The organism is Pantoea sp. Cr_R13, assembly GCF_029222565.1.
Classification (GTDB): domain Bacteria; phylum Pseudomonadota; class Gammaproteobacteria; order Enterobacterales; family Enterobacteriaceae; genus Pantoea; species Pantoea eucalypti.
The window spans coordinates 976,853-1,084,325 of record NZ_JARHXL010000013.1 but is presented as its reverse complement, the minus strand read 5'-3'; the positions used below and the strand labels follow the sequence as shown (position 1 = coordinate 1,084,325).

Sequence of the window (107,473 nt, the reverse complement as noted above, 5' to 3'; positions counted from 1 at the left end):
CAGTGTAGCCGGCAGGTTTTCATCCAGTGTCTCACGCAGGCAGGCCAGTGCATCATCACGACTGCGTGCCTGGGCATCGACAAAGCCCCAGAAGGTGATAACCGGTTTACCATCAACCAGATAGACATACTGCTGGTCCGGGAATTGCAGGGTTTTGCTCAGCAGGGCACCAAACAGACGCATCGACGGATTCTCTGCCACGCGCGCGCGCGTACTGAGTGCCTGCATATCCTGCTGACAGGCGGTGAGCTGCTGCAGTGCAGCGCGACGTTCATGATCGCTGGCGCCCAGCCAGGATTTCACCCGGCCGTTAATAGGGGAATACCAGTCGAGGCGATCGCCCCGCTCATTAGCCTGAGGAATAGCCAGGCAATCTGCCAGTGCGCCCTGACGGCGCAGACGCAGGGTTTCACGAATTTGCAGTGCTGAGGCGTAGACCGGCTGGCCATTTTCACCTAACGCCAGAACTGCATCCAGATTACCGCTGCGCAGAATAGTTTTTGCCACCTGTTGGGCCCTTATCGGTCGTTGTCTGAGGCAGAAAATCGCGTGTTATCGACGATTAGGTTGATTTTACGCGGGGCAATGACAAATCAAACGGCAGAAAAGGAGGTAAATCCAGTGTTTTTTTCATCGGCGGGTGGAAAAATAACCGATATTTCAGCGGGTATCACGCCTCAGACGGTTCTGCGCACCAGCACCAGGTGAGCAATGATACCGCCTGCCAGTCCCCAAAATGCCGGACCAATACCCAGCAGCGAAACACCCGACGCAGTGATCAAAAAAGTCACTAACGCGCTGTCACGTTCGGCAGGCACATCGAGTGCGCGATGCAGGCTGCCGCCCAGCGTTGCCAGGAGTGCCAGACCCGCCAGCGCCTCGATCAGCACCGCAGGCAGCGCACTGAACAGCACGGCAATGAGCGCACCGGACACGCCCGCCAGCAAATAAAATATGCCGGCCAGCACCGCCGCCCGCCAGCGCTGCTGAGGATTTTCGTCGACCTCATCGCTCATGCAGATCGCCGCCGTAATCGCCGCCACGCAGATCGAAAAGCCTCCAAACGGCGACAGCAGCAGGGCAGTCAATCCGGTCCAGCTCATCAGTGACGAGACCAGCGGTCGGTAGCCGTGCGCCTGTAATGTGGCGATGCCGGGGGCATTCTGCGAGGCCATGGTCACCAGGAAGTAGGGCACGCCCATCCCCAGCAGCGTGGCCAGGGTAAAGTGCGGCATCACCGGCTCCGGCAGAGACAGCATAATCGACTGCTGCGGAAAGTGGATGGCGTGCTGCGCCAGTGCAATGACAACGCCCACCAGCAGCGTCACCAGAATGGCATAGCGGGTAAGCCAGCGACGCGCCAGCAGCCAGGCCAGGCACATGCTGCCGCACAGCACAAAATTGCTCTGTAAATCGGCAAAGGTCTGAAGTCCGAAGCGCAGCAGAATACCCGCCAGCATCGCCGCTGCCAGTGAAGCGGGAATGTGGTTCATCAGCCGGGCAAACAGACCCGTCACACCCGACACGACAATCAGCAGATTGGCGAAAACAAAGACGCCAAACGCCTCATTCAGCGAAATGCCGTTGAAACTGGTCGCCAGCAGCGCGGCGCCCGGCGTGGACCAGGCGGCCAGCACCGGCATGCGATAACGCAATGACAGCCCTATTGAGACGATTCCCTGCGCGAGGCCCAGCACTGACAGCCAGCCGCCAATCTGTGCGGGCGAGGCACCTGCCGCCTGAAACATCTGATAGATGATTGCGCCGGTGCTGCTGTAGCCCACCAGCACAGCAACAAAACCCGAGACAAGCATCGGCAGGGTAAAACGGGACGATTCCGCTCTCGTCATGGTCAGACTCTCAGTGAGTTTGTGCGTTATAGCGCACATCGTCGCATGATACGCTATAACGCACAAGTGTTACACTATTACCCTAGTGTCATAGACCCGTGACCGGAATTCAGGAGAGAAAATGGCGGATTTTCAGCAACACCTGAGCAGCGCGCTCAGACAGTTGCGCCAGGCCAATGGCTGGAGCCTGACACTCACGGCGGAGCGAACCGGCGTCAGTAAAGCGATGCTGGGGCAGATTGAGCGTGGTGAATCGAGTCCCACTGTGGCGACGCTATGGAAGATCGCCACCGGTTTTAACGTGCCTTTTTCCTTTTTTATCGACGGCAGCGCACTACCTCCCGGCACAGCAACAGGATTCAGTCAGCCTAATGCCGAAATGTCAGTGCGCTCGCTGCTGCCTTACGATCCACACCTCCGATTTGATCTGCTGGCAGTGGAGCTGGCAGCGGGCGCGCAGAGTCATTCTTCGCCCCATGAAGCAGGCTGCGTGGAGCAGGTAGTGGTGATTGAAGGTGAACTGCTGCTGGGTGTCGGGGATCTCTGGCGGCGTCTGCTTACCGGTGAAGCCTTTCAGTTCAGGGCCGACGTGCCGCACAGCTACCGGAACCCGCTCAGCACACCGCTGCGCTTCCACAGTCTGATTCACTATCTGCAACGCCCGGACGTTACAAATTGATACCGCAGCAAACTACACAGTTTACCTTCCTATCTTTATACTTTCGCTTATCGATGGAGACGAGTAATGAGCGATCTGACTGAATCTGCTGCCATGCTGCGGATGCTGGTGGGCAAACTGGGCCGCCGGTTACGCGAGTCGGCACCGCCTGGCGAACTCACCTGGTCGCAGGTGGCGGTGTTAGGCCATCTGGTGCGTGACGGGGCAATGACGGTAACGCAACTGGCGGCTGCCGAGGGCGTACGTACTCAGTCAATGGGCACAACTGTCGCTGGGCTGGTGGCGGCAGAACTGGTGACCGGCGAGCCGGATCCCCACGATGGTCGTAAAACCCGCTATCGGCCCACCGAATCAAGCCTCGCGGTGATTAGCTCAAGTCGCGCGATGCGCGATGACTGGCTGGTCCGGACGCTGGATGCGCGGCTTAGCCCGGCAGAACAGCAGCAGCTGACCGACATTCTCCCTCTATTGCAACGACTTACTGACGATTAACCCCGAGGATTCAACATGGCTGTCACCAAACTTGATGCAAAAACTGCGCTGATTGTTATCGACCTGCAACATGGCATTGTGGCGCTGCCGCTGGTTCACGAACCGCAGCCAGTGATCGAACGCTGTGCCGATCTGGCCGAAGCGTTTCGCGCACACGATCTGCCGGTCGTGCTGGTTAACGTGGCCGGTGGAGCACCGGGCCGCAACGAGCAGGCGCGTCACAGCGGCGAATTCCCTGCCGACTGGGCGACGCTGGTTCCGGCGATGACCCCGCAGCAGAATGATCTAACCGTCACCAAAAAAACCTGGGGCGCGTTTCATGCCACGTCACTCCACGATGAGCTGCAACAGCGCGGCATCACTCAGGTGGTAATTTGCGGTATTGCGACCAGCATCGGCGTGGAATCGACCGCGCGTCAGGCGTATGAGCTGGGTTACAACGTCACGTTAGCCACGGATGCGATGACCGATCTGAACATGGATACCCACAACAACAGCGTGAAATTGATCTTCCCGCGTCTGGGTGAAACTGGCAGCTGTGAGGATATTAAGGCGCAGTTGAAAACGCGCAGCTGATTAGCGAGTAGATCCGGGCCACCGCCAGGGGGGCCCGGATGCTTTTAGCGGAAGGCGTAACCCAGCGTTAAACCGACACTGTAGTTACGGCCAGGTGCTGACTCAAAGTAGCGACCATTACTCTCATTCACAATCACTGAACCCACATAGTGCCGGTCAAACAGGTTATCGACCCGACCAAACAGATCCAGCGTCCAGTTCTCAACCAGCCACTTATAGCCACTGTTTACAGCCGCCACAGTGTAGGACGGGGTATTCACGTTGTTCTGATCTTCAGCGGCGATCTGGCTCAGATAGCGAACCTCGCTGCCTGCGTAAAATCCCTGTTCCGGCAGATAGCCGAGTCCGGCATAGGCCATGTTGCGGGCGATGCCAGGGATGCGATTGCCGTCACAGCTGTCGCTGCCACAGGCGTTACTGCGGTAGCGTGCATCCAGCAGCGTATAGGCCATCTTCAGCCGCCAGTCCCAGGCGAACTGCTGATCCAGGCTTAACTCCAGACCGCGACGACGGGTCTGACCGGCATTTTTATAGGTCGTGCGACCGCCGCTGCTGGCATCCGCCACAATCTCATCACGGGTGTCGGTCTGGAACAGCGCCGCGCTGACCAGGCCATTGCCGATGCGTTTTTTGCTGCCGATCTCCAGCGTGTCGCTGGTGGCCGGTTTCAGGCCCAGATTCAGGCCCGTCGCGTCATCTGAACGGTAAGACAGCTCATTAATGGTCGGGGTTTCAAAGCCGCGACCGGCAGAAACATAGGCATTCCAGCCTGGGTCAAAGGCATATTTCAGCGCCGCAGCGGGCAGCCATTTGTGATAGCGCGCCTCACCGCTGTCGTCACCGTTACCAGGCCGGATATAAAAGTCATTGGAGTCAAAGTTGACTGTGCTGAAGCGCACGCCGGCATCCAGCGACAGCTTATCGGTCAGCTGCCAGGCGGTCTGCAGATAAGGATCAAGCGTCCACATCAGATTGCGTTCATTGCGGCGCAGATTGCCCTGTTCACCCAACTGCGTCATGCCGTTGCTGACCGTGAAATTCTCATAACCCTTGCGGCGCTCGGTCATGGTTTCGTAGTCGAGGCCACCGGTCACCGCCACCGGAATCGACAGCAGCGTGTCGCGATGGGTCCAGCGGGTGTCTACGCCCTGATAGTGGCGGGTCAGGGCGATGACGCCACCCGGATGAGACGGAGTGCGCTGAACAGCGGCAGGAATTGACTGGAACTGCGTGGTTTCGCGCATCCCGGCGTAAAGCATCAAGCTGAGGTCGTCGTTTTCACTCATCTGACGCTGATAACGCAGGCCACCCTGAGTCTGATCCACCGTTTTACGAGTGTTATAGAGCGAAACGTTACTCACCACCTGACGCGGATTGTCACGCCATTGCGCTTCGGTTAAACCGCCAGGATCCTGTGCATCAATGTGAACGCTGTTAAACATTAGCGTCAGGGTACTGACATCATCGATCCGCACGCCCAGTCGGGCATTGCCGAGGTTTTTTTGCGCAGCACTGTGATCGCGATAGCCGTGAGTGGTAAAGCGAGAGGCGGAGACCGTGTAGTTCATATCCCCGGCGTGGCTGCCGTCACCGGTCGCACCACTGGCTTTGACGCTGTTGCGCCAGCTGCCGTAACTGCCGTACCAGCTGCTGGCTTCAAGCGTGGTTGGCTGCTGACCCTGCTGAGTGGTCACGTTGATCACGCCGCCCGAGGCGTTGCCATACAGCGCAGAAAAGGGGCCGCGCAGCACTTCGACATGATCAATTGAGCCAATATCAATATTGGAGGTCTGCGCCTGCCCATCCGGCATGGTGGCCGGGATGCCATCCACGTAGATGCGTAGACCGCGTACGCCGTAGGTTGAACGGGAGCCGAAGCCACGCATCGACAGCTGCAGGTCCTGTGCGTAATTCTGACGTTTTCGAATCTATCGTTCACCTAAAAACAGCAGCGTCTAACACTTACCAGTTATGTTCATATGTATTTGATTTTTAATGCTATAATTACGCAGATAACTACACTAACCATCACTTCTGTACTCTTATGATCATCTGTGTACAATGCATTTTAAGTACAAGTTGAGTCACGAAATTTTATGGTGAGTACAGAATGGGTATAAGTGACACGAAGCTGCGTGGTTTGCATGGTAAACCATATATTGGACCACCTGAGATAACCGATGCTGATGGACTAGGTATAAGGATAACCCCTAAAGGGATTGTCAGCTTTCAATATCGGTACAGAATAAATGGTAACCAGCACAGGCTCGGGATAGGGCGTTACCCAGCAGTATCTCTTCGTGATGCACGCATTAAGGTTGGTGAGTATAAAGCGCTTATTGCTGAAGGCATCGATCCTAAGCATCAACTTGTTGTTAAAAAGAAGAAGCCAACCGTACATGAGTGCATCAAGTATTGGTATGACAACTATGTGCTCCAGTCACTGAGAAAAAGCACTGCTGAAGTGTACGAGCGCATAGTGCTTAATGAGATGGAAAAGTATTTTGCTGACATACCAATTGAGCACATACCTGTTAGTGCCTGGGTAGACTTTTTCACGGAGCAAGAACAGGCAAATCCATTAAAAGCTCGAAAGCTTTTGGTTCATTTGCGCGGGGCAATAGCGTGGTGCTCACGAAGACAATTTATTGAGGACGCATCGCTTCTGAGATTGAATCCCAAAGAATTTGGGCGGAACCCTAAAACCGGCGACACGGTTTTGACTTATCGGCAACTGGCAAAAATATGGATTGAGAACGAAAAGTCTACCGCTACGTTTTCGAGCAAAATGCTCATCAAGAGCCTCATTTTGTATGGCTCACGCAATAGCGAGTTGAGAGAGTCACGGAAGGATGAGTTTGATTTTGAGGAGGGTATTTGGACATTACCCTCAGACCGGAGCAAAACAGATAAAATCATCAGGAGACCGATCTTCAAACAAATCGAGCCTCTGCTCAGACAATCAATTGATAGCGGCAATGGTCTGCTGTTTCACGGTGCTTTCGAAAGGAACGTTCCGCTGAGCATCGGTTCCTCAACAAGGTATGTCAGACTCCTTCGCGATCAGCTTAACTTTGGTGATTTTACTGCTCATGACTTCCGCAGAACGCTGGCTACTCGCTTGGCAGAGGAAGGGATTGCGCCCCATGTCATTGAGAAAATGCTGGGGCATGATCTTGGAGGCGTGCTTGCAGTTTATAACAAGCACGATTGGTTAGCGGAACAGAAGGTTGCATATGAACTATACGCGGAAAAAATCTTTGAGCAGATCAAGCTGATCTCTGATTAACGCCGCCGTTTAAAATCCACTGCTCTACCTCAGCCAGTAAGTATTTTTTAGGGCGATTCCTTACTGGCTTGGGGAAGGAATGATTTAGCACATAAGTCCTCATTGTTGTTCTTGAGGTAACACCAATTTTTTGCATCGCTTCGCTTTCAAAGATCATTTCAATATTAGCCATTTTTTCTCCACACATTCCTGCTGCAACAGGTTAGTTAAGCCGCGACAGTTCACGGCGTATTGATATTCAGTTTCAGCTTAAGCAAGCCTCAGGTGGCTTGACTCTTATTTCGGCTCTGCTATTCTTCAGTTTCAAATTTACTGAACACTTTCCTGCAATCAACGCACTTCCAGTCACCGGTATGCTGCCCGATAACCCTGTCCTTGACTATCTTCGCTGAGCCGCATTCCGGGCACTTTTTTGGTTTGAAGTGGGCAGCCATCATTAGTCCTTTTACTGATAAACCCAGTCACTGCTTTGCGGAAGTCTCATCGGCTCTTCCAGATAAAAAATTAGCCGAGTTCCTCGCTAGGTCGGGGGTTATTCTTAAAGTAGATTCTCAGGTATGGGGGTAACCCCGCTTTCATCTATGAGCATCTTAATTTCGTGCTCGCTAATGTTTCTGGCAATTCCAATAGCATATATAGCCCCACCATGAGCTACACGATGCACTACGAAAGTGTGAACTGGATCACCCATATGACCCTCTCCAGCGCGACGCACCTGAACGCTATAAACTGACAAGCGATCTTTAGGGAAATCATCGCGCTTTATTTGGCCATCTCTGCCATGACCAACTAAAAGATATTCTATCTCCATTGCAAAACTCCTATAAAAAGAACGCTTGGTTTAGATCTTTTTGACTCTCGCCATTGTTGCCTGACAAGTGTTATGGTGTATTTGCCCAGAAACAGTAATCACTTCGTATTCGGCTTCTTCTCCTTCCTGAACCAAGGTCACAACCTGACCAGCTCTTGGTTGCGAGACGAAGTCATGGTCTTCAACGACTCCAGTGTCATTAAAAGTAACCTTAATATTCATTTTCCTTCCTCCTTAAAATAAATTGGGTCAGTGCCGCGCGGGAACTGAAGCGAAACGTTCCTGTAATGCTGTAATCTCTCCCTGAAATACTCCCTCATTGCTTCAGGCTGCTTTAACTCAACCTCCATGGCGATAACAGGCTGATTCATACGCTCTTTGTAGGCGACTCCTGACGCGGCTAAATCCACGTTAATACTGTCGCGCTCTTCACGGCTACGAACCGCTAGATTATGTGATGGCATCTTATTAACTCCGTGACATGTCACGACAGTTATAACATCAGCTTTACCTCATGCCATCCATTAGTTGTCCAGCATGCAGCCTCACCCTGGCAGGGGCAGGACTGCACTGGCAGTTGCTCCTTGCACTTTACGCATTGCTGCTCTGCCAGCACCTCCAGCTGCTGTGCCAGATCAGCGGAATCCTTTCGAATAAGCAGCGCTATATACTCGTTGATCTCATAAGGTTCACGACCGGGGCGGCGTGCGGCGCAGTTATGCGCCAGCATCTCCAGTTCCTGACTATCCAGCGCCAGCTCCAGCTTTTTACCACCGGCAGCGGCCTGTCTGGCACGCTGCGCAGCTTTGCGTTCGGCGGGGGATTTAGGCATTGAGGACCTCCTTAACCACCTCTTTCACAGGCAGGCCATCATAGATTTCTTTGAGGTGTCCGCGAATATCCATCCGGCGCAGGGCGCTAAACATCATGTCGCACTCTGCCTGCTTGTTACCCTGAAAGGGCTTGGATTCCGTGTTTACCCATGACCAGTTAGCAGGCCAGCCATATACCTTTTTAACGCGGCCTTTAACCACATGAAGTAGACCCCAGCCATCGGGTAAATCGCCAATCTCTACGATCCCCGGTTCGCTAATCATGAAGCGCCAATCACCCATGCCTTTCGATGGGTCGATACGGAAAGGCTTTTTACGGTCGGCCAGTAAGTCACTGCGTGAGCATTTTGCCTCCACAAGGCAGGATGCACCGTTTCGAAATCCGATGGCGTCAGGCTGCTCACCGTAAGCAGTCCAGGCGCGAAACTTATCGTGGAATGCCACCTTAAAACCGTTGTTCTGCAAAAATCGGCAGGCAATATCGCAGAGTTCATCGTGAGTCAGAGCCATCACTCCACCTCCACGCGCTTAAACTCAATGACCCACACCCACGGGTTAGCCTGCCAGCTGTCAGCGCCGTAAATAGATTTCCACAGTTTGCTGTAAGCGCTGATGGGGTAGCGCTCCCACTCATGCCACGGCCAGCCAAAGTCATCAGTGCCGGGGTAACCGTCACGATCGGGAATGCCGTACTTATAGGTCCTCCCGTCTTTGCTTATCTCAGCCAAACCTTCAGCGATAGCGTCATGCTCATTGATGCTGTTCAACCGCTCCACACGAACGCCGGTAATCTCCAGCGTTATGCGGGAAGCCCAGCGCGGCATGTGGATTGATGGGCGAGAGCGCCAGAAGTCTTCTCTCTTACGTTCAGCAGGGCGCTGAATCCCGTCCGCTGGGTACAGCACCTGCTTATCGCTGACGAAATATGAGTCCTCTGGGTCATAGCCGCCGCCCTGCCAATGTCCATGCTCGTAGAAGCTCTCACGCACCCACAGGCGATCACCATTCTCACCGAACGGGCAAGAGAACAGCGCGGAGCGACGAGGGTTAACGAACACGCCTGGCTCAGCCCAGCACCACTTACCAATTTCGCTGCGCTTGGTTGAGTCGATGATAAAGCGCGATTCAAATCCTGCTGAGTCCGGCTGAACACGCATAATGCGGCGCGTCTGCGTCTTTCTGCCGTCGAGAACTGCACGAACCATGTCGGCGTTAAAGATGATTGGGCGCTCTTTCATTTCGCCTCCTCAATGTTGCGCAGAATGGCGGTGCGAATGTGGTTGGCCCCAGCCATAAAGGCGGTGTGCAAATCGTCACCGCATGTATCCGCATTAAATAGCTGGCAGGCCTGAACCCAGCTCATCTCATCTGGCACCAGTTCACTCGGGCTGACGGCGGGTACGGGGCGGGTGGGCCAATCGTGATACCACATAAATGCACAGTAAGCGGCCACGTCGCGTGGGTCGCCTTTACTGATATGATGATGGAAATCGTCCAGACATTTCTCCTGCCAGTCGGCACTTTTCCAGGCGTCAGACCAGCCGTATTTCTGCTCTGAATTATGTAGTTTTTCAGCCAGCGCTTTAGCAAAAGTAATGACGAGTTCCGTTGTTGAAGGATGCAGACCGTAAGGAATGATGCGCTTCTGCTTTTCCAGCTCTGCCAGCTTCGCCTCTGCTGCTTCTGCGCGCTGCTTCCAGTTATCCTCACGATGGCGGCGAAGCTCCAGAAGCCAGACGAGCAGTTGCGGGCCGTCTTCGGTCATTTCAAGAAATTGGATGTGCTCATTCAGCTCTTCCATCACTCACCATCCTTAACACATGCATTCCAGATACAGCCCGCTGGCAATCAGACGGGCACGGCGTTTGGCTGCTTCACAGTTGCGTTTTTTTGCCTCTTCGGAGCAGTCATTCCTGTGGTTAATCACCATTGGCTTGCATGGTGGGGGAGCAACACGGCGCGGATTTCTGATTAGGGTGTAAGTGCGGTCAATAGAGCCGCCGCCGAGACAGATTTGATTTGAGGCTTCAACCTGCAGCGTTTCGCCACCTCTGCGCATTATGTGGAGAACCAAACGGTTGAACTCACTGAGGGTCATACCGAGACGTTCTGCCAGCTCACGGCCCGTTGCCGGGCCTTTTGATAACTGCCAGGCTAACTTTTCACTGAATCCTGTATTAGCGCCGGTGCTGCGCCGGAATTGGGCGACCTTTTTCATGACACCACCTTCAGCGTTACAGTGCGTGAGCGGAGCAAATCCATTTCCATCTGGGAAATGATGTTGATCGCATGTGAGATACCCGGCTGCTGGTGGTTACCCAGCGTTGTTACAGCCCGGCGTGCTTCCCCAAGTGCTTCACCGCGTAGGGTGCGAATCCATTGGTCACAAGCTGGTGTCGCAAGCGCCATGTTCAGGTCATCAATCAGGGTCATATCAGCGTCTGCTGCCTGTAGCGCTGAAATGGTGTCAGGCAGCACGCTGTTAATACGCAGTACCTCTGCAGCCATCAGGTTGGCGCGAACGGTGGCAACGTCGAGGCGTGATGACAGCTCAGCCACCATCTTTGCCATTTCAATCAGGGGCGTTTCCATACTGATGTTCTTAGCGAACTGGTGGCCGGCAGCGACGACTTCTTTATTCGACTTGAAATGATGCATGTCATCGCCCTCAGTGAATGGTGATGGTGCTGTTAAGGCGCTCAGCTTCGTTCTGCGCCTTAATCGGGTTAGTGATTACTGAGCCGTCAGGCATAACCCAGCCGTTGAGGATATGGCTGTAGGGCAGGGTGATAACGCCTACGGTGATATGGTCGTTTGGCTTTTCCATGAAATTCTCCACACACGATTTTTGGTTGCATGAATCCCTTGCCTGTGACGGCAATAAAAAACTTTTGGGATTCGTTTATGTTGGCTGGTGAGCTACTGCAATAACCCACAGCCCGATTACTCCACACATTTGAAAGGTTGTTGCGGTGCCGGGTGCCTCCCGGTGCTCTGGTCAGACTGACAAACCTCAGAGCGGAAACTCTTAGACTGTATGCAATCTTTGTCAGTCTTCCGCGTGCGCTAGCCGCATTCACCACAACGAAAAGGACACTTACTCCACGTCTCTAAAGCGTTCGAAAACACCCGCTTTGCAAATGCCCTTATCGTTGTGAAAAAGGGCGGTTAAACCAAAACACTTTGAGTAACCGCCAACACAGCAATTCCGTACTCTTAAAACGCCGGACCCTGAACTACGTCTTCAACATCACACTGCACACTCACCACACCTGCATCACCACAGCAGATCACATCAGCATCCGGGAAGAGACGCAGAAAGGTAATTAGGTCCCGAACCGTTGTATTCGACATGTTCTTAATCATTTTCACAGCACTGCCCCCACACCACTGAAACTTGTTTAGCGAATCATCCCGGCCTTCATATGCCCCGGGCGGCTACTTCGTGGGCGTCCTGTCTGTTCGCTGTTGATGAGTTAAATATACACATAATGTGATTTGATGGTCAATCACAAAACGTGTATATAAATTGAGGAACACATTATGTGCATGATTTTTCGTGTGATAAATTATATTTAGATGAAAATTTGAGCGGCTTGTGGTGCTCTTAAATGGCTGGTTATCGCCTTAATAGTGGGGGTGTTATGAGCAAAAAATCAGATGAGCTCTATTACGAGATGTGCAGGGTTGTCGGTGACTTGGTATTCACACTTCACGATTACGGGATTGAGTCGAAGCAGATAGTGATAGCGGATGCACTCAGAACGGCGCTGGCATCGAAGAACCCTGAGCGGTATGAGCTACTGATTCAAGCAATGGAAGCCGCGGCGAGGGTACTGGATCGTTAGGCATAAAAAACCCGGCACAATGCCGGGTAGCATAAAATATCTGGAACAGAAATCGATTAAAATGGAAAATCAATCTGCCTTTGAGGGTTTATTATCTTCTTAACATGAACGATTTCATAAGTAGTTTTTATTCCCTTCTCAGCTAGGTGTTGAGTTACTTTTAGGTCAACAAGTAAAAGATCGCCCTTAGCAAAGGCAACAGTCTGTTCGTCTATTGCCTCAATGAAATGTTGATCGCTAACTTCAGCTTCAAATAAAGACCCACCATCAGAAAATTGCCATCTTTTCCCTTCACGGAAAGAAATATCAATTGGTTGCAGCGCCTTTTCGGTTGTAGATTCGGAAATTATCGTTTCAATCATGCCGTCTACCTTGAAGTATTGAGCCTCGTCCTTACTGACTTCGACAAAAGTTTTACCGTTATCAACGGTAACAGCAAAGCTATCAATTCCTTCTTTTTCCAATGGTTTACTAATAACTTTTTCGAGAGAGCGCCTTAGTTTTTTATTTTTATACAATTCAACAACTTGGTGGTCGAACTCTTCTTCTTCATCATCAACCATGATCTTAGTGTTACCACCAAATATTGGTTCTATTCGTTTGATCTTTCGAGGGCCAAGCCACTTTATTAATTGAATAAGGCCTTTATAAGATTCTTTTGTTGCATAATAGCCAAATCCCACAAGACTTATAATGTTGCAGGCCGCAGATGCATTGTTTCCAGAGAAGGCACCTATTATTTGACTCGTTATGGATGATGATTGAGCAATGAGGTCGACCCCAAAGGAGCCTGCCTTGAAAGACGCATTTACCTTTACTGAAATGCGCTTTTCTTTTCCATAAATTGTTTTACCAGCTTCTTCTAACGCATCCGATAGTGACAATAATGCAGGCGCAAGGTCACGCACATCCATTTCATGCGTATCAAGTGCCGGGCCATCGTATACTATTCTAAACTTCATATCGTCACTATCCATCAATGCGTGTCCTGTGCATTAGTTTAGACCTGTTCGTTTATACAGTAAATCCGTAACTTTTTATCCAAACGTCTCTTCTGGCCACTGGGCCTTAACCACCTTGCCTATGATACGGCAGCTGTGATCACAATCCAGAATTCTGTATGCAGGATTTAGCGGAACCAAATAGCTCACTCCGGCATCCTTCTCATACTTTTTGAAAGTCACTTCAGAGTCAGCGTTAGCAGATGCCACGCAGAAGTCGCCAGTCTCAACCGGTTCTGCAGGGTCGATGAGGATCAGCATGCCTTCCGGGAAGCTTGGACGAACGCCCTGTGGCGCAGTCATTGAGTGGCCTTTGACTTCAAGCCAGAATGCTTTATCGCTGGCCTTCTTCGTAGTAGGGACCCATGCCTTAGCGTCTCTGGAAGTAAAGCTACCTACCTCAGAAAAATCACCAGCCTGGACATAAGTGAACAGAGGGTATTCATACTGCTTGAAAACTGCATCGGCATCCTCACCAAAAAGTATTTTGGCAGGAGATGTACCTAAAGCAGACCCTAATAGTATTGCATCGTCAGAACTGACCTTCCTCGTTCCAGATTCATAATTCCCCAAACGTGACGGAGCTGCCCAGCCACATAATCTGGCAAGCTGCGCCTGGCTCAATCCCTTGCTTTCTCTTAGGGCTTTAATCCTTTCCCCTATCAACTCATGCATTGTTTTCATCCCATCAAATTTAACACGCAGCGTGATTGCTGTATCTACACGTTTTGTCATTGACTCTTAATCACGAATTGTGTGTAATTGCTTTGTGATTAACTTTTGGAGAAGCCGATGAACACTATCGCTGAGCAAAGAAAGAAGCTCGGTATTTCCCAGTCTGTTTTGGCTGATGTTATTGGCTGGGGCCAATCGCGAGTAGCCAACTATGAGCTAAGTATCCGTAAGCCAGGCCTTGATGAGTGCCGAATGATTGTTTTAGGACTCAACAAGCTCGGAGCCAATTGCTCTCTGGATGATGTTTTTCCGCCCGGCAGAGTAAAGAAGTAACAGATTTTAAACGCTGCACTTTCACTTATTAACCACAGGCAAGAGGGCATGACCGTGGATCAAAAGCACTGGCAAGTAGAAAAGCAACCGGCATGGCTGGTGGCAGCAATCAAGAAGACGATTTCGAGTCTTCCGGGTGGTTATGCAGAAGCAGCTGAATGGTTGGGTGTTACTGAAGATGCACTGTTCAACCGTCTGCGTACCAATGGCGATCAGATTTTCCCAATGGGCTGGGCGATGGTTCTGCAGCAGGCAAGCGGCACCAAGCACATAGCTAACGCGGTCTCCCGTCAGTCAAACAGCGTCAACGTCCCGCTGGTGGACATTGAGGATGTGGATAACGCGGATATCAATCAGCGCCTGATGGAGTCTGTCGAGTGGATTGGTAAGCATTCGGCTTACATCCGCAAGGCAACCGCTGACGGCGTGATTGATGCAGCGGAACGTGAACAGATTGAAGAGAACAGCTATCAGGTAATGGCGAAGTGGCAGGAGCATCTCACGCTGCTGTATCGCGTTTTTTGCGCTCCAGAAAAGGTGAACGCCGCTGGATTGCAGTCCGCGGCGCTCGGTGCGACTAAATCAACGTGTGTGGAGAACTAATCGCGTGATCAATTTAACCAGAAAATCAGGATTACCGCAATTCCGTTGCCTTCCTTCAGCTGGTGGCCGCTTCAGCAGTGAGCCGCTGCGGTATGTGCTTAATGTACCAGGCGTCAGCGAAGAAGTTAACCACAGCTTTGTCGATTGGGCTGTGGGCGATGCTAACCAGCGAATGAAGGCGATCAAATGCGAGAGCTCGACCGAATCTTCCGAGACAAGCGCGGCATCCCTGTGCGGGTCATTCGCTGGGAGCCAGAGAACGACAGGGTTATCTATCTGCGTGACAATTATGAACATGGCGAGTGCTTCAGCTCTCTCGAACGGTTCAAGCAATATTTCAGAGAGTTTGGGGTAAATCATGAGCGTTAAATTATCAGCATTCGTCTGGGACGGCTGCGCATCATCCGGCATGAAGATCACTATGGTTGCCATCATGGCACGCCTGGCTGACTTCTCAAGCGATGAAGGTGTTTGCTGGCCGTCAATCGCTACCATTGCACGTCAGATTGGCGCGGGTCCGAGCACCGTTCGTACCTCGATCCGCAAGCTGGAAAGTGAAGGCTGGCTGACCAGTACGTCACGCCGCAAAGGTAATCGTAATAACTCCAACATGTATCAGCTCAACATCAAAAAGCTTCGCGAATCAGCCGCTGCTCACCTGTCAGAATCTGAGGCGTCAGAATCTGACACATCAAAATATGACGCATCAAAATCTGATGCACCGAATTTTGACGCATCAAATTTTCACCCGTCAGAATCCAGCAAAAATAACAGTTTTGACCCGCCAGAATCTGGCGACGATCCGTCAGTAAATTCAAAACATGATCCATCAGATAAAAAACCCTTTTGTCAGGTTGCGTCGCAACCAGACGATGAGTGGTCAATTATCAATCGCTCTCGTAAGGTTTTACGCCACCTGAACAAAATCACCGGCGCAAAGCACACCGAAGCGCAGTCGTCGATGGGTCACATTAAGTCCCGCCTGAAAGACTCGTTCACGGTGGAAGAGCTTTGTCTGGTGGTGGAATACAAACACGCGCACTGGGAAGGCACCGAGGAGTACCAATACATGCGCCCCAAAACGCTGTTCATCCCCGGCAACCTGCCTGGCTATCTCCAATCAGCGACCAAATGGGACAAGGCCGGACGCCCACCACGCTCTGAGTGGAATGCCCTGAAGCGCAACATGCAGCGGGATATCACTGTGATTCCGCAGCCTGACAGCTCAGTGCCTCACGGCTTTCGCGGTTAACGGGGGATAAATCATGATCAACCACGAATCAAAAATTCTTGAACTGATTACCCGTAACGGCCCGCTGAAGGTCCGCGAACTCTGCAAGCTAACCGGGCTGCATGAGACATCGGTGAAGCGCTTTATCAAACCGTTGTTCACCAAAGGACTGCTAAAGCGTGCCAGCGACTGGAGCTACTCTATCAACACCGCCCCGTTACCGGTTGAGAGCGATAAATTCAGTCACAAGGCTAAGCAGGCTACCGAACTGGAGGCTAAAGGGTTCCGGCTGCGTGCATCGAGAGTATGGCGTGAAGCAATGCTGGTTGCCAAGTTCGATGCATCACGCAACGAAGCCAAAGAGAACTGCGACCGCTGCGCCGCGAATGGTTCTCTGCACTGTGGCAGCTACGGCGGGCTTGATACAGGCCGTGTTGGTGAAAGCTTCCTCAGTGAGGTTCGCCAATGAAAGCGCACCTGAAGAGCCACTACGAGCGAAATGAGATTTTCTACCAGGCTTTCCGCACAGCAGTAGTGATGATTGCCGCACTGATTTTTGTCCTGACATGGGAGCTGACCATAGCATGAGTACTTTAGCGCGCGTTTACGACGATAAGAAAAACAGCGACACCGACATCACCACCCGCAAAACCTACCTGCTGGGCGTTGATGAGCTGTATGTCGAAACTAATTACAACATCCGTGATATCGATCAGACCCATGTCGAGGAATTCCGCGACGCCTTTATCGCTGGTGAGCATGTGCCTCCGCTGGCTGTTAAGGTCACGGAAAAGGGCATTAAGATCATCGACGGACATCACCGGTATTACGGTGCGAAGCTGGCACAGGAAGCAGGCTATACGCTGCGCCTTGAGTGTAAGGATTTCGTGGGTAGTGAAGCTGACAGCGTGGCGTTCATGGTCACCAGCAGTCAGGGCCGCGCCCTGTTGCCGCTGGAACGTGCAGCAGCCTATCAGCGCCTGGTTAATCAGGGCTTAGAGCCAGCGGAGATTGCCGCTAAGGTGAAGCGCTCGGTCACCGATGTTGAACAGCACCTTCAGCTGCTGACCGTTGGCGAACCGCTGATTGAGATGGTGAAGTCCGGCGAAGTGGCCGCGACAACCGCAGTAGCCCTGCAGCGTGAACATGGCGTTAAAGCCTCATCCGTTGCGCAGGAGCAGATGCAGAAGGCGAAAGCGGCAGGTAAGAAGAAGCTGACCAAGACCGATGCTATGCCGCAGTTCAGTGCTGCACAGGCTCGTAAGCTGGCTGAACTGATTGCTAAACATTGTCAGGCAGAGCTTGGCGAGGAGGGATCACGTATTACGCTGAAGTTTGAAACTGACCTGCAGGCGGCTGAGCTGATGGATGTTGTGCTGATCGCCAAAGAGCACTACGGCGTCACCCAGTCAGCAAGTGAAAAACAGGTACCGGTAAAGCCAGAGAACTGCGATGGTAACGACCTGCCATTGCTTAAGCATGAAATTCTTGAGCAGAGCGGCGTTGAAGTGTGGGCCTGCGTTATTGCCGCATTCAAAATGAAAGCTGAGTACACCTACAGCGAATCCAAGTGGGCGCATACATGGGCGGCAGATTCAGTCGAGAACCCTACATGTGTGACCGTCCCTGCAGAGACGATTGCCAGCGCAGTCCGCCTGATCAAACAGCATCAGGATGATCTTGAACTGAAGCTGTGGGTGTCAGAGCAGTACGACGATTCAGACGTTGCCACTGAGCAACTGATGCGCTTCTCATCGGTATTGTCAGAGATTCGCCTGGACAAGCCATGCACGGTTCAGGAGTTTATCGCGCTGCTGGAGCAGACCGACCGTGATTGCTGGTCAAACATCCGCATGCTGCGTCAGGCAGTTCGTGAAGTGGTTGGTCAGATGACCATTCCCGGAATCGGGGAGGATGCAGCATGAGTTACGGATATCAGCCGGTTAAACCTGTAGCACGATATCGGGTAGTGATGGATGGTAAAGGAAAGCTGATTGTGCAGGAGCGCCAACCTTTGTGGCGCAGGCTTTTTTGTGGACTGTACTGCCCCGTCAGTCAGCCACTTAAAGACCTTGTCACCTGTGATGAATTTGTTGCACGGAAAAAGCTTGAGGAAGCGGGTAAGACAAATGCCGGGTTAGTGGTTAAGGAGTATCGATGAAGTTAACGCTCCCATTCCCGCCAAGCGTTAACACGTACTGGCGTAACACCAGAAAGGGAGTATTGATCAGCGCCTCCGGGCGCTGTTTCCGCTCCAACGCATTTGCCGCCGTTCTTCAGCAGCTCAAACGCCGCCCGCAGCCGATTACAGTGAACGTGGAGGTAAGCGTGCTGCTGTTCCCGCCAGACAAGCGCCAGCGCGACCTTGATAACTACCTCAAAGCCCTCTTCGACAGCCTCACACATGCCGGTATATGGGGCGATGACAGGCAGATTAAGCGATTCACTGTAGAGTGGGGACCGGTAACCAAAGGCGGTAAATCTGAGGTGATAATCAGCGAGTTTCAGCCGGTGGCGGCATAGGTCCGCAACTGGTTACATGACCAGTAAAATTAGGTATAGTGAGTGCTGTACTGGTGATTGCAGTCGCCGTACCAAGGTTGGTCCCGCTCACTTGCAGGTGATGGGGCGGGGCCATTTAAAAATGTTGTTCCAGTGTGTGGAGAGGTCAAAATGCTGAATCAATCAGCGGGTGCTATTGCGCCTGTAGTCAATGCTATTCAATCCCCAGTCATGACCAGCCGTGAAATTGCTGATCTCACAGCTAAGCGTCATCCAGATGTTAAAAGAGACATTGAAGTCATGCTTCTTCAGCTTCAGGAAGATGCGCGCAAATTTGCTCACATCTATTTTGACAGCATGAATCGTCAGCAGACTGAGTATCACCTCGACCGTGAGCACACCGAATGCCTGATTACAGGTTACAGTGCCACTCTTCGCATGAAAGTGATCAAGCGACTGCATGAGTTAGAGGAAAGCCAGCCAGCTAAAATCCCGCAGACCTTTGCTGAGGCACTCCGCCTGGCCGCCGAAGCGGAAGAGGAGAAAGAGCGCCTGCAGCTGCAGCTTACTGAAGCTGCGCCAAAGGTTGCGTTCGTGGATCGGTACGTCACGGCCACCAGTTCAATGACATTCCGCCAGGTGGCAAAACTTCTTGAAGCCAAAGAGCCTGAATTACGCCTGTTCCTGATTGAAAGCCGGGTTATGTACCGCCTCAATGGCGTCCTGACACCTTACAGCCAGCACATCGAAGCCGGTCGGTTTGAGGTCAGAACCGGAACCACTAACGAATCAAATTACATGTTCAGTCAGTCCCGCTTCACCGCAAAGGGCGTTCAGTGGATTGGCGGGCTATGGACGGCGTATAAGGCTGCAGGCGGTGCTGAGTGAGGGCATTGCTTACACCTGAAATAGCGCCGCGCACAGGGATTGTGCTATTCAGGCCGGGACCGGAACTGATGAAGCTGTTTAAGACACGCGTTGTGATCAGTACTCCGACAATGGATATGGCAGACCTACCATCAGGGCGACTGAATGACGGTACACAACCGCTGCTTGATGAGCCCTCACTGATTCCCTTCTTCGGTCACGAACGTGTGATAGCGGCTGCTGGTGGTCCTAATGCGCTGGCATCCTTTGTTCAGTCATTTGGCTGTTGTCAGTGGGAGCAGCCCGAAACATGGCATCACCATGAATTCACAGTGTCAGAAATCGAAAACGGCCTGGTGTCTCTTTGCTACAGTCACGATAATGAGTTCAGGGAAAACGGCGTGCCCGGTAGCCTGGAGAATATCGCCAAAGGCAACACCGCACTCTGGATAATCAAAGCTGCATGCAGCCAGATGGCGCTAAGCGGCGATCACCTGATGACACTACCGGAATTATGCTGGTGGGCCTCACTGAATGACCTGATTGATTTGATCCCGGAGGCACCAGCGCGGCGCGTTCTGCGTATGCCAAAGGAAGCCATACATGCTGGCGAACTCAAAGAGTCGCGGATTGTTCCGATGCGTCCGGCACGTGAAGTTATTCAGGATGCTGCTCAGGTCGTCAAAAAGATAATCAGCTTACGTACTGACCCGGAATCACCAGAATCATTCATGAAACGCCCCAAGCGTAAGCGCTGGGAGAGTGAGAAGTACACACGGTGGGTTAAGTCACAGAGCTGCGCATGTTGCGGCAGGCAGGCTGATGACCCTCATCACATCATCGGACATGGGCAGGGAGGAATGGGAACAAAGGCCCATGATTTATTCGTGATACCGCTTTGCAGGGCGCATCACGATGAACTGCACCGGGATATGAAAGCGTTTGAAGCAAAATACGGCAGTCAGGTTGAACTGCTGTTCAGGTTCCTGGATTTCGCGATTGCAGTCGGCGTTATCGGGACAGACAAAAAATAAAGTGTGTGGAGAGGATTAAATATGCGTGACATGTCACAGGTATTAGAGCGCTGGGCTGGCTGGGCAAAATCGGACAGCAGCGGTGTGGATTACTCATCAATAGCGGCAGGCTTCAAAGGTCTGCTGTCACAGGATTCGAAATTAACGCTCACCTGCAGTGACAATGACGGATTAATCATTGAGGGCTGTCTGGCTCGACTCAAAGAAAAGCGCCCGGATGAGCATGCGATCATCGTGCTGCATTACTTTTTTAATATATCGAAGCGTTCCCTGGCAAAGCAGGCCAAGCGAGATGAAAAGTTGGTGAGAATTGAGATTCAGATGGCTGAGGGATTCATTGAGGGCTGTCTGGCGATGCTTGATGTTCGGCTGGATATGGATGCCGAACTGACGCCGAAAAAAATATTGAAAAAACCTCTCACGCGGTCCGCATTTTCCTTAGTAATCTGATAAGGTCGATTACCAAGCAGTGCAGCTTATCTGCTAAAAGTCAGTTCCAAATGTGGATTTCAAAGAGCCTCGCGAACTCACCAGTTAGCGGGGCTTTTTATTTGCTCAAAACCGCTATGGCGGATAATTAATATCCCTAAGCTATTGCAAGCATTCACCTCTTTGCACCTTTGCCTTACTCAGCAGAAATGATGTTTTAGGATATAACTGTAACGATTAACTGTTAGTGTCAGAGTGTTGCAGCTAATCCCCCTAAGCGGTGGGGTGCAAATGGTCGCATTAGCATAAGCTGTGTGTTGTCTTTCACGAGCCGGTTTGACCATTCAATGGCTTACCGGGAGGCACCTGGAGCTGCAGCTTTAATTCGATCACATCCGCTTGGCGCTCATATTTTAAGGGGTGCTTAAGGTGTGGTTGTCTTAATCTTTCACCCACAGAACAGATTTTAAAATTGGTCGCCATTAGAGCGGCCTTTTTTTCGTTTTTGCGCACACCAATCAGTCTCCACACACACTTTTGACACCGTGGTGTTGCGCATCTTTCTTATGACTACTGACAGCACCTGCCAATTAATGGAGGTGAGGATGAAACGCATGCCGGACAAAGACGTTGGGTTCTGGGCAAGCCTGATTGCCTGGCTTTACGCCCACAAAAACGAAACCGGCTATGCGGGGCTTGCCGGAGTCATGGCGATTCTTAGAGCCACTTACGTTGGCAAAGACGCATGGTCACGCCGCCTGCTTGATGCTGCGATGTGCAGCGTCTTCGCCTTCTTCCTGCAACCAAGCCTGCAGGTGATCGGTTCGGTGTTCAACTGGCATTTCAGTGAAGACATTACGCGGGTTGCTGCGGTCTTCCTTGGCTTCCTCGGTGTGGATTACGTATCAACGAGGATCCGCCGTCAGATAGATAAGCGATTGGGAGACAGTAATGCTGACAGCCAGTAGTTTTCAGCTCGCGACCGGCGTGAGTAATGCGCTGCGTGATGCATGGTTTCCTCATATAGCGGCAAGCCTCTCTGCGTTCCAGATAAGTACGCCATTGCGTCAGGCTCACTTTCTGGCGCAGACGGGGCATGAGTCAGCCGGGTTCCTGAAGGTGGAAGAGGGGCTGAACTACAGTGAGAACGCGCTTACGGCAATGTTTGGCAAGCGCATCACCGCTGAGCAGGCCCGAGCCTATGGTCGTAATGCGATGCATGTGGCTAACCAGAAGATGATCGCCAGCATCATTTACGCAAATCGTAACGGTAATGGTGATGTTGATTCCGGTGATGGTTACCGCTATCGCGGTCGCGGCCTGATTCAGATTACCGGCAAGGCCAACTATGCAGCACTGGTAAAACAGCTGGGCGCTGATGTAGTGGCAAACCCTGATTTATTGCTGGGCTATCGCTTTGCTGCGATGTCTGCTGCGGCATGGTGGAAGAATCACGGCTTAAACGAGCTGGCAGACTCTGATGATGTTCTCCGCATCACCAGAATCATTAACGGTGGCACCAATGGTCTGGACGACCGGAAATCCCGCTTATCAAAATCTAAGGGGATTCTATGTTCAACGTAATCGGCTTTATCCGAAACAATTCAGGCCTGGTCATCATCGGTCTTATCTGCGTGGCGCTGTGGGGGCTGAATGCCAGTAACTCACAGCTGAAAGCAACGAACGACAGACTTGAAAAGCTGGCAAACAGCAAAGACGATCAGATTAAGGACCTGCGTTCAAAGAACGATGACCTGGCATCCAGTGTCACTGAGCTGGTAACAGCCGTTAAGCAGCAAAACGAAGTGATGAGTCAGGTCACAGAGCAGCGTGCCGTAACAGCCCAGCAGAATCGGAAATTACAGAATGAAATTAAGCGTTACCTTGCGGCGGACAAGTGTGCTGTTGCTCCTGTTCCCCCTGATGCTGCTGACCGGTTGCGTAACGCAGCAAAAGCCGCTGGTGGAGTACCGGACAGTAAAGCAGCCACAGCTAAGCCTTCCGGCTGAACTGACCAGCCCAATTGATGTACCAGCGCCGTCACAGGATATGACGTTCGGTGACAGCGTAAGCCTCAACGCTGAGTTATATGGCGCTCTTGGGCAGTGCAATATTGATCGTGCTGCAGTCAGGAAGCTTGATATGCATCCTGTTTCTGTTGCCCATTAAATGTGATGATCTGATTTCACACATTTAATGGGCAAGGTACGGCTATGGCTTCGGAAAAAGCTCTGTTTCCTGACGAGTTCTCGTTCGAAAATATTACGTATATCGGGCAAGCGGACACCACAAACAACCAACTTCTGATACCGTTCAAAGATCGAACCTGCCCATTCGATATTGGTGAAAAAATTTTGTTGAGGCAGGGCGCTAAGATGTTGTGTTTTGACATACTGGATTATGAGATGCGGGATAGAGAGGTTGGTGGCAGTCTGCCTTACATGGCTATAATTCATGTAAATGATATTGATAGCTAATCCAAAGGTAGCCACCGAGAGTTTTGTCTGCTGATTAAATCGAAGCGCAAGCTAATCAATGGGGAGCCGGTCAATGGCCTTGCATGAGTAACTAATCTTTCCATGATATATCTTAAGATTAGTCGTAATGGTTGTGATTAAAAAACAACCAGCAGTGTTATGATTAGTCTCATTCATGAGAAAGGCCGAATACCATGTCCTACTTCAGTCAGGTAATGGACCGTGTCGCCAGAATCAACACTGACGCTAAGTGTCCAGTTTGCGGGAAAACGTCCAAGCAGTCCGTTACGAAGGTTTCAAAAGAGCAAGCTTTGTTATGCCCGCACTGCAAATCGCTCTTTGTAATCCATTAATAAATAAACACGAGCACTAAGCCGCCTCCGGGCGGTTTTTTTGTGCTGAAAACTGCATTCAATGAGTTCACTTTTCAGCATAAACACAATGGATAATCGGCTGGTGGCTTCACCATTGCTGAGGATTAAGCGCGTTTAACCAGTAAAAAATTCTTATGAAGGCTTCATGTTCACGCATGTGCAGCCAATCGAACCAGTTATGAAAGTCAAAGATTAAAAAAAGGCCCCGTGCAGGGCCATTCAAAGAGGAACACTATTTATTGTTGTGCCTTAAATATTAAAAGCATCCATTTTCATTGCAAGCGTAAGCGGTAACTTAATTGAGAGGAAAAGCATGAGCGAAGCAAAGCCGCAGGACTGTTGCACCATTAAGGGCGCCACCGTTAAGGACTATCGGACACTGTCTTATGGCGAAACTGGCAAGATGAATCAGTTTAAAGAGCTGAGCCGACAGTTCATTGCATTGCTCCAGCAGCATGGTATGGATATGAGCAACGACCCAAGCTTGCAGAACTCGCAAGAACGCTGGGATTCAAATGAATGGTTGCGTGAAGCACATAAGGATATGCAGCGTGCCTGTATGGCGGCGTGTCGTGCTGTAGCCCGTCCAGACTCAGACTGCTGAGTTCATCACAAGGCGCATTTGCGAGTGCGCCTGATGATGATACGTTGTATTCGTCAAACAGGAGGCTATATGTCAGACGAATCAATCAGTATCAGTACAGTTTATAAAATCGCAAAAGAGTACTTTCCAGAAGGCCATTTGAGAGTGGAGGTATGGGATGTTGGCTTACGCTTTGTTTGGAAAAAAGAAGATGATGAAGGGTCGGCTTTTCTGCAGCAGCCTCTAAGTCATATCTCTAATTCCGCTATTCGCGGTTTCTTGGATGCGGAAACCAGTATTCAGGATAAGTAAGGCAAAATCTCTCCGACAAGGGATAAGGGTTAGCCACGCTGTGAAGCGTTGCGACATCGGCATATACTGTTCACATTAGTGAAAAGGAGAGTGCCCTATGTCAGATGAGATAACTAGCAGAGTCGTTGAAAGTGTATCGGACTCCGTACGCACTGAGCCAATTCAAAATCACGTTATTGAAGGTTCGCTAAAAGTTAACGGTGTTCCATTTAGAGAGTTTGCCCGACGCTTAGAAAAACCTTCGGATATTCACGGTGAAAATCATGGAAGAAAATAAACGCTATATCGTTTTTGCTTACGATGATTATGAGCGCGGTGGCGGCTGCAATGATATTCACTGCGTGACAATCTCTTTTGAAGAAGCAGAAAAGGCAGCATGCAGTGACGAAGCGAGAAGCGACAACGACACTGTAGAGATTTACGACATACAGAAAAATGAAGTTGTTTGCTCATTTTACCGCACCGTCAAGGGTGAGTGGGTTAGGGAAAAATAAGCTTTCCTCGTTCCCAGCACTAACTAGCCGCCCACGGGCGGTTTTTTATTGTGTGCTAAAAAATGCATTCACTAATTTCACTTTTAGCATAAACACACTGAATCATCGGCTGGTGGTCTCACCATTGCCGAGGGTTAAACACATTAAGCCAGCAGGAAACGCTTTATGGCTAGCAATTCACCCTGGCATAACCTTTATAACACTAAGCGCTGGTATCGACTTCGCTATTACCAGCTCCAGAAGCAACCACTATGTGAGTTCCACCTCAGGCGAAATCAGGTTATCTCAGCATCCATAGTTGACCACATCATGCCACACAAGGGTGATGTTGCTTTGTTCCATGATCCCGACAACCTGCAGTCACTTTGCAAGCGCTGCCATGACTCCGTGAAGCAGCGTCTGGAGAATGGCGGAACAGTGACTGAGTTTGACGATGATGGCCGCGTTATCTGGTAACGGGAGAAATGAATGAAAGACCTAAAGATTGAATACAGAGACGGCAAGCTGATTGAGTTCAGTATCGACGGCGTTCTGTTCAATTCGGTTACAGCAATTGGGTTCAGTCATGAAGTGGGCGAAACCATGCCATCGGTCACCATGTCGATCCCGATTGGTACCGGCAAGAGCCTGTTGGCAGCCAGCCTGTCACGTGAAAACCTGCAAATCATCGAGAAATGAGAATCAATATCATTTGGTGCCTGTTGGTGCACCACTTTGGAGGCTCAAGCTGCAATTGAGAACGATTGTCATTTGAAGTGGTACAGGCTAGGGGGGGGGAGGGCAAAACTCTGGCAGCAAAATCTTAAAGACCGCGCCCTCAGTCTTTTTATTAAAAACGTCCAGAAAAAAAGGAAAAAGTAATGGCACAGCGAGGCAGAAAGTCTCTGGCTGCGACGTCTGCTGTCTCGCTGCCAGCTCTGGCTGAAAGCAGGCTGCAGCCGTCAATTCATCTCAGTGATCCCGAGATTAGCGTGTGGGTTCGGCTGGTGAATGACAATCCAGCAAATTCATTTACAGAAACTCACCGCGACATGATGGAGATGTATTGCCGTCATGTTGTTCAGTCGCGATTGCTGACGATGCAGATTGAAGAATTTGAGCTGAGCTGGCTGTCGCGCGAGGATGGGCTGAAGCGCTATGACAAACTGCTCACCATGCGTGAGCGGGAAGTCCGTTCTGCATCATCACTGGCAACCCGGCTCAGAATTACCCGGCAGGCAACCGCCGATCCGAAAACGGTGGGCCGCGCAAATAACAATCTTGCGCGTGATAAAAAGCCCTGGGAGATTGACTGAGGCTCTTAGCTGATGGTTAAAAAAACTCTGACAAGAGCTGAAAGAAATATTGCCTGGTGCGAAAAGCACATCCTGATCCCTGAAGGTAAGTTTGTTGGGCAGCCACTTAAGATGGCTCCTTTTATGAAGGATGACTTCAGAGCGATTTTCGACAACGTTCACGGAACCCGGCGCGGCATTATCACCAGGGGCCGTAAAAACGCCAAAACTGTTGAAACCGCTATGCTGATGCTCCTCTACCTGGTGGGACCGGAGGCGGCGCACAACTCACAGCTTTATTCTGCAGCCCGTTCCCGCGATCAGGCGGCAATCCTGTTCAATCTAGCATCCAAAATGTGCCGCATGAACCCCACGCTCATGCAGTACGTTGCCATAAAAGACTCAGCAAAAGAGATTCACTGCCCGGACCTGGGTTCTTACTACCGCGCCCTGAGCGCAGAGGCAACCACGGCTTATGGTTTCTCGCCGCGTTTCGTTGCTCACGATGAGCTGGGTCAGGTTCGTGGACCGCGTGACCCATTGTATGAAGCGCTGGAAACCGCGACAGCAGCACAGGAAAACCCTATCTCCATCATCATCAGTACGCAGGCACCTGACGCCAGTGATTTGCTCAGCCTGCTGATTGATGACGGACTTACCGGCGCTGATCCGCGAACGGTTGTCAGGATCGATACTGCGCCGGAAGATATTGACCCGTTCTCAGTTGAAGCAATCCGTTTAGCCAATCCTGCCTTTGATGTCTTCATGAATCAGCAGGAAGTGCTGGACATGGCCGCTAGTGCAAAACGACTGCCGTCGCGACAGGCTGAATTTGAAAACCTCGTACTCAACCGACGTGTCGAGGCTAAAAGCCCCTTTGTAAGCCAGACCGTCTGGCACATGAACAAAGAAGAGCCGGATGATCTTAACGGGGTCACCGTCTGGGGAGGTCTTGACCTGTCGAGCGTGTCTGACCTGACGGCGCTGGTACTGACCTCTGCAAAAGGTGATGTTCACAGTAAATTCTGGCTCCCAGCTGAAGGGCTGGCTGACAAGGCCCGTAATGACCGCGTGCCATACGATATATGGGCGAAACAGGGCTACCTGAACACGACACCGGGCAAGGCTATTGAGTATGCCTTTATCGCAAAAGAGCTAAGAAAGCTATTTGACAACTGCAACGTCAGGGCCATTGCTTTTGACCGCTACAACATGCGCTTCCTTCGCCCGCATCTGATTGATGCCGGTTTTACCGAATCTGAACTTGAGCGATTTGTGGAGTTTGGTCAGGGGTTTGTTTCTATGTCTCCCGCGCTGCGAGAACTGGAAACAAAGCTTCTTGGCGCTCAGTTGAAGCATGGTAACCACCCGATTCTGGAAATGTGCGCCAAAAACGCAACTGTCATCACCGATCCTGCAGGCAACCGCAAGTTTGTTAAGGGTAAATCCAGCGGAAGAATTGATGGCATGGTTGCACTGGCTATGTCGATTGGCGCGCAGAACAGCGATGAGGTGGAAGAGCAGGGCAACGTTGACGACTTCATCTATAACTTTTTGAGCGTTTAAAATGGCAGATACCGATTACAGCATTGACCTGCGAACGCGGTCGCCTTTCTGGGCGCGTATGGCCTCCATCCTCACCGGTGGTCGTCTGGTGACGCCGGATAGTGGTTCACAGATGGCAGGAACGTCCGCACACGGCGTGGTGGGAGATTCTGTTGTTACCGACGAACGCAATATGCAGATCAGCACCGTATGGGCGTGCATACGCTTAATCTCCACAGTGACAGCATCCCTTCCTCTGGACGTATTCGAAACGGTGAGCGACCAGCGAAAGAAGGTCGGAAATGATAATCCGCTGGCGCGTCTGCTGAGATTCAGGCCCAACAACTTCATGACTGCGCTTGAGTTTCGTGAGGCCATGACGATGCAGCTATGCGCATATGGAAATGCCTACGCACACGTTGAGCGAAACAGCGTGGGTGATGTGATCAGCATGGTTCCGCTGATGAGTGCCAATATGGATGTGCGCCTAAGCGATAACGGTAAAACTGTCATTTACCGCTACAAGCGTGACAGTGAATATGCCGATTTCAGGACTAAAGAAATCTTCCATCTGAAAGGTTTTGGCTTCAACGGTCTGGTTGGCCTGTCTCCTCTGGCTTTCAGTGCGAAATCAGCAGGCGTCGCAATAGCGATGGAAGATAATCAGCGTGAGTTCTTTGCCAATGGCGCCAAGTCCCCGCAGATACTGATGACTGACGGTAAGGTGCTGACCAAAGAGCAGCGAGGCCAGCTGGAGGAAAACTTCAAGGAGATCGCTGGTGGTCCGGTTAAAAAGCGCCTCTGGATTCTGGAAAGCGGATTTACCACGCAGTCAATTGGCGTTTCTCCTCAGGACTCAGAAATTCTTGCAGCGCGTAAGTTTCAGGTGGCTGAGCTGGCGCGCTTTTACGGCGTTCCCCCGCATCTGGTTGGCGATGTTGATAAATCCACCTCATGGGGCAGCGGGATTGAGCAGCAGAATCTGGGTTTTCTTCAGTACACGTTGAAACCTTATCTGGATCGCTGGGAATACAGCATCGAGCGATGGCTGGTGAAAGATTCTGAGCAGGGCAAGATTCATGCCGAGCACAACCTGGACGGTCTTCTGCGTGGTGATTCAGCCAGCCGCGCCACCTTTATGCAGATCATGGTCAATACCGGCATCCGCACAGTGAACGAAGTGCGAAGGCTGGATAACCTGCCGCCTCTCCCTGGAGGGGATGTGGCAACACGTCAGTCACAAAACATACCCATTACCGACCTCGGTACAAACAATAATCCCCGCACTGACGGGGCTTAATTTTTTTGGGGGCTTAAATGCCGGACATTCAGAAAACGCTGTCCTTTAATCAGGCAGAAATTAAGTTTGCAGGTGATGGCAGTCAGGGGATTTTTGAAGGTTACGCCTCTGTGTTTAACAACACAGATTCTGACGGCGACATTATTCTTCCTGGCGCGTTTAAAAATACTCTGGCCACGCAAAGCCGCAAGGTAGCGATGTTCTTTAACCATCGCACTTTTGAGGTGCCGGTAGGGAAATGGGAGACGCTGGAAGAGGATGAAAAAGGCCTTTTTGTCCGGGGTCAGTTAACACCAGGGCTGAGTGCTTCATCTGATCTTAAGGCCGCCATGCAACACGGCACCGTTGAGGGAATGTCAGTCGGATTTTCCGTATCAAAAGATGATTACAGCATCGGCACAACGGGAATGATTTTCAAAAACATTTCCTATCTGCGTGAGATCAGCGTCTGCACGTTCCCTGCTAACGAGCTTGCTGGCGTGTCTGCCATGAAGAGCATCGAAACAATCAAAACCATTCGAGACGCGGAAGCTTTCCTGAGGGATTCAGCAGGGCTTTCGCGTGCAGAAGCACAGGCATTTCTTGCCAGTGTTAAGTCCGCAGGTCGGAGCGAGTCCGATAGCGGCGACATTGACGCGCTTGCACAGCGCATAACTTCCTTTGCCGCTAACCTGCGGAACGCATAACGGAGCATTACATGTCTGAATTAGCCACCCTTGAAAAAGCGATTGAGAATTCACAGAAAGAAGTGAAACAGCTCATCGAAGAACAGCGTAAATCCATCAACGAAAACGGCCAGATTAACCAGCAGCTTCAGACTGACCTGGCAAAGGCACAGGACGAGCTGAAGGCCACTGGTACCCGCCTTTTTGATCTTGAGCAGAAGCTTGCAGGCAACTCACCCGATCAGACCGCTCAGAAGTCATTTGCCGAGCGTGTCTCTGAAGACCTTATCAAAGGCTGGGATGGCTCACGTACCAAAGCAAAAGTGACCAGCTTTGATAAGGCCATCGGTTCCGGCAGCACCTCTGCCGGTAGCCTCGTTCTGCCACAGCAGAATCCTGGCATTCTTATGCCTGGCCTGCGTCGCCTGACCGTTCGTGACCTGCTGTCACAGGGCCGCATCTCCAGCAATGCCCTTGAATATGTCCGTGAGAACGTATTCACCAATGCGGCTGCGCCGGTAGCTGAAGGTACGCTGAAGCCTGAGAGCAACATCACCTTCACTAAAGAAACCGCGAACGTGAAAACCATCGCGCACTGGATTCAGGCATCACGTCAGATTATGGATGACGCGCCAGCCCTGCAGTCCTACATCAACTCCCGCATGATGTACGGTCTGGCGCTGGTGGAAGAGAATCAGATGCTCAACGGTGACGGCACCGGTGACAATCTTCAGGGTCTGAACGTGGTCGCTAACGACTACGAAGCGGCACTCAATGCCACCGGTGACACCGGGGCTGACGTTCTGGCGCATGCTATCTATCAGGTGTCGCTGAGCGAGTTTGAAGCGGACGGTATTGTTCTTAACCCGGCTGACTGGCACCGCATCGCGCTGCTTAAGGATGCCAACGGCAACTACATTCTCGGCGGTCCGCAGGCTTTCGCTTCGAAAGTGCTGTGGGGTCTGCCGGTTGTTTCAACGACCGCTCAGGCAGCAGGTAAGTTCACGGTTGGTGCGTTTGGCCTGGCTTCTCAGGTGTGGGACCGCATGGACGCAACCGTTGAAATCAGCAATCAGGATCGCGATAACTTCGTGAAAAATATGCTGACCATCCTGTGTGAAGAACGTCTGGCGCTGGCTCACTACCGTCCTGCCGCCATTGTTACCGGCGATATCACCGTTGCCGCTGGCGGCGCATAACTGAAGGGCGCGGTCAGCAATGACCGCGTTTACAGACATGAAAATCAAAGCACTTCGCATGTTCTCTCATTTTCACCTTGGCACTGTCTCGCAGGGTGAAGTGAAGGTGGTTAAAAAAGAAATCGGTGAGGCTCTGGTCGGGCTGCACCTGGCTGAAGCTGTCGAAGATGAATCAAATGACGATTCGGCTTCGGTACCCGTAAAGAAAGGGGGCAAAAGTGGAAATAAGCCCGCAACAGGTGGCGCTGGTTAAGAAGCACCTGAGAGTTGATCACGATGATGAAGACGACCTGATTGCAGGCTATGCGCAGGCATCAGTGGACTTCATCGAACATTATTGTGACGGCATTCTGGTGGCGCAGCTAACAACCACCGCAGAAAACGAAGAACCTCCCCGTGAGGTTCTTTTTACTTCGGGCATATGGCAGGCGATGCTGCTGCTGATCGGTCACTACTATTCAAACCGTGAAGCAGGTGGGCAGAATCAGTCAGAAATTCCGTTTGGTGTGGAGGCGTTGTTATACCGACATCGCAGGTGGCACTGATGGCCTGTTCAGGATGCCAGAAGCGACGTGAATGGCTAAAAAAAATGGTGGCACTCGCTAATGAAAGAATTACAGGAAAGCCTGCTGGCGACCACGCTGGAGAAACTGGCAGAAAGTCTTCATCAGGTCGCACAGGGGATGAAGTCGCAGAGCGAAGCAATAAACCGCCTGGCTGAATCAAACGAGGCGCTTTCTGCCGTGGTTTATCAGTCAGTCATTGACGTCTCAGACAATGACATGCCAGCGCCGACATATCTTAGCGGGGCGGCTAAGGGATAATTATGCAGGCCGGAAAATTACGTCACCGCGTCTCGCTCCAGAAGTCCGTCAAAACCCAGAACCCTTTAACTGGAGCTGTTGTTAATTCCTGGCAGGAAACAGCAAAGCTGTGGGCGGAGGTTGCCCCGCTGTCTGCGCGGGAGTTTGTCGCGGCACAGGCCACACAGAGTGAAGTAACCACACGTATCACCATTCGCTTTCGCAGCGATGTGACCCCAAAACATCGTATCGTTTACGCCGGGAAAATCTTTAACATTGAAGGTGTTCTGGCTGACGATAAAAGCGGTCGTGATTACCTGACGCTTCCGTGTTCAGAGGGCGTCAATGATGGCTGATGGCGTTGATTTTAACCTGACGGGCATGGATTCACTGCTGGGCAAGTTGACTGAAATCAGCGATGACCTCAGGCGCAAGGGTGGCAGAGCCGCACTGCGTCGTGCCGGAAATGTCATTGCTGACAAAGCCAGAGCAAACGCCCGGCAGCTGGATGACATGTCAACGGGAAGGAGTATCGCGAATAACGTTGCGCTTCGCTGGAACGGACGGTTTTTCAGGCAAACGGGAAACCTCGGGTTCCGGATTGGCGTTGCGCATGGCGCGGTCCTGCAAAAACACCCCGATAAAAGCCTTAATGCACCTACGCCGCACTGGCGGCTTCTTGAGTTCGGCACGGAGAAAATGAAGGCGCAGCCATTCATGCGCCCGGCTGCCGAAAGCAGTATCGATCAGGTCATCAATACCTTTGGAACCGAGTACGAACTGGCAATTGACCGGGCAATTAAACGCGCCCGTAAGAAAGGGCAGTCACCGTGATAGCACCCATTTTTCCCGTATGCAGCGCCAGTCCTGAAGTTAATGCTCTGATTGGTGGCGAAAGCCTGCGCCTGTATCCCTTTGGTCAGCAGGATGACGATGTTAGTTATCCCTATGCTGTCTGGCAGAACATTACTGGTGAGCCGGAGAATTACCTGGCTCAGCGTCCTGATACGGATACGTTCACGCTCCAGGTTGATGTTTATGCTGACACACCTGAAGAAGCGATTGCTGTGGCCGCAGCGCTGCGTGATGCCATAGAACTCCACGCCTACATTACCCGATGGGGCGATCAAACCCGCGACAATGTAACCAGGCGATACCGGTACTCATTCGATGTTGACTGGATAGTGCCGCGCTAACTGAACTATTCACCCACCGGCCCTGTGCCGGTTTTTTTATAACCGGAGATAACAATGTCTGTACTGACGCAAGGTACACAGCTTTTTGTACTCGCAAAAGGCGCGGTGAGCGAGATTGAGTGCATTACTGCATTTTCACCCGGCAGCAACCCTGCCGACCAGATTGAAGATACCTGTCTTTCTGAGCGGCTCGATCGGACCTATAAGCGTGGTCTGCGCACGCCCGGTGCGGCCTCACTGACGCTTAATGCGGACCCGAAAAACACCAGTCACATCATGCTCTATAACCTGTCTATTTCTGATGCTGAAGATGATCAGGACCTGACCTTTGCTATCGGCTGGTCAGATGGAACTGCTTCGCCAGTAGCCGCTGCTGATGGCGCTGCAGGTGCAGTAGATGGCCTGACGCTCCCTGACAGCCGCACGTGGTTTGTGTTCAAGGGTTATGTCTCCGACTTCCCTTTTGATTTCGCTGCCAACACGGTCGTGTCTTCTTCTGCTTCCATTCAGCGTTCTGGCTCTGCTGTATGGGTGCCTAAAGCCACTCCCTCTGCCTGATTTCAGGGGCGATTCTGCCCCTGAGTTATTACCGGAATAAACGATGAAATTGACACTTGATACGCTTAAAACCGCTGGCGCGTTTACCGGGCGTCCGGTCGAAAAAGAAATCAGCTGGAAACAGGGCGAAAAAGACTTTACCGCGACCGTATATGTGCGCCCGATGGGCTATCACACCGCCACGTCTGATGTACTGGCAATGGGCGGCAAAGTGGATGGTGTGGCAGGCCGCATCGCAGCATCAATCTGTGATGAGTTCGGCAAGCCCGTTTTCACCCCGGCTGACATTACCGGCGAGGCTGACCCGGATCGCGGCTCTCTTGATGGTGCGCTCACCATTGCACTGCTGGTTGCCATTCAGGAAGTTAACGATCTGGGAAAGACTTCGAGCTCAGCGCCGAAGACGAATTCTGGTGCGAGCTCGTCCTCAACGGCATCGGTGGACGCACCATCGCAGAAGCGCGTGAGACGATCACCTTCAAAGAGTCGCAACTCTGGGCAAAATACCGGGAACGCTACGGAAGCCTGAACCCCATGATGCGCACCGAGTGGGGCGCAGGGGTGGTGGCAAGCATCATTGCTAACGTGAACCGTGATGCGAAAACGCCGCCGTTCAGCCCGACAGACTTCACGCTGCACTTCACTAAAGTCACTGCTGCTGATGAGCCGATTTCACTTAATGAAGCCATGACCAGCTGGGGATAACGGCCGCCAGACGGAGAGTTTATGGCTTCAAAATCACTTGGCACGCTGACGATTGACCTGATCGCAAAAGTGGGCGGCTTCGTTTCAGGCATGGACAAAGCCGAGCGTGCCTCTGAAAAGTGGGCTAAGCAGGTCCAGAAGGACGCCGCTGCCAGTTCAGCCGCACTGCTCTCAGTAGGCGGCGCGGTTCAGGCGGCAGCGCTCGCGGCAGGCACAGCCGGTTTCGCTTTACTTAAATCAACGTCCGAACAGGTTAATGCCACAGACCAGTGGGCGAAGTCGCTGAAGATGTCCACACAGGAGCTGCTTGCGTGGCAGTTCGCGGCAGAGAAAGCCGGTGTTGCTGGTGACAACATGGCCGACATCTTCAAAGACCTCAGCGATAAAATCGGTGATGCGGTCCTGAACAAGTCAGGCGAAGCAGTAGATGCACTGAACTCTCTTGGCCTGTCTGCCGATAAGCTGTCGAAGGTCTCACCGGACAAACAGCTGCTGGCGATTGGTGAGGCGCTGGGCAAAATCAGCACCAACGCAGGAAAGGTCACCATCCTTGAAAGCCTGGGTAATGACCTTTCAAAGCTTCTTCCGCTATTCGACAACAACAATGCAAAGCTGAATCAGTTCATTCAGCTGGCGAAAGATTATGGCGTAGCACCTGACCCGCAATCTATTGATGACCTGATTAAGGTCAACACCCTTTTTCAGGATATGGAAGCTCAGGTGAAGGGGCTGAAGATGGAGATCGCAGCCGGACTGGCGCACGTTGACCTGAGTCCGCTGAATAACTCCCTCTCAGAGATTCACGATGTATTGACTGATCCGAAAGTACTGCAGGGCATTGCCGACCTTGTCAGTCAGGTAGCGCAGCTTGCCGGATGGCTGATTAAAGCAGCAGCTGGTGCAGGAAAACTTGCCACATCATCATCCAACCGTATGGCGGCGCTGGGTAACCGGGTTGATATGAATAACCCGGACCAGATTAAGGCACGTATTGATTACCTAAACAGCAATGCAAAGGATCGCGGCAACGGAATGTATGACGGCAGTCAGACCTTCCTCGGCTGGATCATGGGTAAAGACGACAGCGTCAAGGCGGTATCAGACGAAATTGCCACGCTGACCGGACGCCTGTCAGTGCTTAATAAGCAGCCGAAAGATATCAGGATATCCCCCGATGTTACGCCATCCAGTGCTTCATCGCTGCTAGACTTCGGACTGGCACCGGGCCAGACGAACGGGAAGCCACCGAAGGATACAGCCGGTGCAAAACTGGAGTCAGCATTCAAAGCGGCAGAGCGCAGTTACATGCGCCAGATTGAGCTGATTGACACAACCGGTAAAAAGACTGCAGTGGTGACCGAGCAGCAGAAGCTTCAGTTCGACATCGCAGACGGCAAGCTGCAGGGGCTGAACGGCACGCAGCAGAAACGCCTGGAGTTGCTAGCGCAGGAAGTTGATCGGCTTAATGCAGTCAAAAAAGCTAATGAAGAGAATGCCAAGATAGCGGCTTTTGTTGCAAACCTGCAGGCGCAGAACGGCAATGCAAAATCATCGCTGAATATCGATGTTCAGGGGGCCGGGCAGGGCGACAAAGAGCGTCAGCGCATGAAGGAGCGCCTGAGCATCGAGCGCGAATTCCTCGATCAGCAGCGCGAGCTCCAGACACAGTATCAGTCTGGCGATATCACCAAATCGCTTTATGAGCGTGAAAACAGCGCTATCGGCAGCGCCATGAGCGACCGCCTGAAAATTCAGGAGGACTACTACAAAAGCATGGATGCCATGCAGTCCGACTGGATGGGTGGGGTGAGTGATGGTCTGGTGAACTGGCTGGACACTTCATCAAACTATTCAGCCTCAGCAGCAAGCATCGTCAGCAGCTCCATGGATAGCGCTCTGGATAATGTTTCATCCATGCTGATGGGTAACAAAGCCAGTTGGAAGGACTGGACTGCATCAGTGCTCAGCATGATCGCTAAGGTCGCTCTGCAGATGGCTGCGGTTAATCTGGTGAGTGGCATTGTCAGTTCTGTCGGTGGCGCTGCTGTTGGCGCGGCATCGGCTGGCGGAGGCACAGCGAATAACTCATTCAGCAGCGGCTCTTACAATAACCTGACGCTGAACGCTAAAGGGGGTGTGTATGAGTCCCATGACCTGAGCCAGTACAGCGGATCGGTCGTCAGCTCTCCGACGCTGTTTGCATTCGCTAAAGGTGCCGGTCTGATGGGAGAGGCGGGTCCTGAAGCGATTATGCCGCTGACGCGTGCAGCAGATGGCTCACTTGGTGTGCGTGCGATAGGCACTAGCGGTGGCAGTGGCGGTACATCTATTTCTGTCAGCGCGCCTGTCACGGTTGAGGGTGGCGGGGCCGGTGAAACAAGCAGCGCCAACACTGCCAATACTGCCCGACAATTGCAGAGCATGATCCAGACTGTACTTTCTGACCGCCTTAAGAAAGAGATACTTCCAGGCGGCATACTTTACCGGGGCGGGTAAAACTGATGGTGAGAAATGGCTATTGATACTTTTGGATGGTGCGTCAGAACGGGGGCGACGGAGGAGGTTAACGTTGCCACCCTTCAGGCCCAGTTCGGTGACGGCTACAAGCAGGTGGCCGGTGTCGGGATTAACGATCAGCGCGAGTCCTGGCCGGTAACCTGCAGCGGCAGCAAAGCTGAAATGGCGATCGTAAGGGCTTTTCTCAAAGCACACGTCACCACCTCCTGCTGGTGGATCAATCCGTGGGGAGAGAAAAAGCTCTACCGCGTAAAGTCTGATTCAATCCGGCCCGCCTTCATCAACGGAAATTTCGTGGAAATCAGTTTTACCTTCGAGCAGGCTTTCGCACCGTGACAGGTCACGATAACAACAGGGCGCTGATGCGCCCTTTTTTATTGGGTGAAAAATGAGTTTTAACCAGGACGTTCAGGCGCTGGAGCCGGGGAGTCTGGTCCAGCTGATTGAGATTGACGGCACGGCTTTTGGGCTTGATACCGTGCTGCGCTTTCATGCGTACAACCTTCCGACCGAAGGCTGGCAGTCATATGCAGCAGAAAACCTGCCGTCCATCATCTGGCAGGGCAATGAGTACGATCCGCACCCATATGAACTGACCGGTATGGAGATGAGCAGCACCGGCTCACAGCCGACGCCAAAGCTTTCTGTTGGCAACGTCGGCAACTATGTCACAGCACTGTGTCTGCAGTTTGACGACATGGTGAAGGCGAAGGTGCGCATCCACACCACCCTGGCAAAATATCTTGATGCGGCAAACTGGACCGCAGGCAATCCCAGCGCCAACCCGCAGGAAGAGCGAGTTCAGCTGTTTTACGTGAATGCGAAAACCTCCGAGACGCGTGCCCAGGTGGATTTTGAGCTTTGCTCTCCTTTCGACATTCAGAGCCTGCAGCTTCCATCGCGGCAGATTACGCCTGTCTGCACCTGGTGCATGCGTGGCTGGTACCGCACCGGTACAGGCTGCGATTACGCAGGCAACAGGTATTTCACCAAAGACGGCACGGCTACTAATGACCCGTCAAAAGATGTCTGCGGCGGACGCATGGCTGACTGCAAAGCACGCTTTGGTAACGATCAGCCGCTGCCGTTCGGCGGGTTCCCGGCTGCAAACCTTCAGGGTAAATAACGATGCGCAAAAAGATTCTTGAAGCGATACGCGAGCATGTGGCCGCTGAATACCCGAAAGAGGCATGCGGGCTGGTCATCCAGTCAGGCCGGACCCAGAATTACATCCCCTGCAGGAATATCGCTGACGCGCCGACAGAGCATTTCACGCTGTCGCCGGAGGATAAGCGGGCAGCTGAAGCGCAGGGCGAAATTCTGATGGTCATCCATTCACACCCGGACGCGCCGCAGCTCATCCCGTCAGAGCATGATCGGGTGCAGTGCGACTTCTCCGGCGTGGAGTGGGGCATTATGTCGTGGCCGGATGGCGACTTCTGCACCATCAGTCCACGAACTGACCGGGACTACACCGGTCGCCCCTGGCTGATTGGCGGTAATGACTGCTGGACACTCATAATGGACTGGTACCAGCGTGAGCACGGAATCACCCTGAAAAACTGGTCTGTTGATTATGAGTGGTGGGTGGACGGCAAAGAAAACCTCTATGACGATAACTGGCAGTCAGAGGGATTTGTGGAGATCGAGCCAGCGGAGATGCGAGAGGGCGACATGATCATGATGCGCATCAGTGCTCCGGTAACGAACCACGCCGCAATCTATCTCGGGAACAATATCATTCTTCATCATAACGCCGGGAGCCTTTCTACACGCGTTCCTTATGGCGAATACTGGCGTAACCGTACTGTGCGGATCGTGCGCAGAAAGGAGCTGATGGATGCTTAAAACCATGCGACTCAAAGGCCGGATGGCAAAAATGTTTGGTCCGGTTCACCAGTTTCACGTTGCGGATTTGCGGGAGTTGCTGCGTGCAATGTGCTCACAGTTGCCAGGCTTCAAAAAATTCGTATCAAACGCTCACCTCAACGGCATCCGGTTCGCCTTCTTTAGCGGCAAAGATAATATCGGCCTGCTGGAGTTCGACATGTCCTCATCTGCTACTGAGTTTCAGATGGAGCCGGTACTGGAAGGTTCAAAGCGTGGCGGCACACTGCAGATCATCATCGGTGCGGTCGCAATTGTTGCTGCGTTCTTCACAGCGGGCGCGTCACTGGCTGCATATGGCGCGGCTATTGGTACCACAACTGCAGTTGGACTGGCAGCAACGGCATTGACAAGCATAGGTATCAGTATGTTGCTTGGTGGGGTCGTGCAGATGCTGACTCCGCAGCCAAAGCTTAACGTGGGCGCATCATCCAGCACGGACAATAAGCCGAACTATGCGTTCGGTGCGCCGGTTAATACCGTTGCCATGGGCTATCCGGTGCCGGTGCTTTACGGTACCAGAGAAATCGGCGGCGCGGTCATCAGTGCCGGCAGCTTTACCAGCGATCAGCAGTAATCAGTGCGGGATTAATTATCAGGCCACCTTCGGGTGGCTTTTTTTATGGGTGAAATATGCGACTTCTCGAAGGTGCCGTGATTCAGGGCAGTAAAGGCGGTGGCGGCAGTGCCCATACGCCGGTAGAACAGCCAGATGACCTGCTGTCTATAGCCAAATTAAAAATGCTGCTGGCTATCTCTGAAGGTGAGATTCAGGGTGATTTAACCGCGCAGCAGATTTACCTGAACGATACTCAACTGGCGAACGAAGACGGCACCTATAACTTTACCGGTGTCGTATGGGACTGGCGCAGGGGAACACAGGACCAGACCTATATTCAGGGCATGCCTGAAGTTGATAATGAACTTTCAGTAGGCGTTGCAGTGACGCAGGCTGTCGCCTGGACGCGCCAGTTTTCAAATCTGACGCTCGATGCCGTTCGCATCAAGCTGAGCCTGCCGGTGCAGTATCAGTATAAAGACAATGGCGACATGGTAGGTACCGTGACGCAGTACGCTATTGACCTTTCAACAGACGGCAGTTCATGGGTCACCGTTGTTAATGGCAGTTTCAATGGTAAAACCACCTCTGAATATCAGCGCGATCACCGCATTGATTTACCTAAAGCAACATCCGGCTGGTCTATCCGGGTGCGCCGCATCACCGCAGACTCGACATCCTCAAAGCTGGTAAATGGCTTTAAGGTGTTTTCTTTTGCAGAGGTCATCGACAGCAAGCTTCGCTATCCCAACACCGCACTACTTTATATTGAGGTCGATGCGAGCCAGTTCAGCGGACAGGCTCCGAAGGTAACCTGCAAGCCAAAAGGGCGACTGGTTCGCGTTCCGACAACTTATGATCCGGTGACGCGCACCTATGCTGGAACATGGCAGGGTGATTTCAAATATGCCTATACCAATAACCCGGCATGGATTTTCTATGACCTGGTGCTGGATAAAATTTTTGGTATGGGGACGCGTGTCGATGCCACCATGATCGACAAGTGGGAGCTGTACAACATTTCTCAGTATTGCGATCAAATGGTGTCAGACGGCGCAGGCGGCACAGAACCGCGCTTTACCTGTAATGTTTTCATTCAGAGCCAGCAGGACGCTTACACAGTACTGAAGGACATTGCGGCTATATTCCGTGGCATAACTTTCTGGGGAAACAGCCAGATTTTCGTCAATGCAGACGTGCCGCAGGTTGATTCAGACGGCAACGTTGACGTTGATTTCGTTTACCACGCCGCTAACGTCATTGACGGCCTGTTCACTTATGCTGGTGGTAGTTACAAGAACCGCTATTCGTCCTGTCAGGTGAGCTGGTCCGATCCTATTAACCACTATTCCGATACTGTTGAGGGCGTCTACGACTCAGACCTCGTGCAGCGCTACGATGTGCGCGAGATGAGTCTCACCGCTATCGGCTGTACCTCTCAGAGCGAGGCACACCGACGCGGTCGCTGGGCCATTCTTTCTAACGCCAAAGACGGTACGGTTTCATTCGGCGTAGGTCTGGATGGTTACATCCCAATTCCGGCTGAGATTATCGGTGTAGCGGACCCGTTCCGTAGCGGTAAGCAGAACGGTGGCCGCATCAGTTCGGTTAACGGACTGCGCATCACGCTCGACCGTGCAGTTGATTACGCTGCAGGTGACAGATTGGTTGTGAACCTGCCGGACGGTACCGCGCAGACCCGGACAATTGGCAGCATCAGCGCTGATAAGAAAACGGTCAGTGTGAATACTGCTTTCCGCATTGCGCCGGTGGCTGGTGCGGTCTGGGCTATCGACAGTGACAAGCTAGCAATTCAGTATTTCCGCGTCACCTCGGTAGCCGGGAACGATGACGGCACGTTTACCATTACAGGTGTGCAGCACGATCCGAACAAGTACCGCTACATTGATGACGGCGTGCGCATTGAGCCAGCACCAATCACGGTCACGCCCATCAGCGTGCTTAAGGCACCGACCAACATCAAAATCAGCGAGGTCAGTTTCGTTGAGCAGGGGCTTTCAGTCTCATCAATGCAGGTAACGTGGGACCGCGTTGAGGGTGCAATCAGTTATTTGGCTCAGTGGCGCAAGGATAAAGGCGACTGGATCAACGTCGCAGTCACCAGCGCTCAGGGGTTCAGCATTCAGGGAATTTACACCGGCGTCTATGATGTCCGTGTGCGAGCTGTTAACGCGGCAGAGGTTTCCTCGCCGTGGGGCTACGCTGACTCTACATCACTCATTGGCAAAGCAGGCAAGCCAGGCACGCCGGTTAACCTCCGGGCCACTGACAATGTGGTCTGGGCAATCGATGTAACGTGGGCGTTTCCTGATGGTTCCGGTGATACCTCGTACACAGAGATTCAGGTGGCTACTACGGCAGACGGGCAGAACCCGCAGTTTATGGCTTATGTTCCTTACCCCGGAGTCAGCTATCAACACGGCCCTATGCCCGCTGGTGTTCGCCGCTGGTATCGCGCCCGGCTGGTGGATCGCATCGGTAACACTGGCGACTGGACGAAGTTTGTTGAGGGTGCCAGCAGTGTTGATGCAACTGCGTTACTGGGCGACATTACCGAGCAGGTCCTGAAAACGGATGCCGGTAAGCAGCTCATTGCCAAGGTCGATACCAACATTGATGCCATGCTGCAGAACGCGCTGAACCTCGATGCAACGGTTGATCACCAGATGGCAGAGGCTGGCAAAAACCGTGCTGACATCCTGACGGTGAAGCAGACCATCGCAACTAACGAACAGGCGTATGCGCAAAAGTTTGAGCAGGTGCAGGCTGCAGTGGGTGATAACGTGGCAGCCATTCAGCAGACTTCGACGGCGCTGGCTGACACCAACGGCAAGCTATCAGCACAGTACTCAGTAAAAGTTGCCGTAGACAGCAATGGTCGTCAGTACGCAGCTGGTATGGGTATTGGCGTCGAGAACAGTCCTTCAGGCATGCAGACACAGGTGCTGTTCCTGGCTGACCGTTTCGCTGTGATGTCGCAGGTTGGAGCAACTCCGAAAACCTTCTTTGCTATCCAGAACGGCCAGACCATTATCAATTCTGCCTTTATTGGTGATGCGACCATTACCAGCGCGATGATTGCTGCATATATCCAGTCAACAAACTATATTGCCGGGACTGCCGGCTGGAGGCTGGGTAAAGATGGGACATTTGAGAGAAATGCTGCAAATGGCTCAGGCAGGGTTGTGGACACTGGCACATTAAGACAGGTCTATGATTCAAATGGCACTTTACGCATCAGAGACGGGCTCTGGTAAGGAGAATAAATGCCTGGTGGCCTTCAGTGCTGGGATGCAAATGGAAAGCTGATAGTTGATATTGGAGATTACAATACTCGATATCTTGGCAGAACATCCGTAACCATGGCGGCTAATACCAATCAGGTGACTGGATCATTCGGGGGGCTTACATCATCAGGCTCATTTGTTGTAGTGGCTTCTGCTTCAAGCTCTTCCTATTACACACCTTCTAATTTTGCTGCTCGATCATATGATGGCGGATATCGCATATTTAAGCTTTCAGCATATACCGCTGCAGTTACCTTAACTTTGGACATGTACGCATTCATATGAGTGGATATCAGGTTTTTAACTCTGCTGGGGCGCTTGTAATTGATTCAGATTATAAAGGTACCTATTACCGTGATACGGTTAACTATACGAGCATAACGGATATAGGTTATTACAACATTACATGCCAACTTGGAAACTCCAACGATATGGGGCATGCGAACGCGAGTGTCCCAGTAGATGATAATCTACGGTGGTTCAAGCCAAACAATAATGCCAGGATGTTTTTTACCGGTCCCGACTGGGTGACTGCTAATGCTGGCTCAATGGCCCGTAGTCGAAGTGACATGCCTGTAGAAAGTGGTTATCGGGACATTTTTAACTCTGCAGGACAGTTAGTCTGGTCGGCTGTAATGGCTGCTAAAATACCTCGCATCCTTGGTTTTTTTGATGTTCCGGCAAACTTCGATTTGGATAACTCTGTTTATTCACAAGCGATTGGTAATGACTCATGGATTCTTGTAAGTTCTGTACCCGGTGGAAACATTTCTGATGATGGTTCCGGCACCGGTTTTTCGGGACCATTCTTTAGATTCCAGAATGGAACGTTGCAATGCCAGTGGGTAAACAAGCTCCAGCAGTCATGGGCTAGCACGCTGAGGCCTTATGGCATGCGTATTCCCTATGGAGTGTTTTCCAACCTCAGTTAGAATGAATTATAAGTAAAAGCATTTTTCTAATTCAATTTCTTCCAAATGGATGTGATATGCCTACATATGGAGTGACGTATGAAATATATTTTAACGGCGTTATTAATTGTTCTCTCAGTTGGCGTGCAGGCTCAGAACAAAATTACGTATCCTGATAGAGCGGAAAAGCTAAGATTTGGAGGCGAGGTGGAACTTCTTTATGATGTGACGCCAGAAGGATCCGTTTCTAACATCAGAATTTTGAAGGTTTATCCCAGTTACCTTTTTGATCGCGAAGTAAAACGGCAAATGTCTGACTGGACGTTCCCGGCAAAGAATCCAAGAAAAGACGTTCCGCTAAAAATCGTATTTAAGCCAAACTAATCAAATAAAATCCAAGAACCCGGCCACTGTGCCGGGTTTTTTATTGCCCGGAGAAAGCTATGCCAGCAGGCACTATTGCATTAACCAATAACTCAACAGCTGTGACAGGCTCGGGGACCAGCTTCACAACTGAGCTTAAAGCTAACGATTTTATCGTTGCAGTTGTTGGTGGTATCACTTATACGCTCGGCGTGCAGTCTGTAAACTCAGCAACCGGCGTTACGCTCATTACTGCGTACAATGGACCTAACGCATCTGGTGTTGCATGGACAGCAGTTCCAAATGCGGCGCTGGTTGGAATTACTGCACAGGTAGCAGCTGACGTTGCTAAGGCAATTCGGGGACTCAATCTAGACAAAGCGAACTGGCAGCAGATTTATAGTGCGAGTGGAAACATCACGGTCACACTTCCTGACGGCAGCCAGTACACCGGACCGGCGTGGAACAGCATTACCTCAACGATGCTGACGAAGGCAGACAACCTAAATAGCGTGTCTAACAAGACTACCGCTAGGGCAAATCTGTCTGCGACAACCTCTCGTAACCTGACTGAAGGTAGCGGCAACGACTGGTATGCGACGTTTAACTCTCCACTGGATATGGGCATGAAGCTTCATGCCGATACTCAAAATACAGTAAGCCCATGGGATGCACCTTCTCAGTATTCCCTTGTTAACTACTTTCCATCACCTAATGCTAACGTCGGCACCGCCATAGCCAGCACATGGGGCTCATCTGGTGATTACTGGCTCAACTCCAGAAACTCTGCCTATCCTGGCTATCAGGGCTGGAAGGGATGGTCAAAACTCTGGCATTCGCGTAACACCACTGTGGATAGTAACGGCTTTATCAAGCGAGCCTCACCGATTGTTAAGCTGTTTTCTGATGGAACCTGTGAAGTGAATGACCAGGCCAGCGGAGTGACTTCTGAGAGAGTAAGTGAGGGAGTTTATCGCATTTCTGGGACTCAGGGTTTCAATTCAGACGCAGCATGGGGCGGGCCTGACGGGGGAATCGGACTTCCAAAAGATCGCAATGACCTGTCGTTGCTTTGGGTGGATTATGAAGTAGGCATGACGGGTGACCTGCTTATTAAAACCTTCCATCGTGAACACGCATCAGCGCCAGTTTTTGCACGGAACGAAGTTGATGGTTATCAGGACGGCACGCCGATTGATATCCCGGCCGGCCGCTGGATTGATTTGCGCGTTCAGGTCTACTCAAAAGAAGAATTGCCACCCGTTGTGCCTGATTCTGAGTCGGTAGAAGGCGATTCTCAGGAATTATAAAAAAAGCCCGGCGACCGGGCAATGACTCACCGCTCCTGTCTGAGCAGGCTACGGGGTGGGTCATTTGAGATTAGTCACTCGCCTCCACTCCCGCTTGATTAAAACTCCTTTCCGCTCAAGCCCTTTACAAATCTGTGAACTGGTCCGCCTTGATCAACAACACGGATTGATATTACTGTTTATACATACAGTATTTATCAGGGGAGGATTAATTATGCCGAGAGACTACGAGATAAAAGACGCGTTTGTAAGTGCCATCAGGACCAAAGCGGGTGCAGGGCGCATTGTAACGACCGAGGAATTCGTCAAAGAACTGGAACGGCTTAACTGGCACTTCAGCCTGCGCGAGGCAAATCAGTGGATAAAAACAAATACAACCACGTTTCGTGACGTTTCCACGCAAGAGGGTGAAGCTAAGACCTACCAGCAGTTCAATCCAAACGGGGGTATCTGACATGGGATTTCCTTCACCGGCGGTTGACTACATCGAACCTAGACTAACCCTGAATAGCATGCTGATGCCTCACCCAGCCAATATGATGTTGTTAGAAACGCAGGAAGGGTTTGTGCTGGTAGACCGCACTTTAACGGCCAAAAATGGCGAAGCAGTCGCTTTTCAGCTCGGCGACTACCCGCAGGTAGGAAAATTGTTCAGCACAGGAATTATAACTTCTGACGGCGAGACGATCGACGGAGAGGGGATGGACGGGATTATCGTGCTGGGTAAAGTGACAGCCGAGATAAGGTCTGTTTATGAACCTTCCAGACCGACTCTCTGAAAAATGCCCGCACAATAGCGGGCACCTTCTTTATCGGTTAGAAATGTACAAAGTCACTTCCAGCCCTAAGCGCATATCAATAAATGCTGGTTTCTTCCACATAGCAATTCCCTCCTAAAATTAAAATACCACCCAATTATACTTCAAAAATCAAAGATAAATTGAGTACATAAATGAGTACATCATTTTTCATGACTCATTCTGCGATATCCTTATAAACATAAAGATAACATAGAATTACCCATGCCTCTCAACCATGAAATTCATAGCTCTGCCTCTTATGTTTATAGTTCTGACGGTTCTGTATCTGCAGACCCGGCACGCTGCTGAGGTTTTCCGACAGATTAACGCGCGCGGCTGCCTGACGCATATCGTCGCCGCTGACCACACTCAGGGCGGCGGGGGTATCCAGTTCGTTGAGACCCGTTTCCGGCGGCGCGGCCGTTACGACCAGAGTATTTTGATTATCTGCCGCCAGCAGCGGCAGCGGCAAAATGGCAGGCAACATCAGCAGCGTCGCCTGACGCAGAGAGATTATTTTCATTATCAGAGGCCTACAAAAGAAGCGTAAATGAATCAGGTGGAACAATCGCCGCGTATGGTAAGGGTTTGATGCGACGGGGTACACCGTTTCAGGCTGGATTTTTTTTTGGTTTACCGCCAGGCTGGGATCCAGCTTTTCCGTGATAATTCATCCGACAGGGTCGGATACAGACAGATAAACCAGGGGAGTCAACATGCAACAACCTGAAGTGGCGGTTCTGGGATTAGGCGCAATGGGGCACGCATTTGCCGCCAATCTGCTGAAAAAAGGCTTTCGCGTACACGGCTGGAACCGTACCCGCGCACGCGGTGAGGATCTGCTGGAGGCCGGTTTACAGCTGGCTGACTCGCCGGAAGAGGCGGTGCGTCAGGCGGATGTAGTTATTGCCATGCTCTCCGATGGCGACACCACCGAGCAGGTGCTGCATCAGGCGAAAGAGGCGTTTAAGCAGGGCGCGACGCTGTGCCAGATGGGTACCATTGGCATCGAGAAAACCGACGCGCTGATCGCCTTTTTCGCAGAAAAACGGCCCGATCTTTTACTGATCGACGCACCGGTCTCCGGCACCAAAGCGCCCGCAGAGAACGCACAGATTCTGGTGCTGGCCAGCGGCGATCAGAGCCGGGCGCAGGCGGCAGAAGCGGTGTTTGCCGCCATCAGTAAAGGGACAAAGTGGCTGGGTGAGGCGGGCAAGAGCAGCCGCATGAAACTGGTCATCAACAGCTGGCTGATCGGCATGATGCAGAGCCTGGCGGAGAGTACCCAACTGGCCGGGCAGTTCGGCTTTTCCACCGACGATCTCTGGCAGGTGCTGGAGGGCGGTCCACTGGCTGCGCCTTATGCGAAAATGAAGCTTGGGATGATCGCCAGCGACGACTATACACCGCAGATGCATCTGATCTGGGCGCTCAAAGATGCCCGCCTGGCGCTGGATGCGGCAGAGACGCCATTACCGGCGCTGGAGAACATCGCGCAGCTCTGGCAGCAGGCGGTTGACGCCGGACACGGCGAAGAGGATCTGGCGGTCATCTACCGCTACCTGAAGGTGCAATAAGTCAGCAGCATTTTGACTTCATTACGCGCCCGCTGGTGCCGCTGGCACACGACGATCTGCCCGCCAGTTGTCAGGTGGTGCAGATCTCGCCGCTGCAGGTCGCGTACAAAATCGAAATCCGTTTGCGACGCAGAGGGAAAGGCGACCTCAATTTCGCGAAACCCGCAGCCCAGCAGCAGATCCCAGAATGCCATCTTCCGCTCACGGTCCATCGGTTCTGCCAGCGCCTGATTGCCGTCACGCAAATCGGTGGAGAGCCAGCGCGGGGCGTGGGTGAGCTGGCGTGAAGGCCACTGGCGATCGGGCAGGGACACGACCGGAGAGGCACGATATTTATCAGCAGGTTGGGTCAGCATAGTATTCTCCTTGTGTTTTTTACCAGTCTGACGACAAGCTCTGCAAACCGCGCGCGCAACGCTGACAACCTGATATGCAAAAGTGACAACACCCTCCGTGCGCTCTGGTTTGATGAATCCGCCTGGTGGGGTTAGCATGGTCGCCTGTTTAACTGGGTGGACGCTTATGCTGATTTTTGACGGTCACAACGATCTGTTGCTTAACCTCTGGCTGCATCATCGTGATGCGCCCGCACAGGCGTTTTATCAGGGTATTGAGCGGGGGCATCTCGACTTTCCGCGCATTCAGCAGGGCGGAATGGGTGGCGGGTTGTTTGCGATCTTTGTGCCGCCGCAGGAATATATCGCCCGCACTGTTCCGGCTCGGGCAGATGAGCCGTATCGCCCGCTGGAGATCATGTGGCAACAGCTTGAGATCCTGCAGCAGCTGGCCGATGCGTCAGGCGGACGAGCGCGCCTCTGCCGCCGCGTTGATGAGATTGCTGCCTGCCGGGACGACGGTGTGCTGGCGATGGTGGCTCACATTGAAGGTGCTGATGCGCTGGACGAGGAGGGCGAACAGCTGCACGCCTTCTGGCAGGCGGGGGTGCGCAGCATCGGGCCATTCTGGAATCTGCGCAGTCGCTTTGGTGAAGGCGTCAGCGGCAGTTTTCCCGGCTCGCCCGACACCGGACCGGGCCTGACCGCTGCCGGCGAAAGGCTGATTCATCAGGCGGGTGAGCTGAAGATGATGATCGATGTGTCGCACATGAACATGAAGACGTTCCGGGAAACCGCCCGGCTTTACCGCGCGCCGCTGGTCGCCAGCCACTCCAACGCGCACGCCCTCTGTCCGCAACCGCGCAATCTGACCGATGACCAGCTGCTGGTGATCCGCGACAGCGGCGGTCTGGTCGGCATTAATTTCGGCAATGCGTTTCTGCGCGCCGACGGTAAACGCGACGCTGACACGCCATTAACAGAAATTGTTAAGCATTGTGATCACCTCCTGAAGATAATGGGCAGCGACCATGTGGCGTTTGGCTCCGATTTCGACGGAATTACCCCGCCAGCAGCGCTGGGCGATGTCAGCGGAATGCCGCGATTGCTCGCTGCTTTTCAGGAAGCAGGCTATGATCAGACACTGACTGAGAAACTGGCATGGGGAAACTGGCAGCGGGTTTTACAACTGACCGGGCTGTGATAACAATTTCCTTACGTTCCGGACTTGATCCCGACGCGCCATTGGCGCAACATCTGCCTGGAAATTGTGACGGCCGTCTCATTCATTGCCGGTCACGCTGATTTCAGACAGCTTATTTACTGTTAACCAAGAGGAAGTAACTCATGTGGAAAAAACCAACTTTCGTTGATATGCGTCTCGGTCTGGAAGTCACTCTGTACATCTCCAACCGTTAATCGTTCTGCCCGCCCTCTGAGCGGGCATTTTTTTTCAACTTCTGGTTTTCCTCTATGTTTATCAAAATCCTCGGTTCAGCCGCGGGTGGCGGATTTCCGCAGTGGAACTGTAACTGCGCCAACTGCCACGGCGTGCGTAATGGCACGATTCAGGCCCAGGCACGCACGCAATCGTCAATTATCCTCAGCGATAACGGCGAAGACTGGGTGCTATGTAACGCCTCACCCGATATCAGCCAGCAGATACTGAATACGCCAGAACTGACCCGCCAGGGCGTGCTGCGCGGCACGGCGATTGGGGGGATTATCCTCACCGACAGCCAGATCGATCATACCACCGGGCTACTGAGCCTGCGTGAAGGCTGCCCGCATCAGGTGTGGTGTACGCCGGAAGTGCATGCCGACCTCAGCACCGGCTTCCCGATCTTTCCGATGCTCACCCACTGGAATGGCGGCTTACAGCACCGGCCGATTGCGCCACTGACGCCGTTCAGCGTCGATGTCTGCACTGATCTGCAGTTCACGGCGATTCCCATTATCAGCAATGCACCGCCTTACTCGCCGTTCCGTGACAGGCCGCTTGCCGGCCACAACGTGGCGCTGTTTATTGAAAACCGGGCGAATGGCCAGACGCTGCTCTACGCACCAGGTCTGGGCGAGCCCGATGCGGTGATCCTGCCGTGGCTGCAAAAAGCGGATTGCCTGCTGATCGATGGCACCGTCTGGCAGGATGATGAGCTGCTGGCTACCGGCGTGGGTCACAATACCGGTAAGGCGATGGGCCATCTTGCCTTGGCAGAAGAGCAGGGACTGATGGCGTTGCTGGCGTCGCTGCCGGCCAGACGCAAAATTCTGATCCACATTAACAACACCAATCCGATCCTTAACGAGCAGTCACCGCAGCGTCAGTTTCTGACGGAGCAGGGAATAGAGGTGAGCTGGGACGGGATGGCGATCCACCTTCAGGGCTAAATCATGCAGATTACTGACACGCTGTCACCACAGGCTTTTGAACAGGCCCTGCGCGACAAAGGCGCTTACTACCATATCCATCACCCGTATCACATTGCGATGCATAACGGTCAGGCCACGCGCGAGCAGATTCAGGGCTGGGTGGCAAACCGCTTCTATTACCAGACCACCATTCCGCTGAAAGATGCGGCGATCATGGCCAACTGTCCCGATCCGGCGACCCGCCGCAAATGGGTTCAGCGCATCCTTGACCACGACGGCAGCAATGGCGAAGAGGGCGGCATCGAGGCCTGGCTGCGGCTGGGCGAGGCGGTCGGTCTGACGCGCGAAGAACTCTTGTCAGAGCAGCATGTGCTGCCGGGCGTGCGTTTTGCGGTGGATGCTTACATTAACTTCGCCCGCCGCGCCAACTGGCAGGAGGCGGCCTGCAGCTCGCTCACCGAACTGTTCGCTCCGCAGATTCACCAGTCACGGCTTGAGAGCTGGCCGCAGCACTATCCGTGGATCAAAGAAGAGGGCTATTTCTACTTCCGCAGCCGCCTGGGTCAGGCGAACCGCGATGTGGAGCATGGTCTGGCGCTGGCGCTGGAGTACTTCACCACCGCTGAAACGCAGAACCGGATGCTGGAAATTTTGCAGTTTAAGCTCGATATTTTATGGAGCATGCTGGACGCCATGACCATGGCTTACGAGCTGAAACGTCCGCCTTATCACACCGTCACAGACAAGGCGGCGTGGCACACCACCCGACTGGTATAACAGATGAATGAAAACTCGATTGCCGCGTTTCGTCGCGGCTACCGCATGCAGTGGGAAGCGGCTCAGGATACGCACGTGGTGCTTTATCCTGAAGGCATGGCAAAGCTGAACGAAACCGCCGCTGCCATTCTTGCGCTGGTGGATGGCAAACAGGATATCGCCGCGATTATCGCGACCCTGGATAGCCGTTTTCCGGAAGCGGGCGGCGTGGGTCCGGACGTTTTAGAATTCCTGCAGTCAGCCTATGAACAGAAGTGGATACAGTTCCGTGACCCCGCATAAACCTGGTGTGAATCCGCCGCTCTGGCTGCTGGCCGAGCTGACCTATCGCTGTCCGCTGCAGTGTCCCTACTGCTCTAACCCGCTGGATTTCGCCCAGCAGGAGAAGGAGCTGACGACTGAGCAGTGGATCGAAGTCTTTCGTCAGGCGCGCGCGATGGGCAGCGTTCAGCTCGGATTTTCCGGCGGCGAGCCGCTGGTGCGAAAAGATCTGCCTGAGCTGATCAAGGCGGCGCGCGACCTTGGCTTCTATACCAACCTGATCACCTCCGGCATTGGCCTGACGGAGAAAAAGCTGGATGCGTTCAGCGAAGCGGGGCTGGATCATATCCAGATCAGCTTCCAGGCGAGTGACGAAACCCTGAATGCGGCGCTGGCGGGATCAAAAAAAGCGTTTCAGCAGAAGCTGGAGATGGCGAAAGCGGTGAAAGCCCACGGCTATCCGATGGTGCTGAACTTCGTGCTGCATCGTCATAACATCGATCAGATCGATAAAATCATTGACCTCTGTATTGAGCTGGAGGCAGATGACGTTGAACTGGCGACCTGTCAGTTCTACGGCTGGGCGCAGCTTAACCGTGAAGGTCTGCTGCCGACACGTGAGCAGATCGTCCGTGCAGAAGCCGTGGTGAAAACCTACCGTGAGCGGATGAGCACCACCGGCAATCTGACCAACCTGCTGTTTGTGACGCCAGACTACTACGAAGAGCGACCCAAGCCCTGCATGGGTGGCTGGGGCGCTATCTTCCTCAGCGTGACGCCAGAGGGCACGGCGCTGCCGTGTCACAGTGCGCGCCAGCTGCCGGTGGAATTTCCCTCCGTACTGACGCAAAGTCTGGACGATATCTGGTATAACTCGTTTGGTTTTAACCGTTATCGCGGTTTCGACTGGATGCCGGAGCCGTGCCGCTCCTGTGATGAGAAAGAGAAAGATTTTGGCGGCTGTCGCTGTCAGGCTTTCATGCTGACCGGCAATGCCGACAACACCGATCCGGTCTGCAGCAAATCGCCGCATCACGGCAAAATCCTTGAAGCCCGGCGTGAGGCGGATTGCAGCGACATTAAAATTGGTCAGCTGCAGTTCCGCAACCGCAGCAACTCGCAACTGATCTACAAAACACGGAACCTCTGATGAAAACGCGCGGCCTGGTGATAAACGGTCTGATGATTGAACTGGTGCATCAGGCGGATGCCAGCCAGGCCGCTGCGCTGATGCAGATGGGTGCAGGGAGCCACGATGAGCCAGAACGCTGGCCCGGACTGGCGCATCTGCTGGAGCATCTGCTGTTCACCGGCAGCAGCGGCTGGCCTGATGAGGGCCGGCTGATGAGCTGGATTCAGACCCAGGGCGGGAAGGTCAACGCCACCACGCTGGCCCGGCGCAGCGCGTTTTTCTTTGAGGTGACGCCGTCGTTGCTGGCTGACGGGCTGGCCCGACTTCAGGATATGCTCGTCTCTCCGCTGCTGGATAATCAGGCCATCGCGCAGGAAGTGGCGGTGATTGACGCCGAGTATCAGCTGTTGCAGCGTCATGAGCCATCCCGCATCGAAGCGGCACTGCTGCATGCCGCGCAATCACCTGCGGAATTTCAGCGCTTCCATATCGGCAGCCGGGCGAGCTTTGGCGACGAGATGTCTGCGCTGCAACGGGCGCTGCGTCAGTTCCATCAGCGTTACTATTTCGCCAGTAATATGCGGCTCTGGCTACAGGGACCGCAGTCACTGGATGAACTGGAGCAGCTGGCACGTCAATTTGCCACCGCGCTGCCTGCTGGTCAGTGGCAACAGGATCTGCCACCGCCGCAGCTGAACAGCCAGACCTGCTGGCAACTGGCGGGTAGCGCATCGCCAGCAATCTGGCGCACCTGGCTGATTGAAAGCAGTGACAGTGTCACGTTATGGCGTGAATTTTTGCTCGATGAGGCACCCGGATCGCTGCTGGCAAAGTTGCGTGAGCAGGGGCTGGCGGAGACGCTGGAGCTGAAGTGGATCTATCAGGCAGGCGGTGCGCTCTGGCTGGCGCTGGGCGTCGAAACCGAGATGCCAGTAACCGTGAATGCGCTGATTGATAGCTACCAGCATGCACTGAGCCAGACCGGTGAGGCACAGCATCAGCACTATCATCAGCTTGCTCAGCAACGGTTTGTGACGTTGTCACCTATGGAGCAACTCCGTCAGCGCGCCGTCGGCTTTGCGCCTGATGAAACGCTGCCTGCACTGCTACTGTTGCTGGAGAGGCTTAACAGCGCGCCGGGCACGCTGCTCTGCTGTACGCCGCAACCGGCAGCAGAAAACCTCATCACGCAGGGTTACAGTCTGGCACTGACCCACTGGCAGCCAGCACCACCCGACGCGCTGCCTGCGGTGAATTTCACTTTCTATCCGCTTGATGCCGCCATTAGGCCTGATCCGCTGCCCGAAGAGTCGGTGGCGTTACCGCATTATCAGTCAGATAGCCCGAACCCCGTGCTGATTCTGCGACCCGAGTTTTACTCAACGTTTACCGCCGAGGTGGGCGAAGCGCTGGGGCGGCGGTTGCGTCCGCTGTTTGCTGCGCTGCGTCACCAGGGCGGTAACGGCTGCTGGCAGGAAGTAGAGGGCGTATGGCAGCTCACGCTTCAGCTGACGACAGATGAGGCGTTCACTGATCAGGCGCTGAGCCAGATTGTCAGTGCACTGTCACTGCCGGTTGAGGCAAACCTGCCGTCGCCTGTCGAAAGCATCGCAATCCGCGCACTGCAGCAGCAGCTGCCTTATCAGCTGGCAGCAACCTTTGCGCCGCATTGCTGGCGGGCAGCGCTGAAAGGCGGCAACGCGGCGCTGCATTCGCTGATTGCCCGGCGGCTGAGCGCGCTGTCGCTGCCGGTTAACCCTGACACGCCACCAAAACGCATGACCACGAAAACGGGCATGACGCGTCTGCTGCACGCCAGTACGGACAACGCGCTGTTGCTGTTTATTCCACTGCACCGTCCTGAACAGCTTGCTGCATTACGTGCGCTGGCGCTGATCTACGAGCCGCGTTTCTTCCAGCGCTATCGGGTTGAACAACCTATAGGTTATGTCGTTAACAGCCGCTATATGCGCTGTGCCGATGAAGACGGCGTAGTGTTTGCGCTGCAGTCGCCCGATTACAGCGCGCTGTCACTGCTGCGCTACTGCCGCAACTTCCTGCGTTCCCTGAATGAAACGCTGGCAGAGTGTGACCTGGTGGCACTGAAAGCGCGTCTGCTGAGCCGGGAAGTGGCGCAGCCACTGGCGCAGTTACGCCGTGAAAATGGTCTGGCAGAACCGGATGCGGCGCAGATAGAGGCGCTGACTCTTACCGATCTGCAACAGCTGCACCGCACACTGATTCAGGATCGCCGCCGCTGGCGCGTGCTGTTTACCGGGGGAGAAAATGTATAGCGCCCGATATAAAGTTGCTGAATTTATTTGAAAATTACGGACAAATCTCTTCACTGTCTATTCCGGGCTAACTGAACCACACTCAGTTCACTTTTGTCCGCATAAGGAATTGACTGTGAAGAACTTCAAACGTATCGCACTGCCCCTGTTAGCCGCTGCTACCCTTTACGCCCCGTTATCTCAGGCTGAGGCGATGCACTACCAGCTGAATCCTGAGCATACGTCTGTCATTGTTGCCTGGAACCATTTTGGCTTCTCAAATCCTACCGCGGATATTCCGGATGCAACCGGTACGATGGTGTTTGATAAAGATCATCCGGAAGCCTCACGCGTTGACGTGACCCTGCCAGTCAGCAAAATCGACAGCCATGTTGCCGCGCTGACCAAAGAGTTCAAAGGCGCTGAGTATTTCGACACGGCGAAATACCCGACGGCGACCTTCCACAGCACCAAAGTGGTTGCAAAGGGCGACAACAAATTTGACGTTGAAGGTAACCTGACCCTGAAAGGGATCACTAAGCCCGTTACGCTGCACGCCACGCTGAACAAGCAGGGCGAGCATCCAATGGTGAAGAAGCAGGCGATTGGTTTTGATGCCACCGGCACCATCAAGCGTTCTGACTTCAAGCTGGACAAATATGTCCCGGCGGTTAGCGATGACGTCACCCTGACGCTGTCTACCGAAGCTTACGCGAAATAAGCGTGTGGGGCGCAGCAGCTCGCTGCGCCCCTGATTCATTTTTCTTCCTTTCCTGCATCTCCTGAAATATTCCCCTTTTTACCTGCACTGAATAATCCAGCCCTCCCGATAAAAACTATTTTAATCGCCTGAACCGGGCCAGAACCGGGAAAAATGAGGTGAAAGTCACAAATTCGCAATGCCATTTTTATGCCCGATCATTCGTTATTCTGTCAGCCAAATCAAAATCCTGTTCGGCAACCTAAGCTGATGATTTGTATTGATTCGTCCGTGAAGTAATAAGTTGGAATAGAGTGACTCAGGTCACAAATAAAGGCCTTAAGCTACCGCTGTCAACACGCCTGCCCGAAAAATAACGCGCGTAACTGTGATCTCCTCTGCAAATAGCAACCCCGTGAACCGGAAGAATGGCCCTCAGCAGAGTAAGCCAGCGGGGTGAGGGAAATGCGCATTGGAATGGTGATCAGTGGCGGGGATGTCACCGGAATAAATAACTTTGTCTTCCAGATAGGGCGTCTCGCTCAGGCTGAGATGGTGATATTTGATGGCGGCATTCCCGGCCTTCTGGCAAATAACCATCGTGATATCAGCCAGCGCGATCTGCTCGATTTCGCCATCGCCCCGATTCCGGTGATGCAGTCCGGAAGGACGGAAAAGAAACTGGTGCGCAGCGAATATGATTTAATTGCGCGCCAGCTGAAAAGCGCACGTATTGACGTATTAATCATGGCAGGCGGTGACGGATCGCTGCAGTTTCTCCACATCCTGTCGGAGTCTGGCGTTAATTGTTTCGGCGTGGGTATGACCATCGATAATGATGTCTTCGGCAGTGATTACACGCTGGGATTTTCAACCGCCTGCGAGCAGGTATTAAAAGAGGTCGCAAAACTGCGTAATACCGGCCGCGCCTTACCAGGCCGGGTTTTTATGCTGGAGTTACTCGGCGGCTATTGCGGCGAATTAACGCTGCAATCGGCGATTAAATCCAATGCGGATATCGCCCTGATTCCGGAGTGCCAGATTCCGCTGCCACAACTGGCGCAGCGTATTACCGGACGGCTGGCCGAACAGAACAGCGTAGTCATCCTCTGTTCAGAAGGCTACACCCGTGAATATTCGCCCGGTTTTCAGGGAGCGATCGACACCTTAATCAAACAGCTTGAGCCGCTTATTGGCGTACGCATCCGTAAAACTATTCTCGGTTACGGACTGCGCAATGGTGATCCCACCTGCGAAGAAATTTATCAGGGCACCATTATGGCCAGTGAAGTGGTGCGTTGTATTCAGTCAGGCATGCGGAATAAAGCGGTCATTATTAATGGCAGCAATAAACCGATCCCGATTGATTTAATAAGCATGCAAAAACGCCTGGTCGATATTGACGGGCACCATTACAAACTCGCTAAACAACTCAATATAGTGTGAGGAAAAACCATGCTGAAAATATTATGTGTCTGTGGTTGTGGATTAGGCTCCAGTTTTGCGATTGAGATGAGCGCAAAAGCGGTATTAAAAAAGCTGGAAATTGAGGCCGATATCGATCACACCACCATTTCAGAAGCGAATGCGTTTAAGTCAGATATGATCCTGACGCAAAAAGCCTTTGCCGATGTATTAAATGCCGACGCCAGTCCGGAACAGATTAAACGGGTCATTATTCTTAACCGGCTCACCGATAAAGTGGAAATAGAGCAGAAGATCCTGGCCTTTTTAAAAGAACGTAACGAGAAGGTCGCTGCCCATGAATAGTGTGATCGACTTCCTGGTAAAAGATCTGCTGGGGCAGGCCTCAATTCTGATCGCGTTTATTGCGCTGATTGGTCTGCTGTTGCAGAAGAAATCAGCAGGCAAGGTGGTGGAAGGCACCTTTAAAACCCTGCTCGGCTTTTTAATTATGATGGCGGGTATCAATATTATTGTGGGGACGCTGACGTTCCTCAATACCATTTTTACCCACGGCTTCGGTATGCGCGGCTATATCACCGATGTTGCCGCTATCGCCGGCCTGGCTAACCGTGAGCTGGGATCTGAAGTGGCGCTGACGCTGCTGGTGATCTTTATCGTCAATATCATCATCGCGCGGCTGACACCGTTTAAGTACATCTTCCTGACGGGCCAGGCCCTGCTGTGGATGGCAACGATTGGCGCTGTCATCGGCTACAAAGCGGGGCTGACTGGCCTGCCGCTGATCCTGACCGGCGGCATCTTCGGCGGGATCATGGCGGTCGTGATGCCCGCGCTGGCACAGCCGGTGGTGCGGCGTATCACCGACTCCGACGATGTGGCGCTGGGTCACTTCTGCACCATTGGCTATCTGGTCACGGCGGCGGTCGCCAAAGTGGTGGGCAAAGGATCGCGCTCCACCGAAGACCTGAAGCTGCCCGATAACTTTAAATTTCTGCAGGATACCTATCTGTCGATGGCGCTGGTGATGGTGCCGATGTACCTGATCCCCGCCGTGGCGGCCGGTCCGGCATTCATTGCCCAGTACAGCAACGGCATTAACTACCTGATGTACGCCTTTATGCAGTCGATTCAGTTCGTAGCCGGGGTCTTTGTGCTTTACAGTGGTGTCCGCCTGCTGCTCAACGAGCTGGTGCCTGCCTTCCGGGGCATCGCCATGCGCGTGGTACCCGATGCCAAACCGGCGCTGGACTGCCCGGTGATGTTTCCTTACGCCCCGAACGCGGTGATCGTCGGCTTCCTCGCCACCACGCTCGGCTCCATCGTTGGCATGCTCGTCTTCCCGATGTTCGGTCTGGCGATGATCCTGCCGGGACTGCTGACCAACTTCTTTGCCGGGGGCACCGCCGGGGTCTTTGGTAATGCCATGGGCGGACGGCGCGGCGCGATGATCGGCGGATTCGTCCACGGACTCTTTATCACCATTCTGCCCGCCATCCTGGTGCCAATGCTGGAAAGCTATGGCTTCACCGGCGTGACCTTCAGTGACTCAGACGTCATCAGTACCGGCCTGGTGCTCGGCCACGCCTTCCAGAACAACTGGCTGTTTGTTGCCCTGTTTATTGCTTTTGTTACCGCGCTTGCCTGGTTTGTTAACGGCAAATCCACCAAACCTCAAGAGGAAAAAATCCATGAAACTTTATAATTTCGCCGACCTGTTAAAGCTGGCTAAACAGCGTGACTTTAAAGCGGTGGGTTCTTTTAATCTTCACTGTCTGGAAATGTTGCCCGCTTATTTTAAAGCGGCAGAGAAGACCAACAGTCCTTTAATGATTCAGATCTCCACCGGCACGGCGAAATATCTCGGTCACAAGCTGCTGGTCGATGCCATTAAATCGCTGTCGGAGAGTATGAATGTGCCGACCTGTTTGCATCTCGATCACTGTTCCGATTTAGCGGCGATTCAGACGGCGATAGATGCCGGATTCAGTTCCGTGATGTATGACGGGTCACATCTGCCGATTGAAGAGAATATTGCTAATACCCGCCGGGTGATTGATATGGCGCGTCCGCATAATGTTTCAGTCGAAGCGGAACTGGGTGCGATTGGCGGCTCTGAAGATGGTAAATGTGTGGAGATGGAGGCGATCGCGTTTACGCCGGTGGAAGATGCACGCCGTTTCGTTGAAGAGACCGGCGTCGATATGCTGGCGATCTCTATCGGCACCGTACATGGGCTTTACACCGGGAAGGCGCATATTCAGCATCAGCGCCTGGCCGATATTACGGCGGCAACCCATACGCCACTGGTGCTGCACGGCGGCACCGGCGTCAGCGATGAAGATATGCGACTGGCGGTGAGCAGCGGGATTGAGAAGGTCAATGTCGGCACCGAAATGAATGTGCAGTGGGTGGCGCAGTGCAAATCGACCTTTGAGAAAGGCAAGGTCAATGACAGCGTGCGTAATTTCCTGGTGCCCGCCAATGATGCAGTGACCAATGTGCTGGTAGAGAAGATGCAGTTATTCCGTTAATCACCCGCGTCGCCATCACTGGGTTATTGCGTTAAACGTTTTTATCATCACTATTAATCTGAGACACCCCGGCATATAGGGGGCAGGAGAGCCTATGTTTGGATTCTTAAAAAAGTCTCCGGCTGCGGAACAACCCAGCGAGCAGCAGCAGGATCATCTGGCGGAAGTCAGTCGCGAGAAAATAACCCAACTGGAGCAGCAGCTCGCAATTAATCCGCGTGATGGCGAAACGCAAAAACAATTAATGCTGGAATATAACCGGGCATTAAGTTTATTTGCGAAAAGCCGTCGCTATCGTAATGAAATTGATGCGCTGTTTGTCAAAATCGATGAATTACGCAATGTGGTTCGCCAGTCGATTTAAGGAGAGCTGATGACGATTAAGCAGTTATTGCAAGAGGCCAACGCCATTCAGATTGGCATCGACGCCACGGACTGGCGTCAGGTTATCGCGCTGGCCGCCGAACCGCTGGTTAGCGGCGGCTATCTCGACGCCACCTATCCGGATGCGGTGATCGCGAACACCCTGGCCCATGGGGCGTATTATGTGTTTGAGGAGGGAATTGCCATTCCTCACGCCCGGCCGGAAGCGGGAGTGATCCGCGACTGTTTCAGTATGATCCTGCTGAATGAACCGATCTCGTTTGAGGGCAGTGAAAAGGCGGACATTGTGATTATGTTTGGCGCGCGCGACAGCAACGCCCACATTGAAGAGGGGATCCGCGCGATTGTGTCGCTGCTGGAGGATGAGGAGACGCTGGTCCGGTTACGTCGGGCCAGCAGTGTCGCGGAGGTTATCGATATCCTATGACACAAAATATCCCCCCTAAACGCGTGGTGCTGGTTAACGGCATTCCGGCGTCGGGTAAGAGCACCCTGACGCTCGCGCTATCACAACACTTTGGCTGGCCGGTGCTGACGCTGGACAGCCTGAAAGAGCCTTTTATGCACGCTTTTGCGCCGGTCGATCGGCAGCGTAACCGGCAACTGGGCTGCGCGGCCTATCAGGCGATCTGGAACATCGTCGAACAGGCACCCGCCAGTCAGGTCTGGCTGATCGATGCCTGGTTTGGTTTTCAGCCGCGCACGCTGCTGGAGCAGGGACTGCAACAGGCGGGCGTAGAAGAGGTGCTTGAGCTGTGGCTGAAGATTGAACCGGAGGTGGCGGTGGCGCGCTATCAGGCGCGACTGACCCAGCGGCTGCCGGGGCATCCAGGCGCTGAGTACCTGCCTGAACTTCATCAGCTGGCACAACAGGCCAGGCCAATGGCGCTGGGGCCGTTGTTTGAGGTGGATGCCTGCGCCCAGGATCACGCTGCCGTTATCCACTGGCTGCAACAGCAACTGACCAGAACCCGCTACACTTCAGCTCATCATCAGAGGAGTGAGGAGTTGCAGGATGTCGTCGCCCCCGTATCTGCAAACCGGTGAAAGCGCCGTGCTTTATGACGGCGTGTGTAAGCTGTGTAACGGTTGGGTTCAGTTTCTGCTGCGTCACCATCTGGCGCGGCAGGTCCGTTTTGCCTCGGTGCAGAGCGAGCAGGGCAAAGCGCTGCTGCGCTGGGCCAGACTGCCGGAAGAGAATATCAGCACCCTTGTCTACATTGACGGTAATCAGCACTGGCTGCGGGCGCAGGCGGTTTTCCGTGTTATGCAGCACCTGCCAGCACCCTGGCGCGGGCTGGCAGTGCTGCGTCACTTTCCGGATGTGATCAGTAACGCGGCTTACGACCGCATCGCGTTAAACCGCTATAAGCTGTTTGGCCGCTATAGCGAGCAGCATGCTCTCACACCCGATTATCCCGACCGTTTTCTGCATCCGATGCCGTCCGAAGGTTAGTGGCGGGGTTGTCCGACAGGCAGACACGCGCTGTTGATGCTGCGGGAGACTACAGCGTAAACACTGTTCGACAGCGGCTGTCATCTTCATCCCATGCTGTATCCACCTCAGAAAGAGGCCGTGGTTTAAAAGGCACCGAAAAGGCGTGCTGCCCGGCAGCCTGTAGTAGTTCAGCCAGTGAGTCAATCAGGTCTGCGTTGGATACGCTGCCCAGACCACTCCCCATCAGTGTCAGCCCGGATGCACGCAGCAAATGACTGTGCAAAGGGATCTCCTGTGCGCTGAGTGAGCCAATCTGAACGAAGCGAACGATATGATCACCGCCTCGCACCGCCGCTTCCATGATCGCCAGCGCACTCTCACCCCAGAGATAATCCAGCACCACATCAATGCCGTCTGCCATCAGGGCAGGAAGTTCACCGGCCAGAGCATCCAGTGTCACGACGCTGTCTGCGCCCTCATTAAGCAGTTGCTGCAGTATCTCCGGGTTCCGGCCGGTCGCAATAATTTTGCCCGCGCCAAGACTGCGGGCGATGCGAATCGCCAGGCGGCCGGATGTGCCGGTTGCGCCGTTGATCAACACGGTTTCGCCTTTGCGCAGTTTAGCCCGGCGGGTGAGTGCGGCCCATGAAGACATGCCCGGATTGGCAAGCGCGGCGGCGACCACGGGGTCCAGCGCTGGAGGAAGTGGAATGACGCAGCGGGCATTGACCACCACACTTTCCGCCATGCTGCCCGACGCGGAACCAAAGGTCAGAAAGTAAACGGCATCGCCGTTTTCGAGGTAACCGGTGCCGTCAATGCCTGGCACCAGAGGATAGGGCGCAGTGGCGCTGTAATGCGTGCCTGCCGCCCGTGCTTTGACCAGCTGGCTCATGGCGGCGGCTTTCACGCGAACCAGCAGTTGGTTTTCAGCGGGCTGAGGAGTGGGGAAATCCCCATAGTGTGGTTTCTGACCGGCCTGACGAATGATGGCTGCTTTCATAGGTTGCTGTCCTTCTAATAATAAGCAATTAAGTGTAAAGTACACACATTATTCCTGCCTCTGGATGGCGTCAATGAAAAGCGTGCAAAATACACATAAATACGATGCGCTGCACAATTGTCTGCTGACGATTGCTGGCGCGCTTAACCGGCCCCAGCGCGATGTAGCGATGATTAAAGCGGCAGGTATCGACCTCGATCGGGCGCTGTTTCCGCTGCTGGTGCAGGTCAGCCGGTTCGGGCCGATCGGCGTGGGTGAACTGGCCGATCGTGTAGGGCGTGACTACAGCACGGTCAGTCGTCAGGTCGCGAAACTGGAAGAAACCGGACTGGTTAAGCGGCAGAAAAACCGGCAGGACAAAAGAATTAATGAGGCAGCAATCACCCCGGATGGCAGAGCGATGACGGATAAAATCGATGCGCAACGTGTGCAGGTTTATCAGCGCGTCTTCCGGCACTGGCCGGAAAGCGATCGTGAAACGCTGGAACAGCTGCTCAGCAGATTCGTGTCCGACTTTAGTCAAACGGAAGGCGATGAAAATGATGAACAAAAGTGTGATGCAGGTTAAGGGAAGAGAAAACCATGCCCGTTAATTTCGATCTCAACGATCTCTACGCCTTTCGCGCGCTGGTGGAGTTTGGCAATTTTCGCCTGGCGGCGGAATCGATCTGCCTTTCACAGTCCGCACTGAGCCGCCGCATCGATAAGCTGGAAACCACGCTGGGTATTAAGCTGTTTGAGCGGACCACACGCCGCGTCACGCTGACGCTGAAAGGGCATGCGTTTGCTCAGCGTTCGGAAAAGCTGCTGGCCGATTTTGAAGAGGTCATGGCCGATCTGAGTGAGGTGAGCTTAGCCCGCACAGGACTGATTACTGTGGCCTGCGTGCCGTCAGCGGCCTACTATTTCATGCCCAACATCATCCGGCTGTTTCAGGTGCGCTATCCCCGCGTACGCGTGAAACTGATCGACAGCAGTGCGGCTAACGTCTATGACGCGGTGATTGGCGGGCAGGCTGACTTCGGCATCAGTTTTTCCAGCCGCTCGCAGCCGGATGTGCATTTTCAGCCGCTGATGGATGACCCGTACGTGGCGGCCTGCAGGCGAGACCATCCGATAGCAGGCAAAAAGAGCCTGAGCTGGCAGGCGTTTTATCAGCATGAATGGATCGGGCTGGATAAAACGTCCGGCAACCGTAACCTGCTGGATCAGGCGTTACAGGCTGTTATGCCGGAGAAGCCCTGTGTCTGTGAAACCCGGCACGTGACGACTATGCTGGGGATGGTTGAGGCGGGGCTCGGCATTGCTGCCGTCCCCGCCATGTCGTTACCTGGCTACGAGCACGCGCTGCTGACGGCGGTGCCGTTAACCGACCCACCGGTGAAACGTACCGTGGGCCTGCTGCGCAAAAATGGCCGGATACTGTCACATATCGCCAGCGAACTGGAGAACCTGATCATTGAACAGTATCAGCGACTTTAACCGGTTTTGACGCTTTCACGGTGTGCAGGCCGCTGGCATGGACAGCCTGCTGAGCCTCGGGCGAGGCGAGCCAGTGCAGCAGCTTCGCTGCCTCATCTGGCTGTGCTGACCTGCGCACCACGGCACCGGCAAAACGGGTGGTGTATTGCAGCTTGTCCGGCAGTTCACCAATGAAGGTTACGCCTGAAACAGGCAACAGCTCACTGACCTGCTGAAACCCGATGGCGTATTTACCTTCAGCAACCTGGGAAGCGACCGGGATGCGTTCAACTTCTACCGCCTTGCCTTTAACCTGATCCTCAATGCCCAGCCGTTTGAACAGCTGGCTGCTCACATATTTGCCGCTGGCGCTGTCAGAATAGGCGATGGAAGGGGCATTCAGCAGGGCACTACGCAACTCACTTTCGCTGCCGATTTTAATGGGTGTGGCACCCTTTTTAATGACGGCGCCAATGCGGGAGTCCGCCAGTTCAACCCGTGAGCCCGGCAGCGTCGCGCCCTCTTTTTGCAGATTGCTTAGCGCATCGCCAACCATGATAACCACATCGGCCGCTTCACCGCGTGCCAGCCGGGCTGGAATGGCTTGCGGTGTTTTACCCATTGACGGACCAGCAACGGTGTTGATGGTGATCCCTTCCTGTTTTGCGAATTGTGGCGACAGCGTATCCCACGCCGCTTTAAACCCGCCGGAGATCATTACCGTCAGTTCTTTTGCCTGCGCCGTGGCGCTGCCAGCCACGCTAAACAGCAGGGCAGCATAAATCGACATCGTTTTCAGTTTCATCTTCCGTTCCTCAGCTAACAGTTTCATGGGCAGGCGTGACGGCACTGCGGGTACGACGATAGAGATAGAGTGTCGCGCCCAGGGCGCAAACTGCCGCAAAACTCATCCAGTAACCTGGCGAGGCTTTATCGCCAGTCATCTCAATCAGGCCGGTTGACATCACCGGGGTAAAACCACCGAACAACGCTGTTGCCAGGCTGTAGGCCAGTGAGAAGCCCGCCACACGGACTTCCGCTGGCATAATTTCGGTCAGCGCCGGGATCATCGCGCCGTTGTAAAGCCCGTAGATCATCGACAGCCACAGCAGTACACCCAGCATCATCGAAAAGCCTGGTGCCGCCGCCAGCATGCTCAGGGCCGGATAGGTGGTGACGATCGCCAGCAGTGTCATGCCGACCAGTACAGGCTTACGGCCAAAGCGGTCGGAGATCGCGCCGCCAATCGGCAGCCAGATAAAGTTCGACACCGCTACCAGCAAGGTCACCAGCAGGCTGTCAGAGGCGCTGAGCAGCAGCACTTTTTTGCCAAAGGTCGGCGCATAAACCGTAATCAGGTAAAACGCCGTGGTGGTCATCGCCACCATCAGCATCCCGGCAATCACCACCTGCCAGTTAGCCAGCAGGATGCGGAACACCTGCTTCACATCGGGATGGCTGCGACGGTTGTTGAACTCCTGTGTCTCTTCAAGTTTGCGACGCAATACGAAGATAAACGGTACAATCAGACAGCCAAACAGGAACGGAATACGCCAGCCCCATTCACGGATGGCGCTCTCTTCCAGCACGGCGTTGAGGATAAAGCCCATCGCCGCCGCCACCATAATGGCGACCTGCTGGCTACCCGACTGCCAGCTGGTGTAGAAGCCCTTGCGGCCCGGCGTGGCGATCTCCGCCAGATAGACCGACACGCCGCCCAGCTCCGCTCCGGCGGAGAAGCCCTGTAACAACCGACCGATCAGCACCAGCATCGGCGCCCACAGGCCAATGCTCTGGTAGGAGGGGATCAGCACGATCATAAAGGTGCCTGCCGCCATGATGGAGAGCGTGACAATCAGGCCCTTACGGCGACCGACCTTATCGATGTACGCCCCCAGCACCACTGCGCCAATCGGGCGCATCAGAAATCCTGCGCCGAACACGGCAAAGGTCATCATCAGTGAGGCGAACTCACTGCTGGCCGGGAAAAACGTATGGGCGATGTAAGTGGCATAGAAACCGAACAGGAAGAAATCGAACTGTTCGAGGAAATTGCCTGAGGTAACACGAAATATGGCGCCAATCCTGGCGCGATGAGTCATGGGTGAGGTCGTTTGCATCAGTAACTCCAGTAAGGTTTGACGCTTTTTGCCGCGCCTGTTACTGAAGAGTGGATCAGCGCCCGTCGCTAAATAAGTGCAAAAAGGGCATTGATTGATGTGCGGGGAACATGATTGCCAGCCGTTATCATTTAAACTTCATTCCAATCAGTCAGTTAAATCTGACTGACTTTATTATGTACGTGTTAATGTGCCTGAAGCGAGTTTGCGGAATTGTGACAGAATTCATAAGCGTGTTACGGGCCAGAACGGGGCCGGTGGCGTACCACAGGCCATCCATATCCGTAACTGCGTGAGCAAAAAGGGCCAGAATGGAGGTGGTGTCAATTCAATGCCTCAGGGAAAAGTGATGTCGAAAAGCCGGCGAAGATTTCGTCTGCCCGCCTCGGTAAACGCAACTTCACGATAACCGGGTTGCCGGGTGAGCCAGCGCTGCGCGTCAAAGGCCGTCAGCATTGCGGCGCCCGCGTAGCCGCCGGGATGGAGCCGGCGTTCACTCCAGTCAAGACAACCGCAGCACGGCTTGCGGCGTCTGCGTTGGGACAGGTCAATCTGCAATGCCGCAAACTGCTGCTGGCCGTAAAGGGTGACTGCGCTGCCCTCCGGCGTGATCCAGCCCTGTTGCGCCATAGCGCTGTAGATTTGCACGGCGACTTCACCCGCCAGATGGTCGTAACAGGTGCGGGCGATGCGAAGCGAGGCTGGCGTGCTGCTCTTCGGCGCGTCAATCCGTCGCCACGACACACCCATCATGTTTTCAATCAGCGCCGCGATGTCACTGCCGGTCAGCCGGTAATAGCGGTGACGACCCTGAGCCACACAGATGATCAGACCACTGTTAATCAACCGGTTCAGATGCGCGCTGGCGGTGGAGGGCGCCACATCTGTGACTGCACTCAGCTCCGTGGCGGTCCAGGCGCGCCCATCCATCAGGGCTGACAGCATCTTCACCCGTGAAGGATCGGCCATCGCGGCAGCCACGCCTGCAACCGCGTGCTCAAGCGCGTCGCTGTCATCAGGTGCATGTTGCGGTTGCGGTCTTGCCATCAGATTACGGTGCCCATTCTGTGGTCAGCGCGGCGGCTGATTCATTGTTATCGGTGATCAGGATCAGCTGGTTCGCGTGATCGCTGTATTGCACCAGGATGTTGATTCCGGCATCGGCAAGCTGTGCCGTAATCGCCCCCAGCTCGCCGGGACGCTGCTGCGGTAGTCTGCGAATCAGCGGGATGTTAACAGCCTCGACGGCGATCCCCTCCGCTTCCAGCACGGCCCGCGCCCGTTCGCCTTCCGCGACCAGAAAATGGGCGTGGCTCCGTTCACCAAAGGCGAACAGGCCGCCGCCTTCCAGTCCGATTCCATGCTGGCCCAGCAGTGTGGTCATGCGGGAAAGGGTACCTGGTCTATTTTGCAGGATCACATGAATATCGAACATGTTAATTTACTCCCTGAAGTGAGGCATATTCTCTGACCAGTGTGACGATGCGCAGACGATAACCGGCAAAGAGGGTCTCACGGCCTTCGCGCTGTGCGGCCTGGTGGCACAGGTTACGCTTCCAGGCCAGCACTGACTCCTCATCGCGCCACCAGGAGAGCGAGAGAATTTTTTTCTCATCGGTCAGGCTTTGAAAACGCTCAAGAGAGATAAATCCGCTGTTTTGCATCAGCAGCGGCTTCAGGTCAGCAGCCAGTTGCAGGTAGCGCATCTGATGTTCGGGACGGGCCTCTGCTTCAAACAGTACGGCAATCATCGCTATTTCCTTTGGGTAAGAGCAAAAGGGCTGTAGCGCAAAAATAGCGGGCGGGGCAAAGCCATGCTTCGGCCAGTGACGAAATATGACTGTACAGGTGATAACCAGCCCGAACAGTCTCATGATGGAGCAAAGCGTATGTTCAGCGGACTCAGTGCCTTTCCCCTTACTCCTTTTGCCGATGGCAAACCCGATGAAGCGGCCTTTCTTCGGATCCTGCGCAGGCTGACGGAGGCAAAAGTCGATTCTCTTGGCGTGCTGGGGTCCACCGGCAGCTACGCCTGGCTGACACGGGCACAGCGCAGGCGCATTGCAGGGCAGGCCGTTGAACATGCAGAGGCGATTCCAGTGATGATCTGCATTGGCGCGATAAATACTGATGAGGTGCTGGCGATGGCAGAGGATGCGCAGCAGGCGGGCGCAGCCGCTTTACTGCTGCCACCGCTGGGGTATCAGACGTTGAAAGAAGATGAGGTGTTTACGCTTTTTCAAACCGTGACGCGACACGCATCGGTGCCAGTCTGCATTTATGATAATCCGCGCACCACCCATTTTACGTTCTCCGATGCGTTACTGGGCCGGATTGCCTCACTTCCCGGTATCGGGTCGGTGAAAATTCCCGGTGTTCCGGATGTGCAATCGGCAGCAAATGATCGCCTGTCCCAACTGCGCGAGATACTGCCTGCTTCCGTGTCGGTTGGCATCAGCGGCGACGCGTCTGCTGCCAATGCGTTGATTGCAGGCTGTGATGGCTGGTATTCCGTGTGCGGCGGGCTGTTCCCACGTGTCGCGAAAGCAATGACCGACGCAGCAGCAGCAGGTGATCATGAGAGCGTCAGGGCGCAGTCGGAGCGCCTGCAGCCACTATGGTCGCTGTTCCGCCAGCACGGCGGCAGCTTCAGGGTGATGAATGCCGCAGCAGGGCTGCTGGGACTGACGGCACGCGACTGCCTGCCGCGTCCGCTGTTGCCACTCTCTGATGCGGATAACCAGCAGATTGCTGACGTGCTCGCGGCACTCGATCTTTCGTAAATTTGCAGAAGGTGTTAACCGTGCCGCACGAGGTTAAAGCCTTCCTCCTCCTGCGGCGGTTCAAAATAGCGGGTAATCAGCGTGAACTGCTCGTCCGTGGCGGCAAAGGCGTGTTCGCCGCTCTGATTACGGGCGTGCAGACGCGCTTTACACAGCGCGTCCGGCACATCCAGAAAATGCAGGCGATGGTCGGCAGAGGATGCTTCAATCACCGAGCGCATCCAGTCACGATTCCCTCGTGTGTTGGCCGGAAAATCGAGCACTACCGATACGCCTGCCTTAAGTAATGCGACCAGATGCGGCGTCATCGCCTTCCTGAGCTTTGCCGCAACACGCACGTAATCAGCCACCGATTGCATCTCATCCTTATAGAGTGCGGCCAGCCACTGATCCTCACTGATCACTACGCAACCGGGCGCAGCACCCAGCTGCGCTGCCAGCGTCGATTTCCCGGAAGCCATTTTTCCACACAGCAGATGCAGCGTGGCGGGGAAAGAGGTCATGGTCATATTACGCCTGCGGAACCTGATAATGAATCGGGGAGATTCAGGCTAACAAAAGAGTTGAAAGAGAAGCAATGAGAGTCGTCGAGTCGGTTTAACGAGGTCGTACACGTATATCAGCTATCAGCTATCAATATTCGCGTCGGTGTAAATTACGGTGCAAAAAAAACGGCGGTTTTTCAGCAGAGGTGACGCGCCTGAACGGGGAAATACGGTCAGGCGGGTTTTCGTGGTAATGCCCGGTGTTGAATCTGTGCTGAACAGCCAGCCACAGACTTCATTTTTGGGCCATCAGCAACGTCAGCAGTTCACGGCAACAGGCTTCTTCTTCAGCACTGTCCGCAGAGGCCAGATGACGCAGTAGCTCCATACAGCTTTTTTCCTTGCCCGCTTCCAGTAACTCTTCGATTAGAAAATTAAGTTTATCCTGCTCAGATGCAGCAAAGGATGAACGGAATTCACTTTTAACCGGCGCGTTGTGATTCAGCGGCAAGGTAAGGGTGTTTTGCATCGGCATATTATTATCCTTATTCGGGTTAAAAAACGAACGGGTATTGTCATTAAACTTATACAACGATCTACGTTTTGTACAGAAATGAGCCTGAATGATTTTTTACAGGAAGCTAAGCGCAGCGCGGCCTGAGGGGAAACTGTGGTGAATCATTCAGTTAGCTGTGAAAGGATTGGTGAAAAAGTTGTACGCGTTTTAAGTCAAATTATTCGTGCAGGAAAAAGGCAAAGTCATGCAGCACTTCATGAGGCGGCCCGGCGGGCCGCCTGCACTATTTCGTGGTCAGGAAATCTTCGCGCTGTGGCGTAAAGGTATCCAGCAGCACGCCAGCCTCAAGACAGACACAGCCATGAACCACATTGGGTGCTTTATAGAGTGTGTCCCCAGCGCCAACTTCCCGGGTTTCACCGTTGATGGTGAAGGCAAAGCGTCCGCTCAGCACATAGGTTAGCTGCTCATGGGGATGATGATGCAGCGGACCGATTGCGTCTTTTTCAAAACTCACTTCCACTGCCATCATTGTGCCGCCATGTGCCAGCACGCGGCGGGTCACGCCGTTACCCAGATCTTCCAGTGGTCGCTCTTTGTGGTAGATAAACATCATTGTCCTCACGCAGTCGTGGGCGCTGCAATGGCCGTTTTGTGATGGGTCTCACAGCACCAGGGTGAATTAATCCATGCACTTTAATGGTTTTTCTCTAAAATGAAACGGTGTTTCATTTATTTTATGAGGGTAGATCATGAAAATCGCGTTAATGATGGAAAACAGTCAGGCCGCTAAAAACGTTACCGTGCTGAAAGAACTGGAAGGCGTTGCGCAGCCGCTGGGCCATCAGGTCTTCAACGTCGGAATGAGCGATGAGCAGGATCACCATCTGACCTACATTCACCTCGGCATCCAGGCCAGCGTGCTGCTTAACAGCCAGGCGGTGGATTTTGTCGTCGCGGGCTGTGGCACCGGTCAGGGCGCGCTGATGTCGCTTAACATCCATCCGGGCGTGGTCTGTGGCTACTGTATCGATCCGGCGGATGCTTACCTGTTCGCACAAATCAACAACGGCAATGCCTTATCTCTGCCATTTGCTAAAGGTTTTGGCTGGGGCGCTGAGCTGAACCTGCGCTTTATCTTTGAAAAAGCGTTCACGGGCGAGAAGGGCAATGGCTATCCGCCAGAGCGTAAAGAGCCTCAGGTGCGAAACGCCGGTCTGCTGAATCAGGTCAAGGCGGCTGTTATCAAAGAGAACTACCTTGATACCCTGCGTGCCATCGATCCTGAACTGGTACGCACCGCCGTCAGCGGCCCGCGTTTCCAGCAGTGCCTGTTTGAGCATGGCAAAAACCAGGAGATCGTTGCTTTTGTGCGTCAGCTGACCCACTAACGCATTCGATATCACAAGGCCGGTCCAGCCGGCCTTTTTTGATTCTTTTCAGAGACCGGCTGATATTCAGCCCGGCTGCGCCAGCGCCGCATGATTGTGGCGACTCGCTTCCACCAGCATCCGCGTATAGGGCATTACAGCGCGATCGGCCACCAGCGTCGGCACATCCAGCGTCTCCAGCACTTTGCCCTGTTGCATGACGGCTACGCGATGGCAGAGATGCGCCACCACGCCAAGATCGTGCGTCACCATCAGATAAGTCAGGTTCTCCTGCTGCTGCAGATCGCTGAGTAGATTCAGGATCTCCGCCTGCACCGAAACATCCAGTGCGGAGGTCGGCTCATCCAGCAGCAGCACGCGTGGCTCCAGAATCAGCGCCCTTGCAATTGCCACGCGCTGACGCTGACCGCCGGATAGCTGATGGGGATAACGCGTCTGCCAGGCACGGTTCAGCCCGACCTTATCCAGCATCGCCACCACCCGCTGCTGACGCTGCCCGATACCCTGAATCTGCAATGGCTCTTCCAGAATGTCGCCCAGCGTGTGACGCGGATGCAGCGAACCGTAAGGGTCCTGAAACACCATTTGTATCTGCCGACAGCGCGCCCGTTCGATGCGATGCGCCAGTGGCTGACCATCAATCATCAGCTCTCCCTGCCAGTGAGTGAACAGACCCGCCAGACACTTCAGTACCGTGGTTTTTCCCGAGCCCGATTCACCGACCAGCCCGAAGATCTCACCCTGATTAACCTGCAGATTTACGTCGAACAGCACCTGATTCTGCGCGCACTCATCGCCAAAGCTGAGGTTGAGATTTTTCACATTAATCATCACCACTCCTTAGTCAGTTAACCAGCTTGCGTGACGTTGTAACACCGGCAGGCGTGTGCGGCGGTGATCAAGGTCGGGCAGCGCCGCCAGCAGTCCCTGTGTATAGGGATGCTGTGCGCGATCGAGGTCACAGGCGGCCAGTGACTCCACGACGCGCCCGGCATACATCACCAGCACCCGATCGCAAAAACTGCGCACCAGATTGATATCGTGACTGATAAAAATCAGCCCCAGTCCGCGCGCTTTCACCAGATCATCGAGCAGTGCCAGCACCTGCAGTCGTACTGAGACATCCAGCGCAGAGGTCGGCTCATCGGCAATCACCAGTTCCGGTTCGGTGATCAACATCATGGCAATCATCACGCGCTGACCCTGACCGCCGGAAATCTCATGAGGATAGAGCTGATAAACCCGTTCTGGATCGCGGATCTGCACCTCCTCCAGCATCGCCAGCGCCCGCTGACGTGCCGCCGATTTCTGATCGCGATGATGACTGCGCCAGGCTTCAGCAATTTGCTCGCCGACCCTGATCACCGGATTCAGCGAATATTTCGGATCCTGCATAATCATCGAGATGCGTTTACCGCGAATGGCACGCATCTGTGCCGGGCTGGCGTGCAGCAGGTCGATATCGCCAAACTGCATCCGACTCGCCTCAATGCGCGCCTTCGCCGGATGCAGCTGCAGCAGGGCGCGACCCACGGTCGATTTACCGGAGCCAGACTCGCCGACAATCGCCAGCTTCTCCTGACCGAGCTGAAAGGAGACGCCGCGCACCGCCGGGGTTGCCTGGCGTCCGTTAATAAAGTTCACGTGCAAATCGCGCACGTCGAGCAACGGCGAGGCGTTACTCACTGCGGGGATCAAGCAGGTCACGTAGGCCATCTCCTAAGAAGTTAAATGCCAGGCTGTTAATCAGGATCGCCAGACCGGGCACGGTGACCACCCACCAGCACTCCAGCATGTAGGTGCGGCCGCTGGCGATCATCGCGCCCCATTCCGGATCGGGCGGCTGTGCGCCCAGCCCGAGAAATCCCAGCCCGGCGGCGGTGAGGATAATGCCCGCCATGTTCATGGTGATGCGGATAATCACCGACGGCAGGCAGAGCGGAATAATGTGTTTCCACAGCACCCGCAGCGGAGATGCGCCCTGTAAACGGACCGCTGAGATAAAGTCCGCCTGACGCAGCGACAGCGTTTCGGCGCGCGCCAGACGGGCGATAGGCGGCCACGCGGTGAGCGTAATGGCAATCACCACATGCTCCAGACCCGGGCCGAGGGCGGCAACAAACGCCAGCGCCAGTACCAGGCTCGGGAAGGAGATAAAGATATCGGTGACGCGCATCAGCACGCCGTCGACTTTGCCGCCGAAGTAACCGGCGGTGACGCCCAGCAGCAGGCCCAGTGGCCCGACAGTGACCGACACCAGCAGTACGATGTAAAGCGTGATGCGCGCGCCCCAGACCAGACGGCTGAAAATATCGCGGCCAAACTCGTCGGTGCCAAACCAGTGGGCTGCACCGGGCGGTGTCAGGGCGTTGTTCAGATCCTGAATCAGCGGATGATATGGCGCGATCCAGGGCGCAAACAGTGCGACGATGCAGAGCAGCAGCACAATGCCGCCGCCAATGGCGGTCAGGGGATTACAGGCCATGCGCCAGAGAAAATAGCCGCAGCGGGCTGCAAACCGCTGGCAGCGTGCCAGACGCTCGCGGGAGTGACTTACAGAGGCAGTGTCAAAGGAGATCGTCATACTTTGGTCCTCGGATCAAACACCTGATAGAGCAGGTCGGAGATCAGGTTAAGCAGTACAAAAATCAGGCCTACCACCAGCACACAGCCCATCACCGCATTCATATCGCCCAGCATCAGGCTGCCGGTGAGGTAAGAACCAAAGCCGGGCCAGGAGAAGACCGTTTCGATCAGCACCGCGCCCTCCAGCAGCGAGCCATAGGCCAGCGCCACGACGGTCAGTAGCTGCACCAGGATATTGCGGAAGGCGTGCTGCCAGATCACCTGCCATTCGGTCAGGCCTTTGACCCGTGCGGTAAGGATGAACTCCTGCGAGAGCTGCGCCAGCATAAAGCTGCGCGTCATGCGGCTGATGTAGGCCATAGAGTGAAAACCGAGCAGCGAGGCGGGCAGTACCAGATGATTGAGTGCGTTCCAGAATACCTGGCTGTTGCCGGCCAGCAGGGCGTCGATCAGCATGAAGCCGGTGCGATGGGGCACAATGCCATCCAGGCTGAAATCCACCCGTCCTGCGCCACCGACCCAGCCGAGATGGGCATAGAACAGCAGCAGGCCCATCATGCCGACCCAGAAGATCGGCGTGGAGTAACCGGCCAGACTGAGCATCCGCACCACATAGTCGATGACGCTGTTACGGCGCGCCGCCGCCAGCACACCCAGCGGTACGCCGAGGCCCGTACCAATCACAATTGCCAGCGTGGCCAGCTCTACTGTGGCGGGAAAAACGCGCAGGATGTCGTATACCACCGGCTGACCGGTGAGCAGCGCATGGCCGAGATCGCCATGCAGCAGCGCGTTAAGGTAGATGCCAAACTGTACCCACAGCGGTTTATCAAAGCCGAGCTGGTGGTAGACCTGCTGGTAAGTGGCCTGATCGGCGTCGGGGCCGACAATCGCCAGCACCGGATCCAGCGGCATTACCCGGCCAATAAAAAAGGTCAGCAGCAGCAGGCCGAACAGGGTAATCAGCACCTGCACCGCGCGATGGCTGATGCGGCGGCACTGATGTCGGGTCAGTGTCAGAATCATGGGGTGCCTCCCGCCATGGCTTCAGGGGTTTTCCAGACGTCGCGCAGGAAGGTGGTCGCGGAGGGATGGGGCTGATACGCCTGCACCCTGTTACTGACCACTACGGAGTCGAGCATTTGTGAAATCGGCATCAGCGCAGGCACCAGCTGATCATAGCGTTGCTGGATGGCGAAATAGTCCTGCTGCTGACGGGATTTGTCGCGTTCAACCAATGCCTGATCGATCATGCGGTTAAGCTGCGCGTCGTAGAAACCGGTGCGCCAGCCCTGAAAGTTAGTCAGCCGGGCGCTGTCCGCATTGTTCGGGTTGTAGACCAGCGAACGCAGGCTGGAGTGGGGATGCGGCTCTACACCGCTGCCGCCGCGTCCGACCAGCAGATTAAACTGACGATCGCGCATCGCGCCATAAATCTGGTTGCCGGTGCCGGTAATGATTTTTGCGCGAATCCCGCCCTGCAGCAGCGTTGACTGCACCGCGATGGCGATATTCAGGAACGGCTGATCGGCCAGCACCCGCAGCGTGGTGTCGAAGCCGTCCGGATAACCCGCCTCAGCCAGTAAAGCCCTGGCACGCGGCACATCGAGCCGGTAACCAGGGTCGGGGAGCGTGGCGGGCATCCCGGCCTGAATCGGGCGCTGATGGAGTTCGCCGTAGCCGGTCATCAGGCTCTTATTGATGCCCTGATAATCGACCAGATAGCGGACCGCCTCACGCACTTTGATATTCCCGAAGTGCGGATCTTTCATGCTCATCGCCAGGTAATAGATCGTTCCTTTTCTGACTGCGTCGATGGTGAGGTCGGGATCGTGACGCAGGGCGCGCACGTCGGGGATCGCCATGTTACTGGCAATATCCAGGTCGCCTTTCTCCATCATCAGCCGCAGGGTCTGCGACTCCTGCAGGTGGCGGAACACTACCCGCGACATTTTTGCCTCTCCGCGCCAGTAGTCTGACGCGCGACTCATCCGCAGCACATCTTTTGCCTGCCACACATCCAGCCGGAACGGGCCGGAACCCGCTTCATGCGTGGTCAGCCAGCGGTTGCCCCAGTCGCCATCGACCTCATGCTGCTGCACCGTTTTGCGGTCCAGGACCACCATGCTGCCCAGCGCCGCCAGCGAATAAATCACCAGTTGCGGATCGTTTGGCTTAGGAAGTGTGATCACCAGCGTGTGGTCGTCGGGCGCGGTGATCATCTGGTCAACGTTGTCGCGGCTGAAACCGTACGATTTCCACACTGATGCCTGCGCCAGATTCAGATGCAGCACCCGCCGCATCGACCAGACCGCATCGGCGCTGGTGAGCGGATTACCGGAATGAAACCTGACGTTGTCACGCAGGTGAAAGGTCAGAGTGCGGTTATCGGGGCTCACTGACCAGCGTTCGGCCAGCGCCGGGCGCACCTCGGTGAGCTGCTGCGGATTCAGCTCAACCAGGCCGTCATAAAGATTCACCACTATGCCGACCACCTCGTTGCCGGTCATGGCGGCCGGATCCAGGGTGAGCAGGTTATTCATGTTCATGCCGACGATTAGCTGGTCATCCGGCGTTTTTGCCTGGATAGACGCGCTGCCCGTCAGCACCAGCAGCGTTATCAGCCACGCGCCACATCGTTGTGTCAGGGTCATAAGTGAAGTCCAGCAGGTCAGAGGTTTTTTCCCGTTTACCGCGTCGTCAGAGGAGCGCGGTAACGGGGTTCTTATTGTTTGCCGTACTTTCGGAAGGGCGATTTACCAGCGATTCAGCGTATGAGTTTCAATCCAGCTGAAATTAATATCTTCACCCAGTCCGTTTCCCATGGGTAGGGTGACAAAGCCCTGATCGTCCATCGGATCAATCAGGCTGTTGAGGTAGGCAGGCGGCGTCTCATAATCCAGGAAGGGATGCAGCAGGCCGCGCTCATACCAGCGGCAGTTACGAATCGCGCCGACCACCGCCAGGCTTGCTGCACCGTTGCCGTGGACTTCGCAATCCATACCAAAGGCTTCAGCCAGACTGGCCACTTTCAGCGTGGCAGAGATGCCGCCTACGCCATTGGCACCCGCACGCAGAATGTCGCACGCGCCGGCGCGAACCCAGTCGGCACGGCTGTGATGTTTGCCGCCCAGACTTTCCGGGCCGAGCACGTCAATAGAGAGGTTGTCCGCCAGCCAGGCGTAAGAGGCCATGCTCTCTTCTTCCATTGGCTCCTCAAACCAGGCGAAATTAAGTTTTTCCAGTGCCTTGCCGATGGTCAGTGCGTCACTTCGGCTATACCAGTGGTAGCCATCCAGCATCAGTGCGATATCAGGGCCGACCGCTTCGCGCACTGCCGCGCAGGCTTTGATATCCATCGCCGGGCTGGGCGCAAAGGAGACCGGCGGCATCCAGGTGTGCAGCTTAATCGCCTGATACCCGCGCGCCACCAGCTTTTCAGCAAACTGTGCATACTCATCGGGCGTCGATAAACCACCTTTCAGCTCATCGCCACACATGGTGCTGCCGTAAGCCGGGATCTTCTCGCGATAGCCGCCCAGCAGCTTGTGGACCGGCTGTTTCAGTTTGCGCCCAATCAGATCCCACAGTGCCTGCTCCACAGCGGAGAGCGCCCGTTCGGTGAGCTGGTGGGCACTGCCGCGCTGCCAGTGCACCAGGTCCTGCCACAGACGCTCGCGGTCAAAGGCGTTCTGACCGATCAGCACCTTGCGGAAGAAGGCATTAACCACGTGAGAACGCACCACTTCCGGCGGCGCAAAGGCGTAACCGCAGTCGCCATCCTCGCTGGTCAGGGTCAGTAACGCCATCTGGGCATCATTCTCCGGACCCGGATGAGAGTGTCCTGCGCTGTCGGCGCAACGCTGGGTGGGATAGGTAAAAAGGGTGACATCAATGGCGCTGATCTTCACGGTTAAGCTCCTGTGGCAGGCTGTCCTGATGAATTATTAAAACACTGTTTCATTTTAAATTTAGCGATCACAATTCATTAACGCATTAGCCAAAACGATACGATTGACGGCTAATATGTGTGCAACTGCCCAAGCCGTTGTGAGCATATTCACGAAAGATGCGCGTTTTGTGAGCCGCGACACGCTGCGCTTTTTTGTGCCCGGAGGGAGCATTGTTTACCGTCTTCTCAGCCTGTTAACGCCGCGCTGCAAAAACATTTATTTGGATGACTTCCCCTGACCCCGGTTTTAGGTAATAGTAACGCCGCTTTACATTAATAATTCTCATTATCATTTGTGCGGGTTTTTACAATGAAAAAATGGTTTTTAGCGCTGGGGCTGTTGACGTTAGCCGGGACGGCTTCGGCCAAAATGATTACCGATGTTGCAGGCCGTCAGGTCGAGGTGCCGCAGGAGGCAAAACGCATCATTCTGGGCGAAGGGCGTCAGATCTATCTGCTGGCGGCGTTTGATACGGGTGCGCCGTTTAAGCGGGTGATTGGCTGGCGTGATGACCTGCATAAAGCGGACTGGGACGGTTATCAGGCTTATGAAAAACGCTATCCGGAAATTAAAAAATTACCGACCTTTGGTGGCGCAAAAGATGGCACCTTCAACGTGGAACAGGCGTTAACCCTGAAGCCCGATCTGGTGCTGATGAATCTGGAGTCCAAAGCTGCCACCGATGAAGGCAAGCTGATTGAAAAACTGCAGGCGGTGGGTGTGCCTGTTGTGTTTATCGATTTCCGCGAAGCCCCGATGGTGAACGCGGAGAAAAGTATCCGCATCATGGGCGAACTGGTGAATAAACCAGAGCGGGCGCAGGAAATTATTACCTTCCGCCAGCAGCAGATTGACCTTGTCACCTCGCGTCTGAAAAACTTTACCGGCTACCGGCCTAAAGTGATGATTGACCGCGCAGGCGGCTACAGCGATGAGTGCTGCATGTCGTTTGGTAATGAGAACTTTGGTCAGATGGTAGAGATAGCAGGCGGTCGCAATATCGCTAAAGATCTGATTCCTGGTACCTTCGGCACCGTTAACCCGGAGCAGATCATCGCCAGCCAGCCGGATGCGGTGGTGGTGACCGGCGCGAACTGGAAGAACTACAATACCGTGGGCAAATGGGTCGGCGTGGGTCCGGGTGCCAACGTCACTGAAGCCACGGCGCGCCTTAAAGCGCTGATGATGCGCGATGCCTTCAAAACTCTGCCGGTGGCGCACAACGGCAACGTTCACGCCATCTGGCATCAGTTCTATGATAGCCCGTATCAGTTTGTGGCGATTCAGGCGCTGGCGAAATGGCTGCATCCCGATCTGTTTGCTGATTTGGATCCGGACGCCACGTTCCGCACCTTCCACGAGAAGTTTCTGCCGCTGCCTTACCAGCCAGGATACTGGGTCACGTTACCCGCTGATAAGTCCTGACAGACCGGCGATGACAGGGACGTCATCCGCCTGATTTGCAATTCCCTTCGAATAAACCCTCTGTTTCTCTTCAGATTTACTAATCTTTTACAGGCGCGGTGTCGGTTGCTCTGAGCAGCGCGACGTCTGACCCGATCCGCATTCACGTTAAAAATGGAGAGAAACATGCGCAATACCCTGGGAAGATCGGCGTTTGCCGTGACGCTTTACGCCTTGCTGGAGCCTGTGCCGCTGGGCTTTTTTGTCGCCGCCTGGCTGTTCGACATTCTCTACATGCAGACCTTTGTACAGTTCTGGACGGATGCCGCCAGCTGGCTGATTGCGCTGGGACTGATGCTGGCGATTGTGCCGCGACTCATCGCGCTGGTTTATCTGTTTCGTGGCAGTGACAGTGCCGAAAAGGGCCATTTCTGGCTCTGGCTGGTGGCGATTGCGATCGCTATCGTCAATGCGTTTATTCACAGCCGTGATGCCGCCGCTGTGATCCCGCTGGGTGTGACGCTTTCGACGCTGGTGGTAGCACTGCTGCTGCTGGCGAATGTGCAACTTGCGTTACGTCAGCGTAGCGCTTAAGGAGGAGCCACCATGAACATACCGCATAAAACGCTGCTCGCGCTGACCCTGACCGCCTTGCTGGCAGGCTGTGATGAGGGTGCGCTGGTCGATCCGCAAAAGCAGACGGGCCCGAACCCTGAACTGCCGCAGGCGAAGAATTTCTTTATGCCGCCGATGCAGGTGCCGGAAGGCACGCCCTGGAAAGCGGGCAAAATGCCAAAAGTGGCTGACGGGTTGAAGATTGAAAAAATCGCTGAGAATCTGCAGCATCCGCGTCAGGTCTATGTGCTGCCAAATAACGATGTGCTGGTGGCGGAATCGAACGGACCACCGAAGCCGACGACACGGCCTAAACAGCTGATCATGGGCATTGTGCAAAAAGCGTCAGGCAAAGGAGGAGAAGGCGGCAACCGCATTACGCTGTTGCGCAATGTTAACGGTAAATGGGAGCAGCATCGCTTTATTGAAAATCTGCATTCGCCGTTTGGTATGCAGCTGATTGGTAACACGCTCTATGTCGCGAACGCTGACAGCCTGGTGAAATTTCCCTATCAGGAAGGGGATACGGAGATTCGTACCGCACCGGAAGAGGTGACAGAACTGCCAGGCGGACCGATTAACCACCACTGGACCAAGGCGCTGTTAGCCAGCCCCGATGGCAGCAAGCTCTATGTCGGTGTCGGTTCCAACAGTAACGTCACCGAGAACGGCATTGGCGCCGAGTATCGTCGTGCGGCGGTGCTGGAGGTGGATGCAGCCAGTGGTGCCAGCCGTATTTTCGCCAGCGGACTGCGCAATCCAACCGGCTTACAGTGGGAGCCGCAGAGCGGCAAGCTGTGGGCTGTGGTCAATGAGCGTGATGAAATCGGCTCCGATCTGGTGCCTGACTACATGACCTCGGTGCAGGATAAAGGCTTTTACGGCTGGCCCTACAGCTACTATGGCCAGCATGTGGATACCCGTGCCGAACCGCAGCGCCCCGATCTGGTAGAGAAAGCGATTAAGCCCGATTATGCCCTGAGTTCACATGTCGCGCCGCTGGGTCTGCTGTTCTATGGCGCCGATAACATGCCGCAATACCGTGGCGGCGCGTTTATCAGTGAACATGGCAGCTGGAACCGGACACCGCTGAATGGTTATAAAGTGGTGTGGGTGAAATTCGAGAATGGCAAGCCAGTAGGGCAGCCGCAGACGGTGGTCTCGGGCTTCCTGACGGATGACGAAAAGCAGGTGCGCGGTTTGCCGGTGGGTCTGGCTAGCGACAAACAGGGCGGTGTCCTGATTGCTGACGATGCGGGTAATACCGTCTGGCGCATCAGCGCCGCGAAGTAAGTTCTGTGCTGCTTTTTTAAGCAGGAGGCAGGTATAAAAAAAGGATTTGGCATCTCGCCAAATCCTTTTTTTTTTGTTCACTACCCGGCTGGTAACCGCGCTGTGAACGAAGTGCTCAGCACTCTCCACAAACAAGATTGTAAAATGTGCGGCTAAGGATTTCAAGTTTCGCCAAAATGCTGTATGTTTATACAGGTGTTGAGTGTTGAGCATCGCCTCATTGTCGACTGGCCGCTCCCAGGGGCACGGTTTTAAAATCCCGGCAGGCATCAGGTGGTGCTGGCCTGTGGCTTTAACCATGAGTGCCGCTCAGCCCTCTCCACAAAGATGTGCTTAGGCACCCGGCGGGTAGAGTCAAAGCCCTGGTTTGCCGAACAGCGCGCTCCTGTAAAAGGAGAAGGAAAGTGATGGAACTGACTAAGCTGATTCTGGATCTTATCCGGGTCATCTTGCAGATCATCGTTGCCCTTATGCAACTGACCGGTCACGCAGGTTAACCGGAACTTGAAACAAGGCGGAGCTAACCACTCCGCCTTTTTTCTTTGTCAATTCTCTGTCATCAGGAGCGGATAAGGTGGTGCGGCGAAAGCAGGCCGCCGGGGCGCTGCTTATCCAGACCGGGAGTAATATGTCCATTGCCGCCGTTGTACCTGCCCGTTTAGCGCACACCTGGATTGATGACACTGTGAAGATGCGGGAAACCATCGTGGGTCAGCAGTGTGAGATCCTGGCGCACAGTTCACTGGAATATAGCGAACTGGGTGACTTCTCCTATGTCGGCGAGCACTGCTGCCTGGCCGACACCCAGGTAGGGCGATTCTGCGCCATTGCCAATCAGGTGCGTATCGGTGCGCCAAATCATCCTATGGACCGCGCCTCTCAGCATCGCTTTACCTACTGCCCGGAGTATTATCATCACGATGCCCGACGCGATCAGGGCTTCTTTGCCGCTCGTCGCGCCGACCGTGTGGTGATCGGAAATGATGTCTGGATCGGTCACGGTGTCATTGTGCTGCCTGGCGTTACGATTGGAGATGGTGCGGTGCTGGCTGCGGGCGCCGTCGTGACAAAAAACGTTGCGCCTTACAGCGTGGTGGGCGGTGTGCCGGCCCGGCCACTGCGGGTGCGGTTTACCCCAGCGATTGCTGCCCGCCTGCAGCGCATTGCCTGGTGGAACTGGCCGCTGGAGAAACTGCTGGCAAATTTATCTGACTTTCAGCACGGCGACATCGACGCGTTCTGCCAGCGGCACGATAGTTAATTTGCTCATTATCCCGCTGACTGAGGGCGCGTCTGCCTATTTAAAAAAGAGCCAGCCCGCCACGCTAAGCAGCCCCACAGTTAAAATGGCAAACACTTCCCCGCGAGCAAATGCATTCGCACGCTGCTGATCTTCGTTTCGAATGTCATGAAAACGCGCCAGCGCACGATTTTCATCAGGGGCGGTCACTTCTTCGAATTGTTTCTCGTAGCCGCGCTGAGACAGTTCAGCCGCGCCTGCGCTGTCGTTTCGCTCCAGCACGGTAATCTGGCGTCCCTTTTTAAAAAAACAATATTCCGGCATGTGCTCCTCCTGGAATAGGGTGGCTGTGAGAAATAACCTATATGAACCGGCAGGGCGTTGTATAGCGAAGTCTTGAGACTCTAAGAACTGGCGTCGCTTAACGTAAAGCATATCTGTCACGGATGATAACTTCCAGGCTGCTGAATGGTCTGCTGTGGCGGCCTGTCCCTCTGTCCCTCTGTCCCTCGCACCACGCCTGAGAGTCTCCCTGCGCCAACAGTAAAACGATGCTCTGCAAATCAGGGTAAATGTCATTAGTGACACGCACCGTACCAGCAGAGAAAGGCAGAGGCGCTGACAGTTGCCCCGCCAGAGCAGACAGCATGCCACCCCCGGTGAGCGGCAATCGCGCACCGGTGAACTCCCCAGCGTACCGGACCTGTCGATACCATCACATTTTCCAATGACAGGTTGCCTTGTAACTTTCAGATGTGCATGACATTCTCGCTAATTGTATAGACATGTAAGTTCAATCATAAATAGCGCAAATCACGCTTTCCGTTAACGCGTCTCTCACCGTTTCAGCGAGGAATCTATGTCGGTCAAATCATCCGTATCAGATTATTCAGGCGCAGAGAAACCGCGCCTGTCAGAAACCCGTTCCATTGATTACATCCCGTTGCGTGAACGTCATGGTCATTCTTTTAGTCAGTTCACGCTCTGGTTTGGTGGCAACCTGCAAATTACCGCGATTGTTACGGGTGCGCTGGCCGTGGTACTGGGCGGCGACGTCATATGGTCACTTATCGGCTTACTGGTAGGACAGATTCTGGGCGCAGCGATCATGTCGTTGCATGCGATCCAGGGTCCGCGTCTTGGGTTGCCGCAGATGATCACCAGCCGTATGCAGTTTGGCGTCTTTGGTGCCGTCATTCCGCTGGTGCTGGTCTGTATGATGTATGTGGGGTTTTCAGCCAGCGGGACGGTCCTGGCGGGGCAGGCGCTGGCTAAACTTGTCGGTGTCAGCAATGCAACCGGGATGATCCTGTTCAGCACCCTCATCGTGATCATTGCGGTGCTGGGCTATCGCGTGATTCATCAGCTGGGGAAGGTGGCGAGCGTCATTGGCGTTTTAGCCTTTGCTTATCTGTTTATCACGCTGTTCACTACGCATGACTTATCCGCCGTGTGGCAGAATCAGCACTTTACCCCGGCAAATTTTCTGCTGGCGGTCTCTCTTTCTTCCTCCTGGCAGATTGCCTTCTGTCCTTATGTCTCGGACTATTCGCGCTACCTGCCAGCAGAGGTCTCTGCGAAGAAACTCTTCAGCGCGGTATTTTTGGGCACCGTACTGGGCACCCAGGCGTCAATGACGCTGGGCGTGATCGTCGCGGCCATTGCCGGAAGTGCGTTTGCAGGCAATGAGGTCGGTTACATCGTGAGTATGGGCAGCACAACAACCATGGCTATGGTGATTTATTTCGCCATCTGCTTTGGGAAAATCACCTTTACCACGCTGAATGCGTACGGCAGTTTTATGTCACTGACCACTATTGTCTCTGGCTTCCGTCAGCAGCCCACACTGAGTCGCGGCGGGCGCATACTGTTTGTGGTGCTGATGGTGGCGCTGGCCTGCGTTATTGCTCTCCTCAGTGAACCTGCCTTCCTGAAATCCTTCACGCACTTCCTGCTCTTTTTGCTGGCTTTCTTTGTACCCTGGAGCGCGATCAGCCTGACCGATTTTTATCTGATCACCAAAGGCAGCGTTGATGTCCCGGCGCTGTCTCAGCCGGACGGACGCTATGGACGCTGGAACCTGGCCGGTATTACCGTCTATTTCCTGGGGGTGCTGGTGCAACTGCCGTTTATCGATAATCCGCTGCACCACGGATCGCTGACCTGGATTTTTGCCGGTAATGATGTCTCGTGGATCGTCGGCTGGTTTGCGACGGCACTTTTGTGGCTTGTCGCCAGCCGCTGGGATCGCCGTGGCACACCTGAACAGTCAGTTTATCCTGCGGGGTGACAGATTAAGCCGCCGGGCGGCTGGCATTCAGGGAGAGTCAGCGCGGGTGAGTGATCACCCGCGTGTCAGGGAATCTGCGCGTTTTAAATCAGGCCGCTGAAACATCCGCCGTGCCGGTCTGCGCCTCAGCCACCAGCGGCTTCTCAGGCTGTAGCAGCGTCATCGCCAACATGCTGCCGAAGGCGATGACTGCGGTGACGGTGAACATGGCGTTATAGCCGTAATATTCCGCCAGCCAGCCACAAAGCATCGGCGAGATAATCGCCGCCAGATTGGCTATCGCCAGCGTCATACCGCTGTAGGTACCCACCGACGCTTTCGGGGTGACATCAATCACCACCGACCAGTAGACATTATTCACCAGTGCATTCAGCGCATTGCCCAGGGTCATCAGTGCAATAATCCCGGCTGCCGACTGAACATAGGGAATGGCCATAAAGCAGCAGGCGGTGCCGCACAGCGTGACTGCGGCAAAGAGATTGCGCGCCAGACGCAAATTACGAAAGCGGGCCAGCAGGGCATCAGCAATGCGACCGCCCAGCAGCACTGTAATACAGGCACCGCTCCACGGAATCATCGCCACGTACCAGAGCGAGTGCAGGTCATAATGAAAATTATCCTGCAGATACTTCGGCATCCAGGTCACCAGGGTAAAGGTGATGTAAAGGAAGGAGAAGTAGCCGAGTGCGTTGCAGACCAGCGTGCGGCTGGTGAAGAAGCGCCACCAGGGCAGTGGAACGCCATCGCCGGCGCTGCGGCGCTGACCGCTCAGGATCAGCGTGCGTTCTGCTGCGCTGGTATGGGGACTTTTATCCGGGCTGTCGCTGAACGTGCGGGCAAACAGCAGCATTGCCAGCAGAGAGAACACCCCAAGCAGGATAAACATCATGCGCCAGTCATGGGTCAGAAGCAGCAGGCCTACCGCAATCGGCGCGGTCAGCAGTGCGCCAACCTGCGTCGAGAGCAGGCCGATGCCCAGCGCAAAGCCGCGCTCGTTATCGGGTGCCCAGTGGGCAATCGCCTTGTTCATCAGCGCATAGGCCGGGCCTTCGGAAAAACCAAACAGGATGCGCAGGGCAGCAAAGCCCATAATGGCTGAGCCGCCAAACAGCGCCATGCCCAACTCTCCAGCCCAGGCGGTCGCGATTTCCAGCAGCGACCAGAGCACACCTGCCAGCAGCCAGACCTTTTTCGTGCCGATACGATCGGCAAGGAAGCCGCCACATAGCGAACCAAACAGATACCCAAAGCCAAAATATCCCAGCACTGCGCCAAGCTGGACTTTGCTGAAGTGGTACTCGGTCGCAATGGCGTTGGCTGCAAATGACAGGGCGCCACGATCGATGTAATTGATCAGGGCGATCAGGAACAGCAGTGAAAATATGGTGTAACGGTAACGACGGGTATTCATCTTACTTCTCCTGATTAAGTATTTCAGGAGGACTCAAGCAAGATTGATGCCGGAAAGAAAATTTGCCTGCCAGACACTGGCAGGTAGCGTGCCCGGGCAGTTTACTCTGCCCGAAACGGTATTCGCTGATCTGGCTAATTATTTGCCTGCGCATCAATGCGGTGCAGTTGCTGCCTGACAATGGTGAGTCTTACGCGGCGTTATGATGGCTCGGGCTGACGTGGGGCAGTGGGATAACCACGGCTTCTGCTTCGGGTTCTGTGTCCGGCATTTTGTTCAGGGATTCGCCGACGTGTTGCAAAATCTGCCGCTGGTAAGTTGCATCGGCCACGGTAGTCTGTTCACTCAGCAGCACGCCCGCCTCATTGACGTTTTTGCCTTCTACTTTTATTTTTTTGGTGGCACTGGCCAGCATCCACTCATATTCAATGTCAACGTGACCGCTATCGATACAGCGGATACCGCGCTGACTTAAATCATACGCCAGTACCGTTGCCGTCGGCCCTAAAGAAATCAAGACCAGATCAAAGTTGACGGCATTCTCTAATACGGTATCAAAAAGACGGTCATAAACGGAAAAGGCATTACGGTTCAGCGTGGTAATACGTTTAACGTCGCTTGCGCCATCAAGTAAATCATTGCCTAAACCGAGACGTGTGCCACTGCCCTCAACAATTAATACCCGACGGCCCTGATAAAGCTGTTTGAATTTATCAAATATCGTCCGGGACAGTTGTTTAACTTTATAATCGTGATAAGGGCGGGTGACAGACGTATTTCCATACCGGACCTGTTGATTCAGCAGAGTCTCATAATGTTTAAAGTAAAATGATTTATGGAAGAACCAAAACAGGGCCGATCCATTTTTCATATTACGGGTAGTGCGAAAGGCATCCGGCAGACAAATCAGGCAGTTCGGATTAGCCGCAGCGTCCTGTTGCAGCAAGGCTTTGAGCCGCCCTGACAGTTTTGGATCAAAGGGCTGAAAACCGATATTTTTATACCAGGTCATTTCAAGTTCACCGTCGCCGTAACGGGCCAGAGATAATTGTGGATTACGTAATAACAGATCAATTGTTTCTTCTATCGACATTACGGAATAACGCTTTACTCGTGCCTGAGCAGCAGGGTAGCGAATAGCTGCATTTAAAAACTTAAACGGAAAACGAAACTTGCGATAAATAGCGTTGAGTGCGGACATAGTCAACCTGCCTGGGTTATTGCTGCCAGAGAAAATCCTGCCTGCTGGCTGGATAAAGAGAAGTGAGAAGAATGAAATATATCACAATTAGATTTCGCGTCATGCTACGGAATGTCTGAATTACTCTTCAGTCCCGGAACGACTTCTTTTATTAATCTATATATTTTTGAGGTTAAAGTGACAGAAATCATGACAGCGTAAAGTCAACTGCCAGATTTAATAATGTGAAAATCATTGACACCGCATGAGTGCTGATACTCTTTCTGTTTAAAAAAGGAACACAGTAACATTCCCGCTTTAAGCAATAAGAGTTATTGCAGGGCGGTGCAAACAAACCATTATGATTATTTGACGTTAAAAATTGTCCATCAATTACACTTAAGCCAGCTTTATAGAAGCGATGCTTGTCTGATATTTGTTCGCCTTTGAACAAAAGGTGCGATAGTTAGCGGCCTATGGTTAACATTTTGTGATGTATATCTCGTTATTCTCTCTTCAGAAAGTAAAAAAAGCGGTCTGAATACCTCTGAAGGTAACATTTACAATAAATATTGCTAATGATTTACGCCTGTACACGTTTTTACATATTTCACACGTAAGTTAAAATCTCGTTGAATTTATGTTTCCAGCTTAACTTACCTATCGTCGCTAATGACCCGAGGAAGGATCATGATCAATAAATTAACCAGTATAATCATGGTGATATTTGCTATCGCCCTGATTTACATGGGAGGACAACTCCTGCTGGCAGGAGGCAGCGCGTTTTATGCGCTGATGGGTGCAGGCGTTTTGCTCAGCGCTATTCTGCTATTAATGAACAAGCGCAGTGCGCTGACCCTCTATGCGCTGCTGATGTGGGTCACACTCATCTGGACTATCTGGGAAGTGGGCTTTGACAAATGGCAGTGGATCCCGCGCGGTGACCTCTTTGGTGTGCTGGGCGTCTGGCTGGCTCTGCCGTGGGTGGTTCGTCCGCTTTATCAGGGACAGCGTCGCTTCCATCCGTTCCTCGGCGGCTCAGTGGTGCTGATGGTACTGCTGGTGGCTGGCCTCTGCTTCTACGATCCGTTGCCGCAGCAGGGCACTATCAATACGCCGCGTAACGCCTCTGCGACCGGCGGTGCCGCTGACGAGTGGAGCGCCTATGGCGGAACCGCGGATGGCCAGCGCTTCTCGGCGCTGAAGCAGATCACCAAAGATAACGTCAACGATCTGGAAGTGGCCTGGACCTATCACACCGGCGATCTGCGTCAGGGTGATGATGCGACCGAATACACCTTTGAAGCGACGCCGCTGAAAGCCAACGGCATGCTTTACTTCTGTACGCCGCACAACGAAGTCCATGCGCTTGACCCGGAAACGGGTGCGGTGAAGTGGAAAACCGCGCCGGATAAAAACCGCTCTTATCTGCAGCAGCATCAGACCTGTCGCGGCGTGAGCTATTTCGATGCCGGTCAGCAGGTGCAACAGCAGACGGGCGCAGCTCCGGCCATCTGCCGCAAGCGTATCTTTAACGCGACCACCGATGCCCGCCTGCTGGCGCTGGATGCCGACACCGGCAAGCCGTGCGCTGACTTTGGTGACAACGGTGTGGTGAACCTGCGCGCCAACATGGGCGAGGTGCGTCCGCATGCGCTGATGCAGACCTCAGCACCGCTGGTGGCAGGCAATCTGGTGATTGTCGGCGGCTCAGTGATGGATAACGGCTTCAACAGCGGCAACCCATCGGGTGTGATCCGTGCCTATGACGCCGTCAGTGGTCGTCTGGTGTGGAACTTCGATCCGGCTAACCCGGATAACACCGCGCCCGTCGCTGCAGGAGCCACCTATCCGCAGGATACCCCGATCGCCTGGGCTACCCTTAGCGCGGACCTGAAAAACGGCCTGGTCTATGTGCCGTTTGGTAATGCCTCGCCGGATGAAGTAGGGATTGAACGCGATCCAGCCAGCAACACCGAGAAATTCCGTGATGCGCTGGTGGCGCTTGATCTGAAAACCGGTGCGTTCAAATGGCGCTATCAGAGTTCGAACCACGACCTGTGGGATCGTGATAACCCATCACAGCCCTCGCTGGTAGATATTAACTATCAGGGCAAGCCGCAGCCTGCGGTGATCCTGCCGACCAAAACCGGCAACCTGTTTGTGCTGAATCGCCTGACTGGCGAACCGGTTTACCCGGTAGAGCAGGTTAAGGTCTCTACCGATGGCATTAAGGGCGAGCAGTATGCGGCGACCCAGCCGGTCTCCAGCCTGAACTTCATCCCGCAACCACTGACTGAGAAGTCGATGTGGGGCATCACGCCGTTTGATCAGATGGCCTGCCGCACCACCTTCCGTGAGTTGCGCTATGACGGTAACCCGTGGACGCCGCCAACCGAGAAAGGCTCGCTGATCTTCCCGGGCAATATCGGGGTGTTTAACTGGGGTTCCGTGGCTGTTGACCCACAGCGTCAGATGCTGATTGCGGCACCGGTACGCCTGGCTTACAAATACAACCTGATTAAGCGCACGCCGGAAACCGAAACGCAGCGTACCTTCACCAAAGATGGCACGCCGTACTGGAATGAGAACTTCCACGGTGACTACGCGATTCACATCCAGCAGATGGCGTCGGGACTGGGTATTCCCTGCATCGCGCCACCGTGGGGACGGATGGTGGGTGTGGATCTGACCACCGGCAAAACCGAATGGCTGCGCCGCGTCGGCACCACCAAAAACCTCAAGACCAGCTTCCTGCCTGGCCGCTTCCCGATCGGTTTCCCGATGGGGATGGTGGCGCACGGCGGACCGCTGCTGACGGCGGGTGATCTGGTGTTCCACGGCGCAACGGCAGATAACTTCTTCCGTGCTTACGACAGCACCACTGGCGAACTGCTGTGGCAGACTGAACTCAGCGCCGGTGCGCAGGCCACGCCATCTACCTTTATGGGTAAAGATGGCAAGCAGTACGTAGTGATTGCTGCAGGCGGCCACGGTTCGCTCGGCACCACGCAGGGCGACAGTGTTGTCGCTTTCCGTCTGAAGTAAGTCATCTCGTCCCGCTGAGCGCCGCCTGGCGCTCAGCTTTTTTCATTTATTTCTCTGCCAGATTCCACGCCCGGCTTCTCACGACAACCCGTTGTCTTTCAATTAAATTCTCCCTCCACTGCCTGTTATTCTTCTGATAACACACCGAAACTATTTCGTGACAGTGCTCCCGGTTTAGAGATTTCCCCATCCTGACAGACTTGCGCATTAAGCCGCGAGGCGTAGATTAATATATAACTTCACAATTAATCGTGAATATGAAAAGTACTTCACAATACGCACTCTGAAGGATTGAGCCTCATGTCGGAACTGAAATTTGCTACCCGTCTCAACTCGTTCGCCTCGGGCGCACACCTCTACTGGCCTGACCTGCAGGGCAAGCCGTCGGTTCTCCAGATGGTTGCCCGTGCGGGAAAGGTAAATGGCTTAACACATCTCGATCTTAACTTTCCGCAGCATCTCACCACTGACATCGCCACTCTGCGCCAGGCGATTGATGATGCAGGTCTGGCGGTAAACGGCATGCAGATGCGCTGGGATGCACCTCAGTTCAAAATCGGTGCATTTACCCATCCGGATGCGAAAGTGCGTCGTGAAGCGATCGAGCTGACCAAGCGCGGTATCGATGCGGGGCGGGAATTTGGTTCCCGACTGATGACCCTGTGGATGGGGCAGGATGGATTTGATTACTGCTTCCAGGCCGACTACAAAAAGATCTGGGAGGATGCGGTCAGCGCTGTACGTGAAGTGGCAGAGTACGCGCCGGATGTCGACGTCAGCATCGAATATAAACCGAATGAGCCTCGCGCCTACAGCATCTTCCCCAACGCGACCACCTGTCTGCTGGCAGTGGAAGAGGCCGGCTGCGCCAATCTGGGTATCACGCTGGATTTCGCGCACGTCCTGTTTGCCAATGAGATCCCGGCTTACGCTGCTGCGATGGTGGCACGCCGCTCACGGCTGCTGGGACTGGACCTGAATGACGGCTGGGGCAAACGTGACGACGGACTAATGGTTGCCTCCGTGAATCCGCGCGCCACGCTGGAGTTTCTCTGGCAAATGCAGCGTGACGGCTACAGTGGCGCTTACTACTTCGATACTTTCCCGGATGCCAGCGGTCTGGACCCGATTCGTGAAGCAGAGAGCAACATCGCTACCGTTAAGCGCCTGCTCAGACTCTGTGACCAGCTGCACGGTAACGCGGCATTACTGGCGGCCATTGCGCGTCAGGATGCGGTGGCTTCCCAGCAGATAGTCAACGACATCATGCTGGCTCGCTGACAGTCAATTAATCCTAAGAACATCACACCTCTACCCACATGCTGAGACTATAAAAATGAAAAAACGCCTGCTTGCCTTTATCGCTTCTTCACTGCTCTGCAGCACAGTTTATGCGGCAGATCTGGCACCGCTGCAATCCGACACTGAACCGGATCGCACCGACTGGACCCAGCTTGATACTAAATATGGCGCGCTGCCGAAAGTCGACAAGTCGCTGAAAATTGGCGGGGTATCAAAAACCCTCACGAATGAGTACTGGCGCCTGCTCGGCCAGGGCTACCAGGACGCGGCGAAAAAGTATGGCATTACCGTCGAGTACCAGGCGGCAGCCAATGAGGACGATCAGCTTGGTCAGCTGTCGATTGCAGAGACCCTGATCTCCCAGGGCTTTAACGGCCTGCTGGTTTCGCCGCAGACCGACATCAACCTGCAGCCTGCGCTGGAGAGTGCGAACAGCAAGAATATCCCGGTGGTGAACGTCAACGATGCGGTGATGCCGAATGCGCGTTACTACGTCGGCAACGTGCAGAAAGATAACGGTGTGCGGGTCGCGAAGTGGTTTATTCAGCATCATCCGCAGGGCGGGAAAGTCGCGGTGATTGAAGGGCAGCCGGGCGTGTATGCCGCCGGACAGCGTACCCGTGGCTTCAAAGAGACACTGGACGCAAATGGCAAGTTCACCATTGTTGCCAGCGTGCCGGCGAACTGGAGTCGCGAGCAGGCCTTTAATGCGGCGTCAACCATCCTTCAGCAGCATCCTGACCTGATCGGCTTCTATGCGAACAACGACACCATGGCGCTGGGCGTGGTGGAAGCGGTGAGGGCGCAGAACAAAGCGTCACAGGTGGCGATTTTTGGCACTGACGGCATTTCGGATGCGTACGCCTCAATCAAGCGCGGCGAGCTGACCGGCACGGTGGACAGCTTCCCGGTGCTGACCGGTGAAGTGGCGATGGACGTCATGATCCGTCTGATCAATGGACAGAAACTGTCGCGCGTTATCTCCACGCCACAGGCGTTGATCACTAAAGAGAACGTCGACGCGTTCTCGACCAAAGACAACAACCGGTTGCGTGAGCTGCTGGCTCAGCAATAGTCGGCGGAGGCGGGTATGGAACAGTTTCGCTTAATGATGCGCGGCATCAACAAAAGTTACGGTAACGCCGCCGCACTGCTGGAGGTCGATTTTTCAGTGCGACCCGGCGAGGTGCATGCGCTGATTGGGGAAAACGGCGCGGGTAAATCGACACTGCTGAATATCCTCTCAGGCGTGCGCGGCGCTGACAGCGGAGAGATCAGCGTTAATGGCAACAGAGTGCAGATTCGCAGCCCGCTCAGTGCACGTCAGGCCGGTATCGCCATGATTCACCAGGAGTTGCAGCATGTTCCTGAGCTTTCCGTGGCGCAGAACATGTTCCTGGGTCGCCCGCTGACCCGTGCCGGTGGCTGGTGGGTGGATAAAAAAGCGCAGCTGGCGCGGGCGACGCTGATTCTGAAGACGCTGGATCCCACTATCGATCCCGATACGCCGATCAGAAATCTCAAGGTGTCGCAGCAGCAGATTGTTGAGATCGCCCGTGCGCTGCTGGATGACGCAAAAATCATCGCCATGGATGAGCCGACTTCCAGTCTGACGCCCCGCGAGTTCGACCGGCTGGCGGAGCTGATAGGCGATCTGAAGTCGACCGGCGTCTCGCTGATCTATGTGTCGCACAAGATGAATGAGATTTTCCGGGTCTGCGACCGCGCCACCATTATGCGTGACGGAAAGCAGGTGGGTGTGGTCAACATCAGTGATGAGGATGAAGAGAGCATTGTCGCCAAAATGGTCGGACGGAAGATCGACAAACTCGACCATCAGGCGTTTGTCAGCGAACGCGAGGTGCTGCGGATAGAGGATCTGACGCGGGGCAATGACGTGGTAGCCGCCAGTTTCAGCGTGCGAGCTGGTGAAGTGCTGGGCATTGCCGGGCTGGTGGGTGCGGGGCGGACCGAACTGCTCAAGCTGATTGCCGGCATCGACAGGCGTACCGGTGGCACGGTGAGCGTCAACGGCACCGCAGTGCAGAACCACAACGTGCGTGCGGCGATCAAAGCAGGTATTGGCCTGGTGCCGGAGGATCGCAAGAAAGAGGGCATCATTAAAGAGCGGGCGGTGAAGATGAACATGGCGCTGCCGTCGATGCACCGCTTCACGCTGGCGGGGCTGATGAACCATGCCCGGCTCGACCGTGAGGCGCTGAGGGTGATGGGCGACCTCAAACTGCGTCCGCTCGACATTGAGAAAACCATCGGCACGCTGAGCGGCGGCAATCAGCAAAAAGTGATCATCGGCCGCTGGGTGGCGGCCGATGCCAACGTGTTTCTGTTTGATGAGCCGACGCGTGGCATCGACATTGGCGCTAAGTCTGAGATCTATCACCTGATTGAAAAACTGGCGCAGGCGGGCAAAGCCATTGTCGTGGTGTCGTCAGAGATGACCGAGATTATGCGCATCTCTGACCGGGTGCTGGTGATGCGCGAGGGGCGTATCACCAAAGAGCTCACTGGCAGCGCGATCACCGAAGAGAACATTGCCCGCTATGCCATTAAAGATATCGACCAGACCGCCTGACCGCTTACCTGACACTATTTAAGGTTAATATTATGACGACTCAGACCTCCACCGCGCCAGGTACCCGACCCGCGCTGCGGCTTAAATTTAACGTGCGTGATGCCGGTACTTTAATTGGCCTGTTGATTATCGTGGTGACATTTTCGTTTCTGTCGCCGGTCTTTTTCACGCTGCCAAATCTGCTGAACATATTGCAGCAGTCTTCGATCAACGCCCTGATTGCACTGGGCATGACGCTGGTGATTATCTCCGGCGGGATTGACCTTTCGGTTGGCCCCACCGCGGCGCTCTCAGCGGTGCTGGGTGCTACGCTGATGACCCTGGGTGTGCCGGTGCCGCTGGCGATTCTCGCGACGCTGGGCGTCGGCGCGGTGTGTGGGCTGTTCAGCGGTTCGCTGATTGCCTATGCCGGGCTGCAGCCGTTTATCGTTACGCTGGGCGGCCTGTCGCTGTTCCGGGCTATCGCGCTGATTTATACCGGCGGCAATCCGGTCTTTGGCATTCCGCTGGCGTTTCGCAGCCTGATCAATAGCACGCTGCTGGGTATTCCGACGCCAATTGTGATTGTGGCGGTGATTGCGCTGCTGCTCTGGACGGTGATGAATAAGACTCCGCTGGGGGAATATATTCTGGCGATCGGCGGTAATGAAGAGGCGGCGCGGGTCGCTGGTGTGCCGGTGAAGCGCACCAAGGTGACGGTTTACATCTTCTCCGGTCTTCTGGCGTCACTCGCTTCGCTGATTCTGATTGGTCGTCTGGGCGCTGCCGAGCCGACTATCGGCAACCTGTGGGAGCTGGACGCTATCGCAGCGGCGGCCATTGGCGGTGCATCACTGATGGGCGGTAAGGGCAGTATTTTCGGCACGCTGATTGGCGTAGTGATCCTCGGGGTGTTACGTAATGGCCTGACCTTACTGAACATTCAGGCCTTTTACCAATTGCTCGCTACCGGCCTTATTATTATCATAGCGATGTTGATTGACCGGGCGACCCGAGGCAAGTAATGAAGCAAGATCCGCGAGCCATTGGCGCTCAGATTCGTATGCGTTTGCCCCAACTGACGCCGTTAGAACGCCGTGTGGCGGAGGCGATAATTGCCCGAACCGACATTACTGAGCAGTCGTCTTTAAAGGAGATTGCGCAGGAGAATAATGTCTCTGAAGCGATGATCGTTAAGATTACGAAAAAACTTAACTTCACCGGCTTCAGGCATTTCAGAAGTGGTCTGATCTATTACAACCAGTCTGAAGTGGCGGGACTGCATGCGGAAATTGAGCCGGATGATTCGTCGGAGCAGTTGCTGGCTAAAGTGTTCAGAACCTCTATCCAGGCCATCGAAGAAACATTATCGATTCTGGATGTCTCTGAATTCAATCGTGCGGCGGATATCATCTTTAAAGCGCGTCATATCGATCTCTATGCCGTCGGCGGCTCTGCCGCCGTGGCGCGGGACCTGTCGCACAAGATGCTGAAGATTGGCATCAAGTCGACCGCCTATGACGACGCCCACATCATGCTGATGTCAGCCGCCGTGTTATCTGATGACGATGTGGTTATCGCCATCAGCCATTCGGGTGCGACACGTGCAGTGAACGATCCGGTTAAACTGGCGGGAAAGAATGGCGCGAAAGTGATCGCCATTACTAACTACGCCGAATCCCCGATCGCGCAGAGTGCGCATGTGGTCCTCAATTCAACCTCTCAGGGATCGCATCTGTTGGGTGAAAACGCCGCGTCACGCATCGCCCAGCTCAATATTCTGGATGCGCTGTTTGTCGCTATCGCCAAGAAAGATCTAAAGCGGGCGGAGAAGAACCTGATGAAAACCCAGCATGCGGTTCAGGATCTGCGGGAATTCTAGCTATGAGCAAAATTGCAGTCACCGGCAGTCTTCATTACGACATTATGCTGGACGCACACCATCGCCCGGAGAAAGGCGAAACGGTGATGGGCAGCGCCTGTCACTATAAGTTCGGCGGCAAGGGCGGGAATCAGGCGGTCGCGGCGGCCCGTGCGGGTGCAGCAGTGCGTTTTGCCGGTTCGGTGGGGCGTGATCAGCAGGGGAAATTCCTGCTGGATCATCTGCAGCAGGCCGGTGTCGATTGCACGCAGGTGAGTGTGATCGATGCGCTTCCCTCCGGCATGAGCGTGGCGATTAACGATGCTGAAGGTGATTACGGCGCGGTAGTGGTTTCTAATGCCAATCAGCAGATCCCGCTGGCGACCTTTGCACAGTCGGGCTTCTGGCAGGATGTTTCGCTGCTGGTGCTGCAAAACGAAGTCCCGGAGGCGGTAAATCTCTGCGCGGCACAGGCGGCACGGCAGCGGGGGATTACGGTCTGTGTGAATGCAGCACCTGCCCGGACATTGTCGGCGGCGTTTGAGGGCTGTATCGATCTGCTGGTGGTGAACGCCATCGAAGCGCGCGATATGTGCGGGATTAACGTGCAGGATCTGACTTCAGCGCGTGCTGCGGCGGCATCGCTGGCGGGACGCTTTGCCCGCGTGGTGGTGACAGCAGGTGAACACGGAGTGGCTTACAGCGAGGCGGGAGAGACGCACACGCTGGCGGCGCAAAAGGTGACGCTGGTCAGTACACACGGTGCCGGGGATTGCTTTGTCGGGGTGTTGTGTCAGCGCCTGAGTCTTGGCGCAACGCTGGGAGAGGCGGTCAGTGACGCTAATCGTGCCGCTGCCGAACACGTTTCCCGGCTGCCGCATTGATTAATAGATAGCGTGCCACGTCAGTGACGTGGCACGCTAACGCGATTACTCGCTGACTTTCACTACGGTTTTACCGAAGTTTTTGCCATTCAGCATGTCGATAAACGCCTGTGGTGCATTCTCTAATCCCTCAATCATATGCTCGCGATAGTGGATTTTTTTGCTCTCCACCAGCGGGCTCATTGCTTTGAGGAACTCAGGATAACGGTCACCGTAATCCTGGAAGATGATAAAGCCCTGCATACGAATACGACGCTTAAGGATTCCAGCCATGATCAGCGAGGTTCTGTCCGGACCGTCCGGCAGCTCACGCTGGCTGTACGCGGAGACCAGACCACAGACCGGCACGCGTGCCGCGGTGTTCAGCAGCGGGAATACGGCATCAAACACTTTGCCACCGACGTTTTCGAAGTAAATATCGATGCCATCCGGGCAGGCGTTTTTCAGTTGCTCTTCAAAGTCTGCGCTGTGGTGATCGAGGCAGGCATCAAAACCCAGCGTATCGACCGCGTAACGGCATTTTTCTTCGCCACCCGCGACACCGACTACGCGGCACCCTTTCTGTTTGCCCAACTGACCGACCGTTGCGCCCACTGGACCGGTTGCGGCGGCAACCACCAGGGTTTCGCCCGCTTTCGGCTGACCGATATCCATCAGACCCATATAGGCGGTAAAGCCAGGCATACCGAGAATGCCCAGCGCCCATGAAGGATGTGGCATATCGTTGTCCAGCTTCGCAATCTCTTTGCCATCGGAAACGGCATATTCCTGCCAGCCGCTCTGCGCCAGCACCCAGTCACCGGTTTTAAAGTTGCTGTTTTTCGATTCTGCAACCTGACAGACGGTGCCGCCCACCATTGGCTCATCCAGCTCTGCGGGCGCAGCGTAGGATTTACCCTCATCCATCCGGCCACGCATGTAGGGGTCAAGCGAGAGGTAGATGGTTTTCAGCAGCACTTCACCCTCTTTGATTTCCGGAACGGGCTGAGCCACATGGCGGAAATTCTCTTTGGTCGGCTCACCGTGAGGGCGTGATGCCAGTAACCAGGCGTGGTTCTGGGTAGCGTGTTCAGTCATATTGTCTTCCTTTTATAGCCAGGCAATGCACAGGACATTGCCGTATGAATACCGGGAAAGTGTAGATGACCGCAGCGGGAATGCGTTTAGCGCTGTGAGCGGTAAGGTGATTTTCCGGATAACCGGAACAGGGTGCCGACCGCAGCGGCACGCCGACTGCAGAGCGATTTCAGGGTCAGGACTGCGCGGAAGGGTATTCACATCTTCTTGCAAAAAACGGTGGTTTGATGGAAGTGCCGGGGAAGTGGTTACGCATCCAGCGTCACGGGAAGCTCAGAGGATTGTGATAAATATCAGTGAACTCAACAAGGAGAGAAGCATGACTATCCCGCATCTGCGTATTGCCCGTCCAGTGACTGACCTGACGCAAAGCTGCCAAATCTATTGCCTTGGGCTGGGGTTGCAAAAAATCGGTGAGTTTACTGACCATCAGGGGTTCAGTGGTGTGATGCTGGGCGCTGACGGGCTGGCCTGGCATCTCGAATTCACGCTCTGTCACACGCATCCCGTCCGGCCATCGCCAACGGATGACGATCTGCTGGTGCTCTACATCCCACAACAGCCTGACTGGCTGGCTCGCTGTAACAGCATGGATGAGGCAGGATTTCAGCGGATGCCATCATTTAATCCCTACTGGGATCAACGGGGCGTGACATTTATGGATGGGGATGGTTATCGTGTCGTTATCCAGCAGGCCGCATGGTCGCCCGCACGCTAACTTTATGAAGAACCGGAGCTCACCCTGAACATTCTTTGCTTCCATACCGCCGCCAGTAATATCGCGATTTTTGATGATGCGGCCCGCGCACTGGCTCTCGACATTCCGTCCCTGAATCATCTGGTGATGCCTGCGCTGCTGACTGAGGCGGAGCGAAGCGGCGGGATGACAGTGGAATTACGCCGCCGTATTGCACAGCTGATTGAAACACTGCTGCCGCAGTTTGATGCCGTTCTGATCACCTGTTCGACGCTGGGGCCGGTTGCTGATGATTTCAGTACGCATGCTGGGGTAATGCGCACTGACCGGATGTTAGCGGAGACACTGCGGCGTCTTACGGGGCCGACGGTGGCGCTGTGTGCAGCAGAATCGACGCTGGCTGCGACACGGACACTCTTCTGTCATCCAGACAGTCAGATCGAGGTCATGCTGGTGGAAGATGCGTGGGCAGCGTTTAAAGCGGGAGATACAGCACGCTATTTTGCCCTGATTGCGGCAGCAGCAGAGCAGGCTTATCAGCAGGGCGCGGTTGCCGTTGCCCTGGCACAAAGTTCAATGACGCCCGTTGCACAGCAGTTTCCCCCTGCGCAGAGACCGCTGACCGGCCCGTATCTTGCGCTGCAGGCTTGCTGCGATCTCAGATGATCGTCACACCATGCTGGCTGAGCGCCTTTTTCAGCGCCTCGTCCGGCTCTGTTTCCACTACCAGCGTACTCGCCAGCGACAGATCGCCAATGGCAAATGCCGACGCTGAATTGAGCTTTTCGGCGGACGCCAGTACCATGGTCTCTGCTGCGCGTCCTGCCAGCGCCCGCTTCACCGTCGCTTCTTCAAAATTCCCGGTTGTCAGGCCCGCCGCCGGATGCACACCGGTAACACCCATAAAAAAGAGATCGGCGTTAATGCGGTTTATCGACTCCAGCATGGCTGCGCCTACCGCCACCACCGAATGCTTATAAAGTTGCCCGCCAATCAATATGATCTCCACGCGTGGGTGATCGGCTAACGCCAGCGCCACGCTGGGACTGTGTGTCACGGCGGTAAAGCTCAGCGTTGTCGGCAACTGTCGTACCAGTTCTGCGCTGGTGGTCCCGCCATCAATCAGCACAATCTGGCCTGGCTGGATCAATGAGGCCGCTTTTCTGGCGATAATCTGTTTAGACGCCGTCTGCACGCTTTTTCGTGTTTCAAAGGTGCCCAGTGCAGCGGATACCGGTAACGCACCGCCATGCACCCGTTGCAGTAATCCTTCCGCCGCCAGTTCACGCAGGTCACGCCGGATAGAGTCTTCGGAGAGACCAAATCGCTGGCTCAGGTCGCGCGACTGAACCTGTTTTTCCTGAGCAAGCAGGGCAAGAATTGTCTGTTTTCGTTGGCTGGATAGCATCATTCCACTCTGCATGTTTTTTCTTGAATTTGCACGATTGTGCATGATAGCGTGTGGGCTGTCCACTTATCCCGGAGAGTATCATGCAGCAGAATCATCCCCGCGTACGCATCATCAACGAGCAGTTGCTGTCAGATAACTGGTATACCCTGAAGAAGTACACCTTCTCGCTACTGCGCAGCGATGGACGCTGGCAGGAGCAGAGCCGTGAAGCCTACGATCGGGGAAACGGCGCGGTGATTCTGCTCTATAACCGTGATAAACGCACAGTCGTGTTGACCCGGCAGTTTCGCTTTCCCATTTTCCTGAACGGGCATGATGGCTTTCTGATTGAAGCGGCAGCTGGTCTGCTGGATAACGCCTCGCCTGAGACGCGTATTGTTGCCGAAGCGGAAGAGGAGACGGGCTTTCGCGTCAGTCGCCTAGAAAAGGTTTTTGAGGCTTTTATGAGCCCCGGTTCAGTGACGGAAAAACTCTACTTCTTTATTGCTGAGTATGACGATCAACAGCGCAGCGGTGAAGGCGGCGGAATAGTGGAAGAGGGCGAAGATATCGAGGTACTGGAGATCGGTTTCGACAAGGCCTTACAGGCGATTGATCAGGGTGAGATCGTGGATGCCAAGACCATTATGCTGCTCCAGCATCTGCGGCTGAAAGGCATTCTTTAAAATCGCGGGCAGACCACGGTAACGCGGCCTGCCCGTTAACGCTTACTGATCCTGCGTCAGGATGCCTTTGACATCGTGCGGTTCAGAACGCAGATACTGCGGCGGAACCTGCACTTTGCCATCCAGTGCGGCGGCGGCGTGCCACGGCCAGCGGGGATCATAGAGAATGCCGCGCGCCAGCGCCACCAGGTCAGCGTCGCCCTGTTGCAGAACACCTTCTGCCTGCTGAGGTTCAGTAATCAGGCCAACAGCAATCACCGGGATTGACACCTGCTCGCGAATATCGCGGGCGAAAGGCACCTGATAATTGGGTCCGACGCTGATTTCCTGTTTTTCCGACAAACCACCACTGGAAACATGAATATAGGCGCAGTTAAGCGCTTCCAGCTCACGTGAGAGGGCGATCGACTGCTTGATTTCCCAGCCGCCTTCTACCCAGTCCGTCGCGGAAATACGCACACCCACCGGAATGGCAGCGGGAACGGCTTCACGGACGGCTTTGAACACCTCAAGCGGGAAACGCAGTCGGTTTTCCAGCGAGCCGCCATATTCATCACTGCGCTGATTCGAGAGCGGTGACAGAAACTGATGCAGCAGATAGCCGTGCGCGGCATGCACTTCAATCAGTTGAATACCCAGGCGCACTGCACGGCGGGCACTCTCAACAAAAGCCTTTTTTACCCGCTGCAGATCGTCAATGCTCATGGCAACCGGTTTAACTTCATCCGCGCTGTAGCTCAGTGCCGACGGGGCTACGGTTTGCCAGCCGCCTGCATCGGGTGCAATCTGCTTACCGCCTTCCCAGGGAACCGCACACGACGCTTTACGTCCCGCATGGCCCAGCTGCATACCAATCGGGATAGAGGAGTAGCGGCGCACATCATCCAGAACTGTTTTTAGTGCGGCTTCATTATCATCATTCCACAAACCGAGATCGCCGGGAGAGATACGGCCAATGTCCTCAACGGCAGTGGCTTCAATAATCATCAGACCGGCGCCGGAAAAGGAGAGCTGGCCAAGATGGATCCGATGCCAGGCGGTCGCATTGCCTGCTTCAGCGGAGTACTGGCACATCGGGGCAATCACAATGCGGTTATCCAGCGTAAGTTCGCCGAGCGAGACAGTGGAAAAAAGTTGGCTCATGTTATCTCCATGGTGTTATGACGGACGTGACAGGCAATAACTATAGCGGGGGATTTACCGGACGGGATGACTGCAACGTGACATTTTATGACTGCGTGCCGGACGACGGAGAGATCGCAGCTTTTCCTTCGGGTTATGAAACAGGGAGTGACTGGCTAGCGATCAGCCAGCCAGCCAGGCTGTGCTGGTCTGGCTGAACCGGGATTTCGGGTTATCACTGTTGTGGCAGCGTTCAGGCTGGCTTAAACCTCAGACCTGTGCCATGCCGCCATCGACAAACAGCTCTGTCGCGTTAATAAAGCTGGCGGCATCAGACGCCAGAAACGCAACGGTACGGGCAACCTCCTGTGGTTCACCCAGACGGCCAAGCGGTATCTGTGCCGCCAGCGCATCAAACAGACCCTGACGCTGCTCTTCACTCACCAGATCACCTAACCCAGGCGTGCGAACCGGGCCAGGACTCACGACATTAACGCGGATGCCGCGATCTTTCAGATCCAGCGCCCACGAACGGGCAAAGTTGCGCACCGCGGCTTTACTGGCACTGTAAACGCTAAAAGCCTCTGTGCCTTGTACTCCGGCCGTTGAACCCGTTAGAATCACCGATGCGCCATCTACCAGCAGAGGCAGGGCTTTCTGTACGGTAAACAGCACACCACGCACGTTGGTGCCAAAAATCCGGTCAAAATGCTCTTCAGTAATGGCCCCCAGCGGCAGCATGTCGCCGCCACCGGCGTTGGCAAACAGAATATCCAGCCGTCCGGCCTGGGCGGCGATACGTGCGTAAACCTCGTCAAGATCGTGCAGTTGTGAGGCATCGGCACGGATCCCGCTGGTCGTTCCGCCAATTTCAGCAACTGCGGCATCCAGTTCCGCCTGGCGTCGGCCGGTGATAAAAACCTGCGCGCCCTGCGCCGCCAGTTCCCGTGCGGTGGCCAGGCCAATTCCGCTTGTTCCGCCTGTCACCAGGGCAACTTTTCCTGTGAGTGATGTATTCATTAGCGCTTCTCCGGTTAGTGTCATTGAGCGATTTTTTCCGGTCAGCGGTGCTGCCGGGCTGATTGCTACTGTAGGGGAGCTGGATTGACGGATAAATCCGCTAAAATGAAAATGACTGTCCATGTGAGTGGATAATAGGGGGATTGAATGGATCAGCTACTGGCGATAAAAGCTTTTTCCCGAGTAGTGGAAAGCGGCAGTTTTACCCGCGCGGCGGACTCGCTGAATATGCCAAAGGCGACGCTGAGCAAGCTGGTTCAGGAGCTGGAGGCACATCTCTCCGTCCGGCTACTGCAACGCACCACCCGGCGCGTGACCGTCACCGCAGAAGGGCAGGAATACTATGAGAAAGCACTGCGTATCCTGCACAATCTCGAGGATATTGATGCCTGTTTTAATGCGCGGCGCAGTAAACCGCGCGGGCAGTTACGCGTTGATATCGGCGGGTCTACCGCACGGGATATTCTTATTCCGCTGCTGCCCGATTTCTTTGCCCGCTATCCGGACATTACGCTGGATCTTGGCGTCTCGGACCGCCCGGCTAATCTGATTAGCGACAACATTGACTGTGTCATTCGTGGCGGTCCTTTGGCCGATTCCTCACTGGTGCCGCGTCTGATAGGGCACGCCACGCTGATCACCTGCGCGACACCCGCCTATCTCAAAGCATTTGGGATTCCTGCTTACCCTGATGAACTGCGCAACGGACACCGGCTGGTGAGTTATCTTTCGCCGCAAACCGGCAAACCGTTTCCGCTAAAGTTTGAACGTCAGGGTGAGAAAATAGAGATCACCAGCGCGCATCGCATTGGCGTTAATGAAAGTAATGCACACCTGGCGGCGGGTCTGGCCGGGCTGGGGATCATTCAGACGTTCAGTTATTCACTGTCGTCGATTCTGCGACAGGGCGATATGGTGGAGATACTGCGCGACTGGCGGCCTGCGGGTTATCCGTTTCATCTGGTTTATCCGCAAAACCGGCACGTAACGCAACGGCTGCGGGTGTTTATCGACTGGCTTGTGGCGTGTTTTCCGGCTCGCGTCGCGGGGGAATCCGGCACCTGAGTGCCGGATTAGCAGATTAGTTGCCGCGATAGGTTGAGTAACCAAACGGGCTCAGCAGTAACGGAATATGGTAGTGCTCGCCACTGGCTTCCATGTTGAATTCAACCGGAATCTCCGGGAAGAAGGTTTTCTGGTTGGTTTTTTTGTAGAAGTCACCGGTTTTAAACACCACACGGTAGCTGCCCGCACTGGCCATCTTGTCCTGCGGGAACAGGGCGCTGATACGACCGTTATTGTCGGTAACACCTGAGGCCAGTTTTACCCAGTTATCCAGCTGCTTTTGATCCAGCTCGACTTCGATGCCCGCTGTAGGCTGACCGGTTTGCAGATTAAGAACGTGTACGCTCAGCGGATTTTTAGCGGCAGCGGGCTGAGCTGCGATAGCGGACGCGCCAGAGGTCATCAGTAATGTTGCGATCAAAGCGTATGATGTTTTCATCAATGTTTCCTTTATTGATTGGTTGAAGTCGTGTAGCAGTGCAGAGAGAGTAAAGGGCCTGAGACCAAAGCGAAAATCAGCCGCGGTAAATGTGAAATTTCTGAGAGAATTAATCTATTTAGTTACATCATACAAACGTTGTTTTTTTAATTAATAGTCCGGCAGTTGTGCGATAAAAGTTGATCAGAGAAAAGTGCCGCCAGGTTGAATTCACCGGGATTGGCAGCCAAAGCAGGGCACCAGGAGTTCAGTGCTGAGCAGAGAGCTGGATCAATTCAAGATTTTCCGCTTCTGAAATGTCGCGCTCAATGACTGCAATTCGATACAGATAGCTGCAATTTGCCACGTTAACCCTGATGATTTCCAGGAAGACTGGTTCTGCCATTTAAATGGCGCGCTATTTAGTTGTTTACAATGAAGAGGTGCCGTGTAATTGTCCGGCTAACCAGATAGCACACTATTAAATAGCAAGTTAATCGGAGTCCTGTAATGAAAATGAAACTGATCGCCAGTGCATTACTGTTAAGCAGCCAGATAAGTAGCGCGTTTGCTGCGCCAACTGAAAACAGCCCGCAACCGACCGTAGGTGTTGCCGCCTTTCTGAAAGCGCTCAACAGCGGAACGGGTAAACCAATTGAGCAACTCTCTGTCAACGATGCCCGGGCAGTATTGACCGGAGCACAGAAGGGCGCAGAACTGCCGCCGGCACAGATTTCACAGAAGATCATTACTGTACTGGGCAAGCCTCTGACGCTGACCATCGTTAAACCTGAGCACGCCAGCAGCACATTGCCGGTGTTTATGTTCTTCCACGGCGGCGGATGGGTGCTGGGCGATTTTCCAACCCATGAACGTCTGGTTCGTGACATGGTGAATGCATCCGGTGCTGCAGCGGTATTCGTTAACTATCAACCTTCGCCAGAAGCCCATTTCCCGGTGGCAATTACTCAGGCCTATGAAGCCACTAAATGGGTCGCCGACCATGGTGCTGAAATTGGCGTTGACGGAAAACGTCTGGCGCTGGTTGGTAACAGCGTTGGCGGTAACATGGTGGCGGCAGTTGCGTTACAGGCGAAACAGTTTAAAACGCCAGCTATCCGTTATGATGTGATGCTATGGCCGGTTACCGATGCGCGTTTCGACACGCCGTCATATGAGCAGTTTGCTGACGGACATTTCCTGACGAAGAACATGATGAAGTGGTTCTGGGATAATTACACGACGTCGGAAAAAGATCGTAATAACATTCTGGCATCGCCGTTGCGCGCCAACACTGAACAGCTGAAGGGGTTACCGCCAACGCTGATTCAGACTGCAGAGCTGGATGTATTACGGGATGAAGGTGAAGCATTCGGTCGTAAGCTGGATGCAGCAGGCGTGCCGGTGACCGTTACACGGTACAATGGCATGATTCATGACTTCGGTTTGCTGAACGCCTTGAGCCAGGAACCGACAGTCAGAACAGCCATTGACCAGGCGGGTGAAGCACTGCGTTCGCATCTGAAATAATCTGATGACAAACCCCGGACTGCATCGTTGTTCGGGGTTTTCAGGCGATCTGTTTGAAGGCATCACTATGAAGGTGCAGGGCAGTGGCAGTAACGTAACAGCAGGTCGGAAGTACAGTAATGAATGACGCAGTATCACAGTGATAAGTGCACTGTTAATCTCTTATTTAACATAATATACATTATGCGCTCTTTGGTCAGGTGTCTGACTTATCCTGTTTTCCACCTTTCTCTGGGCATCCCTGCGGATGTCTGATGATTCTGTCTGACAATGAATCTTTCCGTCTTTTCATCATTCAGGCTGTAATCGATAAACATCTGCGTTGCCGTGTTGCGCCTCTCAGCCTGTTCTCTTCTGACACTGTGTTCAGCGGGAAATTTTAATCGGTGCTAATTTCCGGCCAGACGCCTGCATTGCTGCGTTATGCCATCAAACACGCGTTCTGCCAGTTCTGACGGGAACTGATCTGGCAGTTGCGCGCGAACACGCTCGATGACGTCCGGTGCGTCAGAAATTATTTCATCCATCATCATCTCAACCTGCTTTTTACTCAGGCCGGTCTGCTCACCGTGGTTAATCCAGTGCCGTCTTTGTATTCTGTAGAGTTTGTAATAGTTGTTGCTGCCGCGAGCGGCCATAGCCAGTTTGCATTTTTGCCAGGCTATCTGATTATTGCCATTTCCGATGACCGGCCATGCCGATAAAACATCATAAAGTGGCGTAAGGCAATAATGCCCCTGAGGCCCTATCGCGATACTGAAATTTTTAGCATGGCCATCTGTGGCCGCCAGTACCCAGAAAATTATCTGTGCTTTGAAGAAATGCAATCTGTCCTGCTCTGCGTGATCTGAATGACTCAGAATCTCCATAATTTCAGAGATACCTGGCCCGCCGTCGGCCTGGTATTTGCGTAATGGTGACATCCCCGCAGCCTGACACATATCTTCCTGAGGTAAACGAATGATCCACTGCCGGTCTCCTGACCATTTGCGGTCAAAACGGTCAACCACCAGGACTTTCTGATCTTCGAATTGAGCGATTTCTGTTCTTGCGACCGGGATGCCGAAATGTTCAAGTAGCAGCGAACAGAGCCATTCGTTTTCCACGGATGTACTCATATCAGCTTTCATATTGCCGACCAGGCCAAGCGGCAACTTGAAAATATGCGTCGTTGGCGTATTGCCTTCAGGCCTGCACCACCGATCGTCATGCCATAATAACGCTGTTTTTTCCTGCGCACCGGCAATGGATAGCCGTAAGTCGCCTGTATCACTCTGTCTGCCGGGTAATGATGTCGCCGTGGTATTTCGCAATGTCATTGCGATCTCTGATTCAGAGAGCGGCCGATATTTTACGCAATATAAATCCGTGGGTTCATCGCCCTCTTTCAGTAACTGTATCGCGCCTACGCAATCTTTTCCCAGCTCGGTCAACAGGTCAAAAGGGTCGAGACTTTCTGCCTGATACCGCATTGCCAGACGCCTGCGAATCCCTTCACTGTCCGGTAATAAATTATCAAAATAGTCACGTACCACATTTCCGCGCCAGATCTGATCGCCGGGAGTAAAAGGCAAAGAGAGCGATAACGGTCTTCCTTGCGCGTCGGCACTCCATTCAGGAAGATATTGCAGCGTATCTTCTCCTTTGCTTTTGTTCCAGAATCCAAC

General features: G+C 54.1%; 133 protein-coding genes and 3 pseudogenes (2 of these 136 cut by a window edge). 91 read left to right on the top strand and 45 right to left on the bottom strand.

The features are described from left to right. Together P2R09_RS12930 and P2R09_RS12925 are read right to left on the bottom strand one after the other, a co-directional pair. Nucleotides 1-507 carry the start of an SrfA family protein gene (locus P2R09_RS12930; protein WP_275770226.1) on the bottom strand. It extends 888 nt beyond the left edge of the window, so only the first 507 of its 1,395 coding nucleotides appear in the window; it begins with the start codon at nt 505-507; its stop codon lies off the left edge, out of view. Between the two features lie 170 nt (nt 508-677). Further along, nucleotides 678-1,850 (bottom strand): benzoate/H(+) symporter BenE family transporter, encoded by a 1,173-nt coding sequence (locus P2R09_RS12925; RefSeq protein ID WP_275770224.1) that lies wholly within the window; start codon nt 1,848-1,850, stop codon nt 678-680. Nucleotides 1,851-1,971: 121 nt separating this feature from the next. On the opposite strand from P2R09_RS12925, the gene P2R09_RS12920 reads away from it, so the two are divergent. The 3 genes from P2R09_RS12920 to P2R09_RS12910 all read left to right on the top strand — a co-directional run bounded on the left by P2R09_RS12920 (nt 1,972) and on the right by P2R09_RS12910 (nt 3,597). Further along, nucleotides 1,972-2,529, top strand: coding sequence for a helix-turn-helix domain-containing protein (locus tag P2R09_RS12920; RefSeq protein WP_275770222.1), 558 nt, complete (start codon nt 1,972-1,974; stop codon nt 2,527-2,529). Between the two features lie 66 nt (nt 2,530-2,595). Further along, entirely contained in the window at nt 2,596-3,021 is a 426-nt protein-coding gene (locus P2R09_RS12915) for a MarR family transcriptional regulator (protein ID WP_003853479.1), read from the top strand. Nucleotides 3,022-3,036: 15 nt separating this feature from the next. After that, nucleotides 3,037-3,597 carry an isochorismatase family protein gene (locus P2R09_RS12910; protein WP_275770218.1) on the top strand — a complete coding sequence of 187 codons (561 nt, stop codon included), beginning with the start codon at nt 3,037-3,039 and terminating at the stop codon, nt 3,595-3,597. 44 nt (nt 3,598-3,641) lie between these two features. On the opposite strand, the pseudogene pqqU reads toward P2R09_RS12910, so the two are convergent. Then, a pseudogene (pqqU, locus tag P2R09_RS12905) lies at nt 3,642-5,525 on the bottom strand (TonB-dependent receptor PqqU); the annotation flags it as partial. Nucleotides 5,526-5,707: 182 nt separating this feature from the next. Between pqqU and P2R09_RS12900 the strand changes: the two are divergent. Then, nucleotides 5,708-6,886 carry a site-specific integrase gene (locus tag P2R09_RS12900; RefSeq protein ID WP_275770216.1) on the top strand — a complete coding sequence of 393 codons (1,179 nt, stop codon included), beginning with the start codon at nt 5,708-5,710 and terminating at the stop codon, nt 6,884-6,886. Here the strand turns inward: P2R09_RS12900 and P2R09_RS12895 are convergent. From P2R09_RS12895 to P2R09_RS12840, 12 genes are all read right to left on the bottom strand, one after another. Continuing rightward, entirely contained in the window at nt 6,867-7,058 is a 192-nt protein-coding gene (locus P2R09_RS12895) for an AlpA family transcriptional regulator (RefSeq protein ID WP_008926250.1), read from the bottom strand. The two genes, P2R09_RS12900 and P2R09_RS12895, sit on opposite strands and share 20 nt — an antisense overlap. Before the next feature lie 366 nt (nt 7,059-7,424). Further along, nucleotides 7,425-7,697: a hypothetical protein gene (locus P2R09_RS12890; protein ID WP_275770212.1), complete on the bottom strand. Its 273-nt coding sequence runs from the start codon at nt 7,695-7,697 to the stop codon at nt 7,425-7,427. Nucleotides 7,698-7,727: 30 nt separating this feature from the next. Further along, nucleotides 7,728-7,919, bottom strand: a complete 192-nt coding sequence (locus tag P2R09_RS12885) for a hypothetical protein (RefSeq protein WP_275770210.1) — start codon at nt 7,917-7,919, stop codon at nt 7,728-7,730. After that, a complete protein-coding gene (locus tag P2R09_RS12880) occupies nt 7,916-8,161 on the bottom strand; it encodes a DNA polymerase III subunit theta (protein ID WP_275770209.1) in 246 nt (81 codons plus the stop codon). Before P2R09_RS12880 ends, P2R09_RS12885 begins: the two co-directional genes overlap by 4 nt. A 29-nt stretch (nt 8,162-8,190) precedes the next feature. Further along, nucleotides 8,191-8,529 carry a hypothetical protein gene (locus tag P2R09_RS12875; RefSeq protein WP_275770207.1) on the bottom strand — a complete coding sequence of 113 codons (339 nt, stop codon included), beginning with the start codon at nt 8,527-8,529 and terminating at the stop codon, nt 8,191-8,193. After that, nucleotides 8,522-9,040: a hypothetical protein gene (locus P2R09_RS12870; protein ID WP_275770205.1), complete on the bottom strand. Its 519-nt coding sequence runs from the start codon at nt 9,038-9,040 to the stop codon at nt 8,522-8,524. The genes P2R09_RS12875 and P2R09_RS12870 overlap by 8 nt, the downstream gene beginning before the upstream one ends. Beyond that, on the bottom strand, nt 9,040-9,768 hold the full coding sequence (locus tag P2R09_RS12865; protein ID WP_275770203.1) for a hypothetical protein: 729 nt from the start codon (nt 9,766-9,768) through the stop codon (nt 9,040-9,042). Before P2R09_RS12865 ends, P2R09_RS12870 begins: the two co-directional genes overlap by 1 nt. Further along, nucleotides 9,765-10,331, bottom strand: coding sequence for a hypothetical protein (locus P2R09_RS12860; protein WP_275770201.1), 567 nt, complete (start codon nt 10,329-10,331; stop codon nt 9,765-9,767). Before P2R09_RS12860 ends, P2R09_RS12865 begins: the two co-directional genes overlap by 4 nt. Before the next feature lie 12 nt (nt 10,332-10,343). Next, complete coding sequence (locus tag P2R09_RS12855) at nt 10,344-10,748, bottom strand: hypothetical protein (RefSeq protein WP_275770200.1); 405 nt, start codon at nt 10,746-10,748, stop codon at nt 10,344-10,346. Continuing rightward, entirely contained in the window at nt 10,745-11,188 is a 444-nt protein-coding gene (locus tag P2R09_RS12850) for a hypothetical protein (protein ID WP_275770198.1), read from the bottom strand. Before P2R09_RS12850 ends, P2R09_RS12855 begins: the two co-directional genes overlap by 4 nt. Before the next feature lie 10 nt (nt 11,189-11,198). After that, on the bottom strand, nt 11,199-11,357 hold the full coding sequence (locus P2R09_RS12845; RefSeq protein WP_275770196.1) for a DUF1317 family protein: 159 nt from the start codon (nt 11,355-11,357) through the stop codon (nt 11,199-11,201). Between the two features lie 389 nt (nt 11,358-11,746). Next, nucleotides 11,747-11,884: a hypothetical protein gene (locus P2R09_RS12840; RefSeq protein WP_275770194.1), complete on the bottom strand. Its 138-nt coding sequence runs from the start codon at nt 11,882-11,884 to the stop codon at nt 11,747-11,749. Between the two features lie 290 nt (nt 11,885-12,174). On the opposite strand from P2R09_RS12840, the gene P2R09_RS12835 reads away from it, so the two are divergent. Continuing rightward, nucleotides 12,175-12,378 (top strand): DUF2767 family protein, encoded by a 204-nt coding sequence (locus P2R09_RS12835; protein WP_275770192.1) that lies wholly within the window; start codon nt 12,175-12,177, stop codon nt 12,376-12,378. Nucleotides 12,379-12,434: 56 nt separating this feature from the next. Here the strand turns inward: P2R09_RS12835 and P2R09_RS12830 are convergent, their stop codons facing one another. Further along, nucleotides 12,435-13,355, bottom strand: a complete 921-nt coding sequence (locus P2R09_RS12830) for a hypothetical protein (RefSeq protein ID WP_275770190.1) — start codon at nt 13,353-13,355, stop codon at nt 12,435-12,437. A 60-nt stretch (nt 13,356-13,415) separates the two neighbouring features. Then, the gene (locus P2R09_RS12825; protein WP_275770702.1) at nt 13,416-14,063 is read right to left on the bottom strand and encodes a LexA family transcriptional regulator; all 648 of its coding nucleotides are present in this window, start codon (nt 14,061-14,063) and stop codon (nt 13,416-13,418) included. A gap of 108 nt (nt 14,064-14,171) precedes the next feature. Here P2R09_RS12825 and P2R09_RS12820 point away from each other — a divergent pair, with 108 nt between their 5' ends. From P2R09_RS12820 to P2R09_RS12585, 48 genes are all read left to right on the top strand, one after another. After that, entirely contained in the window at nt 14,172-14,387 is a 216-nt protein-coding gene (locus tag P2R09_RS12820) for a helix-turn-helix transcriptional regulator (protein WP_107319485.1), read from the top strand. A gap of 48 nt (nt 14,388-14,435) precedes the next feature. Further along, the gene (locus tag P2R09_RS12815; protein ID WP_275770186.1) at nt 14,436-14,990 is read left to right on the top strand and encodes a YmfL family putative regulatory protein; all 555 of its coding nucleotides are present in this window, start codon (nt 14,436-14,438) and stop codon (nt 14,988-14,990) included. 186 nt (nt 14,991-15,176) lie between these two features. Further along, nucleotides 15,177-15,359 carry a DUF4222 domain-containing protein gene (locus tag P2R09_RS12810; protein WP_275770184.1) on the top strand — a complete coding sequence of 61 codons (183 nt, stop codon included), beginning with the start codon at nt 15,177-15,179 and terminating at the stop codon, nt 15,357-15,359. Continuing rightward, nucleotides 15,349-16,242, top strand: coding sequence for a conserved phage C-terminal domain-containing protein (locus P2R09_RS12805; RefSeq protein WP_275770182.1), 894 nt, complete (start codon nt 15,349-15,351; stop codon nt 16,240-16,242). Before P2R09_RS12810 ends, P2R09_RS12805 begins: the two co-directional genes overlap by 11 nt. A gap of 13 nt (nt 16,243-16,255) precedes the next feature. Beyond that, a complete protein-coding gene (locus P2R09_RS12800) occupies nt 16,256-16,690 on the top strand; it encodes a winged helix-turn-helix transcriptional regulator (protein WP_275770180.1) in 435 nt (144 codons plus the stop codon). Next, on the top strand, nt 16,687-16,809 hold the full coding sequence (locus P2R09_RS12795) for a hypothetical protein (RefSeq protein ID WP_275770178.1): 123 nt from the start codon (nt 16,687-16,689) through the stop codon (nt 16,807-16,809). Before P2R09_RS12800 ends, P2R09_RS12795 begins: the two co-directional genes overlap by 4 nt. Beyond that, nucleotides 16,806-18,146 carry a ParB/RepB/Spo0J family partition protein gene (locus P2R09_RS12790; RefSeq protein WP_275770176.1) on the top strand — a complete coding sequence of 447 codons (1,341 nt, stop codon included), beginning with the start codon at nt 16,806-16,808 and terminating at the stop codon, nt 18,144-18,146. The genes P2R09_RS12795 and P2R09_RS12790 overlap by 4 nt, the downstream gene beginning before the upstream one ends. Next, nucleotides 18,143-18,382, top strand: a complete 240-nt coding sequence (locus tag P2R09_RS12785) for a hypothetical protein (RefSeq protein WP_275770174.1) — start codon at nt 18,143-18,145, stop codon at nt 18,380-18,382. Before P2R09_RS12790 ends, P2R09_RS12785 begins: the two co-directional genes overlap by 4 nt. Continuing rightward, nucleotides 18,379-18,744 carry a RusA family crossover junction endodeoxyribonuclease gene (locus tag P2R09_RS12780; protein WP_039659653.1) on the top strand — a complete coding sequence of 122 codons (366 nt, stop codon included), beginning with the start codon at nt 18,379-18,381 and terminating at the stop codon, nt 18,742-18,744. The genes P2R09_RS12785 and P2R09_RS12780 overlap by 4 nt, the downstream gene beginning before the upstream one ends. A 150-nt stretch (nt 18,745-18,894) precedes the next feature. Beyond that, the gene (locus P2R09_RS12775; protein WP_039659654.1) at nt 18,895-19,611 is read left to right on the top strand and encodes a phage antirepressor KilAC domain-containing protein; all 717 of its coding nucleotides are present in this window, start codon (nt 18,895-18,897) and stop codon (nt 19,609-19,611) included. Beyond that, nucleotides 19,608-20,624 carry a DUF968 domain-containing protein gene (locus P2R09_RS12770; protein ID WP_275770171.1) on the top strand — a complete coding sequence of 339 codons (1,017 nt, stop codon included), beginning with the start codon at nt 19,608-19,610 and terminating at the stop codon, nt 20,622-20,624. The genes P2R09_RS12775 and P2R09_RS12770 overlap by 4 nt, the downstream gene beginning before the upstream one ends. Nucleotides 20,625-20,645: 21 nt before the next feature. Continuing rightward, nucleotides 20,646-21,074 (top strand): antiterminator Q family protein, encoded by a 429-nt coding sequence (locus P2R09_RS12765; RefSeq protein WP_008925111.1) that lies wholly within the window; start codon nt 20,646-20,648, stop codon nt 21,072-21,074. A gap of 584 nt (nt 21,075-21,658) precedes the next feature. Then, on the top strand, nt 21,659-22,021 hold the full coding sequence (locus P2R09_RS12760) for a phage holin, lambda family (protein ID WP_275770168.1): 363 nt from the start codon (nt 21,659-21,661) through the stop codon (nt 22,019-22,021). Next, nucleotides 22,005-22,637, top strand: a complete 633-nt coding sequence (locus tag P2R09_RS12755) for a glycoside hydrolase family 19 protein (RefSeq protein ID WP_182629601.1) — start codon at nt 22,005-22,007, stop codon at nt 22,635-22,637. Before P2R09_RS12760 ends, P2R09_RS12755 begins: the two co-directional genes overlap by 17 nt. Next, on the top strand, nt 22,625-23,062 hold the full coding sequence (locus P2R09_RS12750; protein WP_039659660.1) for an Rz lytic protein: 438 nt from the start codon (nt 22,625-22,627) through the stop codon (nt 23,060-23,062). Before P2R09_RS12755 ends, P2R09_RS12750 begins: the two co-directional genes overlap by 13 nt. 204 nt (nt 23,063-23,266) lie before the next feature. After that, on the top strand, nt 23,267-23,530 hold the full coding sequence (locus P2R09_RS12745; RefSeq protein WP_039659662.1) for a hypothetical protein: 264 nt from the start codon (nt 23,267-23,269) through the stop codon (nt 23,528-23,530). 194 nt (nt 23,531-23,724) lie between these two features. Further along, nucleotides 23,725-23,883, top strand: a complete 159-nt coding sequence (locus tag P2R09_RS12740; RefSeq protein WP_225613745.1) for a YnfU family zinc-binding protein — start codon at nt 23,725-23,727, stop codon at nt 23,881-23,883. 334 nt (nt 23,884-24,217) lie between these two features. Further along, the gene (locus P2R09_RS12735) at nt 24,218-24,508 is read left to right on the top strand and encodes a hypothetical protein (protein WP_275770162.1); all 291 of its coding nucleotides are present in this window, start codon (nt 24,218-24,220) and stop codon (nt 24,506-24,508) included. Nucleotides 24,509-24,577: 69 nt separating this feature from the next. Beyond that, nucleotides 24,578-24,799 (top strand): hypothetical protein, encoded by a 222-nt coding sequence (locus tag P2R09_RS12730; RefSeq protein WP_275770160.1) that lies wholly within the window; start codon nt 24,578-24,580, stop codon nt 24,797-24,799. 97 nt (nt 24,800-24,896) lie between these two features. Further along, nucleotides 24,897-25,076: a hypothetical protein gene (locus P2R09_RS12725; RefSeq protein WP_275770158.1), complete on the top strand. Its 180-nt coding sequence runs from the start codon at nt 24,897-24,899 to the stop codon at nt 25,074-25,076. Next, nucleotides 25,063-25,293, top strand: a complete 231-nt coding sequence (locus P2R09_RS12720) for a hypothetical protein (RefSeq protein WP_154926669.1) — start codon at nt 25,063-25,065, stop codon at nt 25,291-25,293. The genes P2R09_RS12725 and P2R09_RS12720 overlap by 14 nt, the downstream gene beginning before the upstream one ends. Nucleotides 25,294-25,458: 165 nt before the next feature. Continuing rightward, the gene (locus P2R09_RS12715) at nt 25,459-25,749 is read left to right on the top strand and encodes an HNH endonuclease (protein WP_275770155.1); all 291 of its coding nucleotides are present in this window, start codon (nt 25,459-25,461) and stop codon (nt 25,747-25,749) included. 12 nt (nt 25,750-25,761) lie between these two features. Next, nucleotides 25,762-25,971, top strand: coding sequence for a serine acetyltransferase (locus P2R09_RS12710; protein WP_275770153.1), 210 nt, complete (start codon nt 25,762-25,764; stop codon nt 25,969-25,971). A gap of 182 nt (nt 25,972-26,153) precedes the next feature. Next, nucleotides 26,154-26,588 (top strand): hypothetical protein, encoded by a 435-nt coding sequence (locus P2R09_RS12705; protein ID WP_110411193.1) that lies wholly within the window; start codon nt 26,154-26,156, stop codon nt 26,586-26,588. Between the two features lie 12 nt (nt 26,589-26,600). Then, complete coding sequence (locus tag P2R09_RS12700) at nt 26,601-28,133, top strand: terminase TerL endonuclease subunit (protein ID WP_275770151.1); 1,533 nt, start codon at nt 26,601-26,603, stop codon at nt 28,131-28,133. 1 nt (nt 28,134) lies between these two features. Next, nucleotides 28,135-29,412, top strand: coding sequence for a phage portal protein (locus P2R09_RS12695; protein WP_110411195.1), 1,278 nt, complete (start codon nt 28,135-28,137; stop codon nt 29,410-29,412). 17 nt (nt 29,413-29,429) lie between these two features. Then, a complete protein-coding gene (locus tag P2R09_RS12690) occupies nt 29,430-30,098 on the top strand; it encodes an HK97 family phage prohead protease (RefSeq protein WP_110330224.1) in 669 nt (222 codons plus the stop codon). Nucleotides 30,099-30,109: 11 nt separating this feature from the next. After that, nucleotides 30,110-31,276 carry a phage major capsid protein gene (locus P2R09_RS12685; RefSeq protein ID WP_110411196.1) on the top strand — a complete coding sequence of 389 codons (1,167 nt, stop codon included), beginning with the start codon at nt 30,110-30,112 and terminating at the stop codon, nt 31,274-31,276. A 19-nt stretch (nt 31,277-31,295) separates the two neighbouring features. Next, nucleotides 31,296-31,529: a hypothetical protein gene (locus P2R09_RS12680; RefSeq protein ID WP_110411197.1), complete on the top strand. Its 234-nt coding sequence runs from the start codon at nt 31,296-31,298 to the stop codon at nt 31,527-31,529. Then, complete coding sequence (locus P2R09_RS12675; RefSeq protein ID WP_110411198.1) at nt 31,495-31,821, top strand: head-tail connector protein; 327 nt, start codon at nt 31,495-31,497, stop codon at nt 31,819-31,821. Before P2R09_RS12680 ends, P2R09_RS12675 begins: the two co-directional genes overlap by 35 nt. 60 nt (nt 31,822-31,881) lie before the next feature. Next, the gene (locus P2R09_RS12670) at nt 31,882-32,100 is read left to right on the top strand and encodes a hypothetical protein (RefSeq protein WP_275770143.1); all 219 of its coding nucleotides are present in this window, start codon (nt 31,882-31,884) and stop codon (nt 32,098-32,100) included. Nucleotides 32,101-32,102: 2 nt separating this feature from the next. Then, complete coding sequence (locus P2R09_RS12665; RefSeq protein ID WP_110411200.1) at nt 32,103-32,435, top strand: phage head closure protein; 333 nt, start codon at nt 32,103-32,105, stop codon at nt 32,433-32,435. Next, nucleotides 32,428-32,913, top strand: coding sequence for an HK97-gp10 family putative phage morphogenesis protein (locus P2R09_RS12660; RefSeq protein WP_154926735.1), 486 nt, complete (start codon nt 32,428-32,430; stop codon nt 32,911-32,913). The genes P2R09_RS12665 and P2R09_RS12660 overlap by 8 nt, the downstream gene beginning before the upstream one ends. Then, nucleotides 32,910-33,275 carry a DUF3168 domain-containing protein gene (locus P2R09_RS12655; protein WP_110411201.1) on the top strand — a complete coding sequence of 122 codons (366 nt, stop codon included), beginning with the start codon at nt 32,910-32,912 and terminating at the stop codon, nt 33,273-33,275. Before P2R09_RS12660 ends, P2R09_RS12655 begins: the two co-directional genes overlap by 4 nt. Nucleotides 33,276-33,329: 54 nt before the next feature. Further along, the gene (locus tag P2R09_RS12650) at nt 33,330-33,833 is read left to right on the top strand and encodes a phage tail tube protein (RefSeq protein ID WP_110411202.1); all 504 of its coding nucleotides are present in this window, start codon (nt 33,330-33,332) and stop codon (nt 33,831-33,833) included. A gap of 43 nt (nt 33,834-33,876) precedes the next feature. Further along, nucleotides 33,877-34,362 carry a phage tail assembly chaperone family protein, TAC gene (locus tag P2R09_RS12645; RefSeq protein ID WP_110411203.1) on the top strand — a complete coding sequence of 162 codons (486 nt, stop codon included), beginning with the start codon at nt 33,877-33,879 and terminating at the stop codon, nt 34,360-34,362. 5 nt (nt 34,363-34,367) lie between these two features. Further along, nucleotides 34,368-34,538, top strand: a complete 171-nt coding sequence (locus P2R09_RS12640; protein WP_164913083.1) for a hypothetical protein — start codon at nt 34,368-34,370, stop codon at nt 34,536-34,538. A 21-nt stretch (nt 34,539-34,559) separates the two neighbouring features. Continuing rightward, the gene (locus tag P2R09_RS12635) at nt 34,560-37,034 is read left to right on the top strand and encodes a phage tail tape measure protein (protein WP_110411204.1); all 2,475 of its coding nucleotides are present in this window, start codon (nt 34,560-34,562) and stop codon (nt 37,032-37,034) included. Between the two features lie 15 nt (nt 37,035-37,049). Beyond that, the gene (locus P2R09_RS12630; protein ID WP_110411205.1) at nt 37,050-37,391 is read left to right on the top strand and encodes a phage tail protein; all 342 of its coding nucleotides are present in this window, start codon (nt 37,050-37,052) and stop codon (nt 37,389-37,391) included. Between the two features lie 52 nt (nt 37,392-37,443). Next, the gene (locus P2R09_RS12625) at nt 37,444-38,181 is read left to right on the top strand and encodes a phage minor tail protein L (RefSeq protein ID WP_110411206.1); all 738 of its coding nucleotides are present in this window, start codon (nt 37,444-37,446) and stop codon (nt 38,179-38,181) included. A 2-nt stretch (nt 38,182-38,183) separates the two neighbouring features. Further along, nucleotides 38,184-38,903 (top strand): C40 family peptidase, encoded by a 720-nt coding sequence (locus tag P2R09_RS12620; RefSeq protein ID WP_110411207.1) that lies wholly within the window; start codon nt 38,184-38,186, stop codon nt 38,901-38,903. After that, complete coding sequence (locus P2R09_RS12615) at nt 38,896-39,519, top strand: tail assembly protein (RefSeq protein ID WP_008925138.1); 624 nt, start codon at nt 38,896-38,898, stop codon at nt 39,517-39,519. The genes P2R09_RS12620 and P2R09_RS12615 overlap by 8 nt, the downstream gene beginning before the upstream one ends. 56 nt (nt 39,520-39,575) lie before the next feature. Then, nucleotides 39,576-42,779, top strand: a complete 3,204-nt coding sequence (locus P2R09_RS12610; protein ID WP_275770142.1) for a host specificity protein J — start codon at nt 39,576-39,578, stop codon at nt 42,777-42,779. A 311-nt stretch (nt 42,780-43,090) separates the two neighbouring features. Beyond that, a complete protein-coding gene (locus P2R09_RS12605; protein ID WP_275770141.1) occupies nt 43,091-43,741 on the top strand; it encodes a hypothetical protein in 651 nt (216 codons plus the stop codon). A gap of 78 nt (nt 43,742-43,819) precedes the next feature. Then, a complete protein-coding gene (locus tag P2R09_RS12600) occupies nt 43,820-44,104 on the top strand; it encodes a TonB family protein (RefSeq protein WP_275770140.1) in 285 nt (94 codons plus the stop codon). Between the two features lie 59 nt (nt 44,105-44,163). Next, the gene (locus P2R09_RS12595) at nt 44,164-45,393 is read left to right on the top strand and encodes a phage tail protein (protein ID WP_275770139.1); all 1,230 of its coding nucleotides are present in this window, start codon (nt 44,164-44,166) and stop codon (nt 45,391-45,393) included. A gap of 214 nt (nt 45,394-45,607) precedes the next feature. Further along, nucleotides 45,608-45,847, top strand: coding sequence for a hypothetical protein (locus tag P2R09_RS12590; protein ID WP_008925144.1), 240 nt, complete (start codon nt 45,608-45,610; stop codon nt 45,845-45,847). Nucleotide 45,848: 1 nt separating this feature from the next. After that, nucleotides 45,849-46,172: a phage repressor protein gene (locus P2R09_RS12585; protein WP_275770138.1), complete on the top strand. Its 324-nt coding sequence runs from the start codon at nt 45,849-45,851 to the stop codon at nt 46,170-46,172. Nucleotides 46,173-46,202: 30 nt separating this feature from the next. Here P2R09_RS12585 and pqqA (P2R09_RS12580) read toward each other — a convergent pair whose 3' ends face one another. After that, the gene (gene pqqA / locus P2R09_RS12580; protein WP_010245103.1) at nt 46,203-46,274 is read right to left on the bottom strand and encodes a pyrroloquinoline quinone precursor peptide PqqA; all 72 of its coding nucleotides are present in this window, start codon (nt 46,272-46,274) and stop codon (nt 46,203-46,205) included. A 184-nt stretch (nt 46,275-46,458) separates the two neighbouring features. Beyond that, nucleotides 46,459-46,716 (bottom strand): annotated as a pseudogene (locus tag P2R09_RS12575) (TonB-dependent siderophore receptor); the annotation flags it as partial. Nucleotides 46,717-46,909: 193 nt separating this feature from the next. On the opposite strand from P2R09_RS12575, the gene P2R09_RS12570 reads away from it, so the two are divergent. Then, entirely contained in the window at nt 46,910-47,770 is an 861-nt protein-coding gene (locus P2R09_RS12570; RefSeq protein ID WP_275770137.1) for an NAD(P)-dependent oxidoreductase, read from the top strand. 101 nt (nt 47,771-47,871) lie between these two features. Here P2R09_RS12570 and P2R09_RS12565 read toward each other — a convergent pair. Further along, nucleotides 47,872-48,126: pseudogene (locus P2R09_RS12565) on the bottom strand (2-isopropylmalate synthase); the annotation flags it as partial. A 166-nt stretch (nt 48,127-48,292) separates the two neighbouring features. Between P2R09_RS12565 and P2R09_RS12560 the strand changes: the two are divergent. From P2R09_RS12560 to P2R09_RS12525, 8 genes are all read left to right on the top strand, one after another. Next, the gene (locus P2R09_RS12560) at nt 48,293-49,309 is read left to right on the top strand and encodes a dipeptidase (RefSeq protein WP_275770136.1); all 1,017 of its coding nucleotides are present in this window, start codon (nt 48,293-48,295) and stop codon (nt 49,307-49,309) included. 143 nt (nt 49,310-49,452) lie between these two features. Further along, complete coding sequence (gene pqqA, locus P2R09_RS12555; RefSeq protein ID WP_010245082.1) at nt 49,453-49,524, top strand: pyrroloquinoline quinone precursor peptide PqqA; 72 nt, start codon at nt 49,453-49,455, stop codon at nt 49,522-49,524. A gap of 54 nt (nt 49,525-49,578) precedes the next feature. After that, a complete protein-coding gene (pqqB, locus tag P2R09_RS12550) occupies nt 49,579-50,496 on the top strand; it encodes a pyrroloquinoline quinone biosynthesis protein PqqB (RefSeq protein ID WP_275770135.1) in 918 nt (305 codons plus the stop codon). 3 nt (nt 50,497-50,499) lie between these two features. Then, nucleotides 50,500-51,255 carry a pyrroloquinoline-quinone synthase PqqC gene (pqqC, locus tag P2R09_RS12545; protein WP_003853494.1) on the top strand — a complete coding sequence of 252 codons (756 nt, stop codon included), beginning with the start codon at nt 50,500-50,502 and terminating at the stop codon, nt 51,253-51,255. A gap of 3 nt (nt 51,256-51,258) precedes the next feature. Beyond that, the gene (gene pqqD / locus P2R09_RS12540; protein WP_275770134.1) at nt 51,259-51,537 is read left to right on the top strand and encodes a pyrroloquinoline quinone biosynthesis peptide chaperone PqqD; all 279 of its coding nucleotides are present in this window, start codon (nt 51,259-51,261) and stop codon (nt 51,535-51,537) included. Beyond that, nucleotides 51,524-52,666: a pyrroloquinoline quinone biosynthesis protein PqqE gene (gene pqqE / locus P2R09_RS12535; RefSeq protein WP_275770133.1), complete on the top strand. Its 1,143-nt coding sequence runs from the start codon at nt 51,524-51,526 to the stop codon at nt 52,664-52,666. The genes pqqD and pqqE overlap by 14 nt, the downstream gene beginning before the upstream one ends. Continuing rightward, complete coding sequence (pqqF, locus tag P2R09_RS12530; protein WP_275770132.1) at nt 52,666-54,942, top strand: pyrroloquinoline quinone biosynthesis protein PqqF; 2,277 nt, start codon at nt 52,666-52,668, stop codon at nt 54,940-54,942. Before pqqE ends, pqqF begins: the two co-directional genes overlap by 1 nt. A gap of 115 nt (nt 54,943-55,057) precedes the next feature. Next, entirely contained in the window at nt 55,058-55,642 is a 585-nt protein-coding gene (locus P2R09_RS12525; protein WP_275770131.1) for a YceI family protein, read from the top strand. A 35-nt stretch (nt 55,643-55,677) separates the two neighbouring features. Here the strand turns inward: P2R09_RS12525 and P2R09_RS12520 are convergent, their stop codons facing one another. Next, nucleotides 55,678-55,827 carry a hypothetical protein gene (locus tag P2R09_RS12520; protein WP_275770129.1) on the bottom strand — a complete coding sequence of 50 codons (150 nt, stop codon included), beginning with the start codon at nt 55,825-55,827 and terminating at the stop codon, nt 55,678-55,680. A 259-nt stretch (nt 55,828-56,086) separates the two neighbouring features. Between P2R09_RS12520 and P2R09_RS12515 the strand changes: the two genes are divergently transcribed. The 8 genes from P2R09_RS12515 to P2R09_RS12480 all read left to right on the top strand — a co-directional run bounded on the left by P2R09_RS12515 (nt 56,087) and on the right by P2R09_RS12480 (nt 61,420). Beyond that, nucleotides 56,087-57,067 carry a 6-phosphofructokinase gene (locus P2R09_RS12515; RefSeq protein WP_008925154.1) on the top strand — a complete coding sequence of 327 codons (981 nt, stop codon included), beginning with the start codon at nt 56,087-56,089 and terminating at the stop codon, nt 57,065-57,067. Nucleotides 57,068-57,076: 9 nt separating this feature from the next. Next, complete coding sequence (locus P2R09_RS12510) at nt 57,077-57,391, top strand: PTS sugar transporter subunit IIB (RefSeq protein WP_003853506.1); 315 nt, start codon at nt 57,077-57,079, stop codon at nt 57,389-57,391. Further along, nucleotides 57,384-58,751 (top strand): PTS sugar transporter subunit IIC, encoded by a 1,368-nt coding sequence (locus P2R09_RS12505; RefSeq protein WP_275770126.1) that lies wholly within the window; start codon nt 57,384-57,386, stop codon nt 58,749-58,751. Before P2R09_RS12510 ends, P2R09_RS12505 begins: the two co-directional genes overlap by 8 nt. After that, entirely contained in the window at nt 58,738-59,580 is an 843-nt protein-coding gene (locus P2R09_RS12500) for a class II fructose-bisphosphate aldolase (protein WP_003853511.1), read from the top strand. Before P2R09_RS12505 ends, P2R09_RS12500 begins: the two co-directional genes overlap by 14 nt. A 94-nt stretch (nt 59,581-59,674) precedes the next feature. Continuing rightward, nucleotides 59,675-59,944: a hypothetical protein gene (locus P2R09_RS12495; RefSeq protein WP_003853512.1), complete on the top strand. Its 270-nt coding sequence runs from the start codon at nt 59,675-59,677 to the stop codon at nt 59,942-59,944. Between the two features lie 9 nt (nt 59,945-59,953). Beyond that, a complete protein-coding gene (locus P2R09_RS12490; protein ID WP_078804386.1) occupies nt 59,954-60,391 on the top strand; it encodes a PTS sugar transporter subunit IIA in 438 nt (145 codons plus the stop codon). Further along, nucleotides 60,388-61,011 (top strand): glucokinase, encoded by a 624-nt coding sequence (locus P2R09_RS12485; RefSeq protein ID WP_275770123.1) that lies wholly within the window; start codon nt 60,388-60,390, stop codon nt 61,009-61,011. Before P2R09_RS12490 ends, P2R09_RS12485 begins: the two co-directional genes overlap by 4 nt. Then, a complete protein-coding gene (locus tag P2R09_RS12480) occupies nt 60,980-61,420 on the top strand; it encodes a thiol-disulfide oxidoreductase DCC family protein (RefSeq protein ID WP_275770121.1) in 441 nt (146 codons plus the stop codon). Before P2R09_RS12485 ends, P2R09_RS12480 begins: the two co-directional genes overlap by 32 nt. Nucleotides 61,421-61,469: 49 nt before the next feature. Here P2R09_RS12480 and P2R09_RS12475 read toward each other — a convergent pair whose 3' ends face one another. After that, entirely contained in the window at nt 61,470-62,405 is a 936-nt protein-coding gene (locus P2R09_RS12475) for a zinc-binding alcohol dehydrogenase family protein (protein ID WP_275770119.1), read from the bottom strand. 73 nt (nt 62,406-62,478) lie between these two features. On the opposite strand from P2R09_RS12475, the gene P2R09_RS12470 reads away from it, so the two are divergent. Further along, the gene (locus P2R09_RS12470; protein ID WP_275770117.1) at nt 62,479-62,973 is read left to right on the top strand and encodes a MarR family winged helix-turn-helix transcriptional regulator; all 495 of its coding nucleotides are present in this window, start codon (nt 62,479-62,481) and stop codon (nt 62,971-62,973) included. A gap of 14 nt (nt 62,974-62,987) precedes the next feature. Continuing rightward, nucleotides 62,988-63,887: a LysR family transcriptional regulator gene (locus tag P2R09_RS12465; RefSeq protein WP_003853527.1), complete on the top strand. Its 900-nt coding sequence runs from the start codon at nt 62,988-62,990 to the stop codon at nt 63,885-63,887. On the opposite strand, the gene P2R09_RS12460 is transcribed toward P2R09_RS12465, so the two are convergent. The 5 genes from P2R09_RS12460 to P2R09_RS12440 all read right to left on the bottom strand — a co-directional run bounded on the left by P2R09_RS12460 (nt 63,862) and on the right by P2R09_RS12440 (nt 67,737). Then, a complete protein-coding gene (locus P2R09_RS12460; RefSeq protein ID WP_275770115.1) occupies nt 63,862-64,671 on the bottom strand; it encodes a substrate-binding domain-containing protein in 810 nt (269 codons plus the stop codon). The two genes, P2R09_RS12465 and P2R09_RS12460, sit on opposite strands and share 26 nt — an antisense overlap. A 10-nt stretch (nt 64,672-64,681) precedes the next feature. Then, the gene (locus tag P2R09_RS12455; RefSeq protein ID WP_275770698.1) at nt 64,682-65,989 is read right to left on the bottom strand and encodes an MFS transporter; all 1,308 of its coding nucleotides are present in this window, start codon (nt 65,987-65,989) and stop codon (nt 64,682-64,684) included. A 333-nt stretch (nt 65,990-66,322) separates the two neighbouring features. After that, nucleotides 66,323-67,033, bottom strand: coding sequence for a winged helix-turn-helix domain-containing protein (locus P2R09_RS12450; RefSeq protein WP_275770113.1), 711 nt, complete (start codon nt 67,031-67,033; stop codon nt 66,323-66,325). Between the two features lie 4 nt (nt 67,034-67,037). After that, complete coding sequence (locus P2R09_RS12445; protein WP_275770111.1) at nt 67,038-67,421, bottom strand: amino acid-binding protein; 384 nt, start codon at nt 67,419-67,421, stop codon at nt 67,038-67,040. 1 nt (nt 67,422) lies between these two features. Then, nucleotides 67,423-67,737 (bottom strand): antibiotic biosynthesis monooxygenase, encoded by a 315-nt coding sequence (locus P2R09_RS12440; protein WP_275770109.1) that lies wholly within the window; start codon nt 67,735-67,737, stop codon nt 67,423-67,425. A gap of 138 nt (nt 67,738-67,875) precedes the next feature. Between P2R09_RS12440 and P2R09_RS12435 the strand changes: the two genes are divergently transcribed. After that, nucleotides 67,876-68,769 (top strand): dihydrodipicolinate synthase family protein, encoded by an 894-nt coding sequence (locus P2R09_RS12435; protein WP_275770107.1) that lies wholly within the window; start codon nt 67,876-67,878, stop codon nt 68,767-68,769. A gap of 14 nt (nt 68,770-68,783) precedes the next feature. Here P2R09_RS12435 and P2R09_RS12430 read toward each other — a convergent pair whose 3' ends face one another. The 3 genes from P2R09_RS12430 to P2R09_RS12420 all read right to left on the bottom strand — a co-directional run bounded on the left by P2R09_RS12430 (nt 68,784) and on the right by P2R09_RS12420 (nt 70,384). Then, a complete protein-coding gene (locus P2R09_RS12430; protein WP_275770105.1) occupies nt 68,784-69,278 on the bottom strand; it encodes an ATP-binding protein in 495 nt (164 codons plus the stop codon). 271 nt (nt 69,279-69,549) lie between these two features. Then, complete coding sequence (locus P2R09_RS12425) at nt 69,550-69,789, bottom strand: hypothetical protein (RefSeq protein WP_275770103.1); 240 nt, start codon at nt 69,787-69,789, stop codon at nt 69,550-69,552. 265 nt (nt 69,790-70,054) lie between these two features. Beyond that, on the bottom strand, nt 70,055-70,384 hold the full coding sequence (locus P2R09_RS12420) for a cupin domain-containing protein (RefSeq protein ID WP_275770696.1): 330 nt from the start codon (nt 70,382-70,384) through the stop codon (nt 70,055-70,057). 139 nt (nt 70,385-70,523) lie between these two features. Between P2R09_RS12420 and P2R09_RS12415 the strand changes: the two genes are divergently transcribed. Next, nucleotides 70,524-71,162 (top strand): RpiB/LacA/LacB family sugar-phosphate isomerase, encoded by a 639-nt coding sequence (locus P2R09_RS12415; RefSeq protein ID WP_003853539.1) that lies wholly within the window; start codon nt 70,524-70,526, stop codon nt 71,160-71,162. Between the two features lie 66 nt (nt 71,163-71,228). On the opposite strand, the gene P2R09_RS12410 is transcribed toward P2R09_RS12415, so the two are convergent. From P2R09_RS12410 to P2R09_RS12385, 6 genes are all read right to left on the bottom strand, one after another. Beyond that, a complete protein-coding gene (locus P2R09_RS12410; protein ID WP_275770090.1) occupies nt 71,229-71,993 on the bottom strand; it encodes an ABC transporter ATP-binding protein in 765 nt (254 codons plus the stop codon). A 9-nt stretch (nt 71,994-72,002) separates the two neighbouring features. Then, nucleotides 72,003-72,869: an ABC transporter ATP-binding protein gene (locus tag P2R09_RS12405; protein ID WP_275770088.1), complete on the bottom strand. Its 867-nt coding sequence runs from the start codon at nt 72,867-72,869 to the stop codon at nt 72,003-72,005. Continuing rightward, complete coding sequence (locus tag P2R09_RS12400) at nt 72,841-73,746, bottom strand: ABC transporter permease (RefSeq protein ID WP_275770086.1); 906 nt, start codon at nt 73,744-73,746, stop codon at nt 72,841-72,843. The genes P2R09_RS12405 and P2R09_RS12400 overlap by 29 nt, the downstream gene beginning before the upstream one ends. Further along, nucleotides 73,743-74,774 carry an ABC transporter permease gene (locus tag P2R09_RS12395; RefSeq protein ID WP_275770084.1) on the bottom strand — a complete coding sequence of 344 codons (1,032 nt, stop codon included), beginning with the start codon at nt 74,772-74,774 and terminating at the stop codon, nt 73,743-73,745. The genes P2R09_RS12400 and P2R09_RS12395 overlap by 4 nt, the downstream gene beginning before the upstream one ends. After that, a complete protein-coding gene (locus P2R09_RS12390) occupies nt 74,771-76,402 on the bottom strand; it encodes an ABC transporter substrate-binding protein (protein ID WP_275770082.1) in 1,632 nt (543 codons plus the stop codon). The genes P2R09_RS12395 and P2R09_RS12390 overlap by 4 nt, the downstream gene beginning before the upstream one ends. 102 nt (nt 76,403-76,504) lie before the next feature. Next, entirely contained in the window at nt 76,505-77,659 is a 1,155-nt protein-coding gene (locus P2R09_RS12385) for a mandelate racemase family protein (protein ID WP_275770080.1), read from the bottom strand. A gap of 351 nt (nt 77,660-78,010) precedes the next feature. On the opposite strand from P2R09_RS12385, the gene P2R09_RS12380 reads away from it, so the two are divergent. The 4 genes from P2R09_RS12380 to P2R09_RS12365 all read left to right on the top strand — a co-directional run bounded on the left by P2R09_RS12380 (nt 78,011) and on the right by P2R09_RS12365 (nt 82,274). Next, nucleotides 78,011-79,126: an ABC transporter substrate-binding protein gene (locus P2R09_RS12380; RefSeq protein ID WP_008925171.1), complete on the top strand. Its 1,116-nt coding sequence runs from the start codon at nt 78,011-78,013 to the stop codon at nt 79,124-79,126. Nucleotides 79,127-79,291: 165 nt separating this feature from the next. Then, entirely contained in the window at nt 79,292-79,699 is a 408-nt protein-coding gene (locus tag P2R09_RS12375) for a DUF2231 domain-containing protein (protein WP_275770078.1), read from the top strand. A gap of 12 nt (nt 79,700-79,711) precedes the next feature. After that, entirely contained in the window at nt 79,712-81,013 is a 1,302-nt protein-coding gene (locus P2R09_RS12370) for a sorbosone dehydrogenase family protein (RefSeq protein ID WP_275770076.1), read from the top strand. Between the two features lie 628 nt (nt 81,014-81,641). After that, nucleotides 81,642-82,274, top strand: coding sequence for a DapH/DapD/GlmU-related protein (locus P2R09_RS12365; RefSeq protein ID WP_275770074.1), 633 nt, complete (start codon nt 81,642-81,644; stop codon nt 82,272-82,274). Nucleotides 82,275-82,310: 36 nt separating this feature from the next. Here P2R09_RS12365 and P2R09_RS12360 read toward each other — a convergent pair whose 3' ends face one another. Further along, entirely contained in the window at nt 82,311-82,697 is a 387-nt protein-coding gene (locus P2R09_RS12360) for a hypothetical protein (RefSeq protein ID WP_275770073.1), read from the bottom strand. 415 nt (nt 82,698-83,112) lie between these two features. Between P2R09_RS12360 and P2R09_RS12355 the strand changes: the two genes are divergently transcribed. Continuing rightward, nucleotides 83,113-84,543, top strand: coding sequence for a cytosine permease (locus P2R09_RS12355; RefSeq protein ID WP_275770071.1), 1,431 nt, complete (start codon nt 83,113-83,115; stop codon nt 84,541-84,543). Nucleotides 84,544-84,631: 88 nt separating this feature from the next. Here P2R09_RS12355 and P2R09_RS12350 read toward each other — a convergent pair whose 3' ends face one another. Continuing rightward, nucleotides 84,632-85,954: an MFS transporter gene (locus tag P2R09_RS12350; RefSeq protein ID WP_003853566.1), complete on the bottom strand. Its 1,323-nt coding sequence runs from the start codon at nt 85,952-85,954 to the stop codon at nt 84,632-84,634. A 190-nt stretch (nt 85,955-86,144) separates the two neighbouring features. Beyond that, nucleotides 86,145-87,155: a GT-D fold domain-containing glycosyltransferase gene (locus P2R09_RS12345; protein ID WP_275770068.1), complete on the bottom strand. Its 1,011-nt coding sequence runs from the start codon at nt 87,153-87,155 to the stop codon at nt 86,145-86,147. A 669-nt stretch (nt 87,156-87,824) separates the two neighbouring features. Between P2R09_RS12345 and P2R09_RS12340 the strand changes: the two genes are divergently transcribed. From P2R09_RS12340 to P2R09_RS12310, 7 genes are all read left to right on the top strand, one after another. Continuing rightward, complete coding sequence (locus tag P2R09_RS12340) at nt 87,825-90,182, top strand: membrane-bound PQQ-dependent dehydrogenase, glucose/quinate/shikimate family (protein WP_275770066.1); 2,358 nt, start codon at nt 87,825-87,827, stop codon at nt 90,180-90,182. A gap of 300 nt (nt 90,183-90,482) precedes the next feature. Continuing rightward, nucleotides 90,483-91,463 (top strand): TIM barrel protein, encoded by a 981-nt coding sequence (locus P2R09_RS12335; protein WP_275770064.1) that lies wholly within the window; start codon nt 90,483-90,485, stop codon nt 91,461-91,463. Between the two features lie 55 nt (nt 91,464-91,518). Next, a complete protein-coding gene (locus P2R09_RS12330) occupies nt 91,519-92,559 on the top strand; it encodes a substrate-binding domain-containing protein (protein WP_003853575.1) in 1,041 nt (346 codons plus the stop codon). A gap of 15 nt (nt 92,560-92,574) precedes the next feature. Then, entirely contained in the window at nt 92,575-94,077 is a 1,503-nt protein-coding gene (locus P2R09_RS12325) for a sugar ABC transporter ATP-binding protein (protein WP_275770062.1), read from the top strand. Nucleotides 94,078-94,109: 32 nt separating this feature from the next. Then, nucleotides 94,110-95,081, top strand: a complete 972-nt coding sequence (locus P2R09_RS12320) for an ABC transporter permease (protein ID WP_275770060.1) — start codon at nt 94,110-94,112, stop codon at nt 95,079-95,081. Beyond that, nucleotides 95,081-95,938 carry a MurR/RpiR family transcriptional regulator gene (locus P2R09_RS12315; protein WP_090961029.1) on the top strand — a complete coding sequence of 286 codons (858 nt, stop codon included), beginning with the start codon at nt 95,081-95,083 and terminating at the stop codon, nt 95,936-95,938. Before P2R09_RS12320 ends, P2R09_RS12315 begins: the two co-directional genes overlap by 1 nt. 2 nt (nt 95,939-95,940) lie before the next feature. Continuing rightward, on the top strand, nt 95,941-96,801 hold the full coding sequence (locus tag P2R09_RS12310; RefSeq protein WP_275770056.1) for a PfkB family carbohydrate kinase: 861 nt from the start codon (nt 95,941-95,943) through the stop codon (nt 96,799-96,801). 45 nt (nt 96,802-96,846) lie between these two features. On the opposite strand, the gene P2R09_RS12305 is transcribed toward P2R09_RS12310, so the two are convergent. Continuing rightward, nucleotides 96,847-97,878: an NADP-dependent oxidoreductase gene (locus P2R09_RS12305; RefSeq protein WP_003853584.1), complete on the bottom strand. Its 1,032-nt coding sequence runs from the start codon at nt 97,876-97,878 to the stop codon at nt 96,847-96,849. A 319-nt stretch (nt 97,879-98,197) separates the two neighbouring features. Between P2R09_RS12305 and P2R09_RS12300 the strand changes: the two genes are divergently transcribed. Then, nucleotides 98,198-98,596: a VOC family protein gene (locus tag P2R09_RS12300; RefSeq protein ID WP_105099185.1), complete on the top strand. Its 399-nt coding sequence runs from the start codon at nt 98,198-98,200 to the stop codon at nt 98,594-98,596. Nucleotides 98,597-98,761: 165 nt separating this feature from the next. After that, complete coding sequence (locus tag P2R09_RS12295) at nt 98,762-99,241, top strand: glutamate racemase (RefSeq protein WP_275770052.1); 480 nt, start codon at nt 98,762-98,764, stop codon at nt 99,239-99,241. Here the strand turns inward: P2R09_RS12295 and P2R09_RS12290 are convergent. Then, a complete protein-coding gene (locus tag P2R09_RS12290) occupies nt 99,234-99,983 on the bottom strand; it encodes a DeoR/GlpR family DNA-binding transcription regulator (protein WP_275770694.1) in 750 nt (249 codons plus the stop codon). The genes P2R09_RS12295 and P2R09_RS12290 overlap by 8 nt on opposite strands. Before the next feature lie 83 nt (nt 99,984-100,066). Between P2R09_RS12290 and P2R09_RS12285 the strand changes: the two genes are divergently transcribed. After that, on the top strand, nt 100,067-100,651 hold the full coding sequence (locus P2R09_RS12285) for an NUDIX domain-containing protein (protein ID WP_275770050.1): 585 nt from the start codon (nt 100,067-100,069) through the stop codon (nt 100,649-100,651). 42 nt (nt 100,652-100,693) lie between these two features. Here P2R09_RS12285 and P2R09_RS12280 read toward each other — a convergent pair whose 3' ends face one another. Next, nucleotides 100,694-101,794, bottom strand: coding sequence for an NADH:flavin oxidoreductase/NADH oxidase (locus P2R09_RS12280; protein ID WP_003853594.1), 1,101 nt, complete (start codon nt 101,792-101,794; stop codon nt 100,694-100,696). A 249-nt stretch (nt 101,795-102,043) separates the two neighbouring features. Continuing rightward, nucleotides 102,044-102,793, bottom strand: coding sequence for a glucose 1-dehydrogenase (locus tag P2R09_RS12275; RefSeq protein ID WP_275770047.1), 750 nt, complete (start codon nt 102,791-102,793; stop codon nt 102,044-102,046). A gap of 147 nt (nt 102,794-102,940) precedes the next feature. On the opposite strand from P2R09_RS12275, the gene P2R09_RS12270 reads away from it, so the two are divergent. Then, complete coding sequence (locus tag P2R09_RS12270) at nt 102,941-103,858, top strand: LysR family transcriptional regulator (RefSeq protein WP_275770045.1); 918 nt, start codon at nt 102,941-102,943, stop codon at nt 103,856-103,858. A gap of 16 nt (nt 103,859-103,874) precedes the next feature. On the opposite strand, the gene uraH is transcribed toward P2R09_RS12270, so the two are convergent. Next, the gene (gene uraH, locus P2R09_RS12265; protein WP_275770043.1) at nt 103,875-104,297 is read right to left on the bottom strand and encodes a hydroxyisourate hydrolase; all 423 of its coding nucleotides are present in this window, start codon (nt 104,295-104,297) and stop codon (nt 103,875-103,877) included. A gap of 489 nt (nt 104,298-104,786) precedes the next feature. Here uraH and P2R09_RS12260 point away from each other — a divergent pair, with 489 nt between their 5' ends. Next, on the top strand, nt 104,787-105,806 hold the full coding sequence (locus tag P2R09_RS12260; protein ID WP_003853602.1) for an alpha/beta hydrolase: 1,020 nt from the start codon (nt 104,787-104,789) through the stop codon (nt 105,804-105,806). A gap of 389 nt (nt 105,807-106,195) precedes the next feature. On the opposite strand, the gene P2R09_RS12255 is transcribed toward P2R09_RS12260, so the two are convergent. Continuing rightward, a protein-coding gene (locus tag P2R09_RS12255; protein WP_275770041.1) for a type II toxin-antitoxin system HipA family toxin crosses the window boundary here: on the bottom strand, nt 106,196-107,473 show its 3' portion. It continues 48 nt past the right edge of the window; the window shows 1,278 of its 1,326 coding nt (coding positions 49-1,326); the start codon falls outside the window, past its right edge; it ends in the stop codon at nt 106,196-106,198.

What these genes read in the sequence shown, in the direction of transcription:
- P2R09_RS12370 (WP_275770076.1), top strand. Translation starts at nt 79,712, where the DNA reads ATGAACATACCGCATAAAACGCTGCTCGCGCTGACCCTGACCGCCTTG.
- P2R09_RS12825 (WP_275770702.1), bottom strand. Translation starts at nt 14,063, where the DNA reads ATGAAAACAATGCATGAGTTGATAGGGGAAAGGATTAAAGCCCTAAGA.
- P2R09_RS12850 (WP_275770198.1), bottom strand. Translation starts at nt 11,188, where the DNA reads ATGCATCATTTCAAGTCGAATAAAGAAGTCGTCGCTGCCGGCCACCAG.
- P2R09_RS12740 (WP_225613745.1), top strand. Translation starts at nt 23,725, where the DNA reads ATGTCCTACTTCAGTCAGGTAATGGACCGTGTCGCCAGAATCAACACT.
- P2R09_RS12340 (WP_275770066.1), top strand. Translation starts at nt 87,825, where the DNA reads ATGATCAATAAATTAACCAGTATAATCATGGTGATATTTGCTATCGCC.
- P2R09_RS12730 (WP_275770160.1), top strand. Translation starts at nt 24,578, where the DNA reads ATGTCAGACGAATCAATCAGTATCAGTACAGTTTATAAAATCGCAAAA.
- P2R09_RS12750 (WP_039659660.1), top strand. Translation starts at nt 22,625, where the DNA reads ATGTTCAACGTAATCGGCTTTATCCGAAACAATTCAGGCCTGGTCATC.
- P2R09_RS12645 (WP_110411203.1), top strand. Translation starts at nt 33,877, where the DNA reads ATGAAATTGACACTTGATACGCTTAAAACCGCTGGCGCGTTTACCGGG.
- P2R09_RS12845 (WP_275770196.1), bottom strand. Translation starts at nt 11,357, where the DNA reads ATGGAAAAGCCAAACGACCATATCACCGTAGGCGTTATCACCCTGCCC.
- P2R09_RS12745 (WP_039659662.1), top strand. Translation starts at nt 23,267, where the DNA reads ATGGCTTCGGAAAAAGCTCTGTTTCCTGACGAGTTCTCGTTCGAAAAT.
- P2R09_RS12430 (WP_275770105.1), bottom strand. Translation starts at nt 69,278, where the DNA reads ATGACCATGACCTCTTTCCCCGCCACGCTGCATCTGCTGTGTGGAAAA.
- P2R09_RS12680 (WP_110411197.1), top strand. Translation starts at nt 31,296, where the DNA reads ATGACCGCGTTTACAGACATGAAAATCAAAGCACTTCGCATGTTCTCT.
- P2R09_RS12400 (WP_275770086.1), bottom strand. Translation starts at nt 73,746, where the DNA reads ATGACGATCTCCTTTGACACTGCCTCTGTAAGTCACTCCCGCGAGCGT.
- P2R09_RS12490 (WP_078804386.1), top strand. Translation starts at nt 59,954, where the DNA reads ATGACGATTAAGCAGTTATTGCAAGAGGCCAACGCCATTCAGATTGGC.
- P2R09_RS12510 (WP_003853506.1), top strand. Translation starts at nt 57,077, where the DNA reads ATGCTGAAAATATTATGTGTCTGTGGTTGTGGATTAGGCTCCAGTTTT.
- P2R09_RS12835 (WP_275770192.1), top strand. Translation starts at nt 12,175, where the DNA reads ATGAGCAAAAAATCAGATGAGCTCTATTACGAGATGTGCAGGGTTGTC.
- P2R09_RS12805 (WP_275770182.1), top strand. Translation starts at nt 15,349, where the DNA reads ATGAGCGTTAAATTATCAGCATTCGTCTGGGACGGCTGCGCATCATCC.
- P2R09_RS12775 (WP_039659654.1), top strand. Translation starts at nt 18,895, where the DNA reads ATGCTGAATCAATCAGCGGGTGCTATTGCGCCTGTAGTCAATGCTATT.
- P2R09_RS12755 (WP_182629601.1), top strand. Translation starts at nt 22,005, where the DNA reads ATGCTGACAGCCAGTAGTTTTCAGCTCGCGACCGGCGTGAGTAATGCG.
- P2R09_RS12830 (WP_275770190.1), bottom strand. Translation starts at nt 13,355, where the DNA reads ATGGATAGTGACGATATGAAGTTTAGAATAGTATACGATGGCCCGGCA.
- P2R09_RS12260 (WP_003853602.1), top strand. Translation starts at nt 104,787, where the DNA reads ATGAAAATGAAACTGATCGCCAGTGCATTACTGTTAAGCAGCCAGATA.
- P2R09_RS12600 (WP_275770140.1), top strand. Translation starts at nt 43,820, where the DNA reads ATGAAATATATTTTAACGGCGTTATTAATTGTTCTCTCAGTTGGCGTG.
- P2R09_RS12420 (WP_275770696.1), bottom strand. Translation starts at nt 70,384, where the DNA reads ATGTTTATCTACCACAAAGAGCGACCACTGGAAGATCTGGGTAACGGC.
- P2R09_RS12380 (WP_008925171.1), top strand. Translation starts at nt 78,011, where the DNA reads ATGAAAAAATGGTTTTTAGCGCTGGGGCTGTTGACGTTAGCCGGGACG.
- P2R09_RS12900 (WP_275770216.1), top strand. Translation starts at nt 5,708, where the DNA reads ATGGGTATAAGTGACACGAAGCTGCGTGGTTTGCATGGTAAACCATAT.
- P2R09_RS12300 (WP_105099185.1), top strand. Translation starts at nt 98,198, where the DNA reads ATGACTATCCCGCATCTGCGTATTGCCCGTCCAGTGACTGACCTGACG.
- P2R09_RS12480 (WP_275770121.1), top strand. Translation starts at nt 60,980, where the DNA reads ATGTCGTCGCCCCCGTATCTGCAAACCGGTGAAAGCGCCGTGCTTTAT.
- P2R09_RS12690 (WP_110330224.1), top strand. Translation starts at nt 29,430, where the DNA reads ATGCCGGACATTCAGAAAACGCTGTCCTTTAATCAGGCAGAAATTAAG.
- P2R09_RS12685 (WP_110411196.1), top strand. Translation starts at nt 30,110, where the DNA reads ATGTCTGAATTAGCCACCCTTGAAAAAGCGATTGAGAATTCACAGAAA.
- P2R09_RS12270 (WP_275770045.1), top strand. Translation starts at nt 102,941, where the DNA reads ATGGATCAGCTACTGGCGATAAAAGCTTTTTCCCGAGTAGTGGAAAGC.
- P2R09_RS12885 (WP_275770210.1), bottom strand. Translation starts at nt 7,919, where the DNA reads ATGAATATTAAGGTTACTTTTAATGACACTGGAGTCGTTGAAGACCAT.
- P2R09_RS12870 (WP_275770205.1), bottom strand. Translation starts at nt 9,040, where the DNA reads ATGGCTCTGACTCACGATGAACTCTGCGATATTGCCTGCCGATTTTTG.
- P2R09_RS12785 (WP_275770174.1), top strand. Translation starts at nt 18,143, where the DNA reads ATGAGTTACGGATATCAGCCGGTTAAACCTGTAGCACGATATCGGGTA.
- P2R09_RS12705 (WP_110411193.1), top strand. Translation starts at nt 26,154, where the DNA reads ATGGCACAGCGAGGCAGAAAGTCTCTGGCTGCGACGTCTGCTGTCTCG.
- uraH (WP_275770043.1), bottom strand. Translation starts at nt 104,297, where the DNA reads ATGAAAACATCATACGCTTTGATCGCAACATTACTGATGACCTCTGGC.
- P2R09_RS12615 (WP_008925138.1), top strand. Translation starts at nt 38,896, where the DNA reads ATGCTTAAAACCATGCGACTCAAAGGCCGGATGGCAAAAATGTTTGGT.
- P2R09_RS12780 (WP_039659653.1), top strand. Translation starts at nt 18,379, where the DNA reads ATGAAGTTAACGCTCCCATTCCCGCCAAGCGTTAACACGTACTGGCGT.
- P2R09_RS12625 (WP_110411206.1), top strand. Translation starts at nt 37,444, where the DNA reads ATGAGTTTTAACCAGGACGTTCAGGCGCTGGAGCCGGGGAGTCTGGTC.
- P2R09_RS12700 (WP_275770151.1), top strand. Translation starts at nt 26,601, where the DNA reads ATGGTTAAAAAAACTCTGACAAGAGCTGAAAGAAATATTGCCTGGTGC.
- P2R09_RS12585 (WP_275770138.1), top strand. Translation starts at nt 45,849, where the DNA reads ATGGGATTTCCTTCACCGGCGGTTGACTACATCGAACCTAGACTAACC.
- P2R09_RS12840 (WP_275770194.1), bottom strand. Translation starts at nt 11,884, where the DNA reads ATGTCGAATACAACGGTTCGGGACCTAATTACCTTTCTGCGTCTCTTC.
- P2R09_RS12410 (WP_275770090.1), bottom strand. Translation starts at nt 71,993, where the DNA reads ATGATTAATGTGAAAAATCTCAACCTCAGCTTTGGCGATGAGTGCGCG.
- P2R09_RS12325 (WP_275770062.1), top strand. Translation starts at nt 92,575, where the DNA reads ATGGAACAGTTTCGCTTAATGATGCGCGGCATCAACAAAAGTTACGGT.
- P2R09_RS12440 (WP_275770109.1), bottom strand. Translation starts at nt 67,737, where the DNA reads ATGATTGCCGTACTGTTTGAAGCAGAGGCCCGTCCCGAACATCAGATG.
- pqqB (WP_275770135.1), top strand. Translation starts at nt 49,579, where the DNA reads ATGTTTATCAAAATCCTCGGTTCAGCCGCGGGTGGCGGATTTCCGCAG.
- P2R09_RS12920 (WP_275770222.1), top strand. Translation starts at nt 1,972, where the DNA reads ATGGCGGATTTTCAGCAACACCTGAGCAGCGCGCTCAGACAGTTGCGC.
- P2R09_RS12875 (WP_275770207.1), bottom strand. Translation starts at nt 8,529, where the DNA reads ATGCCTAAATCCCCCGCCGAACGCAAAGCTGCGCAGCGTGCCAGACAG.
- P2R09_RS12880 (WP_275770209.1), bottom strand. Translation starts at nt 8,161, where the DNA reads ATGCCATCACATAATCTAGCGGTTCGTAGCCGTGAAGAGCGCGACAGT.
- P2R09_RS12285 (WP_275770050.1), top strand. Translation starts at nt 100,067, where the DNA reads ATGCAGCAGAATCATCCCCGCGTACGCATCATCAACGAGCAGTTGCTG.
- P2R09_RS12390 (WP_275770082.1), bottom strand. Translation starts at nt 76,402, where the DNA reads ATGACCCTGACACAACGATGTGGCGCGTGGCTGATAACGCTGCTGGTG.
- P2R09_RS12715 (WP_275770155.1), top strand. Translation starts at nt 25,459, where the DNA reads ATGGCTAGCAATTCACCCTGGCATAACCTTTATAACACTAAGCGCTGG.
- P2R09_RS12595 (WP_275770139.1), top strand. Translation starts at nt 44,164, where the DNA reads ATGCCAGCAGGCACTATTGCATTAACCAATAACTCAACAGCTGTGACA.
- P2R09_RS12345 (WP_275770068.1), bottom strand. Translation starts at nt 87,155, where the DNA reads ATGTCCGCACTCAACGCTATTTATCGCAAGTTTCGTTTTCCGTTTAAG.
- pqqD (WP_275770134.1), top strand. Translation starts at nt 51,259, where the DNA reads ATGAATGAAAACTCGATTGCCGCGTTTCGTCGCGGCTACCGCATGCAG.
- P2R09_RS12915 (WP_003853479.1), top strand. Translation starts at nt 2,596, where the DNA reads ATGAGCGATCTGACTGAATCTGCTGCCATGCTGCGGATGCTGGTGGGC.
- P2R09_RS12445 (WP_275770111.1), bottom strand. Translation starts at nt 67,421, where the DNA reads ATGTTCGATATTCATGTGATCCTGCAAAATAGACCAGGTACCCTTTCC.
- P2R09_RS12590 (WP_008925144.1), top strand. Translation starts at nt 45,608, where the DNA reads ATGCCGAGAGACTACGAGATAAAAGACGCGTTTGTAAGTGCCATCAGG.
- P2R09_RS12505 (WP_275770126.1), top strand. Translation starts at nt 57,384, where the DNA reads ATGAATAGTGTGATCGACTTCCTGGTAAAAGATCTGCTGGGGCAGGCC.
- P2R09_RS12695 (WP_110411195.1), top strand. Translation starts at nt 28,135, where the DNA reads ATGGCAGATACCGATTACAGCATTGACCTGCGAACGCGGTCGCCTTTC.
- P2R09_RS12515 (WP_008925154.1), top strand. Translation starts at nt 56,087, where the DNA reads ATGCGCATTGGAATGGTGATCAGTGGCGGGGATGTCACCGGAATAAAT.
- P2R09_RS12365 (WP_275770074.1), top strand. Translation starts at nt 81,642, where the DNA reads ATGTCCATTGCCGCCGTTGTACCTGCCCGTTTAGCGCACACCTGGATT.
- P2R09_RS12485 (WP_275770123.1), top strand. Translation starts at nt 60,388, where the DNA reads ATGACACAAAATATCCCCCCTAAACGCGTGGTGCTGGTTAACGGCATT.
- P2R09_RS12415 (WP_003853539.1), top strand. Translation starts at nt 70,524, where the DNA reads ATGAAAATCGCGTTAATGATGGAAAACAGTCAGGCCGCTAAAAACGTT.
- P2R09_RS12925 (WP_275770224.1), bottom strand. Translation starts at nt 1,850, where the DNA reads ATGACGAGAGCGGAATCGTCCCGTTTTACCCTGCCGATGCTTGTCTCG.
- P2R09_RS12630 (WP_110411205.1), top strand. Translation starts at nt 37,050, where the DNA reads ATGGCTATTGATACTTTTGGATGGTGCGTCAGAACGGGGGCGACGGAG.
- P2R09_RS12330 (WP_003853575.1), top strand. Translation starts at nt 91,519, where the DNA reads ATGAAAAAACGCCTGCTTGCCTTTATCGCTTCTTCACTGCTCTGCAGC.
- P2R09_RS12335 (WP_275770064.1), top strand. Translation starts at nt 90,483, where the DNA reads ATGTCGGAACTGAAATTTGCTACCCGTCTCAACTCGTTCGCCTCGGGC.
- P2R09_RS12425 (WP_275770103.1), bottom strand. Translation starts at nt 69,789, where the DNA reads ATGCCGATGCAAAACACCCTTACCTTGCCGCTGAATCACAACGCGCCG.
- P2R09_RS12305 (WP_003853584.1), bottom strand. Translation starts at nt 97,878, where the DNA reads ATGACTGAACACGCTACCCAGAACCACGCCTGGTTACTGGCATCACGC.
- P2R09_RS12720 (WP_154926669.1), top strand. Translation starts at nt 25,063, where the DNA reads ATGGAAGAAAATAAACGCTATATCGTTTTTGCTTACGATGATTATGAG.
- P2R09_RS12460 (WP_275770115.1), bottom strand. Translation starts at nt 64,671, where the DNA reads ATGAAACTGAAAACGATGTCGATTTATGCTGCCCTGCTGTTTAGCGTG.
- P2R09_RS12910 (WP_275770218.1), top strand. Translation starts at nt 3,037, where the DNA reads ATGGCTGTCACCAAACTTGATGCAAAAACTGCGCTGATTGTTATCGAC.
- P2R09_RS12725 (WP_275770158.1), top strand. Translation starts at nt 24,897, where the DNA reads ATGTCAGATGAGATAACTAGCAGAGTCGTTGAAAGTGTATCGGACTCC.
- P2R09_RS12800 (WP_275770180.1), top strand. Translation starts at nt 16,256, where the DNA reads ATGATCAACCACGAATCAAAAATTCTTGAACTGATTACCCGTAACGGC.
- P2R09_RS12465 (WP_003853527.1), top strand. Translation starts at nt 62,988, where the DNA reads ATGCCCGTTAATTTCGATCTCAACGATCTCTACGCCTTTCGCGCGCTG.
- P2R09_RS12350 (WP_003853566.1), bottom strand. Translation starts at nt 85,954, where the DNA reads ATGAATACCCGTCGTTACCGTTACACCATATTTTCACTGCTGTTCCTG.
- P2R09_RS12820 (WP_107319485.1), top strand. Translation starts at nt 14,172, where the DNA reads ATGAACACTATCGCTGAGCAAAGAAAGAAGCTCGGTATTTCCCAGTCT.
- P2R09_RS12660 (WP_154926735.1), top strand. Translation starts at nt 32,428, where the DNA reads ATGGCTGATGGCGTTGATTTTAACCTGACGGGCATGGATTCACTGCTG.
- P2R09_RS12795 (WP_275770178.1), top strand. Translation starts at nt 16,687, where the DNA reads ATGAAAGCGCACCTGAAGAGCCACTACGAGCGAAATGAGATTTTCTAC.
- P2R09_RS12280 (WP_003853594.1), bottom strand. Translation starts at nt 101,794, where the DNA reads ATGAGCCAACTTTTTTCCACTGTCTCGCTCGGCGAACTTACGCTGGAT.
- P2R09_RS12355 (WP_275770071.1), top strand. Translation starts at nt 83,113, where the DNA reads ATGTCGGTCAAATCATCCGTATCAGATTATTCAGGCGCAGAGAAACCG.
- P2R09_RS12475 (WP_275770119.1), bottom strand. Translation starts at nt 62,405, where the DNA reads ATGAAAGCAGCCATCATTCGTCAGGCCGGTCAGAAACCACACTATGGG.
- P2R09_RS12760 (WP_275770168.1), top strand. Translation starts at nt 21,659, where the DNA reads ATGAAACGCATGCCGGACAAAGACGTTGGGTTCTGGGCAAGCCTGATT.
- P2R09_RS12375 (WP_275770078.1), top strand. Translation starts at nt 79,292, where the DNA reads ATGCGCAATACCCTGGGAAGATCGGCGTTTGCCGTGACGCTTTACGCC.
- P2R09_RS12290 (WP_275770694.1), bottom strand. Translation starts at nt 99,983, where the DNA reads ATGCTATCCAGCCAACGAAAACAGACAATTCTTGCCCTGCTTGCTCAG.
- P2R09_RS12710 (WP_275770153.1), top strand. Translation starts at nt 25,762, where the DNA reads ATGAAAGACCTAAAGATTGAATACAGAGACGGCAAGCTGATTGAGTTC.
- P2R09_RS12640 (WP_164913083.1), top strand. Translation starts at nt 34,368, where the DNA reads ATGATGCGCACCGAGTGGGGCGCAGGGGTGGTGGCAAGCATCATTGCT.
- P2R09_RS12890 (WP_275770212.1), bottom strand. Translation starts at nt 7,697, where the DNA reads ATGGAGATAGAATATCTTTTAGTTGGTCATGGCAGAGATGGCCAAATA.
- P2R09_RS12275 (WP_275770047.1), bottom strand. Translation starts at nt 102,793, where the DNA reads ATGAATACATCACTCACAGGAAAAGTTGCCCTGGTGACAGGCGGAACA.
- P2R09_RS12670 (WP_275770143.1), top strand. Translation starts at nt 31,882, where the DNA reads ATGAAAGAATTACAGGAAAGCCTGCTGGCGACCACGCTGGAGAAACTG.
- P2R09_RS12610 (WP_275770142.1), top strand. Translation starts at nt 39,576, where the DNA reads ATGCGACTTCTCGAAGGTGCCGTGATTCAGGGCAGTAAAGGCGGTGGC.
- P2R09_RS12635 (WP_110411204.1), top strand. Translation starts at nt 34,560, where the DNA reads ATGGCTTCAAAATCACTTGGCACGCTGACGATTGACCTGATCGCAAAA.
- P2R09_RS12500 (WP_003853511.1), top strand. Translation starts at nt 58,738, where the DNA reads ATGAAACTTTATAATTTCGCCGACCTGTTAAAGCTGGCTAAACAGCGT.
- P2R09_RS12570 (WP_275770137.1), top strand. Translation starts at nt 46,910, where the DNA reads ATGCAACAACCTGAAGTGGCGGTTCTGGGATTAGGCGCAATGGGGCAC.
- P2R09_RS12295 (WP_275770052.1), top strand. Translation starts at nt 98,762, where the DNA reads ATGACAGTGGAATTACGCCGCCGTATTGCACAGCTGATTGAAACACTG.
- P2R09_RS12815 (WP_275770186.1), top strand. Translation starts at nt 14,436, where the DNA reads ATGACCGTGGATCAAAAGCACTGGCAAGTAGAAAAGCAACCGGCATGG.
- P2R09_RS12735 (WP_275770162.1), top strand. Translation starts at nt 24,218, where the DNA reads ATGAGCGAAGCAAAGCCGCAGGACTGTTGCACCATTAAGGGCGCCACC.
- P2R09_RS12395 (WP_275770084.1), bottom strand. Translation starts at nt 74,774, where the DNA reads ATGATTCTGACACTGACCCGACATCAGTGCCGCCGCATCAGCCATCGC.
- P2R09_RS12665 (WP_110411200.1), top strand. Translation starts at nt 32,103, where the DNA reads ATGCAGGCCGGAAAATTACGTCACCGCGTCTCGCTCCAGAAGTCCGTC.
- P2R09_RS12865 (WP_275770203.1), bottom strand. Translation starts at nt 9,768, where the DNA reads ATGAAAGAGCGCCCAATCATCTTTAACGCCGACATGGTTCGTGCAGTT.
- P2R09_RS12810 (WP_275770184.1), top strand. Translation starts at nt 15,177, where the DNA reads ATGCGAGAGCTCGACCGAATCTTCCGAGACAAGCGCGGCATCCCTGTG.
- P2R09_RS12855 (WP_275770200.1), bottom strand. Translation starts at nt 10,748, where the DNA reads ATGAAAAAGGTCGCCCAATTCCGGCGCAGCACCGGCGCTAATACAGGA.
- P2R09_RS12320 (WP_275770060.1), top strand. Translation starts at nt 94,110, where the DNA reads ATGACGACTCAGACCTCCACCGCGCCAGGTACCCGACCCGCGCTGCGG.
- P2R09_RS12650 (WP_110411202.1), top strand. Translation starts at nt 33,330, where the DNA reads ATGTCTGTACTGACGCAAGGTACACAGCTTTTTGTACTCGCAAAAGGC.
- P2R09_RS12605 (WP_275770141.1), top strand. Translation starts at nt 43,091, where the DNA reads ATGAGTGGATATCAGGTTTTTAACTCTGCTGGGGCGCTTGTAATTGAT.
- P2R09_RS12520 (WP_275770129.1), bottom strand. Translation starts at nt 55,827, where the DNA reads ATGGCATTGCGAATTTGTGACTTTCACCTCATTTTTCCCGGTTCTGGC.
- P2R09_RS12315 (WP_090961029.1), top strand. Translation starts at nt 95,081, where the DNA reads ATGAAGCAAGATCCGCGAGCCATTGGCGCTCAGATTCGTATGCGTTTG.
- P2R09_RS12895 (WP_008926250.1), bottom strand. Translation starts at nt 7,058, where the DNA reads ATGGCTAATATTGAAATGATCTTTGAAAGCGAAGCGATGCAAAAAATT.
- P2R09_RS12860 (WP_275770201.1), bottom strand. Translation starts at nt 10,331, where the DNA reads ATGGAAGAGCTGAATGAGCACATCCAATTTCTTGAAATGACCGAAGAC.
- P2R09_RS12435 (WP_275770107.1), top strand. Translation starts at nt 67,876, where the DNA reads ATGTTCAGCGGACTCAGTGCCTTTCCCCTTACTCCTTTTGCCGATGGC.
- pqqC (WP_003853494.1), top strand. Translation starts at nt 50,500, where the DNA reads ATGCAGATTACTGACACGCTGTCACCACAGGCTTTTGAACAGGCCCTG.
- P2R09_RS12495 (WP_003853512.1), top strand. Translation starts at nt 59,675, where the DNA reads ATGTTTGGATTCTTAAAAAAGTCTCCGGCTGCGGAACAACCCAGCGAG.
- P2R09_RS12310 (WP_275770056.1), top strand. Translation starts at nt 95,941, where the DNA reads ATGAGCAAAATTGCAGTCACCGGCAGTCTTCATTACGACATTATGCTG.
- P2R09_RS12560 (WP_275770136.1), top strand. Translation starts at nt 48,293, where the DNA reads ATGCTGATTTTTGACGGTCACAACGATCTGTTGCTTAACCTCTGGCTG.
- P2R09_RS12790 (WP_275770176.1), top strand. Translation starts at nt 16,806, where the DNA reads ATGAGTACTTTAGCGCGCGTTTACGACGATAAGAAAAACAGCGACACC.
- P2R09_RS12620 (WP_110411207.1), top strand. Translation starts at nt 38,184, where the DNA reads ATGCGCAAAAAGATTCTTGAAGCGATACGCGAGCATGTGGCCGCTGAA.
- P2R09_RS12450 (WP_275770113.1), bottom strand. Translation starts at nt 67,033, where the DNA reads ATGGCAAGACCGCAACCGCAACATGCACCTGATGACAGCGACGCGCTT.
- pqqF (WP_275770132.1), top strand. Translation starts at nt 52,666, where the DNA reads ATGAAAACGCGCGGCCTGGTGATAAACGGTCTGATGATTGAACTGGTG.
- P2R09_RS12470 (WP_275770117.1), top strand. Translation starts at nt 62,479, where the DNA reads ATGAAAAGCGTGCAAAATACACATAAATACGATGCGCTGCACAATTGT.
- P2R09_RS12765 (WP_008925111.1), top strand. Translation starts at nt 20,646, where the DNA reads ATGCGTGACATGTCACAGGTATTAGAGCGCTGGGCTGGCTGGGCAAAA.